This is a genomic window from Marinicauda salina, assembly GCF_003122085.1.
GTDB lineage: Bacteria > Pseudomonadota > Alphaproteobacteria > Caulobacterales > Maricaulaceae > Maricicauda_A > Maricicauda_A salina.
Genome location: NZ_QEXV01000001.1, coordinates 956,067 through 1,037,431, shown reverse-complemented (window position 1 = coordinate 1,037,431; position 81,365 = coordinate 956,067). Strand labels below are relative to the sequence as shown.

77 protein-coding genes, 1 tRNA gene and 1 riboswitch (1 of these 79 only partly in view) are annotated in these 81,365 nt (G+C 69.9%); of the genes, 32 read left to right on the top strand and 46 right to left on the bottom strand.

All coding sequences use genetic code 11. The annotated features are described in order from the left end of the window. The first annotated feature begins 603 nt into the window (after positions 1 to 603). Positions 604 to 1,191, top strand: coding sequence for a hypothetical protein (locus tag DDZ18_RS13690; protein ID WP_146190608.1), 588 nt, complete (start codon positions 604 to 606; stop codon positions 1,189 to 1,191). A gap of 187 nt (positions 1,192 to 1,378) precedes the next feature. Continuing rightward, the gene (locus DDZ18_RS13685; protein ID WP_146190607.1) at positions 1,379 to 1,567 is read left to right on the top strand and encodes a hypothetical protein; all 189 of its coding nucleotides are present in this window, start codon (positions 1,379 to 1,381) and stop codon (positions 1,565 to 1,567) included. 272 nt (positions 1,568 to 1,839) lie between these two features. On the opposite strand, the gene DDZ18_RS04725 is transcribed toward DDZ18_RS13685, so the two are convergent. From DDZ18_RS04725 to DDZ18_RS04710, 4 genes are all read right to left on the bottom strand, one after another. Next, a complete protein-coding gene (locus tag DDZ18_RS04725) occupies positions 1,840 to 2,106 on the bottom strand; it encodes a DUF2442 domain-containing protein (RefSeq protein ID WP_109252172.1) in 267 nt (88 codons plus the stop codon). Next, on the bottom strand, positions 2,087 to 2,323 hold the full coding sequence (locus DDZ18_RS04720) for a DUF4160 domain-containing protein (RefSeq protein WP_109252171.1): 237 nt from the start codon (positions 2,321 to 2,323) through the stop codon (positions 2,087 to 2,089). Before DDZ18_RS04720 ends, DDZ18_RS04725 begins: the two co-directional genes overlap by 20 nt. A 613-nt stretch (positions 2,324 to 2,936) precedes the next feature. Beyond that, positions 2,937 to 3,827: a LysR family transcriptional regulator gene (locus DDZ18_RS04715; protein WP_109252170.1), complete on the bottom strand. Its 891-nt coding sequence runs from the start codon at positions 3,825 to 3,827 to the stop codon at positions 2,937 to 2,939. Between the two features lie 97 nt (positions 3,828 to 3,924). Continuing rightward, positions 3,925 to 4,194 carry a hypothetical protein gene (locus DDZ18_RS04710; protein ID WP_109252169.1) on the bottom strand — a complete coding sequence of 90 codons (270 nt, stop codon included), beginning with the start codon at positions 4,192 to 4,194 and terminating at the stop codon, positions 3,925 to 3,927. A 134-nt stretch (positions 4,195 to 4,328) separates the two neighbouring features. On the opposite strand from DDZ18_RS04710, the gene DDZ18_RS04705 reads away from it, so the two are divergent. Then, on the top strand, positions 4,329 to 5,957 hold the full coding sequence (locus DDZ18_RS04705; protein WP_158272072.1) for a BCCT family transporter: 1,629 nt from the start codon (positions 4,329 to 4,331) through the stop codon (positions 5,955 to 5,957). A 502-nt stretch (positions 5,958 to 6,459) separates the two neighbouring features. Here the strand turns inward: DDZ18_RS04705 and DDZ18_RS04700 are convergent. From DDZ18_RS04700 to DDZ18_RS04665, 8 genes are all read right to left on the bottom strand, one after another. Continuing rightward, complete coding sequence (locus tag DDZ18_RS04700) at positions 6,460 to 7,512, bottom strand: DUF5694 domain-containing protein (RefSeq protein ID WP_109252167.1); 1,053 nt, start codon at positions 7,510 to 7,512, stop codon at positions 6,460 to 6,462. 217 nt (positions 7,513 to 7,729) lie between these two features. Then, positions 7,730 to 8,662 carry a hypothetical protein gene (locus tag DDZ18_RS04695; protein WP_146190606.1) on the bottom strand — a complete coding sequence of 311 codons (933 nt, stop codon included), beginning with the start codon at positions 8,660 to 8,662 and terminating at the stop codon, positions 7,730 to 7,732. Between the two features lie 194 nt (positions 8,663 to 8,856). Then, positions 8,857 to 11,052, bottom strand: coding sequence for a 3-hydroxyacyl-CoA dehydrogenase NAD-binding domain-containing protein (locus DDZ18_RS04690; protein WP_109252237.1), 2,196 nt, complete (start codon positions 11,050 to 11,052; stop codon positions 8,857 to 8,859). Between the two features lie 384 nt (positions 11,053 to 11,436). Next, complete coding sequence (locus DDZ18_RS04685; RefSeq protein WP_109252165.1) at positions 11,437 to 12,645, bottom strand: acetyl-CoA C-acetyltransferase; 1,209 nt, start codon at positions 12,643 to 12,645, stop codon at positions 11,437 to 11,439. Then, complete coding sequence (locus DDZ18_RS04680; protein WP_109252164.1) at positions 12,642 to 13,076, bottom strand: endonuclease domain-containing protein; 435 nt, start codon at positions 13,074 to 13,076, stop codon at positions 12,642 to 12,644. The genes DDZ18_RS04685 and DDZ18_RS04680 overlap by 4 nt, the downstream gene beginning before the upstream one ends. Before the next feature lie 156 nt (positions 13,077 to 13,232). Beyond that, positions 13,233 to 14,399 (bottom strand): acyl-CoA dehydrogenase family protein, encoded by a 1,167-nt coding sequence (locus tag DDZ18_RS04675; protein ID WP_109252163.1) that lies wholly within the window; start codon positions 14,397 to 14,399, stop codon positions 13,233 to 13,235. A gap of 139 nt (positions 14,400 to 14,538) precedes the next feature. Continuing rightward, entirely contained in the window at positions 14,539 to 16,329 is a 1,791-nt protein-coding gene (locus DDZ18_RS04670; RefSeq protein ID WP_109252162.1) for an acyl-CoA dehydrogenase C-terminal domain-containing protein, read from the bottom strand. A 97-nt stretch (positions 16,330 to 16,426) separates the two neighbouring features. After that, the gene (locus DDZ18_RS04665; protein WP_109252161.1) at positions 16,427 to 16,906 is read right to left on the bottom strand and encodes a MerR family transcriptional regulator; all 480 of its coding nucleotides are present in this window, start codon (positions 16,904 to 16,906) and stop codon (positions 16,427 to 16,429) included. Between the two features lie 127 nt (positions 16,907 to 17,033). Here DDZ18_RS04665 and DDZ18_RS04660 point away from each other — a divergent pair, with 127 nt between their 5' ends. The 5 genes from DDZ18_RS04660 (at position 17,034) to DDZ18_RS04640 (ending at position 23,981) form a co-directional block, all read left to right on the top strand. Then, positions 17,034 to 18,521 (top strand): hypothetical protein, encoded by a 1,488-nt coding sequence (locus tag DDZ18_RS04660; RefSeq protein ID WP_109252160.1) that lies wholly within the window; start codon positions 17,034 to 17,036, stop codon positions 18,519 to 18,521. Between the two features lie 276 nt (positions 18,522 to 18,797). After that, on the top strand, positions 18,798 to 21,695 hold the full coding sequence (locus tag DDZ18_RS04655) for an SEL1-like repeat protein (RefSeq protein ID WP_146190605.1): 2,898 nt from the start codon (positions 18,798 to 18,800) through the stop codon (positions 21,693 to 21,695). Positions 21,696 to 21,706: 11 nt separating this feature from the next. Continuing rightward, positions 21,707 to 22,648, top strand: coding sequence for a sulfite exporter TauE/SafE family protein (locus tag DDZ18_RS04650; protein WP_109252158.1), 942 nt, complete (start codon positions 21,707 to 21,709; stop codon positions 22,646 to 22,648). Continuing rightward, positions 22,648 to 23,466: a TIGR02186 family protein gene (locus tag DDZ18_RS04645; RefSeq protein ID WP_109252157.1), complete on the top strand. Its 819-nt coding sequence runs from the start codon at positions 22,648 to 22,650 to the stop codon at positions 23,464 to 23,466. Before DDZ18_RS04650 ends, DDZ18_RS04645 begins: the two co-directional genes overlap by 1 nt. Before the next feature lie 20 nt (positions 23,467 to 23,486). Further along, entirely contained in the window at positions 23,487 to 23,981 is a 495-nt protein-coding gene (locus DDZ18_RS04640; protein WP_158272071.1) for a DUF3429 domain-containing protein, read from the top strand. 219 nt (positions 23,982 to 24,200) lie between these two features. Here DDZ18_RS04640 and pdeM read toward each other — a convergent pair whose 3' ends face one another. Beyond that, positions 24,201 to 24,899, bottom strand: a complete 699-nt coding sequence (gene pdeM / locus DDZ18_RS04635) for a ligase-associated DNA damage response endonuclease PdeM (protein WP_109252155.1) — start codon at positions 24,897 to 24,899, stop codon at positions 24,201 to 24,203. A gap of 199 nt (positions 24,900 to 25,098) precedes the next feature. Further along, positions 25,099 to 27,708: a ligase-associated DNA damage response DEXH box helicase gene (locus tag DDZ18_RS04630; RefSeq protein WP_109252154.1), complete on the bottom strand. Its 2,610-nt coding sequence runs from the start codon at positions 27,706 to 27,708 to the stop codon at positions 25,099 to 25,101. 118 nt (positions 27,709 to 27,826) lie between these two features. On the opposite strand from DDZ18_RS04630, the gene DDZ18_RS04625 reads away from it, so the two are divergent. Both DDZ18_RS04625 and DDZ18_RS04620 read left to right on the top strand, forming a co-directional pair. Continuing rightward, a complete protein-coding gene (locus tag DDZ18_RS04625) occupies positions 27,827 to 30,040 on the top strand; it encodes a prolyl oligopeptidase family serine peptidase (RefSeq protein ID WP_109252153.1) in 2,214 nt (737 codons plus the stop codon). A gap of 195 nt (positions 30,041 to 30,235) precedes the next feature. Continuing rightward, positions 30,236 to 31,024, top strand: coding sequence for a hypothetical protein (locus DDZ18_RS04620; RefSeq protein WP_146190604.1), 789 nt, complete (start codon positions 30,236 to 30,238; stop codon positions 31,022 to 31,024). Between the two features lie 3 nt (positions 31,025 to 31,027). Here DDZ18_RS04620 and DDZ18_RS04615 read toward each other — a convergent pair whose 3' ends face one another. The 3 genes from DDZ18_RS04615 to DDZ18_RS04605 all read right to left on the bottom strand — a co-directional run bounded on the left by DDZ18_RS04615 (position 31,028) and on the right by DDZ18_RS04605 (position 33,618). Then, complete coding sequence (locus tag DDZ18_RS04615; protein ID WP_109252151.1) at positions 31,028 to 31,657, bottom strand: glutathione S-transferase family protein; 630 nt, start codon at positions 31,655 to 31,657, stop codon at positions 31,028 to 31,030. Between the two features lie 66 nt (positions 31,658 to 31,723). After that, entirely contained in the window at positions 31,724 to 31,918 is a 195-nt protein-coding gene (locus DDZ18_RS04610; RefSeq protein WP_109252150.1) for a DUF3008 family protein, read from the bottom strand. Between the two features lie 56 nt (positions 31,919 to 31,974). Further along, positions 31,975 to 33,618: an AbgT family transporter gene (locus DDZ18_RS04605; RefSeq protein WP_109252149.1), complete on the bottom strand. Its 1,644-nt coding sequence runs from the start codon at positions 33,616 to 33,618 to the stop codon at positions 31,975 to 31,977. 151 nt (positions 33,619 to 33,769) lie between these two features. Here DDZ18_RS04605 and DDZ18_RS04600 point away from each other — a divergent pair, with 151 nt between their 5' ends. The 5 genes from DDZ18_RS04600 to DDZ18_RS04580 all read left to right on the top strand — a co-directional run bounded on the left by DDZ18_RS04600 (position 33,770) and on the right by DDZ18_RS04580 (position 36,837). Continuing rightward, positions 33,770 to 34,612 carry a mechanosensitive ion channel family protein gene (locus DDZ18_RS04600; protein WP_109252148.1) on the top strand — a complete coding sequence of 281 codons (843 nt, stop codon included), beginning with the start codon at positions 33,770 to 33,772 and terminating at the stop codon, positions 34,610 to 34,612. Between the two features lie 48 nt (positions 34,613 to 34,660). Then, a complete protein-coding gene (locus tag DDZ18_RS04595; protein ID WP_109252147.1) occupies positions 34,661 to 34,978 on the top strand; it encodes a DUF6460 domain-containing protein in 318 nt (105 codons plus the stop codon). Positions 34,979 to 35,064: 86 nt separating this feature from the next. Further along, positions 35,065 to 35,868 (top strand): response regulator, encoded by an 804-nt coding sequence (locus DDZ18_RS04590; RefSeq protein WP_109252146.1) that lies wholly within the window; start codon positions 35,065 to 35,067, stop codon positions 35,866 to 35,868. 49 nt (positions 35,869 to 35,917) lie between these two features. Next, complete coding sequence (locus DDZ18_RS04585) at positions 35,918 to 36,424, top strand: PaaI family thioesterase (protein ID WP_109252145.1); 507 nt, start codon at positions 35,918 to 35,920, stop codon at positions 36,422 to 36,424. After that, on the top strand, positions 36,421 to 36,837 hold the full coding sequence (locus DDZ18_RS04580) for a PaaI family thioesterase (protein ID WP_109252144.1): 417 nt from the start codon (positions 36,421 to 36,423) through the stop codon (positions 36,835 to 36,837). Before DDZ18_RS04585 ends, DDZ18_RS04580 begins: the two co-directional genes overlap by 4 nt. Here DDZ18_RS04580 and DDZ18_RS04575 read toward each other — a convergent pair. After that, positions 36,834 to 37,835, bottom strand: a complete 1,002-nt coding sequence (locus DDZ18_RS04575) for an NAD(P)/FAD-dependent oxidoreductase (protein ID WP_109252143.1) — start codon at positions 37,833 to 37,835, stop codon at positions 36,834 to 36,836. The genes DDZ18_RS04580 and DDZ18_RS04575 overlap by 4 nt on opposite strands. A 37-nt stretch (positions 37,836 to 37,872) precedes the next feature. On the opposite strand from DDZ18_RS04575, the gene DDZ18_RS04570 reads away from it, so the two are divergent. From DDZ18_RS04570 to DDZ18_RS04560, 3 genes are all read left to right on the top strand, one after another. Beyond that, positions 37,873 to 38,286, top strand: coding sequence for a thiol-disulfide oxidoreductase DCC family protein (locus tag DDZ18_RS04570; RefSeq protein WP_109252142.1), 414 nt, complete (start codon positions 37,873 to 37,875; stop codon positions 38,284 to 38,286). After that, a complete protein-coding gene (locus DDZ18_RS04565) occupies positions 38,270 to 38,431 on the top strand; it encodes a DUF2256 domain-containing protein (RefSeq protein WP_109252141.1) in 162 nt (53 codons plus the stop codon). The genes DDZ18_RS04570 and DDZ18_RS04565 overlap by 17 nt, the downstream gene beginning before the upstream one ends. Positions 38,432 to 38,578: 147 nt before the next feature. Continuing rightward, positions 38,579 to 38,905: a UrcA family protein gene (locus tag DDZ18_RS04560; RefSeq protein WP_158272070.1), complete on the top strand. Its 327-nt coding sequence runs from the start codon at positions 38,579 to 38,581 to the stop codon at positions 38,903 to 38,905. 84 nt (positions 38,906 to 38,989) lie between these two features. Here DDZ18_RS04560 and DDZ18_RS04555 read toward each other — a convergent pair whose 3' ends face one another. Next, entirely contained in the window at positions 38,990 to 39,907 is a 918-nt protein-coding gene (locus DDZ18_RS04555; RefSeq protein WP_109252139.1) for a histone deacetylase family protein, read from the bottom strand. Between the two features lie 80 nt (positions 39,908 to 39,987). Between DDZ18_RS04555 and DDZ18_RS04550 the strand changes: the two genes are divergently transcribed. Beyond that, positions 39,988 to 41,298, top strand: a complete 1,311-nt coding sequence (locus tag DDZ18_RS04550) for an MATE family efflux transporter (RefSeq protein ID WP_109252138.1) — start codon at positions 39,988 to 39,990, stop codon at positions 41,296 to 41,298. Between the two features lie 178 nt (positions 41,299 to 41,476). On the opposite strand, the gene DDZ18_RS04545 is transcribed toward DDZ18_RS04550, so the two are convergent. Together DDZ18_RS04545 and DDZ18_RS04540 are read right to left on the bottom strand one after the other, a co-directional pair. Next, a complete protein-coding gene (locus tag DDZ18_RS04545) occupies positions 41,477 to 42,520 on the bottom strand; it encodes a quinone-dependent dihydroorotate dehydrogenase (RefSeq protein ID WP_109252137.1) in 1,044 nt (347 codons plus the stop codon). After that, a complete protein-coding gene (locus DDZ18_RS04540; protein WP_109252136.1) occupies positions 42,520 to 42,867 on the bottom strand; it encodes a DUF952 domain-containing protein in 348 nt (115 codons plus the stop codon). The genes DDZ18_RS04545 and DDZ18_RS04540 overlap by 1 nt, the downstream gene beginning before the upstream one ends. Before the next feature lie 102 nt (positions 42,868 to 42,969). Between DDZ18_RS04540 and DDZ18_RS04535 the strand changes: the two genes are divergently transcribed. Further along, positions 42,970 to 43,590 (top strand): S24 family peptidase, encoded by a 621-nt coding sequence (locus DDZ18_RS04535; RefSeq protein ID WP_109252135.1) that lies wholly within the window; start codon positions 42,970 to 42,972, stop codon positions 43,588 to 43,590. A 2-nt stretch (positions 43,591 to 43,592) separates the two neighbouring features. Here the strand turns inward: DDZ18_RS04535 and DDZ18_RS04530 are convergent, their stop codons facing one another. The 8 genes from DDZ18_RS04530 to DDZ18_RS04490 all read right to left on the bottom strand — a co-directional run bounded on the left by DDZ18_RS04530 (position 43,593) and on the right by DDZ18_RS04490 (position 51,020). Next, the gene (locus DDZ18_RS04530; RefSeq protein ID WP_146190603.1) at positions 43,593 to 44,345 is read right to left on the bottom strand and encodes a hypothetical protein; all 753 of its coding nucleotides are present in this window, start codon (positions 44,343 to 44,345) and stop codon (positions 43,593 to 43,595) included. Between the two features lie 176 nt (positions 44,346 to 44,521). Further along, positions 44,522 to 46,120 (bottom strand): lysine--tRNA ligase, encoded by a 1,599-nt coding sequence (locus DDZ18_RS04520; RefSeq protein WP_109252132.1) that lies wholly within the window; start codon positions 46,118 to 46,120, stop codon positions 44,522 to 44,524. An 83-nt stretch (positions 46,121 to 46,203) separates the two neighbouring features. Next, positions 46,204 to 47,802: an FMN-binding glutamate synthase family protein gene (locus tag DDZ18_RS04515; RefSeq protein ID WP_109252236.1), complete on the bottom strand. Its 1,599-nt coding sequence runs from the start codon at positions 47,800 to 47,802 to the stop codon at positions 46,204 to 46,206. Positions 47,803 to 47,846: 44 nt separating this feature from the next. Beyond that, the gene (locus DDZ18_RS04510) at positions 47,847 to 48,044 is read right to left on the bottom strand and encodes a helix-turn-helix transcriptional regulator (RefSeq protein ID WP_109252131.1); all 198 of its coding nucleotides are present in this window, start codon (positions 48,042 to 48,044) and stop codon (positions 47,847 to 47,849) included. Beyond that, on the bottom strand, positions 48,041 to 48,472 hold the full coding sequence (locus tag DDZ18_RS04505) for a hypothetical protein (protein ID WP_109252130.1): 432 nt from the start codon (positions 48,470 to 48,472) through the stop codon (positions 48,041 to 48,043). The genes DDZ18_RS04510 and DDZ18_RS04505 overlap by 4 nt, the downstream gene beginning before the upstream one ends. After that, entirely contained in the window at positions 48,472 to 48,726 is a 255-nt protein-coding gene (locus tag DDZ18_RS04500; protein WP_109252129.1) for a hypothetical protein, read from the bottom strand. The genes DDZ18_RS04505 and DDZ18_RS04500 overlap by 1 nt, the downstream gene beginning before the upstream one ends. A 42-nt stretch (positions 48,727 to 48,768) precedes the next feature. Beyond that, on the bottom strand, positions 48,769 to 50,238 hold the full coding sequence (locus DDZ18_RS04495; protein WP_109252128.1) for an amidohydrolase family protein: 1,470 nt from the start codon (positions 50,236 to 50,238) through the stop codon (positions 48,769 to 48,771). A 146-nt stretch (positions 50,239 to 50,384) separates the two neighbouring features. Next, positions 50,385 to 51,020, bottom strand: coding sequence for a peroxiredoxin (locus DDZ18_RS04490; protein WP_109252127.1), 636 nt, complete (start codon positions 51,018 to 51,020; stop codon positions 50,385 to 50,387). A 130-nt stretch (positions 51,021 to 51,150) separates the two neighbouring features. Between DDZ18_RS04490 and DDZ18_RS04485 the strand changes: the two genes are divergently transcribed. Further along, positions 51,151 to 51,648: a SixA phosphatase family protein gene (locus tag DDZ18_RS04485; RefSeq protein ID WP_158272069.1), complete on the top strand. Its 498-nt coding sequence runs from the start codon at positions 51,151 to 51,153 to the stop codon at positions 51,646 to 51,648. Between the two features lie 64 nt (positions 51,649 to 51,712). After that, positions 51,713 to 53,242, top strand: coding sequence for a glycosyltransferase (locus DDZ18_RS04480; protein WP_158272068.1), 1,530 nt, complete (start codon positions 51,713 to 51,715; stop codon positions 53,240 to 53,242). A gap of 144 nt (positions 53,243 to 53,386) precedes the next feature. On the opposite strand, the gene DDZ18_RS04470 is transcribed toward DDZ18_RS04480, so the two are convergent. From DDZ18_RS04470 to DDZ18_RS04460, 3 genes are all read right to left on the bottom strand, one after another. Beyond that, on the bottom strand, positions 53,387 to 55,270 hold the full coding sequence (locus tag DDZ18_RS04470) for an alpha/beta hydrolase family protein (protein WP_109252123.1): 1,884 nt from the start codon (positions 55,268 to 55,270) through the stop codon (positions 53,387 to 53,389). A 116-nt stretch (positions 55,271 to 55,386) separates the two neighbouring features. After that, positions 55,387 to 57,339: an alpha/beta hydrolase family protein gene (locus tag DDZ18_RS04465; protein WP_158272067.1), complete on the bottom strand. Its 1,953-nt coding sequence runs from the start codon at positions 57,337 to 57,339 to the stop codon at positions 55,387 to 55,389. Positions 57,340 to 57,421: 82 nt separating this feature from the next. Continuing rightward, positions 57,422 to 58,063: a YqaA family protein gene (locus tag DDZ18_RS04460; RefSeq protein ID WP_158272066.1), complete on the bottom strand. Its 642-nt coding sequence runs from the start codon at positions 58,061 to 58,063 to the stop codon at positions 57,422 to 57,424. Between the two features lie 82 nt (positions 58,064 to 58,145). Next, positions 58,146 to 58,355: riboswitch (cobalamin riboswitch) on the top strand. Between the two features lie 149 nt (positions 58,356 to 58,504). Here DDZ18_RS04460 and DDZ18_RS04455 point away from each other — a divergent pair. The 5 genes from DDZ18_RS04455 to DDZ18_RS04435 all read left to right on the top strand — a co-directional run bounded on the left by DDZ18_RS04455 (position 58,505) and on the right by DDZ18_RS04435 (position 64,738). Then, positions 58,505 to 60,436, top strand: a complete 1,932-nt coding sequence (locus tag DDZ18_RS04455; RefSeq protein ID WP_158272065.1) for a TonB-dependent receptor domain-containing protein — start codon at positions 58,505 to 58,507, stop codon at positions 60,434 to 60,436. Further along, complete coding sequence (locus DDZ18_RS04450; RefSeq protein WP_109252119.1) at positions 60,433 to 61,269, top strand: ABC transporter substrate-binding protein; 837 nt, start codon at positions 60,433 to 60,435, stop codon at positions 61,267 to 61,269. The genes DDZ18_RS04455 and DDZ18_RS04450 overlap by 4 nt, the downstream gene beginning before the upstream one ends. Then, positions 61,266 to 62,255 carry a FecCD family ABC transporter permease gene (locus tag DDZ18_RS04445; RefSeq protein ID WP_233245700.1) on the top strand — a complete coding sequence of 330 codons (990 nt, stop codon included), beginning with the start codon at positions 61,266 to 61,268 and terminating at the stop codon, positions 62,253 to 62,255. The genes DDZ18_RS04450 and DDZ18_RS04445 overlap by 4 nt, the downstream gene beginning before the upstream one ends. After that, positions 62,252 to 63,001 carry an ABC transporter ATP-binding protein gene (locus tag DDZ18_RS04440; RefSeq protein ID WP_109252117.1) on the top strand — a complete coding sequence of 250 codons (750 nt, stop codon included), beginning with the start codon at positions 62,252 to 62,254 and terminating at the stop codon, positions 62,999 to 63,001. The genes DDZ18_RS04445 and DDZ18_RS04440 overlap by 4 nt, the downstream gene beginning before the upstream one ends. A gap of 87 nt (positions 63,002 to 63,088) precedes the next feature. Further along, a complete protein-coding gene (locus tag DDZ18_RS04435) occupies positions 63,089 to 64,738 on the top strand; it encodes an AMP-binding protein (protein WP_233245699.1) in 1,650 nt (549 codons plus the stop codon). Here the strand turns inward: DDZ18_RS04435 and DDZ18_RS04430 are convergent. From DDZ18_RS04430 to DDZ18_RS13680, 3 genes are all read right to left on the bottom strand, one after another. Then, the gene (locus tag DDZ18_RS04430) at positions 64,687 to 65,541 is read right to left on the bottom strand and encodes a GNAT family N-acetyltransferase (RefSeq protein ID WP_109252116.1); all 855 of its coding nucleotides are present in this window, start codon (positions 65,539 to 65,541) and stop codon (positions 64,687 to 64,689) included. The genes DDZ18_RS04435 and DDZ18_RS04430 overlap by 52 nt on opposite strands. Positions 65,542 to 65,564: 23 nt before the next feature. After that, positions 65,565 to 65,638 (bottom strand) — tRNA-Gly (locus DDZ18_RS04425). Positions 65,639 to 65,822: 184 nt separating this feature from the next. Further along, complete coding sequence (locus DDZ18_RS13680; RefSeq protein WP_146190601.1) at positions 65,823 to 66,092, bottom strand: hypothetical protein; 270 nt, start codon at positions 66,090 to 66,092, stop codon at positions 65,823 to 65,825. A gap of 503 nt (positions 66,093 to 66,595) precedes the next feature. Here DDZ18_RS13680 and DDZ18_RS13865 point away from each other — a divergent pair. Beyond that, positions 66,596 to 66,742: a hypothetical protein gene (locus DDZ18_RS13865; protein ID WP_158272064.1), complete on the top strand. Its 147-nt coding sequence runs from the start codon at positions 66,596 to 66,598 to the stop codon at positions 66,740 to 66,742. Between the two features lie 93 nt (positions 66,743 to 66,835). Continuing rightward, positions 66,836 to 67,786 carry a radical SAM protein gene (locus tag DDZ18_RS04420; protein ID WP_109252115.1) on the top strand — a complete coding sequence of 317 codons (951 nt, stop codon included), beginning with the start codon at positions 66,836 to 66,838 and terminating at the stop codon, positions 67,784 to 67,786. Here DDZ18_RS04420 and DDZ18_RS04415 read toward each other — a convergent pair. After that, positions 67,783 to 68,808 (bottom strand): 2'-deoxycytidine 5'-triphosphate deaminase domain-containing protein, encoded by a 1,026-nt coding sequence (locus tag DDZ18_RS04415; RefSeq protein ID WP_109252114.1) that lies wholly within the window; start codon positions 68,806 to 68,808, stop codon positions 67,783 to 67,785. The genes DDZ18_RS04420 and DDZ18_RS04415 overlap by 4 nt on opposite strands. 159 nt (positions 68,809 to 68,967) lie before the next feature. Between DDZ18_RS04415 and apaG the strand changes: the two genes are divergently transcribed. Both apaG and DDZ18_RS04405 read left to right on the top strand, forming a co-directional pair. After that, on the top strand, positions 68,968 to 69,360 hold the full coding sequence (gene apaG, locus DDZ18_RS04410) for a Co2+/Mg2+ efflux protein ApaG (RefSeq protein WP_109252113.1): 393 nt from the start codon (positions 68,968 to 68,970) through the stop codon (positions 69,358 to 69,360). A 286-nt stretch (positions 69,361 to 69,646) separates the two neighbouring features. Next, positions 69,647 to 71,101 carry a TrkH family potassium uptake protein gene (locus DDZ18_RS04405; protein WP_109252112.1) on the top strand — a complete coding sequence of 485 codons (1,455 nt, stop codon included), beginning with the start codon at positions 69,647 to 69,649 and terminating at the stop codon, positions 71,099 to 71,101. 1 nt (position 71,102) lies between these two features. On the opposite strand, the gene DDZ18_RS04400 is transcribed toward DDZ18_RS04405, so the two are convergent. The 4 genes from DDZ18_RS04400 to DDZ18_RS04385 are packed head-to-tail and all read right to left on the bottom strand — an operon-like array spanning position 71,103 to position 75,199. Then, positions 71,103 to 72,086 (bottom strand): hypothetical protein, encoded by a 984-nt coding sequence (locus DDZ18_RS04400; RefSeq protein ID WP_158272063.1) that lies wholly within the window; start codon positions 72,084 to 72,086, stop codon positions 71,103 to 71,105. Positions 72,087 to 72,144: 58 nt separating this feature from the next. Further along, on the bottom strand, positions 72,145 to 73,116 hold the full coding sequence (locus tag DDZ18_RS04395; RefSeq protein WP_109252110.1) for an Hsp33 family molecular chaperone: 972 nt from the start codon (positions 73,114 to 73,116) through the stop codon (positions 72,145 to 72,147). 11 nt (positions 73,117 to 73,127) lie between these two features. Then, complete coding sequence (locus DDZ18_RS04390; RefSeq protein WP_109252109.1) at positions 73,128 to 74,312, bottom strand: aspartate aminotransferase family protein; 1,185 nt, start codon at positions 74,310 to 74,312, stop codon at positions 73,128 to 73,130. A 53-nt stretch (positions 74,313 to 74,365) separates the two neighbouring features. Next, complete coding sequence (locus DDZ18_RS04385) at positions 74,366 to 75,199, bottom strand: ABC transporter permease (protein ID WP_109252108.1); 834 nt, start codon at positions 75,197 to 75,199, stop codon at positions 74,366 to 74,368. A gap of 227 nt (positions 75,200 to 75,426) precedes the next feature. Here DDZ18_RS04385 and DDZ18_RS04380 point away from each other — a divergent pair, with 227 nt between their 5' ends. After that, positions 75,427 to 75,963, top strand: coding sequence for a GcrA family cell cycle regulator (locus DDZ18_RS04380; protein WP_109252107.1), 537 nt, complete (start codon positions 75,427 to 75,429; stop codon positions 75,961 to 75,963). A 68-nt stretch (positions 75,964 to 76,031) separates the two neighbouring features. On the opposite strand, the gene DDZ18_RS04375 is transcribed toward DDZ18_RS04380, so the two are convergent. The 6 genes from DDZ18_RS04375 to pstC form a co-directional block, all read right to left on the bottom strand. Next, entirely contained in the window at positions 76,032 to 77,120 is a 1,089-nt protein-coding gene (locus tag DDZ18_RS04375) for an aromatic ring-hydroxylating oxygenase subunit alpha (protein WP_109252106.1), read from the bottom strand. Positions 77,121 to 77,199: 79 nt separating this feature from the next. Further along, a complete protein-coding gene (phoB, locus tag DDZ18_RS04370; RefSeq protein WP_109252105.1) occupies positions 77,200 to 77,889 on the bottom strand; it encodes a phosphate regulon transcriptional regulator PhoB in 690 nt (229 codons plus the stop codon). 16 nt (positions 77,890 to 77,905) lie between these two features. Next, positions 77,906 to 78,619 (bottom strand): phosphate signaling complex protein PhoU, encoded by a 714-nt coding sequence (gene phoU / locus DDZ18_RS04365; protein ID WP_109252104.1) that lies wholly within the window; start codon positions 78,617 to 78,619, stop codon positions 77,906 to 77,908. A 44-nt stretch (positions 78,620 to 78,663) separates the two neighbouring features. Further along, positions 78,664 to 79,494 (bottom strand): phosphate ABC transporter ATP-binding protein PstB, encoded by an 831-nt coding sequence (gene pstB / locus DDZ18_RS04360; RefSeq protein WP_109252103.1) that lies wholly within the window; start codon positions 79,492 to 79,494, stop codon positions 78,664 to 78,666. Continuing rightward, the gene (gene pstA / locus DDZ18_RS04355) at positions 79,488 to 81,230 is read right to left on the bottom strand and encodes a phosphate ABC transporter permease PstA (protein ID WP_109252102.1); all 1,743 of its coding nucleotides are present in this window, start codon (positions 81,228 to 81,230) and stop codon (positions 79,488 to 79,490) included. Before pstA ends, pstB begins: the two co-directional genes overlap by 7 nt. Continuing rightward, a protein-coding gene (gene pstC, locus DDZ18_RS04350; RefSeq protein ID WP_109252101.1) for a phosphate ABC transporter permease subunit PstC crosses the window boundary here: on the bottom strand, positions 81,223 to 81,365 show its end. Its footprint extends 1,516 nt past the window's final position; 143 of the gene's 1,659 nt are visible here — the last part of the coding sequence; its start codon lies beyond the right edge, outside the window; it ends in the stop codon at positions 81,223 to 81,225. The genes pstA and pstC overlap by 8 nt, the downstream gene beginning before the upstream one ends.

The following is an 81,365-nucleotide window of genomic DNA, read 5'->3' as shown; positions in this document are numbered from 1 at the left end:
GAGGGTCGCGCGGGCGGTCCGGCGGGCCTCTCGGATATGTTTTAGCGGCGGCCCTTAGGACCGCCCGCGCGCGGCGATTTTCCGGCCGGCGGGACTTGTCTCATAACACCGTGTCGTAGCCTGGCGAGCGTGCGCCGGCGGGTCCGTCCGACCCCCGGCTCCGGATCCGATACGCGCACGGCACGTCTCAAAAGCTTGCCGGCCTCCCGGGCCCGAAGGCCCGAAACGGAGAAGACCGGCGCCGCCTCGCCGCCGCGCGACCCGGAACGTCTCCAGGATCGCCCCTGTGTCGGCCGCTCTTTCAGCCCCGCCCTTCGTTGCCGGGCGAAGCCTCGAGGCGCCGCTCCCGCCCCCACGCATCCAGACGGTCTAGAAACGCCCCTCCGCGGGATCGGGATCAGGTGAGATTAAACGCGGATGGCCGGGGTGGGGATAAGGGGGGGCGCCTGCGAGCCTCATCAGCCTTCGCATATACAAGCTCACCCAACTGATTGCACTGACGTCGGATCCGCTCGAACAATGATTTGCCAATTTGGCAATAATTTTTCCACACGCTTGACGCCGTCGTCTAAACCGGCTAATATATTATCGAAGGAGCTTGATATGGTTGATCGATCGCGCGAAGCGCTTCTGAATTTCTTGGATTGGGTTGGTGAGAAAGGATTGATGGCGCGTCCGACTGCTCAAACGCGCAAGGCATCAGCGAACAAGGTTCTTTCAATCCTTGAGCCCGAAGAGGCGCAAGACGTAACCCAGATCGATCTCGACGAAGTGATGAATCGCTTTGTCAATCTGAACAAGAGCGGATATTCGCCTGAAAGCCTAAAGGCTTACAAGAGCCGCGTCTCGAAGGCGATTTCCGACTTTTCAAATTATCTTGCCAACCCGTTGGAATTCAAACCTGGGACGGCAACCCGAACGGCTACCGGAACTAAGAAGGATAAGAAGGGAGGGGGAGCCTCGTCGAAGCGACCTGACACAACACCGTCCCTATCGCCCACACCTTCAGGACATCCTGTCAGCGCTCATTCAAGCGCCATGCCCTCTAGCAATATCCTGCCGATACCCATTCGGCCGGACCTCACAGTTCGCGTTCAGGGCCTGCCTTTCGATCTTTCGCAAGCCGAAGCCCGACGGATCGCAAACGTTATCCGCGCGATGGCGGTAGAACCAGACGAACAAGGAGGATGAAGTGCTTGCGAGAGATATAGCCGCCGCGCGCATGCTCGCCCGCGCGGCCGGCCATAACGGAAAGAGCCGTCGCTAATGCCCCTAGGAAAGGTCAGCGACGGCTCTTGGTGAGCGCCTCGTGGGCGATCTCGGCCCCAATATGGGTCGAGGTCGCCATTTTGTCAATCGAATCAAAAGGATTCGAACAATGGCGACTGTAAAAGACCTTACGCCAAAGGACTTGTTGGCGATCAAGCGCCGCCTCAAGCGCGGCGATCTCCAGCATGAGATCGCGGCCGACTACCGGATCAATCAAGGCCGAATCTCGGAGATCAACACCGGGAAGCGGAGCGCCGAGATCAAGCCGGACGGGCCTGATCAGCCAGGTCTGTTTTGAGTGATGCGCCCGACCGGGAACTTTCCCGGTCGGGTCGCTCAGTACGGCTTCCTGTACAGATGTCGCGCCGCCTCGCGCGGCATTTCCGCGGCAGCGTTTCAAACGCCGTAACCGGCTCGGTCCTTGGGCTTCCCCGCCTTCGCGGGGACAGGCGACCCGGGGACCCAGTCCGGCGCCGACGGCGCTCTTCGCTCGCCGGGCCTCCGGATCAAGTCCGAAGACTGAGAGGGCTGGGACAGCGCGAAACAAAAGGGTCCAGGAATATGCCTCGCCTACGCCCGCTTCGCCTCGACGCTGGGCGCGCCGCGCAAGAGGCCCTCGGTGGAGATGTCCTCGTCGAGCTCGGGCCAGTGGAGGCCGTAGCCCCCGCCGGCGATCTGCCAGTTCTCGCGCTGCTCGGGCGCGGCGTTCAGCAGGCGGGGAAACCAGGCCAGCGGCGCGGAGATGGTGCGGCCGTCCTTCAGCGAGACGACGAGCGCGTCGGCGTCGATGCGGACCGCATCGACCCGGGTGTCGGTCTCAATCGCCAAAGAAGTCATGCCACGCCTCCAGCAGCGTTTCGCGGTTCTCGACGACATAACCTAGCACAGTCCGCAAGTCCGGCGCCTTGAAACCGGTATTGCGCGCCAGCGCGACCGGGTCGAGCCAGAGCTTCGCCGAGGCGCCCGCCTTGTCGACATGGACGTGCGGCGGCTCGTTGGGCTCGTGGCTGTAGAAATAGAAGCGGAAGCCGTCGATGCGCAGGACGGTGGGCATGAGGCGGGGCTCCGGCCAGGAGCGAGAACGATAGCCGGATTCTTCCAATGCGAGAAATACAATCAACTTTATGAAATGCGTCATCCCGGAAGCCAAAAGAGCCGACCGGGATCCAGAAATCGGCGAACGCGGCCCGTCCTCTCTGGGCCCCAGCTTTCGCTGGGGAAACGGGGATTGGAGGCTGGGTCTGACCACCCGCCGGGCTGACGGAGTAGGGGCTTTCCCTAACCGGCTCGGCCCTTGGACTTGATCCAAGGGCCCAAGCAGGAGAACGTGGCGACTGATGATCTGGGTCCTTGGGTCAAGCCCAAGGACCGAGAGGGCTGGGACAGGTGCCGGCCTCCCATCCTTCGAGGCTCGATCCCCTCACCCTGAGGTGCGACCCCGGACTTGAGCCGGGGGAGCCTCGAAGGAGCAGGGGATCGGGCGCTATGCCATTCCCGCAACCCGCTCTTCCCCGACGAAAGTCGGGGCCCAGAGAGGCCGGGTGCGGCGCTCTGCGATTCCTGGGTCCCGGCTTTCGCCGGGAAAGAGATAAAGCGTGAGGCCGGGCCGAGCGTCTTGCGATCTCTGGGTCCCGGCTTGCGCCGGGAAAGAGAGAAGGCCGAGCCCCCTAAACCCCGTCCCTGAACCAGTCGGCCAGAAAGTCGACGAACAGGCGCACGCGCTGGGCGAGGAAGCGGTTGGAGGGAAACACCGCCCAGAGATCGCGATGGTCCGGGGTCCAGTCGGGCAGGACGGGGACGACGCGGCCCGCGGCGAGCGCGTCTTCGGCCGACCAGGCCGGCGGACACGCGATCCCCGCCCCGGCGCTGGCCGCGGCCACGGCGGCCTTGGCGCCGTTGAGCGTGAGCCTGCCGTCGACGCGCGCCTCGACGGCGTCGGCGCCCCTGGTGAACTTCCACAGATTGGGCGCGGGCTTGTTGCGGTCGATGACGCAGGCGTGGGCGGACAGATCGGCGGGGTGGGCCGGCGCGCCGCGGGCGTCCAGGTAATCGGGGCTCGCGATCAGCGCCAGCGGCGCCTCGGCCAGGCGCTTGGCGATCAGGCTGGAATCGGCGAGCTGGCCGATGCGCACGGCGAGGTCGTAGCCCTCGTCGACGAGATCGACCATGCGGTCGCCGAGCTCGAGGCGGATCTCGACGGCGGGCCATTTCTCCATGAAGGCCGTCACCGGCTCGATCAGCTTCGACGCCCCGAAATCGACCGGCGCGGAGATGCGCAGCGCGCCGGCGGCCGCGGCGTTGTCGTCGGCGAGGCCCTCCTCGATCGCCTCGTACTCGGCGAGCCAGGGCCGCACGCGCTCGAGCAGGGCCCGGCCGGCGTCGGTCAGCCGCACCGAGCGCGTCGTGCGCTCGAGCAGGCGGGCCTGCATGCGGTCCTCCAGCGCCGAGATCTGCTTCGAGGCCGCGCCGGGCGTCATGCCCAGGCGCGCGGCGGCCCTGGTGAAGCTTTCGAGCTCGGCGACGGCGGAGAAGAGCCGTAGCGCGTCGATGCGGTCCATGCGTTTCCGATCAGGAAAGAGTAGCCCGGAAACGGACCTATTATCTCAGCGCATACGCGATGTCATCCGGAATTTGGGGAGGCCCGCCCGGCGGGGCCTAGTCCTTGCGCCGGCGGCCCAGCGTCCAGGCCGGCGCGTCGGAGGCGGGAAAGCTCTCGCGGCCGGCTTCGGTCACGCCGTTCCCGGGCGCGTCTTCCTCGGGCGCGGCGGATTTCTTCGCGCCCGGGCGCGTGGCCGCGCCCTTGCGGCCGGGTTCGGCCTCGCCGGCGTCGGGCGTTCCCGCCGTCGGCAGTTTCGCGCCTTCCTCGGCGGCGATGCGGCGGCGGCGCTCGGCGGCGTCGTTCTTGTCGGATTTGTCGGACGCCATCGCCGATCCTCTCCCCTTGACGGTTTCGCACTCCGTCAACGCGCGAGACCGCCTCCCGGTTCACCGCGATGCTTGCCCCCGCCGCCGCGGCGCCGCAGCTTGCCGAAACCTCCGCCGCCGGTCCGGGACCGCCCATGCCGCGCATCCGCCGCCACAAATCCTCGACTTTCCTGATCTCGCTGGCGGTCGTGGCCGGGCTGACGGGGCTGTTCGTCGGCTTCGACGCGGTGATGGGCGATTTCTTCCAGCGCCTGCAGGCCGCGGTCACCCACTATACCGGCTGGTTCATGATCTTCGCGGTCAACGCCGCGCTGTTCGCGATGGCGTATCTGGCGTTCTCGCGCTTCCGCCATCTGAGGCTGGGCGGACCGGATTGCGAGCCGGAATTCTCCTATCCCGCCTGGATCGGCATGCTGTTCGCCGCGGGCATGGGCATCGGGCTTCTGTTCTACTCCGTCGCCGAGCCGCTGGAGCATTTCCGCACCTTCCTCGACACCTCGACGGGCGACCAGGCCGCCGCGGCGCGCCGGGCGATGAACTTCACCTTCCTGCACTGGGGCCTGCATCCGTGGGCGGTGTACGGCGTGCTGGCGCTGGCGCTGGCCTGGTTTCATTTCAACAAGTCCGAACCGCTGAGCTTCGCCGCGCCGCTCACCGCGATCCTGGCGCCGCGGCGGGCCGGCGTCGTCGGCGCCGGGCTCAATGTGCTCGCCATCCTGGGCACGGTGTTCGGGGTGTCGACCTCGCTCGGCCTCGGCGCGGCGCAGGCCGGCTCGGGCCTGTCCATCCTGTTCGGCTGGGAGAGCGGGCTGGGGCTTCAACTCGTGCTGATCACCGTCGTGTGCCTGGCCGCCTCGGCCTCGGTGATCTCGGGGGTGAATTCGGGGGTGAAGCTCATCTCCTCGGCCAACCTGATCGCGGCGGCCGGGCTCATGGTGTTCGTGCTGTTCGCCGGCGAGACGGTGTTCGCGCTGAAGGCGCTCGGCCAGCATATCGGCTTTTATCTCAACAACCTGATCGAGACCTCGACCTGGCGGGAGACCTATACCGGCAAGACCTGGCAGGCGCGCTGGACGCTGTTCTACTGGTCGTGGTGGATCTCCTGGTCGCCCTTCGTCGGGCTGTTCATCGCGCGCATCTCCAAGGGCCGCACGATCGGAGAGTTCGTCGGCGGGGTGCTGCTCGTGCCGACCCTGTTCAACTTCGTCTGGCTGACCGTGTTCGGCTCGAACGCGCTGCACGCGCTGCTGTTCGGCAACGGCGCGCCGCTGCTGCGCGCGGGGCCGAGCGAGAGCCTGTTCACGCTGCTCAAGATGCTGCCCTTCGACGAGGTCACCGTCGGGCTGGCCACCGTGATCGTGCTGCTCTTCTTCGTCACCTCGGCGGACTCCGGCGCGCTGGTGACCTCGACGCTGGCCAATGGCGGCGCCGAGCCGCCCGCGCTCGAGCGCGGCTTCTGGACGCTGGTGGTGCTGGCGGTGACAGCGACGCTGCTGATCGCGGGCGGGCTCGAGGCGCTGCAGACCGCGACGATCGTCTCCGGCCTGCCCTTCGCCGGCGTGATGCTGCTGGTGATCTGGGCGCTTGTGCGCAGCCTGAGCCTGAGCGTGCCGAAGATCGAACCCGAACCCGAGCGCGACGTGCCCGAGCAATTGCCGCAGGACGCGCCGGCGGAGGCGGAGACGGAAGACGCGGTGAAGGCCGCCCCCGCCGCGAACCCCGAGGCCGACCCCGAGGCCGCGCGCCGATCCGACGACGGCTGAACACTGCCGAACGCAGGCGCACGCGCGGCTCGCGACGAACGCGACGAACACGCTGAGCGCGATGCACTCGCTGCGCGCGATCCGGCCTCGGCGATCGAACGAATTTCAAGGGGGAGATCACATACACCATCCGCCCGTCTCTCCTCCCGAAGGAGGAGATGGCGGGCGGTGGCGTCGCTCCGGGCGCGCCGTCTCCGGCGCAAGCCCTTCGCTCTGCCCCGGGTTTCACCCCGGGATGCGGCTCCGTTTTGAGGCGGAAGCCGCCCCGGACGTTCCGCCGCTTTCGCGGGTTTGCGTCCGGGATCGAGAGCCGCCTGGTCCGCTCTTGCGAGCTTTCCTTTCGGGGTCTCCCGACGATTGAAAGTTAATCAAAGGTTAACGCCGCGGTCAATCGAAACCCGCACGCCGATTGTGGACAACTCCGCTTCGCGTTGAGAATCAAGGCTCGAGAACGCAGAGCTGAAGCATGAGCCCCGACGCGGGCGCGCCGGGGCTCGCTCGCCTAGTCATGCAGGACCGCGTCGACGTCGACCAGCGCGATATCGTGCATCTGGTCGAGATAGGCGTCGAAATAGGGCTTGTGCGAGGAGCCCGTGATCACCAGCACGTCCGCGCCGGGATCGTTGGCGGCGGCCTCGATCACGTTGGCGGCCATGCGCAGGCCGCGGGTCTGCCACCAGGCGACGTACTGGCGCGCGACGGCGTCGGCGTCCGGCGCGGCGGCGGCGTTGCCGAAATCCGACGCGATCACCGCCTCCTGGTAGGCGGGGCTGTTGAGATAGCGATAGCCCGCCAGGACGCTCTCGGCCGAGCCGAGATAGGTCTCCGCGCGCTCGCGCACCTCGACCGCCTCGGCGGGCGGGTTATTCCAGACCGACCGGATCACCGGCTCGAGGCTCTCCGGCGCGCGGGCGTAGACCGCATCGGCGCTGTGATCGTCGACGGCGGCGAGAGTCTCGAGGCCGAGCCGGGCGCCGAGCTCGACGCCCAGCAGATTGTTTTCATTGCGCGAGGTCAGAAGCTCGTCGAGCTCCTCGGCGAGCGCGTCGCTCACCCCGTCGCCGGCGACGCGCTCGGCCGGGTCGAGCCGGCGCCATTGCAGCGCCGCAGACCAGGCCTCGCCCGCGCCGTAGAGCAGCGCGGCGAGACGCCGGCGGTCCGACGCCTCGGGCGTCTCGGGCCAGGCGGCGAGCATCTCGAAGGCGGCGGCGTCGGCTTCCGGCCGGGTCATGCCGAGCGCCTCGAGGGCGGGCTCGGGATCCCAGCAATAGCGGTCGTAGACGTCGCCATGCAGATGCGGATAGCGGTCGATCCGGTCGCAGGTGCGCCCGCCGACCGCCTCGATGGCGATGACGTTCGGCGAGAACGCCTCCAGCCGGTCCAGCACCAGCGCCAGGTGGCCGGGCTCGAAGGCGTCCTCGGGAAGCTGGTTGAGATGACTGGTGCCGAGCACGAGCACATCCGTGGGCTCCCCGCCCAGCGGCTCCTGGACGCCGGAGAAATCGACGGCGGGTTCGGCGGCCTGCAGGGCGAAGGCGGCGAATACGGTCAGCAAGGCGGTTTCCCTCCAGCGGCTGGACGCGTCGTTCTCGACGCGCCGGATTAGCTTGCACCAGACCGGGATGCAAAGAGAGCCGGGCGCGGATGCGCCCGGCTCTCCATTTTCTTCAGCGACGCGCGGACCGCCTCAGGCGGCGGCCTTCTCCGGGGCGAAGCGGCCGTAGAAGGTCTCGTCCATTTTTCGTCGGCGCAACGGTCTCGCACGGAGACACTCAGTCCGCCTTCATGTCCGGAACATCGTCAAGAATTGAGGGCCGTTTCACGTCGGCGAGTTCAGGAACCGCCGCATCGCGGTCGACCGCCGCTTCGCAAGCCTTCCGCCACTTCATATCCCAGAGATAAAGCTCTGCGGTGAACAGCTGCTCGAGCAAAATCGCGAAGCTCCACGCAAACCCGCAATAGATGATCACTGCGAACCAGGTCCAATCGGGAAACGGAACGTCGGTTTGGTCGGCCAGCATGAAAACGATGAACGGCGGAATGAAGACGACACCGGCGGCCGCCTCGGTGAGCAGGAAGCCGGATGCAAATTCGCCCTTGTGCGACATAGCCACGCCGAGACCGCGGCGGATCGGCTTGTCGTAACGCTCCCATGCGATCGCCGGAAAAATCAGAAACGCGATCATGCGCACGCCTTTGCGCAATCCATCGAAAACCATCCCCGAGAACGAGAATTGTTCAGCGCCGGCAAGGAACTCAGCGACGTTCTGCGCGGTCGGCTCGCTCTGCTCGCTCGGGTCGGTCTCGTCCCGCGATCGAAGGATTATTTCCGCGACGGTGATCAAGAACCAGATGAACGCCCAGATCAGCGTGACGTGCAGAGCTCGAAACGAATTCCAGACCCCCACGCTCAATGGGCGGCCCAGGCCGGGTGATTGACCGTTCTCTATCGTCCGGATTTGTTCGAGTAGAATGAAGGATGCGAGTGATATCAGATACGATATGAGAAAGATCGAGCCGAAAAGAACGGCGAACGCCGTGTAAGCGTCCAAATCCGACCAGGGAAAATAGAAGTAAAGATAGACGGATATCGGTGCATAGGCGCACCACACCAGTATCAGAGGCGCCAGCAAAGCCGGATGGCGAACTGGAACCCGGGCTATCGATGCGAAGACAGCGCCGGCGTTTTTGAGGCCCGCAAACATGCTCCTCGATTAGAGCGCCCAGCGCAAAAATGGCAATCCCCAATTGAATGTTGATTGGGAAATTGAGCCTGCTCCGGGACGACGATCCAAAGGAGACGGTCGCCCGCACCTTCCTATTGAATGATGACGCCGAAGCAGATCGCACAGCGAAGACCCCGGCGCGCCCCGCGGGCGGCCGGGGTTTCGGCAGACGATCACGCCGCGGCCTTCTCCGGGGCGAAGCGGCCGTAGAAGGTCTCGTCCTTCTTCGCCATGTCGCGGAGGAGCTGCGGGACCTCGAAGGGCTGGCCGTACTTCGCCTTCAGCGCGTCGGCGCGTTCGACGAAATCCTTCGTCCCGACGGTGTCGATGAAGCTCAGCACGCCGCCGGTATAGGGCGCGAAGCCCCAGCCGAGGATGGAGCCGACATCAGCCTCGCGCGGATCGGAGACGATGTCCTCCTCCATCGTGCGGGCCGCCTCGATCGCCTGGGCGTAGAGGATGCGGTCCTTGATCTCGTCGACGGAGGGCTGGTCTTCGAGCAGCGCGCCGTTCGGGGCGAACTGGTCGAGCTCGTCCCAGAGATGCTTGCCCTCGTCGGTGTAGACGTAGAAGCCCTTCTTGTTCTTCCGCCCGTAGCGGCCGAGCTCGTACATCTTCTCGATGACGACGGAGTTGGGCGTCTCCTCGAAATCGTCGCCGAGATCCTTCTTGGTCTGCTGGAGCACCTTGTAGCCGAGATCGATGGCGACCTCGTCCTGCAGCGAGAGCGGCCCGACGGGCATGCCCGCCAGCCGCGCGCCGTTCTCGATCAGCGCCGGCTTCACGCCCTCGGTGAGCATGTACATGCCCTGCTCGATATAGCGCATGACGCAGCGATTGGCGTAGAAGCCGCGCGTGTCGGCGACCACGATCGGGGTCTTCTTGATCTTGGCCACGAAGTCGATGGCGCGGCTGATCGCCTTGTCGCCGGTCTTCTCGCCGACGATCAGCTCGACCAGGTTCATCTTCTCCACCGGCGAGAAGAAGTGGATGCCGATGAAGTGGTCGGGCCGCTTCGAGGCCTCGGCCAGCGAGGTGATCGGGATGGTCGAGGTGTTCGACCCGAAGATCGCGCCCTCGGGCATCTCGGCCTCGGCCATCTGCGTGATCTTGTGCTTGAGGTCGGAGTCCTCGAACACCGCCTCGACGACGAGATCGACGTCGGACAGCCTGGCGTAGTCGGTCGTCGCGGTGATCAGCCCGCCGAGCTTTTCGGCCTTGTCCTCGGTGATCTTGCCGCGCTTGACGCCCTTGGCGAAGAAGTCGAGCGCGTGCTGCCGGCCCTTGTCGGCGGCCTCCTGATCCTTGTCGATGAGCACGACCTCGATGCCGGCCTGGGCCGAGACCGTGGCGATGCCCGCGCCCATGAAGCCCGCGCCGATGACGCCGACCTTCTTGATGTCGGCCTTCTCCTGGCCGGCGGGACGGCGGCCGCCCTTCTCCAGAGCCTGCTTCGACAGGAAGAGCGAGCGGATCATGTTCCGGCTCTCCGGACGCATGAGCAGCTTGGTGAAGTAGCGGCTCTCGATCCTGAGCCCGGCGTCGATCGGGACCTGCAGCCCCTCATAGACGCAGGACAGGATGTAGCGCTGGGCGGGATAGTTGCCCCAGGTCTCCTTGAGCAGCATCGGCGAGGCGCCCATGAAGACCTGCAGGCCCGCCGGGTGATAGGGCCCGCCGCCGGGGATCTTGAACTTGTCCTGGTCCCAGGGCTGCTTGGCGCCCATCGGGTCGGCCTTCACCAGTGCCTTGGCCTTGTCGACGATCTCGGCGAGCGGGACGATCTCGTTGACCACGCCCTGCTCCTTGGCCTTTTCGGCGTCGAGCTGCTTGCCCTGGAGCATGACCGGCGCGGCGTTCATCACGCCGACCAGGCGGGGCAGGCGCTGCGTGCCGCCGCCGCCGGGCAGAACGCCGACCAGCGCCTCGGGCAGGCCGAGCTTGGCGCCCGCATCGTCGGCCATGACGCGATAGTGGCAGGCCAGCGTGATCTCGAAGCCGCCGCCCAGCGCCAGCCCGTTGATCGCCGCGGCGACCGGCTTGCCGCAGGTCTCGAGCTCGCGGAGCGTCTGGTTGAGCTTGTAGGCGACGTCGAACAGGGCCTGCTTGGCCTCCTCCTCCGACTTGCCTTCGAGCGCGCCCATGCCGCCGCCGAGTTCGGAGAGATCGGCGCCGGCGCAGAAGGCCTTCTTGCCCGAGGTGATCACCGCGCCCTTGATGGCGTCGTCGCCGGCGATCTTCTCGGCGATCGCGCTGAGCTCCTCCATCACCTTGTTGGACAGGACGTTCATGGAGACGTCGGGGGAGTCGAAGGTGACGAGCGCGATGCCGTCGCCGTCGACGTCGAACTTGAAGTGCGTGTAGGTCATTTCGGTGTCCTTGTTCATTGGCGCTGCGTGACCACGATCCATTCATCAACGATGCTTCGATTTCTGACGTCGTAGACGAACGCAAAATACGGGGTCTGGTCTCCGCATCGCACGAAGTACTGGAGAGGTGACGCGCTCTTCAGGGCGTACTCGATTGAGTGACAGCGAAGAGGCCCACTACGGTCTTGCGAGGAAAGGTAAGCGGCTTCGATTTCCGAAAGCCCCACTCCGCTAGGAAGGCCTTGTCGCCAGTCCGCTTGGTATCGCTGGCAAGGCTCGTTCACTCCGCATGCAAATGGCGGTTCAGCGACGACGCTGTTGCCGGCTTCTGAACAAGCCGACAGCAAGAGACCACCCACTGCGCCAGCGAAGAGCCTCATCACCTCAAACCCGCTCGATGATGGTGGCCGTGCCCATGCCGCCGCCGACGCACAGCGTGGCCAGGCCCGTGCCCTTGCCGGTGCGCTCGAGCTCGTCGAGCACCGTGCCGAGGATCATCGCTCCCGTAGCGCCGAGGGGGTGGCCCATGGCGATGGCGCCGCCATTGACGTTGGTCTTGTCGTGGGGGACGCCGAGATCCTCCATGAAGCGCAGCACGACCGCGGCGAAGGCCTCGTTCATCTCGTAGAGATCGATGTCCTCGGGGCTCATGCCGGCCTTCTTGAGCGCCTTGCGCGCGCTCGGCGCCGGGCCGGTGAGCATGATCGTGGGCTCCGAACCGATCGAGGCCATGGCGCGGATCCGCGCGCGCGGCTTGAGGCCCAGCTTCTCGCCCATCTCCTTCGAGCCGATCAGGATGGCGGTCGCGCCGTCGACGATGCCCGAGGAATTGCCGGCATGGTGGACGAAATTGATCTTCTCCACGTCCGGGTATTTCTGGATCGCCACGGCGTCGAGCCCGACGAACTTCGACAGGTCCTCGAAGGAGGGCTTCAGGCTCGCCAGCGACTGCATGTCGCTTTCCGGGCGCATGTGCTCGTCATGATCGAGCTGGACCAGGCCGAGCTGGTTCTTCACCGGCACGATCGACTTCTCGAAGCGCTTCTCGTCCCAGGCTTTCTTGGCGCGCTTCTGGCTTTCGACGGCGTAGGCGTCGACATCGTCGCGGGAATAGCCCCACTTCGTCGCGATCAGGTCGGCGGAGACGCCCTGCGGGACGAAGTAGTGGTCGTAGGCCATCTCCGGATCGACGGCCATCGCGCCGCCGTCGGAGCCCATCGGCACGCGGCTCATCGCCTCGACGCCGCCGCCCACGGCGAGATCGGCCTCGCCGGTCATCACCTTGGCCGCGGCCAGGTTGGTCGCCTCGAGGCCCGAGGCGCAGAAGCGATTGACCTGGAAGCCCGAGGCGGTCTCGGCGTAGCCGGCGTTGAGCGCCGCGGCGCGGGCGATATCGGCGCCCTGCTCGCCGACCGGCGAGACGCAACCCAGGATCACGTCGTCGACGAGGCTGGTGTCGAGTTCGTTGCGCTCGCGGATCGCCTCGAGCTGCTGGGTGGCGAGCTGGAGGGCGGTGACCTCGTGCAGGCTGCCGCTCTTCTTGCCCTTGCCGCGCGGAGTGCGCACGGCGTCGTAGATATAGGCGTCGGTCATGGGAGTCTCCCGGTTTCAACTCGGATGTCGGCGTCGGCGTTCCTCCCCCGCTTGCGGGGGAGGTGGTCCGAAGGACCGGAGGGGGGAAGGGCGTCGCTGATGACGCGCAGGACCCCTTCCAGGTTTTCGTAGATGTCGGTGTTCCATACGCGCAGCTCGTCATAGCCGCGCGAGCGGATGTAGTTGGAACGACGCGCGTCGCGGCGCTGTTCCGGCGGCGTCGAATGCGTGGCCCCGTCCACCTCGATCACAAGCCTCGCCGGCGCGCAGGCGAAGTCGGCCACATAGGGCCCGATCGGGTGCTGGCGGCGGAAGCGCCAACCGCCAAGCCGTCCGCCGCGCAGATGCGCCCACAGGATCGCCTCGGCGTGCGTCATCCGGCGACGCAGGCGTTTCGCCAGCGGGCGGGAGCGGGCTTCGCGTTCACGCATGGCGCGGTCCCCCCTCCACCACTTCGTGGTCCCCCTCCCCCGCAAGCGGGGGAGGAAACCCGGCGCCGACCGCGACAGCCTTTCCTCCCCCGTTTACGGGGGAGGTGGCTGAGGCGAAGGCGAAGCCGAAGCCGGAGGGGGGAGGAGCGACCACCATCAAAGCGTCCGCGCGATCAGCAGTTTCATGATCTCGTTGGTCCCGCCGTAGATGCGCTGGACGCGGGCGTCGCGCCACATCCGGGCGATCGGGTATTCGTTCATGTAGCCGTAGCCGCCGTGCAGCTGGACGCACTCGTCAACGATCTCGCACTGGATGTCGGAGCACCAGTACTTGGCCATCGAGGCGGTCGCCGCGTCGAGCTCGCCGGCGAGCAGGCGCTCCGAGCAGTGCTGGCAGAACACTTCGGCGATGGTCGCCTTGGTCTTGAGCTCGGCCAGCTTGAACTGGGTGTTCTGGAACGCGATCACCGGCTTGCCGAACGCCTTGCGCTCCTTGACGTAGGCGATGGTCTCGGCGAGCGCGCGCTTCATCATGCCCACCGCCTGGACGCCGATCTGCAGGCGCTCCTGGGGCAGCTGCTCCATCAGCTGGTAGAAGCCCTGGCCCTCCTCCTCGCCGAGCAGGGCGTCGGCGGGCACCCACATGTCCTCGAAGAACAGCTCGGCGGTGTCCTGGGCCTTCATGCCGACCTTGTCGAGATTGCGCCCGCGGCGGAAGCCCTCCAGCCCGTCGGTCTCGATCAGGAAGAGCGAGACGCCCTTGGCGCCCTCCTTGGGATCGGTCTTGGCGACGACGACGACGAAGTTCGCCGTGCCCCCGTTGGTGATGAAGGTCTTCGAGCCGTTGATGCGGTAGCCGTTGCCGTCCTTGACCGCGGTGGTCTTCACCCCCTGCAGGTCGGAGCCGGCGCCGGGCTCGGTCATGGCGATGGCGCCGACATACTCGCCGGAGACCATCTTCGGCAGGATGCGCTTCTTCTGCTCCTCGCTGCCGTAATGCCAGACATAGGGCGCGACGATGGAGTTGTGCAGGCTGGCGCCCCAGCCGTCGACGCCGGACTCGGCGACGGCCATGTGGAAGACGTAGTCGTGGCGCCAGTCGCCGCCGGCGCCGCCGTATTCCTCCGGGCAGGACGGCGCGAGAATTCCCGCCTCGCCGGCCTTGTTCCAGACCTCGCGGTCGACGACGCCCTCCTTCTCCCAGCGCTCGCCGTGGGGCAGGCACTCCTTCTCGAGAAAGCCGCGCACGGCGTGCTCGAAGATGTTGACGTCCTCGCGGTCGAGCCACTCGGGGCGGGGCGTGTCGAGCACCTGGGCGGTCATGACGGGGTCTCCTGGGGTCGTCGCGTCATCCATCCTTCGAGGCTCGCCTTCGGCTCGCACCTCAGGATGAGGGGGAAAACGGACCGGCCCTCACCCTGAGGCGCCGCGAAGCGGCCTCGAAGGGCGAGGGCCGGGGTCATCAGAACGCCTCGGCGTCGAGCGCCATCATGCAGTCGGCGCCGGCCTCGACCTTGGCGAGGTGGGCGTCGGCGTCGGGCAGCCAGCGCTCGAGGAAATAGCGGCCGGTCACGAGCTTGGCCTCGTAGATCGGATCGTCCTCGCCGTCGGCGATCTTCGCCAGCGAGGCCTTGGCCATCTTCGCCCACATGTAGGCGAAGCAGGTCAGCCCGAAGAGATGGAGATAGTCCGTCGACGCCGCGCCGGCGTTGTCGAAATTCTCCAGCCCCTTCTCGACCAGCCAGTTGGTCGCGCGCTGCAGCTTCGCCTTGGTCTCGGCCAGGCCGTCGACGAAGGGCTTGAGCTTCTCGTCGGACTGGTTGTCGGCGACGAAGGCGTCGAGCTCGGAGAAGAAGGTGTTGATCGGGCGCATGCCCTTCATGGCGAGCTTGCGGCCGACGAGATCGAGCGCCTGGATGCCGTTCGTGCCCTCGTAGATCAGCGTGATGCGCGCGTCGCGCAGGAGCTGGGAGACGCCCCATTCCTCGGTGAAGCCCGACCCGCCGTGGACCTGCAGCCCCTTGGAGATCGAGTCGTAGCCCTTGTCGGTGAGATAGCCTTTGATCACCGGGGTGAGCAGCGCCATGTAGTCGGCGGCCTTCTCCCGGGTCTCCTCGTCTTCGGCCTTGTGCTCGAGATCGCCCTGCAGCGCCGTCCAGAAGGTCAGCGCGCGGCCGGCTTCGACGAACACCTTCTGGTCCATCAGCATGCGGCGCACGTCCGGGTGGACGATGATCGGATCGGCCGGTCCGTCCGGGTTCTTCGGTCCCGTCAGCGAGCGGCCCTGGAGCCGGTCGCGAGCGAAGTCGAGCGAGTACTGGTAGGCGGTCTCGGCGAGCGCCAGGCCCTGAAGGCCGACGCCGAGCCGGGCCTCGTTCATCATGATGAACATGATCTTGAGGCCCTTGTTCTCCTCGCCGACCAGCCAGCCGGTGGCCTCGTCGTAGTTCATCACGCAGGTGGCGTTGCCGTGGATGCCCATCTTTTCTTCGAGGCCGCCGCACTTGACGCCGTTGCGCTCGCCGGGCTCGCCGTTCTCGTCGACGATGTATTTCGGCACGACGAACAGCGAGATGCCCTTCACGCCCTCGGGCGCGCCCTCGATGCGGGCGAGCACGAGGTGGATGATGTTCTTCGACATCGGGTGCTCGCCGGCCGAGATCCAGATCTTCTGACCCGAGATCTTGTAGGAGCCGTCGCCGTTGGGGACGGCCTTGGTCCTGAGCAGGCCGAGATCGGTGCCGCAATGCGGCTCGGTCAGGTTCATCGTCCCCGACCACTCGCCCGAGATCATCTTCGGCAGGTATTTGCGCTTCTGCTCGTCCGAGCCGCCCGCCACGAGCGCGTGCACGGCGCCGCCGGTGAGGCCGGGATACATGCCGAAGGCCATGTTGGTGGAGGTCACCATCTCGTTGAAGGCGAGGTTGAGATAGTGGGGCAGGCCCTGGCCGCCGTACTCGGGATCGGCGGCGAGCGCCGTCCAGCCGCCCTCGGTGAGCTGGTCGTAGGCCTCCTTGAAGCCGGTCGGCACGACGACTTCGCCGTCGTCCTGGAGCTTGCAGCCCTCCTCGTCGCCGACCTTGTTGAGGGGATGGAGCACGTTCTCGCAGAACTTGCCGCCCTCCTCGAGGATGGCGTCGACGATGTCGGAACTGGCTTCCGAGAAGCCTTCGAGATTGCCGTGCTGCTGGACGTTGAGCACGTCGTTGAGCACGAAGCGGTGGTCACGAAGCGGGGCGCGATAGGCGGGCATGAGGGGTCTCCGTCGCGTCTGTCATGGGGCGGTCCGCGAAGATGGAACCGCGTGTCTTCAACCGGGTCGAGTCATTCTCGCGGGCGTCATCGAAACGTCATTCCGTCGGCGTCGCCCACTGGGTCAGGCGGGCGGCGGCCAGCGCCTCGAAGGCGCGCGCGCGTCGCTTGACCTCTTCGGGCGGCTCGCGGTCGGCGAGGCGCTCCTCCATCCAGCGGCAGCCGGCCTCCAGCTCGCCGATGGCGTCGTCGATGTCCTTGCGCTGTCCCTTGAGATCATCGATCCGCGCGCGGAAACGTTCCAGCGCGCGCTCGAGATGATCGCGGCCGAAGGAGTCGAGCGCCTCGAGATCGAGCATCTCCTTGATCTCGTCGAGCGAGAAGCCGACGCGCTTGCCGCGCAGGATGAGCGCCAGGCGGGCGCGGTCGGCGGCCGAGTAGAGCCGCGTCGCGCCGCGCCGGTGCGGCGTGATCAGGCCTTTCTGTTCGTAGAAGCGCAGCGCCCGCGGCGTGACGTCGAACGTCTCGGCGAGATCGCGGATGGTGAACTCCGCATCGGGCGGGGCCGGCTTGACCATGGCGCGGAGGATTCCGGAACTTGACGTTCACGTCAACGTCAATCTGGCCCGGCCGCCTGCGGCGCCTTGACCCGGCCGCATTCATCGGCTCGCCTCGCGAGGATTTCACGCCGCCCCGGAGTCCGCCATGGCCCTGCGCGCCGCCGCGCTTTCCGCCCTGCTCGCCGCCGCGCCCGGACCGGCGCTGGCGCAGATGGGCCCGCATGTCGGACCGGAGACCTACGAGCAGGTCCGCGGCGCGCCGCTGGGCGAGGCCGAGCGTCATGTCTGGCGCGTCGAGATCGCCTCGGGCGAGGACGACGAGAGCGAGACGGTCGAGCACGAAGCCGCCTACGGCCCGGACTGGTTCGCCTGGACCGACGGCGGCACGGACGAATACACCCTGGTCGACCTCGCCGCCCGGCGGAAGCTCGTCTGGACGCCGGACCGGGAAAGCCTGCTCAACGGCAGCCTGCACGCCGCCGCGCGGCGCAATCTCGACATCTATGTCGCCCTGTCGCAGGGCGGCGAACGCGACCGCATCGATTTCGGCGAGGCCGGCGTGTTCGACCGGTTCTGGCTGGAGGCCGCGATGGGGCTGGCGCCGCGACCCGCCGAGCTTGCATTCGACGAGGCCCTCGGCCGGCTGAGCGCCGCGCGCGACGGCGAGACGATCTTCCGCGCCTTCTACGCTGCGGGCGAGGACTCGCCGTGCGTGCGCGATCCGCTGTCCGGCGGGCAGGCGCGCCGCGCCTTCATCTTCCTCCAGCACGCCGCGCCGGTTCATCCCGATATCGTCGAGCGGCTCGTCTCCCAGGTCGTGTTTCCGTGCGCCGTCAGCTTCACCGTCTACAGCCCCGAGAGCCCGGACGGACGCACCGAGCAATGGGTGCTGGCGGACGCGCAGGAAGACGGCGGCCCGGCCCTGCCGCCCGCGACGCCCGTGCTGCCCGGCCCGGCTCTGCTGAACGAGACGGCGGGACCGGCCGCGCTGGCCGCCGTGACGGGCGAGGCCGGCCCGCCGCCGACGCCCGACGATCTCGCCGCGCGGGTGCGCGCGCTCGCTGAGGCGGGCGACTTCGCCGGCGCCTATCTCGCCGCGGCGCGCGAGACCGCCCATTTCGGCCCCTGCCCCGCCGAGGCGGACGAAGCGGCGCGGCCCGCTTGCGCCGCCGCCGAGGCGATGATCGCGCGCGCCGAGGGCGATCCCGCCTTCGAACAAGCCGTCGACGCGGTCGCCGCCGCGACCAGCGGCGATCCGGCTGCCGCGATCGACGCCCTCAGGCCGCACCTGGACCGGGACGATCTCGCCGGCGCGCACGCCCGCGCGCTCGTCGCCGAGGCGCTGACGACCTGGGGCCAGGAGGGGCTAGAGACCTATCCCGACCTCGATCCGGCCGGCCTGCTGGCCGAGGCGCTGGTGATCGACCCCTACGCGCCCGACACGTACGCCCGCCTCGGCCGCCGCTTCCTCGCCGCCGGCGCGCCGGAAGCCGCCTGGGCGCTGTTCGACCTCGGACGCGCGCTGCCCGCGCGGGAGCCGACGCCGCTGCTCGCCCAGCTCGGAGAGATCGAGGCGCGCATCGAGGCGCTCGCCCCCGGCTTCTTCGCGCCCGGAGGCGAAGGCGCGCGCTGACGGGCCCGTGCGTTCATGAAGATTTACGCAGCGTTAACCGCATCAGCGGCCTGATCGGTCGAGATGCTGAGGTGATCCGGCCGCCGACGCCCGAATTGGCTGTGGAAACACTATATATTGGGCCCGGCCTTTTTATTTACACAATATTCACGGCTCAGCTACGGTCGGTCGGACTGCCGGGAGTGAGTCGGGATGCCGTCCGGGGCGCCATGGAGCATAAAGGGAATCGATCCGCGCGCCCGCGCGCGGGCGAAGACCGCGGCGCGTCGCGAGGGGATGACCCTCGGCGAGTGGCTGAACCGCGTCCTCCTCGAGGAGTCCGACCCGAAGCACGACAATCCGGACTGGGACGACAAGCTCTCCGACTTTCCCGGCTTCGGCGGCGGGGGCGATGACGGCGCGCTGCGCGCCGTCGTCGGGCGCCTCGCCGAGCGCGTGGAGTCCGCCGAGCAGCGCGCCGCCGATGCGCTCACCGGCGTCGATCGCGACGTGTCCGGGCTGTCGCGCCGGCTCGAGCGGCTAGAGCAGGAACGCGAGGACGCCGGCGAAACGCTCGAGACCGAACTCGCGCGCGAGCGTTCGGCCCGCGACGAGCTGTTCGAGCGCGTGCGCCGGCTGGAGCGCGCGGGCCCCGGCGCCGACTCCGAAGGTCTGCGCGCCGTCGAGACGACGGTCGGCAAGCTCGCCGGCCGGCTCTACGAGACCGAGCGCGACGTCCGCGACGAACTCGACGGGCTGGTCGAGCGCAGCGAGCGGGACCGCCAGGCCGCCGAGCGCGCGGCGAAGACGCTCTCCGACCGGCTCGACGAAACCGAACGTCGCGCCCGCGAGGAGCATACGAGCCTGCGCGACCTGCTCGACGCCCGCGACAAGCGCACCGCCGAGGCGCTCGAGGGCCTGCACGCCGCCACGCGGGGCGTGCAGCGCCGGCTGACCGCCGCCGAAAGGGCGACCGGCGACGCCGCCTCGGCGCTGGAGAAATCGTACGACGCGCTCGAGGCGCGGCTGAAGGCGCTGGAATCCCACAGCGGAGAAGCCGTCACCCGCGACCAGTTCCGCCGCCGCCTGGAGAATCTCGCCGGCGAGCTGGCCGACGCGATCCGCACGACGCGCGCCGATTTCGCCCGGCAGCTCGACGCGGCGTCGCGCCAGAACGATCCCGCCCGGCTCGAGCAGGCGCTCGCCGCGGCCGAGGACCGGCTGACCAAGGCCGAGGAGCGGCAGAGCCGGATCCTCGAGCGCGTCGCCGAGCAGGTCTCGCAGCTCACGCGCGCCGTCGACCAGCGCGTCGAACGCGCCGAGCAGCGCCTCGAGTCGCGTCTGGGCGAGCAGGAACAGCGGCGCGACCAGCGCGAAAGCCGCGCGGATCTGGAAACGCGGCTGGAACGTGTGCGAGAGGAGAACACCTCCGCGGTCAAGCGCATGGGCGAGGAGATCGCCCGGCTGGGCGCCAGCCTGGTCGATCGGGTTCACAAGGCCGAGGCGCGCTCGGCCGAAGCTGTCGAAGCGGCGGGAGAACGCATGGCGCGGGTCGTCGAAACCCTCGAAACCAAACGCGGCGACGGAGCCGACGAGGCGCTGCAGGCGCGCCTGGCGGCGTCCGAGGAGCGCACGGCGAAACGCATCGCCGAGGCGATGGAATCCGTCAATGCGCGCCTGGATGCGACGCGCGGGGAGACCGCCGACGCGCTCTCGCCCGTCCAGCGCGCGATGGCCGCTCTCGCCGACCGGCTCGAGGCGATCGAAAAGCGCGACTCCGCCTCGACCCGCGAGCACGCCGCCAGGGCGGAATTCACCGAGACGCTGCCCTCGCCGCCCGGCGCCTGGTCGGAGGCCGACGACGACGACGCGATCGGCGCGGAGCGCGAGGCGGGCCGCGTACACGCCTTCGGGGAGATTCGCGCCGACTACGCCGCGCCGGAGGAGCCGGACCCGGACGAGGACGAGGCGACCGAGACGCGGCCGTCCGGCCCAGAGCGCGAGCACCGCTCCGCTCCCGGAGCCACGGCGGACGCCGACTTCCTCGCCTCGGTCAGGGAAAGCGCCCGCTCCCGCGGACACGCTGACCCGCTCGCCGAGCCCGCCGAGGGCCGGAACAAGTGGGTTCTGGTCGGGGCCAGCACGCTGGGCTTTCTCGCCATGTCGGCGGCGGCGGCGATGCTCGCCGTCGAGGGGTTCGCCGAGGAGCCGCCGGCGGCGCAGGCCGCCGCGAACGCCGACCCGAGCGCAACGCTGTCGCAGCTGTTCGCCGACTCGGAGGCGGACGCGGCCCACGCCGCGCCGCAGCGCGTCGCCGCGGCCGCGCCCGAAACCCTCAGCGACGAGCTTGTGACGCCGGCTGCGGCCGACGCCCGCATCGGCGCCGCGGGGACCGAGCCGGCGACCCTGGAGGCGGCGGCCGCCGGCGGCGATCCGGTCGCGCGTTACCAGCTCGCCCTCGACCGGCTGCAGGCCGGCGCGGTCGAGGACGCCGCCGAACTGATGCGCCGCGCCGCCGAGGCCGGCGTGCCCGAGGCCCAGCGCCGCTGGGCGGCGATGCTGTTCCGCGGCCGCGGGGTCTCGGTCGACCCGGCCGCCGCCCTCGACTGGACGGTGCGGGCGGCTGAGAACGGCAATGTCCGCGCCATGCACGAGGCCGGCGGGCTCTACGTCAACGCCGAGGCGACGCCGGAGAACCAGGAGGCCGCCGCGCACTGGTTCGAGCAGGCTGCGCTGCACGGCGTGCGCGACAGCCAGTTCAATCTCGCCCTGCTCTACCAGGAAGGCTTCGGCGTGCCGCAGAGCGCCGCCGACGCCTACGCCTGGTTCCTGATCGCCGGGCGGGCGGGCGACAGCGAGGCCGAGCGCCGCGCCGCCGACGTGCGCCGCGAGCTGTCGGCCGAGCAGCGCCGCGCCGCCGAGGCCGCCGCCCGCGGCTTCGAACCCCGCCCGGTGGACCCCGAAGCGCAAGGGCGCTATCCCCCTCAGCCATGGGAGACGCCGGACGCGGAGCTGATCGCGCGCGCCCAGTCCCTGCTAAGCCGGCTTGGCTATGAGACCGGTCCGGCCGATGGTGACTTCGGACCGCAGACACGCGAGGCGATCGTGGCCTATCAGAGCGATGAGGGGCTTGAGCGGACGGGCTCGGTGGACGCCGGCCTGATCGCGCGACTCGAGCGCGCGACCGGCCGCTAGGGCCGGCGGCGATGCAGATCTACCTACCCATCGCCGAAATCTCGGTGAACCTCATTCTGCTCGTCGGCCTGGGCACGGCCGTGGGCTTTCTTTCCGGCATGTTCGGCGTGGGCGGCGGCTTCCTGATGACGCCCGCCCTGATCTTCATCGGCGTGCCCCCGCCCGTCGCGGTGTCGACCGAGGCCAACCAGATCGTGGCGTCCTCGGCGTCGGGCGCGCTGGCGCATTTCCGGCGCAAGACGCTCGACGTGAAGATGGGGCTGGTGCTGCTGCTCGGCGGCGTGGTCGGCTCGACATCGGGGGTGTTCCTGTTCTCGGTCCTGCAGGGGCTCGGCCAGATCGATCTCGTGATCCGCCTGAGCTATGTCGGCTTTCTCGGCGCCGTCGGCGGGCTGATGTTCGTCGAGAGCATCCTGGCCATCCGCCGCCGCGGCCGCGTGCGCGAGGCCGGCGAAGGCGGGGCCCGGCGCCGGCGCAAGCGCACCTGGGTCGACGCGCTGCCGCTGAAGACGCGCTTTCCCGTCTCCGGGCTCTACATGAGCGTCATTCCGCCGATCGTGATCGGCTTCCTGGTGGGCACGCTGGCGGCCATCATGGGCGTGGGCGGCGGCTTCATCATGGTGCCGGCGATGATCTATATTCTGCGCATGCCGACCAATGTCGTCGTGGGCACCTCGCTGTTCCAGATCCTGTTCGTCACCGCGCTGACGACCTTCCTGCAGGCCGCCCAGAACCAGACCGTCGACATCGTGCTCGCCTTCCTGCTGATCGTCGGCGGCGTCGTCGGCGCCCAGCTCGGCGCGCGCGCCGGCGTCCGGGTCAAGGCCGAGGAGCTGCGCGCGGCGCTGGCGCTGATGGTGCTCGGCGTGTGCGGCAAGATGGGCTGGGATCTCGCCGCCCGGCCGGAGGATCTCTACGAGCTGATAGAAGCCGGCGGCGAGGGCGGCCACTGATGCGCGCCGCCGTCGCCCTCCTCCTCGCGGCGGCGTTCGCGTCCGCGGCCCGGGCCGCGCCGGCCGACGAGGCGGCGGTCCAGCCCCAGGCGACCATCGTCGCCGCGCTGACCGAGGACGTCGTCGAGATCCGCTCGAACTTCGCCGGCGCCCAGCTGATCCTCTACGGCGCGGCCACCGGCGTGCAGGAAGGCGACGAGATCGCCGTCGTCGTGCGCGGCCCCGAGCGCGACATCCGGGTGATGCGCAAGCAGCGCCTGCTCGGCATCTGGATCAATCGCGCGCCGATCCGCTTCGAGGGCGTCGACGGCTATTACGCCGTCGCCTCGACCGCGCCGCTCGAGGCGTTCGCGACCTTCTCCGCGCTCCGGCGCAACGGCATCGGGCTCGAGCATCTGCGCCTGTCGGCGCCGGAGACCGAGCGCGTCGAGACCCGCTTCGGCGTCTCCGACGTCGTCGTCTCCGATCTGGGCCCGGAGATCGTCGAGTATCGCGAGGCCATCGTGCGCGCCCGCGCCCGCGACGGCCTGTTCCGCGAGGAGCCCGAGGGCGTGGAGCTGCTCGAGGGCGGGCTGTTCCGCGCCCAGGTGCGGCTGCCGCCGGTCACCCCGGTCGGCGCCTACGCCGCCGACGTCTACCTGTTCCGCGACGGCCGGCCGATCGCCTCGCGGCGGGCGACGCTGGAGGTCCGCAAGGCCGGCGTCGAGCGCGCCATTTTCGAGATGGCCCACCGCAACCCCCTTGCGTACGGCCTCGTCGCGGTGATCATGGCCGTTGTTTCCGGATGGGGCGCCGCCGAGGCGTTCCGCCGCCGCTGAAGCCGCCGGAGGGCGATGCGATGAAGAGACTGGCCGACGCTCCATTCCTTCCGGTCGCTCTGGGCTTCGCCGGGCTGATCCCGTTCGTCGGCGGCGCCGTCGGGCTGGCGATCGGCGGACCGATCGCCCTGCAATCGGCCAACGCCCTGCCGATCTACGCCGCGGTGATCCTGTCCTTCCTGGCCGGCGGGCGCTGGGCGGCCGAGATCGTCATCCGCGCCGACGCGCCGCGCGGCGGGGTGATGCTGTTGTCGGTGCTGATCGCGCTGGCGGGCTGGATCGCGGTGCTGATGCAAGTCTGGAACCGGCCCGGGCTCGGCTTCAACGCCGAACTCGCCGGCTGGCTGGTGCTGATCGCGGGCTTCGCGGTGAGCTATCTCTGGGACCGCGCCGCCGTGCGCGGGGCGACCTTCCCCGAATGGTATCAGCCGCTCAGGCTGCTGCTCACCGGCGGCGCCATGCTGTCGCTGGCCGTCGCCGCCTGGATCCGCACGAGCCCGACCTTCAGCCTGTAGCTTCCATCAAGAGCGCGGCGCCTTCCCTCCCCTCGAGGGGAGGGTCAGGGTGGGGTGCGTTGAACTCCCGGACGCGCCCCAGGCGCGATCCGGGACCTCGGGGCGATCAAGCTCCGGGAGGCCCCGGCTCGCTGCGCGGCCGGGGTTTCAGTTGTGCAGCCCCCACCCCGTCCCTCCCCCGCACGCGGGGGAGGGGGAAAGGTGCGCCGCCGGTCGGATTCAATCCCCCACGCAGCGCCGCGCGGGCACCCGGTAGACCCGGTCGGCGCCGATCATCCAGGCCTCGGGGGCGCGCGCGAACAGCCCGTCATAGGCCGCATCCCGGATATTCAGCCCGCCGGCGAAGGCGCCGAAGGCGGGCAGGATCAGCCGGTCGCCGTCGGTGACGAAGCAGCGCCGGCGCACCGCCCGGCCGCGCCCCCTCACCTTGGCGCAGGGATGGAGATGGCCGGCGATCTCGCCGGCCTGCGGGCCGGGCCGCGGTTCGTGGCGCAGAACGAGCGGGCCGGTCTCGAGCTCGGCGACGATCCGCCCGCCGAAGCGCGGCGGCGGGGCGGGATCGTGATTGCCCTCGATCCAGACCCAGTCGGCGACGGACGCGACGAGATCGGCGAGCGTCCGCGCGTCGTCTTCATGGATGCGCCCGTCGGCGCCGAGATCGTGGAAGCTGTCGCCCAGCGCCACGACGCGGGCGGGCTTCAGCCGCGCGATCGCGTCGGCCAGCCGGGCGAGCGTGGCGCGCGTGTCGTAGGGCGGCAGCAGCGAGCCGCGCGCGGCCAGCCCCGAGCCCTTCTCGAAATGCAGGTCGGCGACCAGCAGCGTCCCGCACGGCTCGACCAGCGCCGCGCCGGAGCGATCCGGAACGATGCGGGCGGTGTTGACGGCGAGGCTTTCGGAGACGGCGGCGGGAGCGGTCATGGGGGGAGGGAAGCCCGGTTCTCAGACCGGTTCAAGCACGGCCGCGCAGCGCGCCGTCGCCGCCGCGACGGTGTCATCCCGGAAGCCCGAAGGGCTATCCGGGACCTACGTTGAACGCTTCCCGACATCGGTTCGCGAGTCCGGTAGGTCCCGGCTCTCCGCGCTTCGCGCTCCGGCCGGGATGACAAGCCAGGCCATTCTATTCCCCCATCGCCTCGGCGATCAGGTCCTCCGACGCCTCGGCGAGGATGGCTTCGGTCGCCGCGCCGTGGACCGCCTCGCGGCCGATCTCGAGCATCACCGGCACGGCGAGCGGCGAGACGCGGTCGAGCCGGACAGGATCGATCCGGCCGGCGATGCGCGCGAGCATGTCCGACAGCCGGCGGATGTCGAGCAGGCCGGCGGCCGCGTCCGCCCAGGCCGCCTGCAGCAGGATGTGGTCGGGCTCGTGGGACCGGAGCACGTCGTAGATGAGGTCGGCCGAGACCGTGACCTGGCGGCCGGTCTTCTCCATCCCCGGGAAGCGGCGCTCGATCAGCCCGGCGATCACCGCGCAATTGCGGAAGGTCCGCTTCATCAGCGCGCTTTCGGCGAGCCAGGCGTCGAGATCGTCGCCCAGCATGTCGGCGCCGAAGAGATGGGCGAAGTCGACGGCGCCCATGTCCTCGAGCCCCCACACCGACAGGGCGTACTCGTTGGCGACGAAGCCCATCGGGCGGAAGCCCGTCCGCTCGAGCCGGCGGGTGAGCAGCATGCCCAGCGTCTGGTGGGCGAGCCGGCCCTCGAAGGGATAGCAGACGAGATAGTGCTTGCCCGCGCGGGGAAAGGTTTCGACCAGCAGGCGGTCGGGCGCCGGGACTTTCGATCGCAGCTGCTGGATCTCCAGCCACTCGCGGACCTGGTCGGGCAGCCGCGTCCAGCCGGCGGGGTCGGAGACCAGCTTGCGCACCCGTTCGGCGAGATAGGTCGACAGCGGGAACTTGCCGCCCTGCCAGGAGGGGATCTTCGCCGCCTCCCCGCCGGCGCGGCTGACCAGCGCGTCGGTCTCGACGATCGCCTCGAAGCGCAGGAGCTCGCCGGCGAAGATGAAGGTGTCGCCGGGGGCGAGCTGCTCGACGAACCATTCCTCGATCTCGCCGAGCTTGCGCCCGCCGCGGCGGGGCGGACTTTTCCCGGAGGCCCCGGCTCGCTTCGCGGCCGGGGTTTCAATCGATGAATTCCCGGGCGAGCCGAAGGCGAGACCCGGGACCTCCCCGCCCCCTCCCCCGAGAACGGGGGAGGAAGCCCCGCCCCGCCCGCGCACCAGCCGCACCGCCAGCATCGGGCTCTCGACGATGGCGCCGACATTCATCCGGTGGCGCTGGGCGACGTCGCGATTGCGGGCGCGCCAGCGGCCCTCGCGGTCCTTCACGATGCGGCGGAAGCGGTCATAGGTCCCCAGCGCATAGCCGCCCGTGGCGACGAAATCGACGATCCGGTCGAAGGTCTTCCGGTCGAGCTCGGCGTAGGGCGCGGCGGCGGTCACCTCGTCGTAGAGGTCGTCGGGCCGGAACGGGTCGCCGCAGGCCCGGCCCATCACGTGCTGGGCGAGCACGTCGAGGCTACCGGCCTTCAAGGGCTCGCCGTCGAGCGCGTTCTCCGCGACGGCCTCGCGCGCCGACAGGCATTCGAGATGCTCGAAGCGATTGGTGGGAACCAGGATCGCCTTCGACGGCGCGTCGAGGCGGTGATTGGCGCGCCCCAGCCGCTGGATCAGCCGGGCCGATCCCTTGGGCGCGCCCACCTGGACGACGAGGTCGACATCGCCCCAGTCGATGCCGAGATCGAGCGTCGAGGTGCACACCACGCCGCGCAGCCGGCCCGCCGCCATCGCCGCCTCGACCTTGCGGCGCTGCTCGACCGACAGCGAGCCGTGATGCAGCGCGATCGGCAGGTTGTCGTCATTGACCGACCACAGCATCTGGAAGACGGCCTCGGCCTGGGAGCGCGTATTGACGAAGACGAGCGCGGTGTTGGCCGTCTTGATGCGTTCATAGACCGCCTCGATCGCGTGGCGTCCGGAATGGCCCGACCACGGAATGCGGGCCTCGGGGGTGAGGATCTCGACCTCGGGCTTCGCGCCGGCCGCGCCGCGGATGACGGTCGCGAAGCGGGCCGCCGCGCCGTCCTGACGGGCCAGCCAGCGCGCATGACCCTGTTCGTCCTTGACCGTCGCCGAGAGCCCGACCCGGCGGGCGTTGGGCGCGTATCGCGAGATGGCGGCGAGGCCCAGCGCCAGGAGGTCGCCGCGCTTGGTCGAGGCGAGCGCGTGGACCTCGTCGACGACGATCGCCCTGAGGTCGGCGAAGAAGGCCGCGGCGTTCTCCTGGGCGCAGAACAGCGCGATCTGCTCGGGCGTGGTGAGCAGGATGTCGGGCGGGCTGCGGCGCTGGCGCGAGCGCTTCGCCGCGGGCGTGTCGCCGGTGCGCGTCTCGATCCTGAGCTTCAGCCCCATCTCCTCGACGGGGGTGGTCAGGTTGCGCGCGACGTCCTGCGACAGCGCCTTCAGCGGCGAGACATAGAGCGTGTGGAGCCTGTGCGCGCGACCCGGGCCCTCGGCGCGGGCGATGTCGGCGAGCTCGATCAGGCTCGGCAGGAAGCCGCCCAGCGTCTTGCCCCCGCCGGTGGGCGCGATCAGCAGCGCGTCCTCGCCGCGGCGGGCCGCCTCGATCATGGCGAGCTGGTGGTCGCGCGGCGTCCAGCCGCGCGCGGCGAACCAGTCGGCGAAGACCGGAGAGAGCGCGGCCGGGGCGGCGGAGGCGTCGGGCATGGCTTCCGAGATAACCCGGCGCCGCCGCGCCGCCCAGCCCTGCAGCGCGGCGTGTCGACACGGCGCGGCCGCCTGCTTAGCCTCCGGGCAAATCGCCGATCGCCCGGGAGATCCGTCCATGCGCCTTGCGCTTTCCGTCTTCGCCGCCGCCTTCCTGCTCGCCGCCTGCGACCCGGCCGAGACGCCGGACGCGACCGAAACCGATGCGGCCGCCGCCCCGCGGGAGACCGCGGGCCCGGCCGCGCCGGACTATCCCGAGACCCGCCGCGGCGACGTCGTCGACGTCTACCAGTCGGCCGCGCATGGCGAGGTGGAGGTCGCCGATCCCTATCGCTGGCTGGAGCAGGACGTGCGCGAGGCCCCGGAGGTCGCCGAGTGGGTCGAAGCCCAGAGCGCGGTCACGCAGGACTATCTCGACCAGCTGCCGGGCCGCGACGCCATCGCCGAGCGCCTGGGCGAGCTGTGGAACTACGAGCGCTACGGCCTGCCCGAGCGGCGCGGCGACCGCTATTTCTACACCCGCAATGACGGGCTGCAGGACCAGTCGGTGCTGATGGTCCAGGACGGCCTCGACGGCGCGCCGCGCGCGCTGCTCGATCCGAACACGTGGTCGGAGGACGGCACGCTGGCGCTCGCCGCCTGGGAGCCCTCTCCCGACGGCTCGCTGGTGGCCTTCTTCGAGCAGGACGGCGGGTCCGACTGGCGCACGCTCAGAATCGTCGACGTCGAGACCGGCGAGCGGCTGGACGACTCGGTGCGCTGGGTGAAGTTCTCCGACATCGCCTGGGCGGCCGACGGGTCCGGCGTCTACTACTCGCGCTATCCCGAGCCCGCCGAAGGCGAGGAATTCACCTCGCTCAACACCGACCAGGCCGTCTATTTCCATGAAGTGGGAACGGGCCAGGACGAGGACCGCGAGGTCATCTCCGACCCGGACAATCCGGAGGTCGGCTGGAACGCCGAGGTCTCCCACGACGGCCGCTACCTGGTGCTGACCACCTGGACGGGCACGGACGGCAACGGGGTCCGGGTCCTCGACCGCGAGGCGCCGGACGCCGAGCCGGTCACGCTCTTCGAAGGCTTCGACAACAATCACCTCTATGTCGGCAATACCGGCGAGACCTTCTTCTTCCACACCGATCTCGACGCGCCCAACGGGCGCATCGTCGCCGTCTCGCTGTCGGACCCGGACACGCTCGTCGACGTCATCGCCGAGGGCGAGCACCCGATCACCGACGCCTCCCATGTCGGCGGCCATCTGATCGTGGAGACCATGCGCGACGTGGCCAGCGCGGTGACCGTCTACACCACGGACGGCGAGCCGGTGCGCGAGGTGGAGCTGCCCGGGCTGGGCGTGGCGTCCGGCTTCGAGGGCGATCCCGCCCGCGCGGAGACCTTCTTCTCCTACGAGAGCCTGAACCAGCCCGCCGCGCTCTACCGCTACGACGTGGAGACCGGCGAGGCCGAGACGTTCCGGGCGCCGGAGCTGGCCTTCGACCCGGACGATTATGTCGTGAGCCGGACCTTCTACGAGAGCACCGGCGGGGCGCGCATCCCGCTGTTCATCGCGCATCATCGCGACGTCGATCCGAACGGCGCGCGTCCGACCCTGATCTACGGCTATGGCGGCTTCGCCATCACCCGGCGGCCGGACTTCGACCCGCCCCGCCTGCAATGGATGGAAATGGGCGGGGTCTACGCCATCGCCAATCTGCGCGGCGGCTCGGCCTATGGCCGCGACTGGCACAACGCCGGCCGGCTGGAAAACAAGCAGAACGTGTTCGACGACTTCATCAACGCCGGCCGGGCGATGATCGAGATGGGCTGGACCAGCCCGGACCATCTCGCCATCCACGGCCGCTCCAATGGCGGGCTGCTCGTCGGCGCGGTGGCCAACCAGGCGCCGGATCTGTTCGCCGCCGCGCTGCCGGCCGTGGGCGTGATGGACATGCTGCGCTTCAACCAGTTCACCGCCGGGCGGTTCTGGGTCGACGATTACGGCAGCCCGCAGGACCCGGAGATGTTCGACGTCCTGCACGCCTACTCGCCGTATCACAACATTCCCGAGACCGGAGAGTATCCCGCCACGCTGATCACCACGGCCGACACCGACGACCGCGTGGTTCCCGGCCACTCGTTCAAGTACGCCGCCGCCCTGCAGGCCGCCGACACCGGCGACGCGCCGACGCTCATTCGCATCGAGACGCGCGCCGGCCACGGCTCGGGCACGCCGGTCTCCAAGCTGATCGACAAGGCCGCCGACCGCTGGGCCTTCATCGCCTGGCATACCGGACTGGAGACGCCGGCGGCGGGCGGCGGGGAAGCCGAATGATCGCGGCGACGCGCGACGCACCGGAGATCGAATCCGCATGAGCGAGCGCTCGAGCGCTACCAGGCGATCCTCGCTGCGCTTCGGGCCGACACGCCGCGTCCCGGTAGGGAGGCCGCGCCGTTCGCCGCCGCCGCCCTGCTCGCGGGCGAAGGCGAGCCCGACGCCCTCGCGGACCGGACGCGCCGCACCCATCGGATGCTGGCCACGGCGCTGGGAGGCTGCCGGGCGCCGACGGGTTCGATGCGCTGGGTCTACGCCGCGATTCTCACCGCGCACGACGCCGAGGCGCGGACCTATCTCGACATGCGCGACCGGGTGCGCGCGGAGTCGAAGCGCGCAAGGCTCGGCGTCCACGCCGGCGGCTCGCGCGCCGCGCTGGTGCTCTGCGTCGCCGGCGAGCCGACCGCCGAGGCGGTTCGGCGCTTCTTCGCGATGAAGCGCGCGCTCCAGCCGCCCTGGTGGCGGCGCAATGGGGCGATCACCGACACCTTCGCCGCCGCCCACGCCGCCGCGAGCGCCGATCCACGCACGGTCGTCGCGGCGCGCGAGGCCGCCGAGGCCGTCTTCGCCGAACATCCGAAAGCGAAAGGCCACAGGCGGGAAGGCGCGCGCCTGTGCGCGCTCGCCGAGGCCGATCCGCGCGAGACCCTGGCGCGCTTCGAACGCGTCGAGACCGCCCGGCGCGAGGAGCGCTATCTCAAGGGCCGGAGCGATCGATCCCTTGCGATGGAGTGGGCCGCCCAGGGCATGGATGCGGCGGACGTCGCCGAACTGGCCGCGATCATGCGCGCCCTGCCGAAGCCGGCCCCCTCCATCGGGCACGGCCGGGCGCGGCTGGCGCATCTCGTGCTGACGGCCGGCGCCGGCGGCTCTCCGGCCGGCGCGGCGGGCGCCTTGTCGGCCGTTCTGGCCGCGCAGGCCGCCGTCGTCGCGGCTTCGGCCGCCGCCGCCAGCACGGCGGCCACCACCGCGGCGGGCAGCTAGGGCTCAGGCCGCCGCGGCCTCGTCGATGATCTCGCGCATGCGCTGGTAGGCCGGCCGGACGCGAATGCGCTCGAGCCAGGCCTTCGTCGCCGGGCGCTTGGCGAGCGCGCCGGCGGCGTCGGCGTTGTCGAGCTGGAAGCCCATCAGGCAGTCCGCGGCGGTGAAACGGTCGCCGGCGAAATAGTCGTGCTCCGACAGGCGCGCCTCGATGACCCCCATCGCCTTGTCGCGCTCGGCGCTCATGTACTCGGCGAGGAAGCTGTCGCTGAGACCGGTCGCGTCGAGATAAACGAAGATCAGGCTGGGCAGGAAGACCGCGCCCTCCGCGGCGTGCATCCATTCGAGATAGTCGGGAAAGTCGAGTTCCTCCGCCCGGGGATGCAGCCGGTGGTCGGGGTCGTGGCGCGCCAGCAGGTATTGCGCGATCGCGCCGGTCTCGGCGACGACGACCTCGCCGTCCTCCAGCAGCGGCGCCTTGCCCATGCCGTGGATCTTCAAAAGCCCCGGCGGGGCGAGCCGGGTCTGCGCGTCGCGCTCGTGGCGGACGAGCTCGTATTCCGCGCCGAGCTCCTCGAGCAGCCAGACGATGCGCTGCGAGCGCGAGGCGTTGAGATGGTGCAGCCTGAGCGTCAAGGATCCCTCCCTCTATGTGCGAGGGGGGATGCTAGGTCGGCGACGCCCGCGGGCAAAGACGGCGGACTACTCTTCCTCGTCGTCGGCGGTCTCGGGGAGATCCTCGCGCGCGGTCGAGGCGAGGTCCTCGAGCTCCTTCTCCGACATCGTCTCGTACATCTCGAAGGCGGCGTCGCCGAGCGTGTCGGGGTCGACCTCGCCGCGCTTGGCGGCGAGCGCCGCGCCGGCGGCCTTCTGCTGGGCTTCGGATTTCGCGGGCATGGCGGTCCTCCCGGCTGCGTCACGGACACAACCGGGAGGACGCCATTGGGTTCCCGTCAGCCGCCGAGCGAGGCGGGCAGCTCGTAGCCGACCGGCGCGCCCGGACCGAGCGGGATGCCGAGATAGACCCAGATGATCGTCATGATCACGCCGGTGATGAGCAGCCAGATCGAGTACGGGATCATCGCCGCGGTCAGCGAGCCCAGCCCGAAGCCCGGCACCCAGCGCCGCGCGAACACGAGCACCAGCGGGAAATAGACCATCAGCGGAGTGATGATGTTGGTCGCGCTGTCGCCGACGCGATAGGAGGCCGTGGCCATTTCCGGACTGATGCCCAGCAGCATCAGCATCGGCACGAGCACGGGGGCGACCAGCGCCCACTTCGCGCTCGCCGAGCCGACGAACAGGTTGAGCACGCCGGTGAACACCACCAGCAGGCCGAGCACGATCGGCAGCGGCAGGCCGGAGGATTCGATGGCGTTCGCCCCGTTCACCGCCGAGATCAGGCCCAGCCGCGACAGGTTGAACATCTCGACGAAATAGGCGGCGAAGAAGGCGAGCACGAGATAATAGCCCATGTCCTTCATCGCCCCGGCCATCATGTCGACCAGGTCGCGGTGGTTCTTGATGGTTCCCGCCGTCGCGCCGTAGGCCCAGCCGGCGAAGATGAACAGGATCATGAAGCCCGCCACCAGCGAGGAGAAGAACGGCACCAGCGCCTGGGTGACGCTGAGGCTCGGATCCTCGTCGAACAGCGGGACGTCGCCGCCATAGAGCGAATTCGCCCCGCCGGTGAACAGCGCGACGGGATCGATCGTCAGGAACAGCCACAACAGCATGATGGCGAACACCATCAGCCCGGCGTTGCGCAGGCCGGCGCGCTGCTTCTTCGTCAGCGGCGCGCTGGGGTCGTCGTCGTCCTCCACGTCGGGCGGGGTCGCGCCGCCCGTCCAGGGCCCGAGCCGGGGCTCGATGATCTTGTCGGTGACGAACCAGATCACCGGCAGGTAGATGAAGGTCATCACCGCGATGAAGAACCAGTTGCCGGCGATGTTCATCGTCCAGTCGGGGGTGAGCGCGACGACGGCCTCTTCGGTGATGCCGAAGAGCAGCGCGTCGAGCTGGCCCGGAAAGAGGTTGGCGGAGAAGCCGCCGGACACGCCGGCGAAGGCCGCGGTGATGCCCGCGATCGGGTGTCGGCCCGCCGCGGCGAAGATCACGCCGGCAAGCGGGATCAGCACGACATAGGCCGCGTCGGCGGCGAGATTGCCCATCATCGCGGTGAAGGCGACCGCCGGGGTGAGCAGCGCGGCCGGCGCGCTGCGCACGCCCGCGCGCATCGCCGTGCCGAATAGGCCCGCGCGCTCGGCCACGCCCGCGCCGAGCATCACGACCAGCACATATCCGAGCGGGTGGAAGCCGGTGAAGATCTCCGGCATCTCGACGAGCAGATGCTCGAGGCTCGCCGCCGAGAACACGCTCGTGGCCGCCACGACCTCCGCCGCGCCGGAGGCGTCGGTCTGCGTCGGATGCAGGACCGACACCCCCATCGAGGCGGTCACCTGCGAGACGATCGCCATCGCGATGATCAGATAGAGAAAGATGAAGACCGGGTCCGGCAATCGATTGCCCGCCCGCTCGATGAGGCCGAGTATCCCCTTCTGGTGCTCGACCATCTGCCCTGAGCTGCTATCGCTCATTTCTCGCTCCCCTCCCGTTTCGAAGTCTCCGCTTCGGCGGCGGCGATAATCGACCATTCCCGTCCGCGGAAAAACCCCTTCGTGGAACCGCTCGCCGGGGGGCGTGGTTGATGCTATCTCAACCAGGCAGGAACCAATTCAGGGGCGCATTATGGAACTACCCGCACTCGAAGGCCTGAACGCCGAAGCGATCGTCGACTACGTCACGACGGTCGGGGCCGCGGCGCTGCTCAACGTGGTGTTCGCCGCGATCATGCTCATCATCGGCTTCATGGTCGCGGGCGGGGTGAGCCGCGCCGTGCGGCGCGCCGGCGAGCGCAGCGAGCGGCTCGACAACACGCTGGCGGGCTTCTTCGCCTCGCTGGTCAAGTACGGCATCCTCGCCGTCGTCCTCATCGCGGTGCTCAACCGCTTCGGCGTCGAGACCACATCGATCGTCGCCGCGCTCGGCGCGGCGGTGCTGGCCATCGGCTTCGCACTGCAGGGCACGCTGTCGAACCTGGCCGCCGGGGTGATGATCGTCTTCTTCCGGCCCTACGCGCTCGGCCACTATGTCGAGATCGCCGGTTCGGCGGGCACGGTGAAGGACATCACGCTGTTCTACACCGAGCTCAACACGCCCGATAACGTCCAGGTCATCGTGCCCAACGGCCAGGCCTGGGGCGGCGTGATCACCAACTACTCGGCCTACCCGACGCGGCGCGCCGACTTCGTCTTCTCGATCTCCTACGACGACGACATCGACAAGGCCCAGAAGGTGATCCGCGACGTGTTCGAGGCCGACGAGCGCGTCATGAAGGACCCCGAGCTCTTCGTCGAGGTGAGCGGCCACGGGGCGTCCTCGGTCGATCTCACGGTGCGCGCCTGGGTGAAGGCGGCCGACTACTGGCCGCTGCACTTCTCGATGCTGAAGGCGGTCAAGCAGGCCTTCGACGCCAACGACATCGAAATCCCCTACCCTCACCAGGTGGAGATCCAGAAACAGGCGAGCTGACGGCGCGCCGCCACGCCCGCGCCGCATTCCGGGGCGAGGAATGGGACGATGAACGAGCACTCAGAGCACACGGCCCGGCGCAAGAGCTTCTTCAAGCGCGTGGTGGAGGTCCGCCCCTCGGACCTGCTGATCATCTTCTTCCTGTGCGTGCTCGCCGGGCTCGTGCTCGCGGTGTTCAACGTCGATCCCGCCTCGCTCTGGGTGAACTTCTTCGAGGCCGTCGGCGACGTCTGGCGGCGCTTCTTCGAGATCATCGGCGACTCGCTCGAATGGGCGATCCAGTACTTCTTCCTCGGCGCCGTCCTGGTGATCCCGATCTGGATCGTCTGGCGCATCGTGCGCGCGCTCGGCCGCTCCAGGCGTTAACCGTCCGCTCACCAGCATCCCGGTTTTGCAGGGAAAATCCGCGCCGCGCGCGGTAGCTTGACGGCCAGCAATCGGGGAAAGCCGGTTTGGCCGACGGGGACCTCCATCGCGAGCCGCAGCAGGCGCGCGCCGACTGGCGCGACCGCCCAGTCGTGATCTGCGACCCGTCCGCCGCCACGCGGCGGCTCACCGCGAGCCTCCTGCGCTGGGCCGGCGCCGAGCGCGTGATCGCCACGGAAACCCCCGAAGAGGCCCTGTCCGCGATCGCGCCGGCCGCCTCCCCGCTGGTCGTGGCCGACTGGCGCACGGGCGATCGCACGGGGCTCGCGCTCGCGGCCATGCTGCGCCGGTCCGAACTCGCCGGCCGCTCCGCCCCCATTCTTGTGCTCACCGACCGCGCCCGCGCCGCAGACGTCGAGACCGCCCGCGACACCGGCGTGAGCGGCTTCGTCGTGCGGCCCGTGTCCCGCCTCGACCTGACCGACCGCCTCTCGACGCTGGCGCGCCAGCCCGCGCCCTGGGTCGAGACCGCCGGCTACGCCGGGCCAGACCGGCGCCGTCGCCGGACCGAGGACCTCCCCGGCCCCTGGAAGCGCGGCGCGGACGTCGAGAGCGGGCTGACCACGCCGCTGGCGGCCGCGCAGGCCCAGGCCGAGGACATGGCGTTGCGCATGATCCGGCGCGGCGATCCGATCGCGGCGCGCGTCGGCCGCTCGCTCAAGCAGTATCTCACCGCGGCGCCCCAACTCGACGCCGAGGCCGAGGAAGTCATCCGGCTTCATCGCAGCGCGCTGGCCCGCCTGCAGGGCCTGCACGAGGCCGACGCCGAGCTCCGCCTCGAGCTGGTCTCCGGCCTCGAGACGATCGTGTCGCGACGCGCCGCCGCCTGAGGCGCGCATCCGTCTGGCCTCGCCGTCCGGCGGGGTCTAGAACGCTTCCATGACCGACGACATCCAGGCCCGGCTCGACTCCCTCGCGCCGCTCATCGTGCAGGGCTCGCCCCACGCCGCCGCGCTGGGATTCGAGCTGATCTCGATCACGCCCGGGGCGGCGTCGATGCGCGCGCCTTATCGCGAGGACCTGATCGGCGATCCCGAGACGCGCGTGCTGCACGGCGGCGTCGTGACCGCCCTGCTCGACCACGCCTGCGGGATGGCCGCCTTCGCCGGCATGGGCGGGGAAGAACCCACCGCCACGCTCGACTTGCGTCTCGACTATATGCGCCCGGCCCAGCCGGGGCAGGACGTCATCGCCGAAGCGACCGCGATCAAGACCTCGCGCGTCTTCGCCTTCGTCAGCGCCATCGCCCATGACGGCGATCCCGACGATCCGGTCGCCACGGCGCATGCGGCCTTCATGGTGACGAAGACCGGCCAGGAGGCCGCCGAGCGCGCGCGCAAGTCGATGAAGGACGGCGTCACGCCGATCTCGAGGACGCCGTCATGACCGATCGCCTCGAGCCGCTTCTCTCCAGCCCGTACGTCCAGACCATGGGCGTGCGCTTCGACGATCACGGCGACGAGCTCACCGGCATCCTGCCCTACGCGGAGGAACTCGTCGGCAATCCGCTGATCCCGGCGCTGCACGGCGGGGCGATCGGCGCCTTCATGGAGATCACCGCCTCGGCGGCGTTGATGGCGGCGACGCGACTGAAGGGCCTGCCCAAACCGATCGACGTTGCGGTCGACTATCTCCGACCCGGCCGGCCGAGCAACGTCTACGCCCGCGCCGTAATCGCGCGCGAGGGGTCGCGCGTGGCGAATGTCCGCGTCGAGGCCTGGCAGGGCCGACGCGCCGCGCCGATCGCCACGCTGCACGGCCATTTCCTGATAAAGCCGGAAGCATCGGCGGAAGACTAACCCGCCAGCGCGCGGCCCAGCGCCAGCCCGGACTCCCAGGCGGCCTCGGCGCGCGGGCCGATGCGCCAGTCGCCGGCGCAGCCGAGCGTGCGGCTGGCGTCGAGCCCGGCGGGGCTGTCGGCCGGGGTTTCGACGCGCGCGTAGAGCCAGCGATGGGCCTGCGCCCAGACCGGCTGCGGCAGGCCGAACCGGGCCCGGGCCGCGTCGACGAGCAGGCGGACGACGGCGTCCGGCGCGGTCTCGAGATGGGCGCGCGACCAGTCCGGCGAGGCGTGCAGCACCCAGCTCTGCGGGCCGGTCCGGCCGGGCTTCGCGTTCGTGCGCGCCGCCCATGACAGGCCCCCGCCTTCCAGCCGCGCGGCGTCGAAGCCCGGATCAAACGGCGCATCGAGGACGACCATGACGGCCTGGCACGGCGCCAGGGCGGCGGCGTCCGCTTTCGCGATCAGATCCGCGAAATCGCCGTCGCTGCGCGCGAGGAAGTCGATCAGCTGGGCCGGCGGCTGGGTCAGCGCCAGCCGCGCGAACGGCCCTTCCTCGCGCCCGTCGTCGAAGCGCACCCGCCAGTCGCCGGGTCCGCCGGACACGCAGGCCGCGCGGCGGCCGAACGCGACCTCCAGACCGTCGAGCGCGGTCTTGACCACCGCATTCATCCCGGGCGTCCCGACCCACCGACGACGCGCGGACGCCGGCTCGACCGCTCCGCCCTCCCCGATCGAGACCAGGCGCGCGTCCCACCGCGCCGCCGACCCGGCGGCCTCCGCCTCGGCGAGCAGCGAGGCGAAAGCGTCGCCCTCGGCGGTGACGTATTGCGCGCCGTGATCGATGCGGACCGCGCCGAGCGGCGTCTCGGCGCGACGCGTCGCCATGCGTCCGCCCGGCCCGCGCGCCTTGTCGAACACGACCGGCCGGAAGCCGGCTTCGCTGAGCGCCCCCGCGCAGGCCGCCCCCGCCAGGCCGGCGCCGATCACGGCGGCGTCGCGACGCTCTCCGATCATGCGTGAAATCTCCTCGCGATGCGCTAGATTGCGGAATATGGGCGATCGCGATGCGATATCGAGCGAGGCGGAGCCGGCCGATGCGCCGGAAGTCTATTACGACGGCGCCTGCCCGCTGTGCCGCGCCGAGATCGGCTTCTACCGCGATCGCGGCGCCGAAGCCTGTTTCCGCAACATCGCCGAAGCCGACGCGCCGCCCCCGGAGCTGTCGCGGGACGCGGCGCTCAAGCGCTTCCACGTCCGCCGCCCCGACGGGCGCCTGGTGTCCGGCGCGGCGGCCTTCGCCGAGCTCTGGAAATCCATGCCCGGCTGGCGCTGGCTCGGCCATGTCGCCGCGGTTCCGCCCTTCGTCTGGATCGGCGAGGGGCTCTATCGCGCCTTCCTCATCGTCCGGCCGTCGCTGCAGCGGCTCGCGCGGCGCCTCGAGCGCGGGAATGGCGAAAAATCGTGATCGCCGCGGCCGCAGCCTCGCGAAGGCCGACCTGCCCGAAAAGACCTGCGCGACATGCGGCCGGCCCTTCGCCTGGCGGCGCAAGCGGGCGCGCGACCGGGACCGGGTGAAGTACTGCTCGCGCCGCTGCGCCGGCCGACGCTGATCCTGTCCGCCGCATTACCGATTTGAGAGTCGCGCGTCATCGGCGCGAAAGGCCGCTCGCGCGATGGTCGTCGGGCTGACGACGAAGGACGGGCGCAAAAGACCCCGAAGCGGCGCCGGCGTTGGTCGAAAGAAAGGACTTCCCCCGATGATCTATGCAGCGAAATCGCTGACCGCCGCGCTCATGGCCGCCGCCGCGGCGCCCCTCGCGCAAGCCGGCGAATCCGCCCCGACCGTGCAGGTGATCGCCCTCGACGACGTCGATCTCGCGCGCGCCGATGACGTCGCCGCGCTCCGTCGCGACATCCGGGCCGCATCGCACCGGGTCTGCCGGTCGCGCGGCCGGGACATCGAGGCGCTCAACGCCGAGCGCCGCTGCCGTGAGGCCGCCGAGGAGCGCGCCCTGGCGCAGCTCGACCGGTTTGTCGCCGAAGCCCGCCGCGAAGCCGTCGTCGTCGCCGCCGCGTCCCCCTGATTTCCCGCGTCCCCAAAACGGCCCTTCCGCTCACGAGGCCGTTCCCCTGGCCCCCGCGGGTTCGCCCGCGGGGGGCTTTTTTGCTTAGGCGTAGGCGCGAAGCCCGGCCTTCACCGCCTTGTGAAGCAGGGCGTGCCGGCCCGCCAGCGCGTCGAGATCGCGCGAATAGCCCCCGCCGAGCACGCCGACGAGCGGGACGCCGCGGCGCATCACCGTCTCGACCACCAGCGCCTCGCGCGCGGCCAGGCCTTCGTCGGTGAGGTCGAGCAGGCCGAGCCGGTCGTCGCGATGGGGATCGACCCCGGCGTTGTAGAAGACGAGATCGGGCCGGGCGGCCTCCAGCGCGTCGTCGACGGCGGCGCGGACGGCGGCGAGATAGGCCGCGTCGTCCGTTCCCGGCGGCAGCCCGACATCCATGTCGGAGACCGCCTTGCGGCGCGGCCAGTTGGTCTCGCAATGGACCGACAGCGTGAAGACGCGCGGATCGTGCGCGAAGATGCGCGCCGTGCCGTCGCCCTGGTGGACGTCGAGATCGATCACCAGCGCGCGGCGGATATGACCCTCGGCCAGCAGCAGATTCGCGGCGACGCCGACATCGTTGAACACGCAGAAGCCCGCCCCGCCCGTTCGGTCGGCGTGATGACTGCCGCCGGCGGTGTTGCACGCCGCGCCGTGTTCCAGCGCCAGCCGGGCGGCGAGCACGGTCCCGGCCACGGCGCAGCGCGAGCGCAGGGCGACTGGCTCGGTCATGGGAAAGCCGATACGCCGGGCGACGGCGTCCTCGACCCGGCCGTTCAGGACCGCGTCGACATAGGCCGCGTCATGGGCGAGCTCGAGCCAGCGCGCCGGCGCGGCGACGGGCCGGGCGAAATCCGTCCACTCGGCGACCACGTCGTCCGCAACGAGGCGCTCGGCGACCGCGCGGAACTTGCCCATGGGAAAGCGGTGCGTCGCCGGCAGGTCGCGGGCGACATAGGCCTCGTGGTGAACGATCGGCGGCATCGGGCTCGAAGCTAGCCGCCGGACCGGCCGGGGCAAGCCCGCGCTTGCCGCAGGCCGCGCGACCGCCTAAGCGCACGCCCATGTCCGCCGCCGTCCTCACCCGCCGCGCCGTGCTGGCCAAGGCCGCGCCGATCATGGCCGCCAACATCGCCACGCCGATCGTCGGCCTGGTCGACGTCGCCGTGATCGGACGCACCCAGGACGCCGCCGCGCTGGCCGCGGTCGGGCTCGGCGCGCTGGTGTTCAACGCGCTCTACTGGTCGCTGGGATTCCTGCGCATGGGCGCGACCGCGCTCACCGCCCAGGCCGACGGCCGCGACGAGGAGAGCGAGGTGCGCGCCGTGCTCGTGCGCGGCGCCGGCGTCGGGGCGGCGCTGGGGCTCGTCTTCCTGCTGCTGCAATGGCCGATCCGGGAGGCCGGCTTCGCCGTGTTCTCCGGAACTGCCGAGGTGGAGGGGCTCGGCCGGGCCTATTTCGACGCGCGCATCTGGGGCGCGCCGGCGGCGCTCGCGGGCTTCGCGGTCTATGGCTGGCTGATCGGGCTGGGCCGGACGGGCTTCGCGCTGGCGCTGCAGATCGCGCTCAACGTCGTCAATGCGGGCCTGTCGATCCTGTTCGTCTACGGCCTCGACATGGGCGTGTCCGGGGTCGCCGCAGCCAGCGCGTCGGCGCAGTGGATCCATCTCGCCGCGGCGGGACTGATCGTCGCCGCGGTCTTCCGTCGGCGCGCGCCGGCGCGCCTGCGCCATCTCCTCGCGCCGGAGGCGCTGAAGCGGCTGTTCGCGGTCAATCGCGACATCTTCCTGCGCACGATCGCGCTGATCGCAGGCTTCTACTGGTTCAACGAGGCGAGCCTGCGCGAGGGCGCGGAAGTGCTGGCGGGCAACACCATCCTGCTGCAGTTCATCTCGGTCTTCGCGTTTTTCCTCGACGCCTTCGCCCACGTCACCGAGGGCGCGGTCGGGCGCGCGGCGGGGCGGAAGGACTGGCCGGCCCTCACCCGCGCCTTCCGGCTCACCAGCGAGCAGGCGCTCGCCTTCGGCGCGGGGCTCGGCGTCGTCTTCCTCGTCTTCGGCGAGACCTTCATCGGGCTCATGACCACGGATCCGCAAGCGCGCGCCATGGCGACGCGCTTCCTGCCTTTCTGCGCGGCCGTTCCCCTGATCGGCATGCCGAGCTGGCAACTCGACGGGCTGATGATCGGCACGACGCGCGGCCCGCTCATGCGCAACGCCATGGCCGCCTCGCTCGCGATCTATCTCGCCCTCGACTTCGCGCTGAGACCCGCCTTCGGCGGCGAGGGGCTGTGGCTCGCCTTCCTCGGCTATTACGTCGCCCGCGCGGGCACGCTCGCCGTCGGCTGGCCGGGGCTGCGGCGGGATTTCCGCTGAGAGGGAAGCGCGGTCGTCACCGCCGCCTCTTTCGTCATTCCCGAAGCCGGAGGCTGTCGGGAACCCAGAGAGGTCGCGCGCCATTCGTCCCCTGAGTTCCCGCTTTCGCGGGAATGACGAACAGGGTCAAAGGTAAGGAACCGGACGCAGTGCGTAGCCCACGCGCCATGTCGGTTGCTCACAGATCCGCGCCGACCGCGTCGGAGAGGCGCGCGAAACCGTCGCGCCGGATGAGCTCGGCGAGCCCGTCGCGAATGCGCGTCACGAGCCCGGGCCCCTCATAGACGAGCGCGGTGTAGAGCTGGACGGCGTTCGCCCCGGCGCGGATCTTGGCGTAGGCGGTTTCCGCCGACGACACCCCGCCCACCCCGATGATGGGAAGCTCGGGCCCGGCGGCGCGGCGAAACTCCGCGAGCAGCCGCGTCGAGAGATCGAACAGCGGCGCGCCGGACAGCCCCCCGGTCTCGCGGGCATGGCGGCTTCCCAGCGTGGCCGGCCGCATCGTCGTGGTGTTCGACACGATCAGCCCGGAGATGCGGTGGCGTTCGATCGCTTCGAGGATCGTTTCCACCGCCTCCGGCTCGAGATCGGGCGCGACCTTGAGCAGGACCGGCTCGGCCCAGCGCGCCTCGCTGACCCGGCCGAGCAGGTCGTCCAGCGCTTCGCCGCCCTGCAGCCCCCTGAGCCCGGGCGTGTTGGGCGAGGAGACGTTGAGCGTGAAGAAGTCGGCCAGCCCCGACAGCTCGCGCAGCAGCACGGCGTAGTCGGCGGCCCGATCGGCGGAGTCCTTGTTGGCGCCGAGATTGACGCCGACCACGCCCGGCGCGCGATCGGGCGCGGTCTTTCGGGCCTCGAGCCGGGCCTTCACCGCGTCGAGGCCCTCATTGTTGAAGCCCATGCGGTTGATCACCGCCCGGTCTTCGCGCAGGCGGAACAGGCGCGGCTTCGGGTTGCCCGGCTGCGGGCGCGGCGTGACCGCGCCGACCTCGACGAAGGCGAAGCCGGCGCGCAGGAGCGCGTCGGGAACCTCGGCGTTCTTGTCGAAGCCGGCCGCCAGCCCCACCGGGTGGGGCAGGTCGATGCCCGCCAGCGATGTGCGCAGGATCGCGTCCGGCTGCGTCCGGTCGACCGGGCCGAGCCCGCGCTTGAGCGCCTCGACGCCCGCGCGATGGGCGAGCTCCGGGGGCAGCAGACCGACCGCCCGTGCGGCGAGATCCCGCATCAGGCGAGCTCCTCGGGGAGCCGCCAGGCCCCGTCGGCGTCGCGATGCATCAGGTGGATCGACCGGATCGCCGCGAACGGGATGGATCCGTAGACATGCGGGAAGGTCTCGCCGTCCCGGGACCGCTCCCATTTCAGCGCGTCGCCCAGCGCGCCGGCGTCGATCTCGGCCAGCGCGATGCGGTCGACGCCGGCGAAATGCGCCGCCAGCGTGCCGGCCAGCTGATCACGCGTCGAGCAATGGATGAAGCCGTCGCGGGCGTCGACCGCCTCGCCCTCGAAGGCGCCGGAGACCGACGACGCCGCGAGTGCGGCGGGATCGGCGAAGCGGTAGATCACGTCGGTCATCGCCGCCGCGCTTAGACCGGGCGCGCCCCGGGCGCAAGGCGCTTGCGACTGGACCGCGGACAATAATCCTGTATCCTGACCTTCATCTCATGGGAGGCGGCCATGCTCACCCACGCGCAGATCTGGAGAGGCGTCGACCGGCTCGCCCAGCGCGCCGGTCTTTCGGCGTCCGGACTGGCGCGCAAGGCCGGCCTCGACGCCACCACCTTCAATCCGTCCAAGCGCCGGTCCGAGACCGGCAAGCCGCGCTGGCCCTCCACCGAGAGCCTCGCCAAGGCGCTCGATGCGGCCGGCGCGAGCTTCGAGGATTTCGCCGCGCTGGCCACCGGCGCGACCGGCCGCTCGGTGCCGCTGATCGGGCTGGCCCAGGCCGGCGAGGCCGGCTTCTTCGACGATGCCGGCTTTCCCGTCGGCGCGGGCTGGGAGGAGGTGCGCTTTCCCGGCGTCGCCGACGAGCACGCCTATGCGCTGGAGATCACCGGGGATTCCATGGCGCCCGTCTACCGGCCCGGCGACCGCATCGTGGTCTCGCCGGGCTCGATGCCGCGGCGCGGCGACCGGGTGGTCGCGAAGACCCGCGACGGCGAGGTGATGGCCAAGGAGCTGGGCCGCACCACGGCGAAGACCGCCGAGCTGATCTCCCTCAATCCGGACTACGAAACCCGCGTGCTCGATCTCGCCGAGATCGAGTGGATGGCGCGCATCGTCTGGGCGAGCCAGTAGCCTCAGCGTTCCAGCCGGTCGATCGCATGGGCCTGCGCGGCGACGGGGTCGTCCCGCAGCAGCGACAGCAGGCTCCGCGCCTGGTCGATCATGGCCTCGGCGAAGGCGTCCTCGGGTTCGGCGGCGATCGCGCGCTCGAGCAGCGCCTCGGCGCGTTCGCCGTAGGCGTCCGGGTCCGCCGCGATCAGCGCCAGCGCGAAATGATAGGGGATGCCCGGCTCGTCCGCGGCCATGCGCACGGCGGCCTCGTAGCGCGCGAGACCCTCGTCCAGGGACGCGCCCAGCGTCCCCTCGCCGCCGCGGCGGACGACCTCGAGATGCCAGGCGCCGAGCATGGCGTGGCCCCACGGATCGTCGGGATCGAGGCGGATCGCGGTCGCGATGTGATCGCGCCCCCGCTGCGGCAGGCCGCGCAGATAGGCCATCAGAGGGCTGGTGAAGCGGCCCTGGAAGCCGAGCGCGGCGGCGAGGCGCAGATGGGCGTCGGCGAGCGCATCGTCGATCGCGAGCGCGGCCTCGGCGTGGACGCGCGCCCGGTGCGCGGCGGCCGGCCGGTCGAGACCGGGCTCGTTCGTCATCAGTCGGGCGAGTTCCGCAGCCGCGGCGAGTTCATGGGCGTCGGCGGCCGAACCCTCGCCCGCGATCGCGGCGGCTTCGGCGAAACGCCCCTCGGCATAGGCCGCCCGCGCGCCATCGACGCCGGACGGGTCCGCAAGAGCCGGTCCGGCGGCGACGATCAGTAAGAGACAGGCCATCAGCGCGCGCATCGCCCAAGACATAGCGCACGCCGCCGGCGACGCCAGCAGTCCGCCGCTTCCTTCTACGTCATCGCCGGACTTGCCTGCGCCCGCGAAGGCGGGTGTTCCGGCGATCCAGTTTGGCGGATGGATGGCCGGGACGAGCCCGGCCATGACACGGTTGAGGAGCGACCTCACCCTTGGCTCAGGTCCTCGCCCGCCAGCGCGCGCTCGATGAGCGCGATCGTCTCGGGCAGGCCGTAGATCGCCGCGAAGCCGCCGAAGCGCGGGCCCTGTGACTGGCCGAGCAGCACCTCGTAGAGGCCGCGGAACCAGTCGCGCAGATTGTCGAACTCGTGCGCCTTGCCCGCGGCGTAGACCTCGGTCTGGATCGTCTCGGGATCCTTCTCGGCCGGGTCGAGCGCCTTCAGGCGGCCGACCAAGTCCTCCATCGCGGCGCGCTCGGTCGCGTCGGGCGCGCGGTAGGACTTGGTCGGTTTGACGAAGTCCTCGTAATAGCTGAGCGCGTAGTCCGCCATCCGGTCGAGGAAGGGCTCGGTCTCGGGCGTCGCGTCTGGGGCGTAGCGCGAAATGAAGCCCCACAGCCGGTCCTTGTCGTGGACGTTGGCCGCCGAGACGAGATTGAGCAGGAGCGCGAAGCTGATCGCCGACGATCCCGCCGCGGGCGGCGCGCCGTCATGGATGTGCCAGACCGGGTTCTCCAGCCGCTTGTCGGCGGGCTGGTCCGGATACGCCGCGAGATGCTGGCGGTATTCGTCGACGGCCTTGGGGATGACGTCGAAATAGAGCCGCTTGGCCGTCTTGGGCTTCTGGAACATGTAGAGCGACAGGCTCTCCCACGGCGCGTAGCGCAGCCATTCCTCGACGGCCAGCCCGTTGCCCTTGGACTTCGAGATCTTCTCGCCGTTCTCGTCGAGGAAGAGCTCGTAGTTGAAGCCCTCCGGCGGCAGGCCGCCGAGCGCGCGGCAGATCTTCGACGAGGCGCGCACCGACTCGATGAGGTCCTTGCCGCTCATCTCGTAATCGACGCCGAGCGCGGCCCATCTGAGCGCCCAGTCGGGCTTCCACTGCACCTTCACATGGCCGCCGGTGACGGGGATCTCGGTCTTTTCGCCGTCCTCGTCCTCGAACACGATCGTGCCCTTCGACGGGTTCCGTTCGAGCGTCGGGACCTGCAGCACCTTGCCCGTCTTCGGGCTGACCGGCAGGAAGGGCGAGTAGCTCGCGCGGCGCTCCTCGCCGAGCGTGGGCAGCATCACCGCCATCACGTCGTCGAAGCGCTCGAGCATGGCGAGCAGCGCCTCGTCGAAGCGCCCCGACCGGTATTGCTCGGTCGAGCTCAGGAACTCGTAGTCGAAGTCGAACTGGTCGAGGAAGGCGCGCAGGCGCGCATTGTTGTGATGGGCGAAGCTCTCGTGCGTGCCGAAGGGGTCGGGCACGTCGGTGAGCGGCTTGCCGAGATGCTCGGCCAGCATGTCCCGGTTGGGGACGTTGGTCGGCACCTTGCGGAAGCCGTCCATGTCGTCGGAGAAGGCGACGAGCCTCGTGGGATACTTGTCGTCGGTGAGCACGCGGAAGGCGTGGCGCACCATCGAGGTGCGCGCGACCTCGCCGAAGGTCCCGATATGGGGCAGGCCCGACGGGCCGTAGCCGGTCTCGAAGATGACCGCACCGCCCTTCACGCCGTGGGTCTCGACGCGCTTCTTCACGAGCCGCGCCTGTTCGAAGGGCCAGGCCTTGGCGTTCGCGGCGAGGTCGGCGAGATCGGTCATCGGGGGACGGGCTCCGGCGGAAAGGTTCATACGCGGCCGTGCAGCTAGCGCCGCCCCGCGGCCGCGTCAACGCGCGGGGCCCGTCACGCCGCCTTGCCGACCGGTTCGAAACTGTCGGCGCGGGCGGCCGCCCACTCGGCGGCGTAGCGCGTCGAACCGGGATCGTCGACGAGCTGGCCGGGCTCGAGCTCGGGATAGATCTCGGAGAAGGCGAAAGCCTTGTCGGCGCCCGAGCGCCGCATGATCTGCTCGGGGTGGATGTCCTTGGGATCGTCGCAGCCCGCCGCGGCGCACACCGCAACGAGCGCCTCGACCGTGTTGCGGTGGAAGTTCGCCACCCGCTCGGCCTTGTCGGGAACGACCAGGCCCCGCTGGCGCAAGGGATCCTGCGTGGTCACGCCGGTCGGGCAGCGATTGGTGTGGCACTGCATCGACTGCACGCAGCCCAGCGCGAACATGAAGCCGCGCGCCGAGTTGCACCAGTCCGCGCCGAGCGCGAGCGTCTTGGCGAAGCGCGCGCCGGTGAGGATCTTGCCCGCCGCGCCGATCTTCACCCGGTCGCGCAGCCCGGCGCCGGCCAGCGCGTCGCGCACGATGATCAGCCCGTTGCGCATGGGCGAGCCGATATCGTCGATGAACTCCGTCGGCGCCGCGCCGGTGCCGCCCTCGATGCCGTCGACGACGATGAAGTCGGGCGTGACCTCCGTCTCCAGCATCGCCTTGGCCAGCGCGAAGGTCTCGCTGCGCTTGCCCACGCACAGCTTGAAGCCGACGGGCTTGCCGCCCGACAGCTCGCGCAGGCGGGCGATGAACTCCATCATCTCGATCGGGGTCGAGAACGCGCTGTGGGCGGGCGGGGAGATGCAGTCCTCGCCGATCGCCACGCCGCGCGCCTCGGCGATCTCGGCGTTGACCTTGGTCCCGGGCAGGACGCCGCCATGGCCGGGCTTGGCGCCCTGGGAGAGCTTGATCTCGACCATCTTGACCTGGTCGTCGCGGGCCTGCTCGGCGAAGCGGTCGGGATCGAAGGACCCGTCGTTCGCGCGGCAGCCGAAATAGCCCGACCCGATCTCCCAGATGAGATCGCCGCCGTGACGGTGGTGGCGCGAGATCCCGCCCTCGCCGGTGTCGTGGGCGAAACCGCCCAGCTTCGCGCCCCTGTTGAGCGCCTCGACGGCGCGGCCGCCCAGCGCGCCGAAGCTCATCGCGGAGATGTTGAACAGCGAAGCGTCGTAGGGCTGCGCGCAATCCGGTCCGCCGATCGTCAGCCGTCGCTTGGCGGTCTCCCCGGTCTTCGCCGCGATCGAGTGCTGGATCCACTCGATGTCGGTATGGCGGAAATCCGTCGTCGAGCCGAACGGCTCGACGCCCTCGATATTCTTCGAGCGGCGATAGACGAGCGCCCGCTCCTCGCGGTGGAAGGGCCGGCCGTCGGTTTCGCCCTCGACGAAATAGGAGCGGATGAAGGGGCGGATGCCTTCGGAGACCCAGCGAATGCGGGCGATGGCGGGATAGTTGCGCCACAGCGTGTGATCGCGCTGGACGAGATCGTAGACGCCCACGCCGGCGGCCAGTCCGAACACGGCCGCGGCGATCAGCCACCACGCGCTGACGAAAGCCGCCGCGGCGAGGCTGAGCGCGGCGAGACCGACCGCGAGGGCGAAGGGAATGAAGCGGCGCACGGGAAACAAATTCCCTCACCCCGCGCCGCGTTGCAACGGGCTTCCTACGCCTGCTCGTCGTCGAAGATGTCCTCGATCGGCTTGCCGAAGACCCGCGCGATGCGGAAGGCCAGCGGCAGGGAGGGATCGTACTTGCCCCGCTCCAGCGCGTTGACCGTCTGGCGGGACACGCCCAGCTCGTCGGCGAGCGCCTGCTGGCTCCAGCCGTGCTCGGCTCTCAATTCGCGGAGGATGTTCTTCATTCGTAGCGCCTTTGGGCGAACTGAAGAACGATGATGTAGCCGATCGCCCCGCCGGGCATCGCCGCGGCGGCGAACAGGAACGGCCAGTCCGAGCCTTCCGCGCCGAGGAAGCCCGCCGCCATGCCCGCCATCGTCACCACCCCGCTCACCGCGCCGAAGGCGATGGCCAGCGCTGCGAGATGGATGCGGATCTGAAGCTCATCCAGCGACCGCATCAGCGCGACGAACTCGTAGGCGAGGCCGGCGAGCGCCAGGCAGCAGGCCGCCCAGAGCGCCAGCACCAAGCCCGTTCCCGCGCCCGACTTGGAGAGGATCGCGGTGGCGATGATGAGGCCGCCGAACAGAACCGACAGCGCCGTCGAGCGGACGATGTAGCGCCGCCGCGCCGCCGGCGGCGCCGAGCTCGCCTCCAGGATCACTCTGACCATCAAGCTTCTCCCTGCTTTCCGCCGGTCAGCCGGCGCCAGAGCGCGCGGCGGTTTTCGAACAGCGACCAGCCGAGCACGACGGCGGCGACCCAAATCGCGCCTTCGGTCGCGAAGGCGGCGACGACCACCGCGGCGGTGAAGATCGCCGTCGGCATGTCGGCCGCCCAGACGGCGGCGACGCCGGCCCAGGCGAGGAACACGACGGCGGCGGCGAACACGCCGACGAATCCGCGCAGGCGTTGCTTGAAACTCATGGCGATTTCTCCCGTTTGTCAAGTGAGCTTGACGTCTGCGATTTACTGGACGTTCGATCGGTCGGAGACCGCGCCGAGATTGCCGGCGAGGTCGTCGAAGCTGTGCAGAACGCCGTCGGTCATGACCCACGCCACCTCGCGGGAGGCGGAGATCTCGTGAAGCGGGTTGGCGCGCAAAAACACCACATCCGCCTGGTAGCCATCGGCCCAGCGGCCGGTCTCGTTCTCCAGCCCCATGACGCGTGCGCCGCCGGCGGTCGCGAGCTCCAGCACCCGCCAAGGCTCGAAGCCGCCCTCGACCATGATTTCCAACTCGGTCGCGAAGAAGGGTCCGCCGCCTGGCCCGTCCGTGCCCACGCCGATGGGCACGCCCGCATCGTCGAGGCGGTGCGCGAACTCGTACACGTTATCCATGGCGGCTTGGGCGCGTCTTGTGTCCTCATCGGTCCAGCCGGTCATCGCCGCGGATGCGAACTGCAGCAGCCCGGCGAGCGTTCGCGGATGAATGTAGGCGCGGTGCTCGGCCGGATAGATGCGATCCAGCGCATCAGGCCCGGTCATCAGCTTATTGACCTGAAGCGTCAGATCGACCGTCGTCCCGGTTTCGACCAAGACGTCGAACAGGCGCTGCATCCGCGGCCCGTCGAAATCGACGCGCTCGAACCACTGATACATGAAGCGCGAGTCCGCGCCGCGCAGTTCGATGAATTCCTCCCGGGCGCCGGGTTCGAGCAGCTCCTGACTAGTCGGCAGCGCATGCAGCAGGCCCGCCACCCCCAGCTCGACGGCGCGGGTCCAGCTGACGGCGTCAAGATGGGCGATCGGTTCAAGCCCGTGGGCGCGCGCCGCCGCGACCCCAGCCGCCAGCTCGTCTTCGCTCAGGCCCGTGTACAGCTTGAAGTACCGCATGCCGAGCGCCGCCTGGCGCGCGGCTTCCTGGTCCCATTCGGCTTCCGTGCGCGGATAGGCGACAGCGTCGCCGCCCATGGGCGGGGGCTCGATGACGGCGCCGGCGTGGAGTGCTGCGGGCCCGATCCATTCGCCTGAAGCGATCCGCCTGTCATAGGCCGCGCTCGCTTCGGGATCGGCGCCGGGATTGCGCACCGTCGTCACGCCGAAGGCCAGGGCCATGCGAGCGTTGAACTCGGTGATCGCGTCGTCGCTGTCCATGGTTATGACGGGCTGGCCGTCCACGATCTCGACCGCATGCGGACCGGCGGTGATATGACCGTGCACGTCGATGAAACCGGGGAGCGCGTAATGGCCGGACAGGTCGCGCCGTTCGAGGAAGGCTCCGTCCGGCATTCTTCCGTGGCCGAAATCGGCGATGCGCCCGTTCTCCACGACCAGCCAGGCGTCCTCGGCCACGGTTCGTTCGACTGGGTCGACCAGCGTGAAACCGGAATAAAGCGCTCCGCGCGGCGGCGCCGCGTCGGAGATCGTTTGCGCGCACGCGGCGAGACATAACGCCGCCGCCGACGCGGTTCCCGTGAGCCAGACCCTTCGCGACATGAACCTCTCCTGTGATTGTCAAGTTCGCTTGACTGATGTATCGTCAAGTGAGCTTGACGTCAAGTGGCCTTGACAATCTCGCGCAAAAAAACGGCCGGCCCCGGGGTCGGGACCGGCCGCTCGATGATCGCAAGCGCCTGGAAGGTTTACTTGTTCGGCTGCGGCGTAGTGCGCAGATAGGGCTTGATCTTCTTGTAGCCCTTCGGGAACAGCTTGTCGGCGTCCTCGTCGGACAGGGTCGGGACGATGATGACGTCCTCGCCCGCGCGCCAGTTGACCGGCGTGGCGACCTTGTAGCCGTCGGTCAGCTGCAGCGAGTCGATGAGCCGCAGGATCTCGTCGAAATTCCGGCCCGCGCTCGGGGGATAGGTGAAGGTGGCGCGGATCTTCTTGTTCGGATCGATGACGTAGACCGCGCGGACGGTGACCTTCGGATCCGCCTTCGGATGGATCATCTGGTAGAGTTCGGACACCGACTTGTCGACGTCGGCGATGATCGGGAAGTCGACCGTGCAGCCCTGCGTCTCCTCGATGTCCTTGATCCAGCCCTCGTGATCCTCGATCGGATCGATGGACAGCGCGATGGCCTTCGCGTTCCGCTTGGCGAGCTCTTCCTTGAGCTTGGCGGTGTAGCCGAGCTCGGTCGTGCAGACCGGCGTGTAGTCGGCCGGGTGGGAGAAGAAGACCACCCAGTCATCGCCGATCCAGTCGTGGAAACTGATCTTGCCGTCGGTGGTTTCGGCTTCGAAGTCGGGGGCGGTGTCGCCGAGCAAAAGACCCATGGCGAGGCTCCTTTCGGTCTGGAGGGGTCGGGACGTTCGATGTCTACTTGAGACGGCGAGGCTCTGGACGCAACCCCGCCGGCGTGGTTGCTATCGCGCCGGTTCGCGCGAAACAGGACAGCGTCGCATCATGCCCGTGATCATCCTCGTCCGCCACGCCAAGGCCGTCGACCGGATGGACGCCGAGGACGATTTCGAGCGCGGGCTGACCGAGCGCGGCCGCGCCGACGCCGACCGCGCCGGAGCGGCGCTGGCCGGCGCCGGCTTGAAAGCCGACCGCGCGCTGGTCTCGCCGTCGCGGCGGACCCGCGAAACCTGGGCGCGCATCGCGCCGGCGCTGGGCGATCCCGCCGTCGACGATCCGATGGCGCTCTATCACGCCTCTCAGGACATGCTCGAGCGCGCCGCCCGCGAAGCCTTCGCCGACGGCGCCGAGCGCATCGTGCTGGTCGGGCACAACCCGGGGATCGGCGCCTTCGTTCACGGGCTGGCCGCCGCCGCTGGCGACAATCAGGGACTGCCGCGCGGCTGGCCCACGGCCGCCGCGGCGGCCTTCGCCGTCGATGCGGCCGCGCCGGCGCTGCGCGCGCGCGAGCGGGTCCTCCTGTTCAACCCCAAAGAGTGCTGATTCGCTCTCTGCACGCATTTGGTGTATGAATGCGGCCTTGGGTGGCTGCACGGGGCGAGGCGGCATGGCTGACGCGCGAACGCGCTCGATCCGGTCGCACGCCCCGTCGTCGCGAACGCGGGCCCGCCAGGCCTGGCGTGCGGCTTTCCACCTCATCGAGCACAGGCCCGAGGCGAGCGCGCGATCCCGGCTGTCCCCGCCCGCCGCGCTCATCGCCGGTCCGGGCCTGTTCGCGCTCGGCGCGACCCTCCTTGCGCCGGGCGTCATGCTGATCGCCGCGGGCGCGCTGGGCGGCGCCGTGTTCGCGGCGGTCAGCCTCCTGCGCCTCGCCGCTGCGCTCGCCCCGCCGCGATACGATGCGCGCCGCCCCCTGTCCGACGAGGCCCTGCCCGCCGTCTCGGTCATCGCCGCGCTGCATCGCGAGGCCGAGGTCGTCGGCGATCTCTGCGCGCATCTCGCCGCGACGGACTATCCCGCCGACCGGCTGGAGATCCTGCTCGCGATCGAGGCCGACGACGCCGAGACGCTGGCCGCCGCGCACGCCGCGGCGGCGCGATGCGGCGCGCGGGTGATCGAGATCGCCGCCGTCGGCCCGCGCACCAAGCCGAAGGCGCTCAACGTCGCGCTCGCCGAGGCGCGCGGCGAGCTCGTCGCCGTCTACGACGCCGAGGACGCGCCCGCGCCCGACCAGCTGCGCGCCGCGGCCGAGGCCTTCGCCGCAGACGCGCGCCTCGGCTGCATGCAGGCGCCGCTTGGCTGGTACAACCGGGGCGAAACCTGGCTGACGGGCCAGTTCGCGCTGGAATACGCCGCGCACTTCCACGCCCTGCTGCCGCTGTGCCGGCGGCTCGGCTGGCCGCTGCCGCTCGGGGGCACGAGCAACGTGTTCCGGCGGAGCGCGCTCGAGGCCTGCGGGGCCTGGGATCCGTTCAACGTGACCGAGGACGCCGATCTCGGCTTTCGGCTCGCCCGCGACGGCTGGCGCTGCGGGCTGATCGAACCGGGCACGCTGGAGGAGGCGCCGGTGGCGCGGGCCGCCTGGACGGCGCAGCGCAGCCGCTGGCTCAAGGGCCATCTCGCGACCTGGCTCGTCCAGATGCGCGACCCGCGCGGGCTGGCCGCCGCGGCCGGCCCCGGCGGCGTGCTCGCGCTGCAGCTCACCCTCGGCGCCAATGTCCTGAGCGCGATGATCCACGCCCCGGCGACCCTCGGCGTCCTGCTCGGAGCGGGCGCCTGGGCGGCGGGCCTCGTCTCGGGCTGGCCGGTCGCCGTCGCGGCGGCCGGGCTCGCGACGGGTTACGCCTGCGCGATGGCGGCGGCGGCCTCCGGCGCGCGACGCGCCGGGTTCACGCCGCGGCCGCGGGCGGTCGCGGCGATGCCCGCCTACTGGCTCCTGCAATGGCCGGCCATGCTGCGCGCCTTGCGCGAGCTCGCCGCCGCGCCCTATGTGTGGGCCAAGACGCGTCACGGGGTGAGCCGCGTCGCGCGGGAGCCCGTCAATGAACCTGACCGTCACCGTGATCCTGATGATCGCCGGACTGGCTCTGTTCGCGCTGGCGGCGTGGCGCGGCGGCCGGCCCGCCGACCCGCTTAAGGGCCCGCGCCTCGTGCCCTGGACGCTGGTGGCGATCTTCGCCGGCGCCTTTGTGCTGGTCGTCGGCGCGCACTTCCTGAGCTTTTTCGGCATCGAGACCGGCCAAGGCCGGCCGCGCCTCTAGACGGGGTCCCCGGGCCCGGTCTATTCGAGCACCGGCAGCGCGCGCTCCAGCAGCTCGCGCGACTCCTCGAGAATGGTCAGCCGCGAGGACGCCTTGCCGAGATAGTGGTCCTCGCCCTCGAGGGTGATCAGCTCGACCTCGCCGCCGGCGTCCTCCATTTCGCGCTCCATCCATTCGGATTGGGACAGCGGCACGGTGTAGTCCTCGTCGCCGTGGATGAGCAGAACGGGCGCGTCGATCTCGTGGGCGCGGGCCTGAGCGGACACTTGGTCGACCTCGTCAGAGCTCACGTAAAGCGATCCGATATAGTTCTCCCAGTAATCCATGCCGTATTCGTTGTCCGTTTCATTAGCCGACGCCAGCAGGGAGATCGCATCGACCACGGGGGCGACGGCGATCACGCACACGACATTCTGTGAATCGAGGATGCTCATCATCAGCGCGGCATACCCGCCGTATGAGGCGCCCGCGGCGCAATAGCCGCCTTCTCTGGCGATACCCGCCTCCACGAGATGCCGGGCGCCGTCGATATTGTCCTGGATCATCTTGCCGCCGAACTCGCCGTATCCGGCCTCGATGAACTCCTGGCCATAGCCGTCCGAGCCCCTGAAGTTCGGCTGCAGCACGGCGTAGCCGAGCGAAGCGTAGGCCTGCGCCCACCAATCGAAGACCGCCAGATCCCGGCTTTGCGGGCCGCCGTGCGGCATGACGACGAGGGGGAATGGACCGTCCTCTTCCGTCATTCCTGGTGGAAGCGTGAGATAGGCGGGGATCTCGAGCCCGTCGGAGGCCTCGTAGGAAAACGCGATCTGGCGACCGAGCGCTCGGCCTTCCAGGCGCGGGGCCTGCGACCCAAGCCGGCTGACCTGGCCGGCTTCGCGATGGAACACGTACAGATCGGCCGGCTGGCCGGGCTCAAGGGTCTCGAAGGCGATGACCTGCCTGTCCGCCGACCACGTCAGAAGATTGAGATGATCCGCATCGAGCGCGCTTGAGAGCGCCTCCGCCAGGTCCGCAAGCTCGTCGTCATAGAGGGTCGTCTCGGGCATATCGTCCTCGAATATGCTCGCGCCGACCAGAGCGTGGGACCACGGGTCGAGGAATGGAGAAACCGTCACCCCCTGAAGCGACTCGTCGACGGCCGGGGAGAGCTCGCCCGTCTCCAGATCCAGGCGGTTGAGCCCGCGGTTCGAGCCCGTCGGAAACTGGATGAGGAGGGAATCGCGCGCGCCCGAGAGGTAGACGCTGGGCAGTTCATCGCCGCGATGCTCGTCCAGATAGACCGGCTCTCTCTCATCGACCCGCCGGATGGCGAACTCCCGACGCCGCTCGTCCGCGAGCAGATCCGCCACCGGCTCGCCGTTGGCGTCGAACATACGGCGGAAGAAAGTCCTGCTGCTAATGCGTTCGACCCTCTCGTCCCGGCCGTCCTCCAGGCGAACCCGGAGTATAGTCGTCACGGTCTGCATCAGTATGTGCTCGGGATCATCGAGATCGAGCGAGACGATCTGGTCGAGACGGCGCGTCCCAGCCCTTCCCGTGATCATCAGCGCCGCGTCGCCCTCCTCGACGTCATAGCTGGCGACCCGGCTGACGAAATGCCCTCCGTACTCCGTCCGCGTGTTCAGATAGATCAGCAGATAGCGATCGTTCGCCCACCGGGCGCCGGTGATGCGCGCGTCGTCCGGGGGCGTCATGATCTGCGGCTCGTCCCCGCCGACCAGATCGTAGATGCACAGGGAGCGCTCGTTGCCCGCCCCGCATCCCAGCGCGATGTAGCGGCCGTCCTGAGACAGATCGACCTGCCAGCCGAGTTCGATGGCGGCGAAGTCGGCATAGTCCTGCGCGATCGCCGGTGCGGACAGAACCGCCGCCGCAGCGAGCGAGATGAGTGTTCGTTTCACGATTTCCCCCGTCGAAATCCCTTGAAGCGGAACCAGGCCGCGACCGTCGGAGGTCGATCGAGACCGGCCAAGGGAGGCCGCGCCGTTAGCCGCAGCCGCCTCGACCGGCGCCTGGTCTATTCGAGCACCGGCAGCGCGCGCTCCAGCAGCGCGCGCGACTCCTCGAGAATGGTCAGCCGCGAGGACGCCTTGCCGAGATAGTGGTCCTCCCCCTCGAGCACGATCAGCTCGACCTCGCCGCCGACGGTCTCCAGCGCCTCGGCCATGCGTTCGGACTGGGTGACCGGAACCGTGAGGTCCTCGTCGCCATGAACGAGCAGGACCGGCGCCTCGATCTCGTGAGCGCGTGTTTCCGCGGACACCTCGGCGGCCTCGTCGCGGCCGACATGCAGGGAGCCGATATAGTTCTCCCAGTAATCCAGACGGATTTCGCTGCCCGCCGCGTTGGCCTCTGCGAGCACCGACATCGCGTCGATCACCGGCGCGGTGGCGATCACGCACTCGACATTCTCCGGATCGAGGATGCCCATCATCAGCGCGGCATACCCGCCGTAGGAGGCGCCCGCCGTGCAATAGCCGCCCTCTCTGGCGATGCCGGCGTCCACGAGATGCCGGGCGCCGTCGATATTGTCCTGGACCATCTTGCCGCCGAATTCGCCGAAGCCCGCTTCGATGAAGTCTCGGCCGTATCCCGACGAACCTCGGAAATTCGCCTGAAGTACGGCATAGCCCAGCGAAGCATAAGCCTGAGCCCACCAGTCGAAGGTGGCGTCGTCCCGGCTCTGCGGGCCTCCGTGGGGCATGACGACGAGCGGGAACGGGCCGTCCGCCTCGGTCGCACCCGGCGGCAGCGTGACATACGCGGGAATCTCCAGCCCGTCGGACGCCTCGTAGGAAAACGCGATCTGATCGCCCAGCCGGCGTCCCTCGAGCCGCGGCGCCTCCGTGCCCAGCGGGTTCACCTGGCCAGCGTTCCGGTCAAACACGTAATACGCCGCCGGTCGTCCCGGCTCGCGGGTTTCGAAGGCGATCATGGAGCGGTCGGCGGACCAGGAAATCAGGTTGAGCAGGTCCGCGCCCAGCGCACCGGCCAAGGCCTCGCGCAGGCTCGCCAGCTCCTCGTCCGTATAGATTTCTTCGGGCAGCCCCTCAGGCGTGAAGACGCCCGCGCCCACAAACGCCTGCGACCAGGGGTCGGTGACCGGGTCGACGATAAGCCCCTGCAATGATTCCTCGACGGCGGGCGTGAACTCTCCGGTCTGCAGGTCGAGCCGGTTGAGGCCGCGCCGCTCGCCTTCATAGAACTGAACAAGCACGGAGTCGGATTCGCCGGAATGATGCACGCTGGGCAGTTCGCCGGTGTGCTCGCCGAGATAGACCGGCTCGCGCTCGTCGACCCGGGCGATGGCGAATTCCCGGCGTCGTTCGTCGAGACGTATGTCCGCAATCGGCTCGCCGTCGGCGTCGAACATCCGGCGGAAGGTCTCGCCGCGAAGGCGTTCAATTCGTCGGTCACGACCATCCTCGAGCCGCACCCGGTAGACATTGGTCGCGATCTCCTCCCGGGTGATGCTGGAATTGCGGTTGCCGCCGCTCGTCCGCACCGAGACCTGCATCAGGATATGCTCGGGATCGTCGAGATCGAGCGAGGAGACATTGTCGAGCGCGCTCGTCACGTTCCGGCCCGTCATCATCAGCGCCGCATCGCTCTCCTCGATGTCGTAGCTGGCGATCCGGCTGACGAGGACATCGTGCAGTCCCGACGTCGTGTTCAGCTCGGTCACCGTATCCAGATAGATCAACAGATACCGGTCGCTCGCCCATTCGGCGCCGGTGATGCGGGCGTCGTCGGGCGGGGTCATGATCTGCGGATCCCCGCCGCCCACGAGATCGTAGATGCACAGCGAGCGTTCATTGCCCGCCCCGCATCCCAGCGAGACGTAGCGTCCGTCCTGCGAGAGATCGAGCTGCCAGCCGACCTCGATGGCGGCGAAGTCGGCGTATTGCTGCGCGAACGCAGGCGCGGACATGACCGCCGCGGCGGCGAGCGAGATGAGCGTCCGTTTCATGATTCCCCCCCGGTCAAACTCGCGTAAAGGGAAGCAAACCGGGGAAACTCGCGCAACCATTGAGTCCCGTCCTGGGCGGGTTTCAGGGCGTCGCGACCCAGACGGCCGCGGCGATGAAGGCGAGCAGGAACGCCCCGACCCCGGCCGCGCGGAGCGCCGGCGGACGCGCGCGCCACCATGCCGTGATCCGCTCGCCGAAGGCGTAGACGAGGACGGCCATCGAGAAGTAGCGCACCGTCCGGCCGGCCAGTACGGCGGCGAGAAAGAGCGCGGGGTTCACCCCGGCGAGTCCGGCGGCGAAGCTGGTGATCTGCACCGGCAGCGGCGTCATCATGCCGAGAAAGACCGCCAGCGCGCCGGCGCGATCGATCCGCTCCCGCGCCGCGGCGAGCGCGCTTTCGCGTGCGCCCGGTTCGGCGATCACCGGAGACAGCGCGTCCCAGGCCGCGACGCCGCCGAGATAGGCGATCAGGCAACCCAGCGCCGAGCCCAGCGTCACCACCGCCGCGGCGGGAAAGACCTTGGCCCGGCCCTGCAGCATGCGCGCGAGCAGGGGAAACTCGATCGGCCAGGGAAACACCGTCGATTCGATCACCGAGCCTGCGAACAGCGCGGCGAGCGCATGCGGTCCGCGCGCGGCGCGGTCGAGCCGGCCGGCGAACACGCGCAGCCGCCGGCGCCAGCGGCGCAGCCCGCGGCTCAGCGGATTCGAACGCCTGGTCATGGTCTTCATCTAGCCTGCGCCGGCGCGATGCGACAGCGCGGCCTTTGGTCCGCCCCCGCCTTGACCCGGCGCATGCGGCGGACATAAACCATGCCCCGGCGGTTCCTCCGCGAGGAGGCGAAGAGGGAACCCGGTGAGACGCGCGTCCCGCGCGCATCGAGTCCGGGGCTGTGCCCGCAACTGTCAGCGGCGAGCCGCGCGCCAGCAGCCACTGGATCGTCCCTGATCCGGGAAGGCGGCGCGCCGGCCGTGACCCGCAAGCCAGGAGACCTGCCGCCCACAGGTCGCTCGTTCCGGGACCGGGAGCAGTCCACGGACAGCGGAACAACCGTTCGCAGCGACGCATCCGGACGCCGGAGCGACGCCGGGAGACCGGCGCGGGCGTCGATGAATCGCGAACCCGCCGGGTCCGGCTCCGCCCCGGCTGCGAACGGAAACAACATGATCAGATCGACTCTTTCACTCCTCCTGCTGGGCGCGAGCGCGCCCGCCCTGGCCGAGAGCGCCGACGACGCCGTCATCGTCACCGGCACGCGCTTCGAGACCGAGGCCGAGCGCCTGCCCGCCTCGGTCTCCACGGTCGAGCGCGCCGATATCGAGCTCGAGGCCGTCGCCACGCTCTCCGAGGCGCTCGCCGACCTGCCGGGCGTCACCGTCGCCCAGTCCGGCCCCGCCGGGTCGCTGACCTCGGTCTTCCTGCGCGGGGCGAACTCCAAGCACACCCTCGCCCTGCTCGACGGGATCCGGCTCAACGATCCCGCCAGCGCCAACGGGATCTTCAATTTCGGCTCGGAACTGGTCGGCGACGCCGCCCGCGTCGAGGTGGTCCGCGGCCCGCTGTCCTCGGTCTACGGCTCCGACGCGATCGGCGGCGCGGTGAACATCATCCCGCGCCTGGGCGGCGAGACCGCCTTCGAGCCCTACGCCGAGATCGCCGTGGGCGAATTCTCCACCGTGCGCGGCCTTGTCGGCGCCGCCGGCTCGACGGAGCGCGCGCGCTACGGCCTGACCGTCGAGGCGATGGAGACCGACGGCTACGACGTCACGCCTTCGCGCATGTCGACGGCGACCGGCGATCGCGACGGCGCGGAGTTCGCGGTGCTGACGGCGACCGGCGAATACGATCTCGACGGCGGGGTGACGCTGGAAGGCCTGGTGCGCCTGCGTTCGGCCGAAAGCGAGGTCGACACCTTCTCCGGCGGCGCGAGCGGGTTCCAGCGCGCCGACGACCCCGACCTCGTCAACGCCGACGACTACGCCGTCTGGCGCATGGGCGCGGCCTGGACGAGCCGGGACGGCGGCTTCACCAGCCGCCTGCGCGGCGGCCAGGTGCTCAACGATCTCGAGAACCGCGACGGCGGCGTCATCACCGACACGTATGAGGGGGAGCGCACCTTCGCCGAATGGCTCAATGTCTGGCGGCCCGGCGCGAGCGGGCTGCGCGACCCGCGCGTGAGCTTCGGCGCGCAATACCAGCGCGAGGACATCGAGACCGACGCCGCTTTCGCCGCGCCGCTCTCCGTCGTCGAGGAGGCCTGGGGCGGCTTCGTGGTCGGCCAGGCCGGCCTCGGCGACCGCGTCGATCTCACCGCCTCGGCGCGCGTCGACGACTACGAGAATTTCGGGACCGAGACGACGGCCGATATCGGCGCCGTGGTCCACTTGCCAGAGCTGCGCACCCGCCTCGTCGGCTCGATCGGCTCGGCCTTCAAGGCGCCGACCCTGTCGGAGCGCTTCGCCTCGTCGGCCTTCATCACGCCCAACCCCGATCTCGAACCCGAAGAAAGCGTCGGCTGGGAGCTCGGCTTCGCGACCGCCCTGCCCGCGTTCGGCGCCGAAGACGGCGTGCGCTTCGGCGCGACCTGGTTCGATCAGGACATCGAGGACCTGATCGAGACCGAGTTCGACTTCACCACATTCACCGGCCAGAACGTCAATATCGGCGAGGCCGAGATCGAGGGCTTCGAGGCCTTCGTCGCGATCGCGCCGAGCGAGCGCCTGGACGTCCGGGTGGACTACACCTTCACCGACGCGATCAACGCGGTCACCGGCGCGCGCCTGCTGCGCCGACCCCCGCACGCCTGGTCGGCCTCGGCGCGCTGGCGGCCGGTCGAGCGCGCCGCGCTCAGCCTGGAGTATGTCTTCGTGGGCGAGCGCCGCGACGTGACCTATGACGATGACGGCGTCTTCGTCGCCTCGGGCGCAGTCATCGACGCCTACGAGCTCGTGAACCTGTCCGGGACCTTCGACGTGACCGACCGGATCGAGGCGTTCGCCGCGGCGAAGAACGTCTTCGACGAGACCTGGGAGAACCCGGCGGCCTTCGCCGGGGCGCCGCGCCGCGTCATGGTCGGGCTGAGATACGCGCGATGAGCCTGCGCACGCATATCGCCGCCGCGGCGGGGGCGTTCGCCCTCGCCCCGGCCGCCTTCGCCGACCCGCCGGCGACCGTGTCGCTGGACTATTGCGCCGACCAGTACGTGCTCGCGCTCGCCGACCGCGACCAGATCCGCGCCCTGTCGCCGGAAGCCGACCGCGACTACAGCGCGCTGCGCGAAGACGCCGCCGGCCTGCCTCAGGTGCGCGCGCTGGCCGAGGACGTGCTCGCGCTCGAGCCCGATCTCGTCGTGCGCAGCTATGGCGGCGGACCGCGGGCGCGCGGCTTCTACGACCGCGTCGGCATCGACACCGTGCAGATCGCCTACGCCGCCGACTTCGACGACATCCGCGCCAATATCCGCGCCGTCGCCGCCGCCCTCGAGCAGGAAGCTCGCGGCGAGGCGCTCATCGCCGAGATGGACGCCACGCTGGCCGAGGCCGGCCGCGGGGGCGGCGACGGCCGCACCGCGCTCTACCTCACCGCCTCGGGCGCGACGACGGGCTCGGGCACGATCATGCACGCCGTGTTCGAGGCCGCCGGCTTCGAGAACGCGCTCCGCGATACGGCGGGCTGGCGCATGCTGCCGCTCGAACGCCTCGTGCTCGATCCGCCCGAAACGATCGTGACCGGCTTCTTCGACACGCTGGCCACGCAGTCCGACGCCTGGAGCTATACCCGTCACGGCGCGCTGCAGACGCTGCTGGAGAACGCCGAGACCGCCCATCTCTCGGGCGCGCAGATCGGCTGCACGTCATGGCTGCTCGCCGAGGCCGCGCTCGACGCGCGCCGCCAGGTCGAAGCCCGCCGCTTGGCGGCCGCGCCGTGAGCCGGACGGGCCTCCTCCTCGCGCTCGCCGCGGCGAGCCTCGTCTCCATCGCGCTCGCCTGTCTCGCGGGCAGCGCGCCGCTCTCGGTGGGCGAGACGCTGGCCGGCGTCGCGGGCGCGGGGCGCGAACCCGTCCGGATCATCGTGTGGGACATCCGCCTGCCGCGCGCGCTCGCCGCCTTCCTCGTCGGCGGCGCGCTGGGCGCCAGCGGCGCGGCGCTGCAGGGGCTTCTGAGGAATCCGCTCGCCGATCCCGGCGTGCTCGGCGTCTCCGGCTCGGCGGCGCTGGGCGCGGTGGTCGCCATCTATTTCAATCTCGCCGCGCTGACGACGCTCGCCGTGCCGGGCCTCGCGGTGGCCTTCGCGCTCGGCGCGACCGCCCTGCTCTATACGCTGGGCGCGACACGCATCGGCTCGGTCCAGCTCATCCTCGTCGGCGTCGGAATCTCGAGCTTCGCCGGGGCGCTGACCGCGCTGGCGATGAATCTCGCGCCCAACCCGTTCTCGCTGTCGGACCTGGTGAACTGGCTGCTGGGCTCGGTCGCCAACCGCAGCTGGGCCGATCTCGGCTTCGCCGCGCCGTTCTGGATCGCCGGGCTGGGGCTCGCGCTCGCCGCCGCGCCCGGTCTGCGCGCGCTCGCCCTGGGCGAGGAGGCCGCCTTCACCCTCGGCGTCGACCTGAAACGCACCCGCGCGCTCGTCATCGCGGGGACGGCGCTGATGACGGGCGCGGCGGTGGCGGTCGCCGGCATGATCGGCTTCGTGGGCATCGTCGCGCCCCACGTCGTCCGCCCGCTGGTGAAGCACGATCCCGCCGACCTGATCGTCCCGAGCGCGCTCACGGCCGGGATCATGCTGGTGCTCGCCGATCTCGCGATCCGGCTCGCTCCCTTCACCCAGGAGCTCAAGCTCGGCGTCGCTGCCGCCCTCGTGGGCGCGCCGGCCTTCGTCTGGATCGCCGCGCGTAATCGGAGCATCGGACGATGAGCGTGCTGGAGCTGGATACCGTCTCGGTCGATCTCGGCGGCCGCCGCGTCCTCGACGGCGTCTCGTTCTCCGTCGGTCCGGGCGAGTGCGTCGCCCTCGTCGGGCCCAACGGGGCGGGCAAGTCGACGGCGATCCGCGCCGCGCTCGGCCTGGTTCCGCTGGCCGAGGGCGAAGCCCGGCTCGGCGGCGCGTCCGTCTCTTCGCTCGACCCGCGCGAGCGCGGGCGCCGGGCGAGCTATCTGCCGCAGGCGCGCGATACGGCCTGGGCGATCCGCGCGCGCGACCTCGCCGCGCTCGGCCGCTTCGCCTGGGGCGGCGCGCCCTATGACCGGCTGGACGCGGACGACCGCGCCGCCGTCGACGCCGCGCTCGACCGCGCCGATGCGGCCGCGCTCGCCGGCCGCCGCGTCGACGCGCTGTCGGGCGGCGAGCAGGCCCGCGTCCATCTCGCCCGGGCGCTCGCCGCCCGCGCGCCGGTCCTCTTGGCCGACGAGCCCGTGACCGCGCTCGACCTGCGCCACCAGCACGACGCGCTGGCCGTGCTGCGAGGCGAGGCCGAGGCCGGTCGCGCCGTCATCGCCGCGCTGCACGATCTCGACGCGGTTTTGGGCTGGGCGGACCGGGTGATCGTCCTCGACGGCGGGCGCGTCGCTGCGGAAGGCCCGCCGGAGGCGACGCTGACGGACGATCTGCTCGCGCAGGTCTTCGCGATGAAGCGCGCCGATCGCGGCTACACGCCGGCGTGAAGCGCTGCGAACTTCCATGCTGGATTGGGCGTTATTGATGCATGCGCCGGTCGCGTGAATGGCCGCAGCGCGTGCAGGAGGCCCGCATTGGAGTCCGACGACGCCGATCAGGACGCATCCCGGGGCGAGGTCCTCGAGACGTGGGAAGGCGCGACGCTCGACACCGCCGCGTTCGCCGGGACGCTTCTGGGCGCCCTGCGCGACGCCCGGCGCCGCCATGGCGGGTCGACCCCGATCCTCCAGGACGGCGACGGAGAGCCGATCGGCTATGACCGGCTGATCCAGGCGGCCTACGCGCTCGGCGGACGGCTCGCGCGGAAGACCCGCGGAGACAAGGCGGTCGGCGTGCTGCTGCCGACCGCCGCGCCGGCCGTCATCGCCGTCTTCGCGCTCCACGCCGCCGGGCGCACGCCGGCCATGCTCAATTTCACCGCCGGCGCGGCCCATATTCGCGCCGCCTGCGAGCTGGCCGACGTGAAGACGGTCGTCACCTCGCGGCGCTTCATCGAGGCCGCCGGGCTCGAGGCCCTCGCCGAAAGCCTGGAGACCGATGTCGAGCTCGTTCGGCTGGAGGACGTCCGGGCCGAGATCGGCGCGCTCGACAAGCTCGTCGCCGGCGTCCGCGCCGCCCTGCCGGATCCGGGCCTGGCGAGGACCTCGCCGGACGACCCGGCCGTCCTCCTGTTCACCTCGGGCACGACGGGAACGCCCAAGGGCGTCGCGCTCAGCCACGCCAACATCCTCGCCAACATCGCCCAGTGCCGCGCCCACATCCCCTTCGACCCCGACTGGGTGTTCTTCAACGCCCTGCCGATCTTCCACGGCTTCGGGCTGACCGGCGGCGTGCTGCTGCCGATCCTCGGCGGCATGAAGACCGTGCTCCACCCCTCGCCGCTTGACCGCAAGCTGATCCCCGAGCTGATCGCGAAGACCGGGGCGAACGTGCTCGTCTCCACCGACACGTTCGCGCGGTATTACGCCCGCGCGGCGGACAAGGACGCGCTCGAGGGCCTGCGCTATGTCGTGCTCGGCGGCGAGCGCATGAGCGATGCGACGAAGCGGCTGTTCGCGCGCAAGTCCTCCGCCGCCGTCCTGCAGGGCTACGGTCTGACCGAGTGCGGACCGGTGATCGCCGTCAACCAGCCCGACGCCGACAGGCCCGGCACGGTGGGCCGGCTGCTGCCCGGCATGAAGGCCCGGCTCGAGCGCGTTCCCGGAATCAAGGCCGGCGCGCGGCTGCTCGTGCGCGGCCCAAATATCATGCTGGGCTATCTCGATCCCGAGCGCCGCGGCGCGGTCGAGGCGCGGACCGGTCGCTGGTTCGACACCGAGGACCTGGCCGAAGTCGATTCCGACGGCTTCATCACGGTCACCGGCCGCATCAAGCGCTTCGCCAAGATCGGCGGCGAGATGGTCTCGCTCGACGACGTCGAGTCGTGCGCCCGCGCGCTGTGGCCAGACGCGCACCACGCCGCGATCGCGCTTCACGCCGACAGGAAGGGCGAAGCGATCGTCCTCGTGACCGACCAGTCCGACGCGGACCGGGAGGCGTTCGGCGAAGGCGCGCGCGAGCGCGGCTGTTCCCGCCTCGTCATCCCCTCGCGCATCCGCGTGGTCGACGACGTGCCGCTGCTGGCGACCGGCAAGCCCGACTACACGCGGGTCCGCAATCTCTTCGACGACGATCAGCCGGGGAATGGCGGCGCGTCGGCGTCGGTCAGCGAGCGCTCGACATAGGCCTTCACCCGCGCGGTGACGTCGGCGGCGTCGCCGGCGAGCGCGGCGGGCGGGATCGGCGCGCCGAAGATCAGCCGGTAGTCGCCGCGCTTCTTGTTGAGGAGTTCGTGGAAGAGCGTGATGTCGCGCAGCTCCTCGGAGACCTTGTCGAACAGGTGGAACAGCCGCGAGAACGGCCCGGCGACATGGACCGGGACGACGGGCGCGGCGTGCTTGCGCGCCAGGGCTGCGGCCGAATGCTCCCAGGGCGGATCCTCCAGCCGGCCGTTCTTCACCCGCGCGATGGCGCCGGCGGGGAAGACGCCGATCAGCCGCTCGGCGTCGAGGGCCTGGCGGGCGCGCTTGAGCGTGCGCTTGGCCGACTTGAGCGTGCGCGTCTCCGCCGGCCAGTCGACGGGGATCAGGGACTCGGAAAAGCCCGGACAGACCCGGTGGGCGTCGGCGTTGGCGAAGAAGCAGATGTCCGGCCGGACCGGGCGCACGGCGTCGTAGACCGCGATCCCGTCGGCGATGCCCGTGGGATGGTTCATCATCAGGATGCAGCGGCCTTGCCGCGGCACATGGTCGAGCCCGTCGGTCGACACGCTCAGGCGCAGCAGGTCGCTCACATGATCGAGCGCGGCGTAGCCGCCCAGCGGCGCGATCGCGTCGGCCATCCGGCGCGCCTCGCGATAATTGAGCATGGCGCGCAGGAGCGGCTGCAGCAGCGGCCAGAGCGGGCTCGCGGCGAGCCGCGGCGCGCGCTCCTCGATGAGGATGTCGACGATGTGCTTTGGGGAGCGATCCGATCGGGACGTCACGATGGGGCGCCGCGTCCGCGCGCGCCTGGAGCGGGTGAAGGGAATCGAACCCTCGTCGTCAGCTTGGGAAGCTGCTGCTCTACCATTGAGCTACACCCGCGAGAAGCGCGGCAGACCTACGAAATAAGGGCAAACGGGCGAGGCTGGCAAGCGCGGCATCTCCGCACGAACCCGAACAAACCGTATATTCCGTGCTCGCGAGTCCCGAAATAGTCCCGAAGCGAGTTCGCGGGGTGTTCGCGTCCAGGATCGAGCGTTGGCAAGCCCTACCCTGGGAACCACAATCACACATCCGCCTTGGGCGAGCGCTCGCCTTTGGGGATCCAGCCCTCATTATGAACGCCGTTATCTAACCACCCGAGCGTCCGCCGCTTCGTTGCCAGATAAACCGCACCACAATATCCGCACCGTTGCGCTCCGGCTGACAGCTCCTCCTCCAAAGCTGGGTCCGCCGCCATGATCCGGGCGATTTGCTCGGGCGTAAGATCGTGCTGCCGGCCCTGAGTGCCGCCCGAACAGGATCGGCCTTCCGGACAGATGATGCTCTTACTCATGCGCAGTTCCTCCCGCCTAGAAGATCACGCGGGCATAGTGGATACGTTGAGATATGCAGCCAACCGAAACCCTGTCGGCTGCGCCGAGTTCGAAAGTGGTGGGTGCGGGGGCAGGATCGGGGCTGTCGCTCGCTCGTCATGCGCCCACGATCGCCCCGCAGGGTGAATGACGACTAAATCCCCGGCCGAAAATCACCCGGGTTTTCCACAATTCGCCGCGGCGGACGCGCCGCCGGCGCCTGTCAGCGCAGGGCGTCGCGACGCGACTGCATTTAATCTGAACTCATTTCTCGCCGGATGAGCATTGGGCGCATGACAATGGCAATGCCCTCGCTTGTAGGAGGGTAGCTGTAAGGGGTTTTGCCTCATGTATCTTTCTTATCGTGGTCGACACACGAGTTTCGTCTTTTTCGACCAGCGGCTCGCGGCAATAGACCCATTGCTTCTACTCGCCTTGATGAACGTCTTCTCCTGACGCCTCGCGCGAAAGCGCAGCGCTGGACGTGCGCGGCCCGGTCTTCATCCAGGCCGACATCGCATCGGGCCGGAACAATGCCTGGATCGGGCGGGATTTCGGCGACGCGCTCGCCGGCGGCGGAGACGGCGAGTGGGAGCACCGCTTCAACATCAATATCGGGCTGTATTTCTGACGCCCCCCGCACGCGGCGAACACGAAATGTTCAGCGCCGCGGCGTTGAGACGGGGCGGGACGCGCCATAGCTTCCCTCCGAGAAGCAATCCCGGTGGCCGCCTTGAACCAGCCCGTCCAGCTCGCCCCCTTCTCCCATCCCGACGTCACCGCGAAGGGCGAGACGCGCGCCGCGGTCGGCTTCGAGCGGCTCGAGACGCTGTGGTTCAACACCGGCACGCTGTGCAATATCGAGTGCGCCAACTGCTATATCGAGAGCTCGCCGACCAATGACAGCCTCGTCTACCTGAGCGAGGCCGACGTCGCGGGCTATCTCGACGAGGTCGACGCGCTGGGCTGCGGGCCCATCGAGATCGGCTTCACCGGCGGCGAGCCCTTCATGAACCCGGCCATGATCCGGCTCGCCGAGATGGCGCTGGAACGCGGCCACGACGCGCTGATCCTGACCAACGCGATGAAGCCGATGATGCGCCCGCGCGTGCAGCGCGGCCTGGTCGACCTGCGCGAACGGTTCGGCGACCGCCTGACGATGCGGGTGAGCCTCGATCACTACACCGCCGAACGCCACGACGCCGAGCGCGCCGAGGGCGCGTTCGAGTCCGCGATGACCGGCATGGAGTGGCTGGCGCGCGAGGGCTTCCGCCTGTCGGCGGCGGGCCGGGCCGCCTTCGCCGAGAGCGAGGCCGATGCGCGGGCGGGCTTCGCCGCGCTGTTCGCCGAACGCGACATTCCCGTCGACGCCGCCGATCCCGCGCAGCTGGTCGTGTTCCCGGAAATGGATCCCGCCGGCGAGCCGCCCGAGATCACGACCGCCTGCTGGGACATTCTCGGCGTCGATCCGCGCGCGGTGATGTGCGCGACCAGCCGGATGGTGGTCCGCCGCAAGAACGCCGACGGGCCGGTCGTGCTGTCGTGCACGCTCATCCCCTATGACGACGGCTTCGAGATGGCGACGACGCTCGCCGAGGCGCTCAGGCCGGTGAAGCTCAATCACCGCTTCTGCACCCAGTTCTGCGTCCTCGGCGGGGCGAGCTGCTCGGGTTAGGCCGCGCCGGCGAAGTGCTTGGACAGCTTCAGCCCCTGGGCCTGGTAGTTCGAGCCTGACGCGCCGTAGGGCGTCGCCACCGCGCCGGCCATCTGCTCGTAGACGAGCCGGGCGACCGGCTGGCCGTGTTCCAGGATGAAGGGCACGTCGCGGCCGCGCACCTCCAGGACAGCCCGCGAGCCGGCGCCGCCGGCGGCGTCGACGCCGAAGCCGGGATCGAAGAAGCCGGCGTAGTGGGCGCGGAACTCGCCGATCTCCGGGGCGATGGGCGCCATCTCGGCGGCCTCGCCGACCGGGATCTCGACGGCCTCCCGCGAGGCCAGGATGTAGAACTCGCCGGGATCCAGCACGATGCGCCCGCCCGGGGCGCGCACCGGCTCCCAGAAGGCCGGCGCGGCGTGGCCGCCGGGCTGCGCGAGATCGACGAGCGGGGAATGGCGCTTGGCGCGATAGCCGATGGGCGCGTCGCCGCGGCCGGCGAGATCGACCGACAGCGTCAGCGTCCGGGTCGCCGCGTGCGGGCCGCGGCGCAGCCGGGCCTGCACCAGCCGGTCGCCCGGCCGAGCGAGCACCGAGAAGGTGCGCGGACAGATCTCGACATAGAGCGGGCCCCGATAGCCCGCCGGGACCTGGTCGAAGGCGCCGGCGCGGTCTGCGATCACGCGCGTGAACACGTCGAGCCGGCCCGTCGAGCTCTTGGGATTCATGGCCCCGGCGACGTCGGCGGGCAGGGCGAGCGATTCCTGCAGCTCGGCGAGATAGACGCAGCCCGTCTCGAGCACCGCCCCGCCGTCCAGGTCGAGCTCGTGCATGACGAGGTCGCCGTCGAGCCGCTCGGCGACGGCGCGCTCGGGGCCCGGCAGGAAGCTCGCGCGCAGCCGCCAGGCGCGGCGCGCCAGGCGGAGGTCGACGCTGGCGGGCTGGATCTGGCCGGCCTCGAGCGGGGCGGCGGCCGTGATGGCGCCGGACCCGGCGAGGGCCTCGAGATCGACGTCTGGCAGGATGCCCGCGGGCGCGGTCATGCGGCGGCGGCCTTTCGTTTGACGGCGGCCGGAATCGGCCGACCGGAGGGATCGACCATTCCAGCATGGGGCGCCGGAAGTCCAGCCGACCGCGCGGCGCCTCTTGAGCAATTCACGCGTTAGATGTCAGATCAGGCTTCGCAGGGAGGCCGGAGCGCCATGTACAGGAGCGAGACGCGCGGCGTCGTGATCAAGGTCGAGCCGGACTATCTCGACGACGAGTCCGAGCCGGGCGAAAGCCGGTTCGTCTGGTCCTACACCGTCGAGATCGAGAACACGCGCGCCCAGCCGATCCAGCTGATGTCGCGGGAATGGCGGATCACCGACGCGATGAACCGCACCGAGATCGTGCGCGGCGACGGCGTCGTGGGCGAGCAGCCCGTCATCAAGCCGGGCGGCCGGTATCGCTACACCTCCGGGGCGCCTCTGCCGACGCCGTCGGGCTTCATGTCGGGCGCCTATGTCATGCGGTCGAAGGACGGCGAGGAGTTCTGCGCCGACATCCCGGCCTTTTCGCTCGACACCCCGCACGACCGGTTCACGCTGCACTAGGGTCCGGACTCAATTCTTTTGTCGGAGTGACAGCCGAATGAGCAAGGGATGGGAGGAAAGACGCGCAGGCCGGGGCCATTCCCGGCCAAGCGGCTTGACGCGACAGGCCGCCGCTCAGTCGGCTGAGGCTGCTTGGTTTCGCACCGAGCGGCGATCTTTCGGCCCGTGGCGGCGTTGCGGTCCCTTGAAAAGGGCCGCCTTTCCTGCGGGACCGCGCCTGGCCACAAACCAAAATCCCGCCGCTCACTGCGGCAAAAGAATTGTGTCCGGACCCTAGGCGCGGCCGGTGAGCCCTTCCTTCCGAACCGTCCTGTTCATCCTGGGCATGATGCTCGCGGCGCTGTCGGCGGCGCAGCTCGTGCCCGCCATCGTCGATCTCAACACCGACGCCCAGTCGGCGCACGCCTTCTTCGGATCGGCCGTGCTCGGCCTGTTCGCGGGCGGCGTGATGGCGCTGATGGGTCGCGGCGCGGTGCGCGATCTCACCCCGCGCGGCGCCATCCTGATCGCCGGAGGGTCCTGGGTTCTGCTGGCCTTCGCCGCCGCCGTGCCGCTCAAGCTCGCCGGGGTCGGGCTCAGCTGGACCGACGCGATCTTCGAGGCGACCTCGGGCATCACCACGACGGGCGCGACGGTGATGACGGGCCTGCAGGACCAGCCGGCGGGGATCCTGCTCTGGCGGGCGATCCTTCAGTGGATCGGCGGAGTGGGCATCATCGTGACCGCGATGGCGATCTGGCCGCTGCTCGGCGTCGGCGGCATGCAGCTCTTCCGGCTGGAGAGCTCGGAGAAGACCGAGAAGGCGCTGCCGCGCGCCGGCCAGATCGCCGCGACCGTGGGCGTCGCCTACCTGGTCCTCAGCTTCGCCTGCTTCCTGGCCTATCTCGCCGCCGACATGACGCCCTTCGACGCGGTCGCCCACGCCATGACGACCGTCGCGACAGGCGGCTTCTCCACCCATGACGGCTCGATCGGCGCGTTCGCCGCCGGCGGCGCCGACCTTGTCGCGCTGGTCTTCATGATCCTCTCCGCCCTGCCCTTCCTGCTCTATCTGCGCGCGGCGACGGGGCGGCCCGACATGCTGTTCACCGACAGCCAGGCGCGCGCCTTCCTCGGCGTGGCGCTCGTCGCGGCGGCGAGCCTGACGGGCTGGCTCGTCTTCAACGAGGTCGAACCCAATGCGGGCTCCGCGCTCAGGATGGCCGCGGTGAACGGCGTGTCGATCCTCACCGGCACCGGCTACGCCAGCGCCGACTACAATCTGTGGGGCGGCGGCGCGGCGGCGATCTTCTTCACGCTGATGTTCGTCGGCGGCTGCGCCGGATCGACGACGTGCTCGGTGAAGATCTTCCGCTACCAGATCGCGGCGGCCGCGCTGCGGGCCTACATCGTCCAGTATGTCCGCCCGCACGCCGTGCGCCCGGTGCGCTATCGCGGCAAGATCCTGCCCGACGCCACGCTGCGCTCGGTGCTCGGCTTCTTCTTCGTCTTCTTCGCGACCTTCGCGGCGTCGGCCGCCGCGCTGTCGCTGATCGGGCTCGACCCGGTCACGGCGGTTTCGGGCGCGGCCACGACGCTGGCCAATGTCGGCCCCGGCCTGGGCGCGACGATCGGCCCGGCGGGGACGTTCCAGTCCCTGCCCGACGCGGCGAAATGGGTGATGACCGCGGCCATGCTGATCGGCCGGCTGGAGATCATGACGCTGCTGGTCCTGCTCACGCCGGGCTTCTGGCGGGGGTGAGCTACTCGAACCGGTCCGCGTAGCCGCTGGCGGCGAGAATCGCCTCGGGACCCTCCAGACGCAGCAGCGTGTCGATCGCCGCGCGCTTGTCCTCGGCCCGGTCGAAATAGGCCTGCGCGATCCGCCGGCCGACCCAGTAGCCCGCCTCGTGGGGCCAGCCCTCCGGCGCCCGGCGGAAATTCGCGAGCCACCGGCCGTAGGCTTCCGCGACTTCGGGCGGCGGCTCGTTCAGGTCCGCGCCGGCCTCGAGGGCGCTGCGGATCGTGGTCCGGTCGGCGTCGAACCGCCGCCAAAGCTCGGCCTCGCGCTCGCGGGCCCAGCTGTCCTTGTCGGCGTCGGGCACGGTCCCGGTGACCAGCATGGCGATGAAATCGGCCATCCCCTCCGCCATCGAATAGCCAAGCAGGGGGTCGGCGAACTCGCCCTCGAGACCGGTTTGCATCTGCAGGACATGCACGGTCTCGTGGGCGAAGAAATGGCGGAAATACGTGCGCGCATCCTCCGGCGTCTCCGCGACCTCGCAGATGACCTCGAGGCCCAGCACCTGGGCGTCCGGACCGGCTGTCCCGCCCGAATTGCCCGCGCCGAAAACGACGTGGATCTCCGGCAGCGGACGGTCGGGGAAGACGCTCTGAAGCCCCAGATAGATCGAACGCAGGTCCGCGCTCGAGGCTTCCGCGATCGGCAGGCAGACATCGATCGCGCGCCGATACGCCTCGGGGTCGGCGGCGATGCGCGCGGCGAGGTTCTCCGCCGAAATGATGCGGTTCGGCGTGAATATCTCCACGCCACGGCCGGCGCCGTCGAGATAGCCGGCCTGCAGCGCCTCCGCCGTCGGGGCGCCGTCGGCGGCCTCGAACACGGCGACGAAGCGCCGCGCGTCTTCGCTGCGCACCTCGGCGGTGAGCGGATCGACGCCTTCGGCGGCGGCGGCCGGCGCAGAAAGGACGAGGCCCGCCAGCGCCAGCACGATACGGAAATTCATCAATATACCCTCCACGCGAAGGGTTATCATGCCCCGCCCCGAACGCCGCTCCAAGCCGTCAGTTGCGGCCGGCCGCCTCGACCTCCTCGGGCGCGAATTTCCAGTCGATATTGCAGTACTCGCAGGTCATGACGATCTCGCCGTCCTGCATCATGTGCGCCTGATCGTCGTCGGAGAAGCTCGCGAGGATCCGCGCCAGCCGCTCGCGCTCGCAGGTGCAGCGCCGCTCCACGGAGCGCGACTCGTAGAGACGCACGCCGTCCTCGTGGAACAGCCGGAACAGGAGCCGGCCCGCGGAGACGTCCGGATCGAGCAGCTCGGCGTCCTCGGTCGTCTCGAACAGGGCGAGCGCGTTCTCGAACGCATCCGGATCGGCGTCCTCTGCCTCGCCCTCGGCGATCTTCTGGATCAGCGCCCCGCCCGCGCGCCAGCGCGTCTCGCCGCCGGCGACCATCTCCTGGCCGACGGCCAGCCGAATGCGCGTGGGCACCTGCTCGGACTGGCGGAAATAGTGCTCGGCGCTGGCGGCCAGCGTCGGGCCGTCGATCTCGACGACGCCCTGGTAGCGGTCGGTGTCCGCGCCCTGGTCGATGGTCATGGCGAACACGCCCGGGCCGAGCAGCGTCTCCGCGCCCGGGCGCGGACCGTGCTCGGCCTCGATGGCGGCGACGGCCTCGGCGTCGTACTTGGCGAAGGCGCGCACGCCCTCTCCCGTGGTGTAGTCGGCGACGACGAAGGACACCGCGCCGCGGCCCTCGATGCCGCTGGCGGACTCGTTGCGGCCGCTGGCCTGGACGATCAGCCGGCCCTCGAACTTCAGCGCGTCGCCGATCAGCAGGGCGAGCAGCACCGCCTCGCCGGCGAGCGCGCCCACCGAGTCGGGATAGTCGTGCGCCGACAGGATCTTGTCGGCGACCGGGCCGAGCCGGGCGATGCGCCCGCGCACGGGTCGCCGCTCCAGCTGAAACGCCGCGACAATGTCGTCTGCGCCGCCGAGCTCGCCCAGCGACGGCGTCGTGTTCTCCGCCATGAAGGCTCCGTCTATTCGGGCTGCAGCGCGCCCAGAGCCGCGTCGAGCGTCTCGACGGCCCGGCGCGCGTGCGCCTCCTCGATGATCAGCGGCGGGGCCATGCGCGCGACATTGTCCCCGGCCGCTCCGATCAGCAGGTGGTGATCGCGGGCGTGCTTCGCCAGAGTCTTGTTCACATAGCCCTCGCGCAGCTTCAGCCCGAGCAGCAGGCCCTTGCCGCGCACTTCCTCGACCTTGTCGGAATGCGCGTCGGCGACCGAGCCGAGCTGCTGGCGCAGGAAGTTCGAGATCTCGACGACATGGTCGAGGAAGCCTTCGCGGGTGAGCTCGTCATAGACGACATTGCCCACCGCCATCGCCAGCGGATTGCCGCCGAAGGTCGAGCCGTGGGTGCCCACGACCATGTGCTCGCCGCAGGCGTCGGTGGCCAGGCAGGCGCCCAGCGGGAAGCCGCCGCCGACGCCCTTGGCCACGGCCATGATGTCGGGCGCGGCGTCGCCCGCCCAGTGATGGGCCCAGAGCTTGCCGGTGCGCCCGGCGCCGCACTGGACCTCGTCATAGATCAGCAGCGCGCCGCGCTCGTCGCACAGCTCGCGCAGGCCGCGCAGGCAGACTTCCGGGATCTCGCGGACCCCGCCCTCGCCCTGGACCGGCTCGACGAGGACCGCCGCGGTCTGGTCGGTGACGGCGGCGCGCAGCGCGTCGTGATCGCCGAACTCGATCTGGTCGAAGCCCTCCATGCGGGGGCCGAAGCCTTCCAGGTATTTCGGATTGCCGCCGGCGTTGATCGCCCCGTAGGTCCGGCCGTGGAAGGCGCCCGTCACCGTCACGATCCGATAGCGGTCGGGCTGGCCATTGGCGTAGTGGTAATGCCGCGCCGTCTTGAGCGCGCACTCGATCGCCTCGGCGCCGGAATTGGTGAAGAAGACGCGGTCGGCGAAGCTGTCGCGGCAGTATTTCTCAGCGAGCTCGATCTGGCCGGGCACGCGGAACATGTTCGAGGTGTGCCAGAGCTTCTCGGCCTGCGCCTTGAGCGCGGCGACCGCCTTGGGATGGGCGTGGCCGAGGCCGTTGACCGCGATGCCCGAGATGAAGTCGAGATACTCCTCCCCGCTGCGCTCGTAGAGGAACACGCCCTCGCCGCGCTCGAAGATCTGCTCGGGCGGGGCGTAGGTCTCCATCAAGGGCTTCGGCATGCGGTCGCTCCATTCGGTCCGGTAAAGATGCGGCGGGTTTACGCCCGCCGCGCTCAGGTCTTCAAGCGCCATCCCGTGCGCAGGACGAGATAGCTCGCCGCGAGCAGGGCGAGATTGATGGCGGTGATCGCGACGGCGCCGATCCACAGCGCGCCGTCGGCCTGGCCGATGAAGCCGTAACGGAACCCGTCGATCATGTAGAAAACCGGGTTGAAATGACTGATCGTCTGGAACGGCTCGGGCAGGATCTCGATCGAGTAGAACGTCCCCGACAGGAAGGCGAGCGGCATGATGATGAAGTTCGTGATCACCGCGAGATGGTCGAACTTCTCGGCCCAGATGCCCGCGATCACGCCGACCATCGACAGCATCGCCGCCGCCGACAGCCCGTAGAAGGCGACCGCGCCGGCGTGCGCGATCGACATGTCGACGAAGGGTGCGATGACGATCGCGGTGGCCGCGGCCACGATGACGCCGCGCGTCATGGCGCCGCCGATGAAGCCCGCCGCCAGCTCGGCCGGCGATAGCGGCGGCATCAGGAAATCGACGGTGTTGCCCTGGACCTTCGCCACGATCAGCGACGAGGACGAATTGGCGAAGGCGTTGTTCAGAAGCCCCATCATGACCAGGCCGGGCGCCAGGAAGGCGGTGAACTCGATCCCGTTGACGTCGCCGCGGCGCGCGCCGATGGCGAGCGAGAACACCGTCATGTAGAGCAGCGTCGTCGCGACCGGGGCCAGCACCGTCTGGAAGCTGACCTTCAGGAAGCGGCGGACCTCCTTCTTGTACAGCGTCCACAGGCCGAGCCAGTTGACCGCGCCGATCGCGCGGGGCTCCGGCGAGGCGGCGCCGGGAACGGCGGGTTGCTTGGCGGCGTCTTCGGCCATGGGCGACTCCGGCGGCGGGGTTGACGGTCCTCTAGCACGGCCCGGCGCGGCTGCGCGAGGCGCCGGCTGCGGCAGTTATCCACGCCCGATTCGTTTCCGCATCTTGTGTCGAAACCGCCCTTGGATACTGTATCTCGTGTCCGGCCCCAAGATATTGGGATTGAGGCCGGGCGCCGCCCCAACGGGTAGGTTTCGTGCAGAGCGTAGCAGGCGAGGAGCGCACCGCCATGGCTTGGACCGAAGAACGCGTGGAAACGCTGAAAAAACTGTGGGCTGAGGGTCTGAGCGCAAGCCAGATCGCCAAGGAGCTCGGCGGCGTCACCCGCAACGCCGTGATCGGCAAGGTGCACCGCCTTGGGCTGTCGGGCCGCGCCGCGCCGTCGCGCCCGACCCGCCGCGTCGTGTCGAAGCCCGCCGCCAAGCCGCGCCGGACCCCGAATGCGCCGGCGCGTTCGAAGCCGGCCGCGGCCAAGTCCGCCCCCGCGCCGGCGCCCAGGCCCGCGCCGGTCGAGGCCGCCCGCCTGCCCAACGGCGAGTACGCCACGGTGCTGACGCTGCGCGAGAGCATGTGCAAATGGCCCATCGGCGACCCGGCCGACGCCACCTTCCGCTTCTGCGGCCGCAAGGCCTCGCCGGGCGGCGCGTATTGCGAGGCGCACGCCGAGATGGCCTACCAGCCGCAGTCCAAGCGCAAGCGCAAGCCGACCGACGACGCGCGCGCCGTGCTCGACAGCCTGCAGGCGACGCGCCGGGTGAATTTCTGAGCGAAGCGGGGATCGCCGGGACGAAGACGAAGGGCGGGGCCGCGCGGCGCCGCCCTTCTTCTTGCGGGTCAGCTGCGCCAGCGCAGCGTGACCTCGTCCTGCAGCGGGTGAACGAACTCCGCGCCGGTCTCGACCGACCGCGTCCAGGCCTTCTTCATTCTGAAGTACCACTTCGCCTGAACGTCGGCGTCGTTGATCAGCATCAGGCGCGGATTGAACTTCAGGCCCTCGTACTGCTTCTGGACGATGACGCGATCCTGGTCGAGGAAGGCGCGCGCGAAGACGCCCAGCAGGGGCTTGAGCGCGGTCAGCACGGGGTGATCCCAGTACAGCACCTGGGTGACCTCGGTGCGCTCATGATCGATCGGGGTGACGACGGTGAGCGAGGTCACGAAGCGCTCGCCGACGCGGACATGCTCCGTACGCACGCCCGGCAGCCGGAACGCGATCTCCGTCGTCGGCTTTCCGCCCAGCACCCTGTAGGCTAGCGAATTGCTCGAGGGCGGGTGATTGACCATCGAGAAGCCGCGTTCGACCGGCGCGAAACGCTTCTCCTTCTCGTACATGTTCCCCGAGCTGCGCCAGTACCAGGACTGGTGGACATAGGGCCCGTGCGCCGGGTCCATCAGACCGATGATCGCATTGTCCACATGACAGGCGAATTCGACGACGTGGACATAGTTGGGCCGCCGCTCGCCCACGCCGGGTATGTCGGGCGGCGGAAACGGCGGCTCCACCGGCTCGGCCTCCGCCATCGCCGGGCCTTCGACCGGCGTGTCGCAGACGAACACCCACACCAGCCCCTGATGCTCGCGCACGGGATAGCGCCGCACGCAGATCTTCGACAGGTCCACTTGCTGGCCCTCGACGAGCGAGGGGATCGCCTTGCAGCGCCCTTCCCGACCGAACCGCCAGCCGTGATAGGCGCATTCGATTTCGACTGCGCCGCTTTCGTCCTCGAGCAACCGGCCCTCGGACAACGGGATTCCGCGATGCGGGCAGATATCGCGGATTGCGAACGCCTTCCCCTCGGAATCGCGGGCAAGCAAAATCGGCTGGCCCATGATCACCTTGCGCAGCATCGCTCCAGGCTTGAGCCGTCGCGACGGCGCGCCGAGATACCAGAGATGCGAAAGGAATGACGTTTCTTCGGTCATGGCTGCGCATTGCGCCTTCAATGAAAAGGCGCACCCTAGTGGCGCCGCGAGAGCCGCGCCACCGCCCCGCGCGGCGCGATCAGGCCGGCGCGTTCAGCGCGTAGCCGGCGGAGCGCACCGTGCGGATCGGATCGGTTTCGGCGTGCTTGTTCAGCGCCTTGCGCAGCCGGCCGACATGGACGTCGACGGTGCGGGCCTCGACATAGACGTCCGCGCCCCAGACCGCGTCGAGCAGCTGCTCGCGCGAAAAGACGCGGCCGGGGTGCTGCATCAGGTGATCGAGCAGACGGAACTCGGTGGGCCCGAGGTGGATCTCCTCGCCGCCGCGCACCACGCGATGGGCGGCGCGGTCGATGGTGATGTCGCCGCACGTGACCTTGTCCTCGGCCAGACCCGGCCGAATGCGGCGGAGCACGGCGCGCAGGCGCGCGAACAGCTCCTTCATCAGGAAAGGCTTGACGATGTAGTCGTCGGCGCCGGTGTCCAGCCCGCGGATCCGGTCGCCCTCCTCGCCGCGCGCGGTGAGCATGATGATCGGCACGTTGCGGGTTTCCTGGCGGCCGCGCAGGCGCCGGCACACTTCGATGCCCGACAGCTTGGGGAGCATCCAGTCCAGGATGACGACGTCGGGCTGGTCTTCCTCGACAAGCATCATCGCCTCCTCGCCGTCGCCGGCGACGGACACGCGGAAGCCTTCCTTGTTCAGATTGTACTGGAGCAGCTCGGCGAGCGCGTCCTCGTCCTCGACCACAAGAACATGAGCCTGCATGGCGCGATTCCCTGCTCTACTCCGGCGCTTCCGGCCGCGGCCCGCGCGGACGCTCGGCCGTCAGCTCCTTGCCCGTGACGACATAATGGATGTCCTCGGCGATGTTGGTGGCGTGATCGCCCATCCGCTCGAGATTCTTCGCGACGAACAGGAGATGGGCGGCGGCCCCGATCATCTTCGGGTCCTCCATCATGTAGGTGATCAGCTCGCGGAACAGCGAGTTGTAGTGCTCGTCGACCTCGTCATCGCGCTCCCAGACGCCGACGGCGCGCTCGATCTCGCCGGTCGCGTAGGCGTCGAGCACCTCGTGGAGCTGGGACTGGACGAGGCGCGCCATGCGCTCGACCGACTTGGTCAGCGCCACCGGCTCGCTCCTGTTCAGGACGCGCACCCGCCGGGCGATCGACTTGGCGAGATCGCCGACGCGTTCGAGGTCCGAGGAGATCTTGAGCGCGGCGATGCACGAGCGCAGGTCGGTGGCCATCGGCTGACGCAGGGCGAGCAGGCGGATGATCTGGCGCTCAAGGTCGCGATGATAGGTATCGACCTGCTTGTCGCGTTCGACCACGTCCTCGGCGAGACGCCCGTCGCGCTTGACGACCGCCTCGACGGCGTCGGAGACCATGCTCTCGGCGAGCCCGCCCATGGTCGCGACGTCGCCGGCGAGATGCTCGAGCTCCTCGGAGAAGGCCTTGACGATGTGCTGGTGGCCTGCGCCTTGCTGCGTCATGGCGAAATCCTTTCAGCGCCGCGGGAAGCGGCCTTGCGGCCGGCTCATCCGAACCGTCCCGTAATATAGTCCTGCGTGCGTTGATCGCTCGGGTTGGTGAACATCTGCTCGGTCGGCCCGAACTCCACCAGCGCGCCGAGATGGAAGAAGGCGGTCATCTGGGAGACGCGCGCGGCCTGCGCCATCGAGTGGGTGACCATGATGATGCAGTAGTTCTGCCGCAGCTCGTCGATCAGCTCTTCGATCTTGGCCGTGGCGATCGGGTCGAGCGCCGAGCACGGCTCGTCCATCAGGATCACCTCCGGGTTGACCGCGATCGCGCGCGCGATGACGAGGCGCTGCTGCTGGCCGCCCGACAGCGCGGTGCCGGGCGTGTGGAGCCGGTCGGCGACCTCGTCCCAGAGGCCGGCCTTCTTCAGGCTGGTCTCGACGATGGCGTCGCGCTCGGCGCGGTCGGAAGCCAGGCCGTGGATCTTCGGGCCGTAGGCGACATTGTCGTAGATCGATTTCGGGAACGGGTTGGGCTTCTGGAAAACCATCCCGACGCGCGCGCGCAGCACCACCGGATCGACGGCGCGATCGTTGATCTCCTCGCCGTCGATCGTGATCGATCCGCTCACGCGGGCGGTGTCGATCGTGTCGTTCATGCGGTTGATGCAGCGCAGGAAGGTCGACTTGCCGCAGCCCGACGGGCCGATGAAGGCCGTCACGGAGCGATCGGGGATGTCGACGCTGATCGAGTCGAGCGCCTGCTTGTCGGCGTAGAACACGTCGACGTCGCGCGTGGCGACCTTCGTCGCCCGCGATTCCTCGGCGGCGTGGTAGACAGTCTCGGCGTCTCCGCTCGCGCGGGCTTCGTCGTACACGGTCACCATCTCCGTTCGAACCGGCGGCGCAGCCAGATGGCCGCCGCGTTGAAGATCACCATCAGGGCGAGCAGCACCAGGATGGCCGCCGCAGTGCGGGCTTCGAAGGCGCGTTCGGCCGCGCCGGACCAGAGAAAGATCTGGACGGGCATCACGGTGGCCGGCTCGGTGAATCCGGCCGGCCCGACCGTGGGCGGATCGGCGATGAAGGCCACCATGCCGATCATCAGCAGCGGCGCGGTCTCGCCCAGCGCCTGCGCCAGGCCGATGATCGAGCCGGTGAGCATGCCCGGCGCGGCCAGCGGGATCACGTGGCCGAACACCGCCTGGGTCTTCGATGCGCCGACGCCGAGCGCGGCTTCGCGGATCGACGGCGGCACGGCCTTCAGCGCGGCGCGCGAGGAGATGATGACGGTGGGCAGCGTCATCAGCGCGAGCACCATGCCGCCGACCAGCGGCGCCGAGCGCGGCAGCCCGAAGAAGTTGATGAACACGGCGAGGCCGAGCAGGCCGAACACGATCGAGGGCACCGCGGCGAGATTGTTGATGTTGACCTCGATGATCCCGGTGATCCGGTTCTTCGGCGCGAACTCCTCGAGATAGACCGCCGCGCCGACGCCGATCGGCACGGCGAGCGCCATCGTCACCAGCATGGTCAGCATCGAGCCGATCATCGCGCCGAGCACGCCGGCGAGCTCCGGCTCGCGGCTGTCGGCGTGGGTGAACAGGGTGGTGTTGAAGGCGTTCTGGACGAAGCCGCGTTCCTCGAGCGCGCGCGTCCAGACGATCTGGCGGTCCGAGATCCGCCGCGCCGAGGGCGGCGTCTCCAGCTCCCACAGCGTCCAGTCGTCCATGCGCCCCGTCGCTTGCGGCGCGATCACCGGGGTCCCGACCGCGCTGCGCCCGTCGGCGGCGATGCGCTCGATCGCGACGACGCCGTCGGCGGCCGCCACGAACAGGCTGGGCGTGCCCGGTCCGAGCGTCACCGGATCGGCCCCGAGGCGCGCCTCGAGCCGGTCGGCCAGAGCCGCGCTGCGTTCGGCCTCGGCGCGCGCGGCGGCCGCCTCGTCGCGGGTCGCCGCGCCCGACGCCGCGGCGCGGGCGGCCTCGGCCCGCTCGCGCGCGGCGGCGACGCGCTCGCGCACGACGGCGTCCATGGCGTCGAGGAATGCGGCGAACACCGGCGCCTCGCCCTCGATGCGCGCCGCGCCGTCCTCGATCGCGATAGTGATCGGCGCCGAACCGGGCCGGCGCGTCTCGTCGACCGTCGCGCCCTTGAGATAGAGGTCGGCGTCGTCGGACAGCGGCATCGCGAACTCGATCCGCTCGCCGACGAGATCGGGATCGTCGACCACCTGGTTGAGCAGGCGCGCGGCGTTCACCGCCGAGTACAGGCCGAACAGCTCGCGCAGGGCCGAGGCGTCCGACACCGAGGGGAACTGTTCGCGCAGGGCCTGCTGAATGACCGTGTTGTAGGAGCCCCGGCGCAGCGACGCCTCGCTCATGTCGCCGCGCGGATCGACCGCCGCGCGTTCGATCTCGACGGGCAGGGTCAGCCGGTGCGCGGTGAACGCCCCGGCGGCCTGCAGCACGATCGAGCCGAGCAGCAGGACCAGGAAGACGAGCGCCAACCCGATCGCGCCGAGCCCGTAGGCGCGGAAGCGGCGCTCCGCGCGATGGCGCTTGGCGAGGCGGGCCTCGACCGCCGCGCGGATGTCGCGGGATGAAGCGGGCGCGTCAGTCATACTTTTCCCGGAACCTCTGAACCACGCGCAGCGCGATGATGTTGAAGATCAGCGTCAGGGCGAACAGCACCAGGCCGAGCGCGAACGCCGACAGCGTCTTGGGGCTGTCGAACTCCTGGTCGCCGGTGAGCAGCA

What these genes read in the sequence shown, in the direction of transcription:
- DDZ18_RS04390 (WP_109252109.1), bottom strand. Translation starts at nt 74,312, where the DNA reads ATGCCGAAGCCCTTGATGGAGACCTACGCCCCGCCCGAGCAGATCTTC.
- DDZ18_RS04540 (WP_109252136.1), bottom strand. Translation starts at nt 42,867, where the DNA reads ATGACCGACGTGATCTACCGCTTCGCCGATCCCGCCGCACTCGCGGCG.
- DDZ18_RS04555 (WP_109252139.1), bottom strand. Translation starts at nt 39,907, where the DNA reads ATGCCGCCGATCGTTCACCACGAGGCCTATGTCGCCCGCGACCTGCCG.
- DDZ18_RS04580 (WP_109252144.1), top strand. Translation starts at nt 36,421, where the DNA reads ATGACCGATCGCCTCGAGCCGCTTCTCTCCAGCCCGTACGTCCAGACC.
- DDZ18_RS04520 (WP_109252132.1), bottom strand. Translation starts at nt 46,120, where the DNA reads ATGACCGATCTCGCCGACCTCGCCGCGAACGCCAAGGCCTGGCCCTTC.
- DDZ18_RS04545 (WP_109252137.1), bottom strand. Translation starts at nt 42,520, where the DNA reads ATGCGGGATCTCGCCGCACGGGCGGTCGGTCTGCTGCCCCCGGAGCTC.
- DDZ18_RS04595 (WP_109252147.1), top strand. Translation starts at nt 34,661, where the DNA reads ATGAACGAGCACTCAGAGCACACGGCCCGGCGCAAGAGCTTCTTCAAG.
- DDZ18_RS13680 (WP_146190601.1), bottom strand. Translation starts at nt 66,092, where the DNA reads ATGAGTAAGAGCATCATCTGTCCGGAAGGCCGATCCTGTTCGGGCGGC.
- pstA (WP_109252102.1), bottom strand. Translation starts at nt 81,230, where the DNA reads ATGACTGACGCGCCCGCTTCATCCCGCGACATCCGCGCGGCGGTCGAG.
- DDZ18_RS04550 (WP_109252138.1), top strand. Translation starts at nt 39,988, where the DNA reads ATGTCCGCCGCCGTCCTCACCCGCCGCGCCGTGCTGGCCAAGGCCGCG.
- pdeM (WP_109252155.1), bottom strand. Translation starts at nt 24,899, where the DNA reads ATGACCGCTCCCGCCGCCGTCTCCGAAAGCCTCGCCGTCAACACCGCC.
- DDZ18_RS04575 (WP_109252143.1), bottom strand. Translation starts at nt 37,835, where the DNA reads ATGATCGGAGAGCGTCGCGACGCCGCCGTGATCGGCGCCGGCCTGGCG.
- pstB (WP_109252103.1), bottom strand. Translation starts at nt 79,494, where the DNA reads ATGGTGACCGTGTACGACGAAGCCCGCGCGAGCGGAGACGCCGAGACT.
- DDZ18_RS04655 (WP_146190605.1), top strand. Translation starts at nt 18,798, where the DNA reads ATGACCCTCGGCGAGTGGCTGAACCGCGTCCTCCTCGAGGAGTCCGAC.
- DDZ18_RS04605 (WP_109252149.1), bottom strand. Translation starts at nt 33,618, where the DNA reads ATGAGCGATAGCAGCTCAGGGCAGATGGTCGAGCACCAGAAGGGGATA.
- DDZ18_RS04465 (WP_158272067.1), bottom strand. Translation starts at nt 57,339, where the DNA reads ATGAAACGGACGCTCATCTCGCTCGCCGCCGCGGCGGTCATGTCCGCG.
- DDZ18_RS04705 (WP_158272072.1), top strand. Translation starts at nt 4,329, where the DNA reads ATGCCGCGCATCCGCCGCCACAAATCCTCGACTTTCCTGATCTCGCTG.
- DDZ18_RS04715 (WP_109252170.1), bottom strand. Translation starts at nt 3,827, where the DNA reads ATGGACCGCATCGACGCGCTACGGCTCTTCTCCGCCGTCGCCGAGCTC.
- DDZ18_RS04665 (WP_109252161.1), bottom strand. Translation starts at nt 16,906, where the DNA reads ATGGTCAAGCCGGCCCCGCCCGATGCGGAGTTCACCATCCGCGATCTC.
- DDZ18_RS04530 (WP_146190603.1), bottom strand. Translation starts at nt 44,345, where the DNA reads ATGGCCTGTCTCTTACTGATCGTCGCCGCCGGACCGGCTCTTGCGGAC.
- DDZ18_RS04480 (WP_158272068.1), top strand. Translation starts at nt 51,713, where the DNA reads ATGGCTGACGCGCGAACGCGCTCGATCCGGTCGCACGCCCCGTCGTCG.
- apaG (WP_109252113.1), top strand. Translation starts at nt 68,968, where the DNA reads ATGTACAGGAGCGAGACGCGCGGCGTCGTGATCAAGGTCGAGCCGGAC.
- DDZ18_RS04630 (WP_109252154.1), bottom strand. Translation starts at nt 27,708, where the DNA reads ATGCCCGACGCCTCCGCCGCCCCGGCCGCGCTCTCTCCGGTCTTCGCC.
- DDZ18_RS04535 (WP_109252135.1), top strand. Translation starts at nt 42,970, where the DNA reads ATGCTCACCCACGCGCAGATCTGGAGAGGCGTCGACCGGCTCGCCCAG.
- DDZ18_RS04650 (WP_109252158.1), top strand. Translation starts at nt 21,707, where the DNA reads ATGCAGATCTACCTACCCATCGCCGAAATCTCGGTGAACCTCATTCTG.
- DDZ18_RS04645 (WP_109252157.1), top strand. Translation starts at nt 22,648, where the DNA reads ATGCGCGCCGCCGTCGCCCTCCTCCTCGCGGCGGCGTTCGCGTCCGCG.
- phoU (WP_109252104.1), bottom strand. Translation starts at nt 78,619, where the DNA reads ATGACGCAGCAAGGCGCAGGCCACCAGCACATCGTCAAGGCCTTCTCC.
- DDZ18_RS04685 (WP_109252165.1), bottom strand. Translation starts at nt 12,645, where the DNA reads ATGACCGACGCCTATATCTACGACGCCGTGCGCACTCCGCGCGGCAAG.
- DDZ18_RS04565 (WP_109252141.1), top strand. Translation starts at nt 38,270, where the DNA reads ATGGCGAAAAATCGTGATCGCCGCGGCCGCAGCCTCGCGAAGGCCGAC.
- DDZ18_RS04380 (WP_109252107.1), top strand. Translation starts at nt 75,427, where the DNA reads ATGGCTTGGACCGAAGAACGCGTGGAAACGCTGAAAAAACTGTGGGCT.
- DDZ18_RS04505 (WP_109252130.1), bottom strand. Translation starts at nt 48,472, where the DNA reads ATGGTCAGAGTGATCCTGGAGGCGAGCTCGGCGCCGCCGGCGGCGCGG.
- DDZ18_RS13685 (WP_146190607.1), top strand. Translation starts at nt 1,379, where the DNA reads ATGGCGACTGTAAAAGACCTTACGCCAAAGGACTTGTTGGCGATCAAG.
- DDZ18_RS04660 (WP_109252160.1), top strand. Translation starts at nt 17,034, where the DNA reads ATGGCCCTGCGCGCCGCCGCGCTTTCCGCCCTGCTCGCCGCCGCGCCC.
- DDZ18_RS04500 (WP_109252129.1), bottom strand. Translation starts at nt 48,726, where the DNA reads ATGAGTTTCAAGCAACGCCTGCGCGGATTCGTCGGCGTGTTCGCCGCC.
- phoB (WP_109252105.1), bottom strand. Translation starts at nt 77,889, where the DNA reads ATGCAGGCTCATGTTCTTGTGGTCGAGGACGAGGACGCGCTCGCCGAG.
- DDZ18_RS04570 (WP_109252142.1), top strand. Translation starts at nt 37,873, where the DNA reads ATGGGCGATCGCGATGCGATATCGAGCGAGGCGGAGCCGGCCGATGCG.
- DDZ18_RS04400 (WP_158272063.1), bottom strand. Translation starts at nt 72,086, where the DNA reads ATGAATTTCCGTATCGTGCTGGCGCTGGCGGGCCTCGTCCTTTCTGCG.
- DDZ18_RS04485 (WP_158272069.1), top strand. Translation starts at nt 51,151, where the DNA reads ATGCCCGTGATCATCCTCGTCCGCCACGCCAAGGCCGTCGACCGGATG.
- DDZ18_RS04460 (WP_158272066.1), bottom strand. Translation starts at nt 58,063, where the DNA reads ATGACCAGGCGTTCGAATCCGCTGAGCCGCGGGCTGCGCCGCTGGCGC.
- DDZ18_RS04675 (WP_109252163.1), bottom strand. Translation starts at nt 14,399, where the DNA reads ATGACCGCCCAGGTGCTCGACACGCCCCGCCCCGAGTGGCTCGACCGC.
- DDZ18_RS04610 (WP_109252150.1), bottom strand. Translation starts at nt 31,918, where the DNA reads ATGCCCGCGAAATCCGAAGCCCAGCAGAAGGCCGCCGGCGCGGCGCTC.
- DDZ18_RS04490 (WP_109252127.1), bottom strand. Translation starts at nt 51,020, where the DNA reads ATGGGTCTTTTGCTCGGCGACACCGCCCCCGACTTCGAAGCCGAAACC.
- DDZ18_RS04695 (WP_146190606.1), bottom strand. Translation starts at nt 8,662, where the DNA reads ATGTTTGCGGGCCTCAAAAACGCCGGCGCTGTCTTCGCATCGATAGCC.
- DDZ18_RS04450 (WP_109252119.1), top strand. Translation starts at nt 60,433, where the DNA reads ATGAGCCTGCGCACGCATATCGCCGCCGCGGCGGGGGCGTTCGCCCTC.
- DDZ18_RS04415 (WP_109252114.1), bottom strand. Translation starts at nt 68,808, where the DNA reads ATGACCGCGCCCGCGGGCATCCTGCCAGACGTCGATCTCGAGGCCCTC.
- DDZ18_RS04720 (WP_109252171.1), bottom strand. Translation starts at nt 2,323, where the DNA reads ATGCCCACCGTCCTGCGCATCGACGGCTTCCGCTTCTATTTCTACAGC.
- DDZ18_RS04510 (WP_109252131.1), bottom strand. Translation starts at nt 48,044, where the DNA reads ATGAAGAACATCCTCCGCGAATTGAGAGCCGAGCACGGCTGGAGCCAG.
- DDZ18_RS04395 (WP_109252110.1), bottom strand. Translation starts at nt 73,116, where the DNA reads ATGGCGGAGAACACGACGCCGTCGCTGGGCGAGCTCGGCGGCGCAGAC.
- DDZ18_RS04495 (WP_109252128.1), bottom strand. Translation starts at nt 50,238, where the DNA reads ATGTCGCGAAGGGTCTGGCTCACGGGAACCGCGTCGGCGGCGGCGTTA.
- DDZ18_RS04560 (WP_158272070.1), top strand. Translation starts at nt 38,579, where the DNA reads ATGATCTATGCAGCGAAATCGCTGACCGCCGCGCTCATGGCCGCCGCC.
- DDZ18_RS04375 (WP_109252106.1), bottom strand. Translation starts at nt 77,120, where the DNA reads ATGACCGAAGAAACGTCATTCCTTTCGCATCTCTGGTATCTCGGCGCG.
- DDZ18_RS04690 (WP_109252237.1), bottom strand. Translation starts at nt 11,052, where the DNA reads ATGACCTACACGCACTTCAAGTTCGACGTCGACGGCGACGGCATCGCG.
- DDZ18_RS04680 (WP_109252164.1), bottom strand. Translation starts at nt 13,076, where the DNA reads ATGCGTGAACGCGAAGCCCGCTCCCGCCCGCTGGCGAAACGCCTGCGT.
- DDZ18_RS04725 (WP_109252172.1), bottom strand. Translation starts at nt 2,106, where the DNA reads ATGACTTCTTTGGCGATTGAGACCGACACCCGGGTCGATGCGGTCCGC.
- DDZ18_RS04600 (WP_109252148.1), top strand. Translation starts at nt 33,770, where the DNA reads ATGGAACTACCCGCACTCGAAGGCCTGAACGCCGAAGCGATCGTCGAC.
- DDZ18_RS04670 (WP_109252162.1), bottom strand. Translation starts at nt 16,329, where the DNA reads ATGCCCGCCTATCGCGCCCCGCTTCGTGACCACCGCTTCGTGCTCAAC.
- DDZ18_RS04710 (WP_109252169.1), bottom strand. Translation starts at nt 4,194, where the DNA reads ATGGCGTCCGACAAATCCGACAAGAACGACGCCGCCGAGCGCCGCCGC.
- DDZ18_RS04385 (WP_109252108.1), bottom strand. Translation starts at nt 75,199, where the DNA reads ATGGCCGAAGACGCCGCCAAGCAACCCGCCGTTCCCGGCGCCGCCTCG.
- DDZ18_RS04455 (WP_158272065.1), top strand. Translation starts at nt 58,505, where the DNA reads ATGATCAGATCGACTCTTTCACTCCTCCTGCTGGGCGCGAGCGCGCCC.
- DDZ18_RS04585 (WP_109252145.1), top strand. Translation starts at nt 35,918, where the DNA reads ATGACCGACGACATCCAGGCCCGGCTCGACTCCCTCGCGCCGCTCATC.
- DDZ18_RS04625 (WP_109252153.1), top strand. Translation starts at nt 27,827, where the DNA reads ATGCGCCTTGCGCTTTCCGTCTTCGCCGCCGCCTTCCTGCTCGCCGCC.
- DDZ18_RS04640 (WP_158272071.1), top strand. Translation starts at nt 23,487, where the DNA reads ATGAAGAGACTGGCCGACGCTCCATTCCTTCCGGTCGCTCTGGGCTTC.
- DDZ18_RS04440 (WP_109252117.1), top strand. Translation starts at nt 62,252, where the DNA reads ATGAGCGTGCTGGAGCTGGATACCGTCTCGGTCGATCTCGGCGGCCGC.
- DDZ18_RS04620 (WP_146190604.1), top strand. Translation starts at nt 30,236, where the DNA reads ATGCTGGCCACGGCGCTGGGAGGCTGCCGGGCGCCGACGGGTTCGATG.
- DDZ18_RS13690 (WP_146190608.1), top strand. Translation starts at nt 604, where the DNA reads ATGGTTGATCGATCGCGCGAAGCGCTTCTGAATTTCTTGGATTGGGTT.